This is a genomic window from Pseudomonas sp. 43NM1 (genome assembly GCF_002836905.1).
In the GTDB taxonomy this organism is placed as follows: Bacteria; Pseudomonadota; Gammaproteobacteria; order Pseudomonadales; family Pseudomonadaceae; genus Aquipseudomonas; species Aquipseudomonas prosekii.
The window spans coordinates 1-84,208 of record NZ_MKGS01000069.1 but is presented as its reverse complement, the minus strand read 5'-3'; the positions used below and the strand labels follow the sequence as shown (position 1 = coordinate 84,208).

Below are 84,208 nucleotides of genomic sequence, written 5' to 3'. Positions count from 1 at the left end.
AGGGCGGGGCTTGGGTAAGCGGATTCGATTATAGGAAGGTGGCTAATGATCGAACAAGTGACAAAGGGCTTGCGATGACAACATGTAGCTGGCAATGCAGTTGTGGCGAGGGGATTTATCCCCGTTCGGCTGCGAAGCAGTCGCCAAGCCGGTATGCGCGGTGTATCAGGGAGCGCGCGGCGGCAGGTTTTGGCGCTGCTTCGCAACGCAACGGGGATAAATCCCCTCGCCACAGATAAATCACTTCAACAGGGGGAATGAGTCCGGCTTTAGATTAAAGCTGGGACTGAGCTGGTATGCCAGATCAACACGCGCGTCACGCGGTTGTCTTCGGTCTCGAGAATCTCCAGCCGATAACGACCGATCTTCAGGCACACCGCGCTTTCCGGAATCGTTTCCAGCGCCTCGGTGACCAAGCCGTTAAGGGTTTTCGGCCCGTCGCTGGGCAGGTGCCAACCGAGGCTTTTATTCAGATCACGAATCGACGCCGCGCCATCAATCATCAAGCGGCCGTCGGCCTGTGGATGGATGTGCGGGTTGTCGAGGCTGTGCTCGCTTTCGAATTCACCGACGATTTCTTCGAGAATGTCTTCCAGCGTGACAATGCCAAGCACTTCGCCGTATTCGTCGACCACCATGCCCAGGCGTCGCTGCTGCTTGTGAAAGTTCAGCAACTGCAATTGCAGCGGCGTGCTTTCCGGGACGAAATACGGTTCGTGACAGGCTGCCTGCAAGGCTTCCAGGGTCAGGCTCGCATCCGCCAGCAAATGGCGGATCTGCCGAGTGTTGAGCACCGCTTCGACCTGGTTGATGTCGCTGTGGAACACCGGCAAACGCGTGCGCCGGTTGCTGCGCAGTTGCTCGATGATGTCTTCGAGCGAGTCGTCGAGGTTGATCCCGTCGACGTCACTGCGCGGCACCAGAATGTCGTTGACCGTGATGTTGTCCAGCGCATGAATGCCCGACAAGGCGTGCGGTCGAGTAGAAGCGTGTTCGTGTTCTTCGTGGCTATCCGTCGGCGCCTCGTCTTCGCTTTTTTGCACCACTTTCGCTTTGCGCGCGAACGGGCGAGTCAGCAATTGACTGAAGGCGTTGAGCAGCCACGCGGCGGGGTAGACCAGTTTCAGCGGAGTGCCGAGCAACGTATTGCCCAACGCGAGGATCGCGTCCGGGTAGCGCACGGCCAAGGTGCGCGGCAGGTATTCGGCGAACACCAGCAACAGCACGCCAACCCCGAGGCAAGCGGCCCACGGGCCGTTTTCGGCGAAGGTGAAAATCGCCAGCAAGGTGCTGATGATGATGGCCAGCACGCGGCACAAGGTGTTGCAAAAGATCAGGCTGTTGAGCGCGAAGCTCAGCTTCGCCACCGGTTTGTCTCTGGAGCGCGACGCCACGCGCTGCGCCAGCAAATGCTGTTGCGCGACTTCGATGGCGGTAAACAACCCCGACCACAAAATCAGCAGGGCGATCACCGCCAGCATCGGCCCTATGGGCAAGTCGTCCATTATTGCCGCCCGTCAGATGTGCAGAATGTATTCACGAACCAGCTTGCTGCCGAAATAGGCCAGCATCAGCAGGCAAAAACCGGCGAGGGTCCAGCGGATCGCCTTGTGCCCGCGCCAGCCGAGGCGGTTACGCCCCCACAGCAACACGCTGAACACAATCCACGCCAGACAGGCCAGCAGGGTTTTGTGCACCAGATGTTGGGCGAACAGGTTCTCGACGAACAGCCAACCGGAAATCAGCGACAGCGACAGCAGGGTCCAACCGGCCCAGAGGAAGCCGAACAGCAGGCTTTCCATGGTTTGCAGCGGTGGGAAATTCTTGATCAGTCCGGACGGGTGCTTGTGCTTGAGCTGGTGATCCTGCACCAGCAGCAGCAACGCCTGGAACACCGCGATGGTGAACATGCCGTAGGCAAGGATCGACAACAGAATGTGCGCGAGGATGCCGGGCTCTTCGTCGATCACCTGCACGGTGCCGGCGGGGGCGAATTGCGCCAGCAGCACGGTGGCCATCCCCAGCGGAAACAGCAGAACCAAAAGGTTTTCCACGGGAATTCGCGAGCAGGCCAGCAACGTCAGGGCAATCACCGCTGCGGCGATCAGGCTGGCGGCACTGAAAAAGTCCAGGCCCAGGCCGATCGGCGTCAGCAAGTGGGTCAGCAGGCTGGCGCTATGCGCCAGCACCGCGAGCACGCCGAGCGTGACCAGCAGGCGCTTGTTCGCCTTGGCGCCGGTGGCCAGACGAGTGCCTTGATAGAGAGTCGCAGCGGCATATAAGCAGGCGGCGGCGAGAGTAGTGAGCAAACTCGGTGACAAGGGGAGCATAAATCCTGTTAGGCAAGCCCGAAAGGCGCTGAGTTTGGCATAGAACCCACTTCACACGAAAGACCATACAAGCTGACAGCGAGGTGTCCGCCAGACGCAGTCTTCGCTATAATCCGCGACCTGCCCACGCCGCAGGCTCGCCGAGCACATGTTTACTCCGGTCTGGGCCGCCATTATCCCGGTCTGTACAGGGCCTGAAAGGATCGCGCAATGTTTGAAAACTTAACCGACCGTCTCTCGCAGACGCTGCGCCATGTCACCGGCAAGGCCAAGCTGACTGAAGACAACATCAAAGACACCCTGCGTGAAGTGCGCATGGCGTTGCTCGAAGCCGACGTCGCCCTGCCGGTGGTCAAGGACTTCGTCAATTCGGTCAAGGAACGCGCCGTCGGCACCGAAGTGTCGCGCAGCCTGACGCCGGGCCAGGCCTTCGTGAAAATCGTCCAGGCCGAACTCGAAAGCCTGATGGGCGCGGCCAACGAAGACCTGAACCTGAGCGCCGTTCCACCTGCCGTCGTGTTGATGGCCGGCTTGCAGGGCGCGGGTAAAACCACCACCGCCGGCAAACTCGCGCGCTTCCTTAAAGAGCGCAAGAAGAAGACCGTCATGGTCGTGTCCGCTGACGTTTACCGTCCGGCGGCGATCAAGCAGCTGGAAATGCTTGCCGGGGAAGTCGGCGTTACCTTCTTCCCGTCCGACCTGAGCCAGAAGCCGGTCGAGATCGCGCAAGCCGCTATTAAAGAAGCAAAGCTGAAATTCATCGACGTGGTCATCGTCGATACCGCCGGTCGTCTGCACATCGACGAAGAGATGATGGGCGAGATCAAGGCATTGCACGCCGCGATCAACCCCGTCGAAACGCTGTTCGTGGTCGATGCCATGACCGGCCAGGACGCCGCCAACACGGCCAAGGCCTTTGGCGACGCATTGCCGCTGACCGGCGTGATCCTGACCAAGGTCGACGGTGATGCCCGTGGCGGTGCCGCGCTGTCAGTCCGCGCCATCACCGGCAAGCCGATCAAGTTCATCGGTATGGGCGAGAAGAGCGAAGCGCTCGAACCGTTCCACCCCGAGCGTATTGCTTCGCGCATCCTCGGCATGGGCGACGTGCTCAGCCTGATCGAGCAGGCCGAACAGACCCTCGACAAGGACAAGGCCGACAAACTGGCCAAGAAGCTGAAGAAGGGCAAGGGCTTCGACCTCGAAGACTTCCGCGATCAGCTGCAACAAATGAAGAACATGGGCGGCCTCGGCGGGCTCATGGACAAACTGCCGAACATCGGCGGCGTCAACCTGTCGCAAATGGGCAATGCCCAGGGCGCGGCGGAGAAGCAATTCAAGCAGATGGAAGCCATCATCAATTCCATGACCCCGGCCGAGCGCCGCGACCCTGAGCTGATCAGCGGTTCGCGCAAACGCCGGATCGCCATGGGCTCCGGCACTCAGGTGCAGGACATCGGTCGCTTGATCAAGCAACACAAGCAGATGCAGAAGATGATGAAGAAATTCTCCGCAAAAGGCGGAATGGCCAAAATGATGCGCGGCATGGGCGGTATGCTGCCCGGCGGCGGCATGCCGAAAATGTAAAGAATTCGAGCCTGGGCTTGCCTTGGCTCCGACCCACAGGGATGTGGGATCTCCAGTAAACCCGCCATTGGCGGGAGCTGACTCGCCGTTTTCAACGACGGCTCTATAGCAAATCTTGATGGCGACTGAAAGGCCGCCGGAAAAAGTCATTTGCAAAAGTCCGGATATTCCTTAGAATATGCGGCCTTTCGGGCACCTATGCCCGCTGTGCCTTTAGATTTGCAGCACCGACTACAGGAACGATGTTCACATGCTAACAATCCGTCTTGCCCTTGGCGGCTCCAAAAAGCGCCCGTTTTACCACTTGACCGTAACCGACAGCCGCAACCCGCGCGACGGTTCGCACAAGGAACAGGTTGGTTTCTTCAACCCTGTTGCTCGTGGTCAAGAAGTCCGTCTGTCCGTGAACCAAGAGCGCGTAGCCTACTGGCTGAGCGTTGGTGCACAACCTTCTGAGCGTGTTGCTCAGTTGTTGAAGGACTCGGCTAAGGCTGCGGCCTGAGCAATATGAACGCGACGCCTGCTGTTGCTGATGATTTGATCGTTATCGGCAAAATCTACTCTGTTCATGGCGTTCGCGGCGAAGTGAAGGTGTATTCCTTTACTGATCCGACTGAAAACCTGTTGCAGTACAAAACCTGGACGCTCAAGCGCGAAGGCAATGTGAAACAGGTTGAGCTGGTCAGTGGACGCGGGAACGACAAGTTCCTGGTCGCAAAGCTCAAGGGTCTCGATGATCGTGAAGAAGCTCGTCTTCTGGCCGGTTATGAGATCTGCGTGCCGCGCAACCTGTTCCCTGAATTGACCGACGGCGAGTACTACTGGTACCAGCTCGAAGGTCTGAAGGTCATTGACCAACTCGGGCAATTGCTCGGGAAGATCGATCATCTTCTGGAAACCGGCGCCAATGATGTAATGGTGGTCAAGCCTTGCGCAGGCAGCCTGGATGATCGCGAACGCCTGTTGCCCTATACCGAGCAATGCGTGTTGGCCGTCGACCTTGCCGCAGGCGAGATGAAGGTGGAATGGGATGCGGACTTCTAAGCGTGGCTAATTTGCGCGTGGAAGTGATCAGTTTGTTTCCCGAGATGTTCTCCGCCATCAGCGAGTACGGCATCACCAGTCGTGCGGTGAAACAGGGGCTGTTGCAGCTCACCTGTTGGAATCCGCGAGACTACACGACGGATCGACATCACACTGTGGACGATCGCCCATTTGGCGGTGGCCCGGGCATGGTGATGAAGATCAAACCCCTGGAAGATGCTCTGGTTCAGGCCAAGGCAGCAGCCGGGGAGGCGGCGAAGGTGATTTACCTGTCCCCCCAAGGCCGTCAACTGAATCAGTCGGCGGTACGCGAGTTGGCGAATCTGGATGCATTGATCCTGATTGCCGGCCGTTATGAAGGCATTGACGAGCGTTTTATTGATGCTCATGTCGATGAAGAGTGGTCGATTGGCGACTATGTACTGTCTGGCGGCGAGCTGCCGGCGATGGTCCTGATCGATGCGGTTACACGACTGCTGCCTGGAGCTTTAGGGCATGCGGACTCCGCCGAGGAAGATTCCTTTACGGATGGTTTGCTGGATTGCCCGCACTACACCCGACCGGAGGTGTATGCGGATCAGCGTGTTCCCGACGTATTGCTAAGTGGCAATCACGCGCATATCCGGCGTTGGCGTTTACAGCAGTCCCTTGGTAGGACCTTTGAACGACGCGCCGATCTTCTGGAAAGCCGCTCGCTTTCTGGAGAAGAGAAGAAGCTGCTCGAGGAATACATCCGCGAGCGGGACGATAGTTAACAACGTATCGATGGTAAATCCGACGATTTACCTTAGGAGCACAGCATGACTAACAAAATCATCCTTGCACTCGAAGCAGAGCAGATGACCAAAGAGATCCCTACCTTTGCCCCGGGCGACACTGTTGTCGTTCAGGTGAAAGTGAAGGAAGGCGACCGTTCGCGTCTGCAAGCGTTCGAAGGTGTTGTTATCGCCAAGCGTAACCGCGGCGTAAACAGTGCTTTTACCGTTCGTAAAATCTCCAACGGTGTTGGCGTAGAGCGTACTTTCCAGACCTACAGCCCGCAAATCGACAGCATGGCCGTTAAACGTCGCGGTGACGTACGTAAAGCCAAGCTGTACTACCTGCGTGACCTGTCCGGTAAAGCAGCTCGCATCAAGGAAAAACTGGCTTAAGTCCAGCTTCCCGGTGCAGAAAAAAGCAGCCTACGGGCTGCTTTTTTGTTGCCTGCGATTTATCTTCCCTGACCATACTGTCAGTCTTGCCTGAGCCCTTATGCCCGCCATCGATCATCCTTTGATAGACCAGTTTCTAGACGCGCTCTGGCTGGAAAAAGGCCTGTCCGATAACACCCGGGACGCCTATCGCAGCGACCTGGCGCTGTTCAACGGCTGGCTGCAGGAAAAAAACCTCGAACTGATCAATGCCGGCCGCGAGTTGATCCTCGATCACTTGGCCTGGCGCCTTGAGCAAAACTACAAACCCCGTTCCACGGCGAGATTTCTCTCCGGCGTGCGTGGCTTTTATCGTTATCTGCTGCGGGAAAAGCTGATTGCGGTCGATCCGACCTTGCGCGTCGATATGCCGCAACTCGGCAGGCCGTTGCCCAAATCCCTGTCGGAAGCCGACGTCGAGGCGCTGCTGAACGCGCCGGACTTGAGTGAACCAATCGGCCAGCGTGACCGCGCCATGCTCGAAGTGCTCTACGCTTGCGGCCTGCGCGTGACCGAGCTGATCAGCTTGACGCTGGAGCAGGTCAACCTGCGTCAGGGCGTGTTGCGCGTCATGGGCAAGGGCAGCAAGGAACGGCTGGTGCCGATGGGCGAGGAGGCGATTGTCTGGGTCGAGCGTTATCTGCGCGACGGTCGGGGCGAGCTGCTCGGCGGTCGCCCGAGCGATGTGATGTTTCCCAGCCAGCGCGGCGAGCAGATGACCCGCCAGACCTTCTGGCACCGCATCAAGCATCAGGCCAAAGTCGCCGGGATCGGCAAATCGCTGTCGCCGCACACATTACGTCACGCTTTCGCCACGCACCTGCTCAACCATGGCGCCGACCTGCGCGTGGTGCAAATGCTCCTCGGCCACAGCGACCTCTCGACCACCCAGATCTACACCCACGTCGCCCGCGCCCGCCTGCAAGACCTGCACGCCAAACACCATCCGCGCGGCTAACCAAAACCTGTCGCGCAGCCACCCACGACCCTTGCCACGCGGGTGCCCACGACCTATGTAGCAGCTGGCGAAGCCTGCGTTCGGCTGCGCAGCAGTCGTGAAATCATACGCCGCGGTGATTCATTTAAACCGCGAGCTCAGGATTGACGACTGCTGCGCAGCCGAACGCAGCCTTCGGCAGCTGCTACATGAAAGCGTCGTGCGCCGTGAGCGGGAGGTGTTGCATCACCCGCATTCGGCCATGCAGCCCTTATGTGGTAGGCTTTGCCGGTTTGCACGATGGGCGATTATGACCCGGTGTTTCGGCACGGGCGTTCTGATCGTCCCATTTGTCCGCCCTCAGGAGTTCTCATGCGTCTGACCCAGATTTTCGCCGCCGCAGCTATTGCGTTGGTCAGCACCTTTGCCGTCGCCGATGACGCGGCCGACAAAGCCATTCGTCATAGCCTGGAAAGCCTCCAGCTCGAAACACCAATCGAAGCCATCAGCGCCAGCCCGCTGGCCGGCCTCTACGAAGTCAAACTCAAAGGCAGCCGCGTGCTCTACGCCAGCGCCGATGGCCAGTACGTGATGCAGGGCTACATGTTCCAGCTCAAGGACGGCAAACCGGTCAACCTGACCGAAAAAACCGAGCGCCTCGGCGTGTCCAAACTGGTCAATGAAATCCCGGTAGCCGAAACCGTGGTCTATCCGGCGATCGGCGAAACCAAATCGCACATCACCGTGTTCACCGACACCACGTGCCCGTATTGCCACAAGCTGCACGCCGAAGTGCCTGAGCTGAACAAGCGCGGCATCGAAGTGCGTTACGTCGCATTCCCGCGTCAGGGCCTCGGCTCGCCGGGTGACGAACAGCTGCAAGCGGTCTGGTGCTCGAAAGACAAAAAAGCTGCCATGGACAAAATGGTCGATGGCAAGGAAATCAAGGCCGCCAAGTGCGACAACCCGGTTTCCAAGCAATTTGCGTTGGGTCAGTCGATCGGCGTGAACGGCACGCCGGCCATCGTTTTGGCGGACGGTCAGGTCATTCCGGGCTACCAGCCTGCGCCACAAGTCGCCAAACTGGCGCTGGGCGCGAAATAATTCGCATCGTCACGGTCAGCCTTTGACGATCATGGTTCGGCGGCAGCGTTTGCCGAGCCATTAATAGAGAACCGCGAGTATGCGGTTGTTTTCACGGCCGACCTTGCGTCGGCCGTTTTATGGGGAGTTCACAGTGAAACCGGTCAAAGTAGGCATCTGTGGGTTAGGGACCGTCGGTGGCGGTACCTTCAACGTACTTCAGCGCAACGCCGAGGAAATTGCTCGTCGTGCCGGGCGTGGAATCGAAGTGGCACAAATTGCCATGCGCACGCCAAAGCCTCAGTTCCAAACGACCGGTATTGCGATTACCAACGATGTCTTCGAAGTGGCCACGAACCCTGAGATCGACATCGTCATAGAGCTGATGGGCGGCTACACCGTTGCCCGCGAGCTGGTACTCAAGGCCATCGAGAATGGCAAGCATGTGGTCACCGCGAACAAGGCACTGATCGCCGTTCACGGTAATGAGATTTTCGCCAAGGCGCGCGAGAAAGGCGTGATCGTCGCGTTCGAAGCGGCTGTCGCCGGTGGCATCCCGGTGATCAAGGCCATCCGCGAAGGCCTGTCCGCCAACCGCATCAACTGGGTCGCGGGCATCATCAACGGCACCGGCAACTTCATCCTCACCGAAATGCGTGAGAAGGGCCGCACCTTCGAAGACGTCCTCGCCGAAGCGCAAGCGCTGGGTTATGCCGAAGCCGATCCAACGTTTGACGTTGAAGGCATCGACGCTGCGCACAAACTGACGATCCTGGCGTCCATCGCGTTCGGCATTCCGCTGCAGTTCGACAAGGCGTACACCGAAGGCATCACCAAACTGACCACCGCCGACGTCAATTACGCCGAAGCGCTGGGCTACCGCATCAAGCACCTGGGCGTGGCGCGCAGCACTGCGGCCGGCATCGAGTTGCGTGTACACCCGACGCTGATCCCGGCTGACCGTCTGATCGCCAACGTCAACGGCGTGATGAACGCCGTGATGGTCAACGGTGACGCGGCGGGTTCGACGCTGTTCTACGGCGCCGGCGCCGGCATGGAGCCGACCGCTTCGTCGGTGATCGCCGATTTGGTGGACGTGGTTCGCGCCATGACTTCGGACCCGGAAAACCGTGTGCCGCACCTGGCGTTCCAGCCGGACTCGCTGTCGGCGCACCCGATCCTGCCGATCGAAGCGTGCGAAAGCGCCTACTACCTGCGCATTCAGGCCAAGGATCATCCGGGCGTGTTGGCCCAGGTGGCGAGCATCCTCTCGGAGCGCGGCATCAACATCGAATCGATCATGCAGAAGGAAGTCGAAGAACACGACGGCCTGGTGCCGATGATCCTGCTGACCCACCGCGTGCTGGAACAGCACATGAACGATGCCATCGCCGCGCTTGAAGCGTTGGCCGGCGTGGTTGGCCCGGTGGTGCGGATCCGCGTCGAGCACCTCAACTAAGCCGATATCGTTCACCGGGCCCGTCCACGGGCCCGGCTTCGCGAACACTGTCTATTGGAGCCAGTCATGCGTTATATCAGTACCCGCGGCCAGGCACCGGCCCTGAATTTCGAAGACGTTCTGCTCGCCGGCCTCGCCACTGACGGCGGCCTGTACGTGCCTGAATGCCTGCCACGTTTCACCCAGGAAGAAATCGCTTCGTGGGCCGGCCTGCCGTATCACGAACTGGCCTTCCGGGTGATGCGCCCATTCGTCACCGGCAGCATCCCCGACGCCGATTTCAAAAAGATTCTGGAAGAGACGTACTCTTCTTCCGAGCAAGGCGTGTTCTCGCACAGCGCCATCGCCCCGTTGCGTCAGTTGAACGGCAACGAATGGGTTTTGGAGCTGTTCCACGGCCCGACCCTGGCGTTCAAGGATTTCGCTCTGCAATTGCTCGGTCGCCTGCTCGATTACGTGTTGGAAAAACGCGGCGAGCGCGTGGTCATCATCGGTGCGACCTCCGGTGATACCGGCTCGGCCGCCATCGAAGGCTGCAAGCACTGCGAAAACGTCGACATCTTCATCCTGCACCCGCACCAGCGCGTGTCCGAAGTCCAGCGTCGGCAGATGACCGCCATTTACGGCGAGAACATCCACAACCTCGCCATCGAAGGCAACTTCGATGACTGCCAGGAAATGGTCAAGAACAGCTTCGCCGACCAGAGCTTCCTCAAAGGCACGCGTCTGGTAGCCGTGAACTCGATCAACTGGGCGCGGATCATGGCCCAGATCGTTTACTACTTCCACGCGTCGCTGCAATTGGGCGGCCCGGCGCGTTCGGTGTCGTTCTCGGTGCCGACCGGCAACTTCGGCGACATCTTCGCCGGTTACCTGGCGCGCAACATGGGCCTGCCGATCAACCAGTTGATCGTCGCCACCAACCGCAACGACATCCTGCACCGCTTCATGAGCGGCAATCAGTACGTCAAGGAAACCCTGCACGCTACGCTGTCGCCGTCGATGGACATCATGGTTTCGTCGAACTTCGAACGCCTGCTGTTCGACCTGCACGGTCGCAACGGTGCCGCGATCGCCGGGCTGATGGACAACTTCAAGCAGGGTGGCGGCTTCAGCGTCGAACAGGAACGCTGGACCGAAGCGCGCAAACTGTTCGACTCCCTGGCCGTGGACGATGCGCAGACCTGCGAAACCATCGCCGAGGTCTACGCCCAGACCGGCGAAGTGCTCGACCCGCACACCGCCATCGGCGTCAAGGCTGCACGCGAGTGCCGCCGGAGCCTGGACATCCCGATGGTGATCCTCGGCACCGCTCATCCGGTCAAATTCCCGGACGCGGTGGAGAAAGCCGGTGTAGGAAAAGCGCTCGAACTACCTACACATCTTTCTGATTTGTTTGAGAGAGAAGAGCGCTGCACCGTGTTGCCAAACGACCTGAAAGCCGTGCAGGCCTTTGTCAGCCAGCATGGCAACCGCGGCAAGCCGTTGTAAACTCAAAAAACTGTCACATTTTGAAGCCCGTCTCCTGACGGGCTTTTTCATTTCTGCGTGCACACTTGCCGTGTTTTCGCCCCTGAGGGAAGGGCGAGTTGATCACGAAGGAAGCGGCAATGTTGTTTTTCAGAAGTTTGATTCCAGCCATCTGCTGGATTTTTTTGCTGAGTACGCTGGCATTCGCGCAACGTGGTTTCGCCGCGCAGTTGGTGACTTATGAGGGCGCCAAGCCAGTGGCCGTCAACGCCATCAAGCTCAGTGCCGAGGAGCGCCAGTGGATTCGGGCGAACCCGAAGGTCATCGTCGCTTCGGCGCAGTTTCCGTTGTATCTGTTCAAGGATGAGCATGGTCACTGGAGCGGTTTGAACAACGACATGCTCAACCGTATCAGTGCGATGACCGACCTGAATTTTGTCCATGAAGAATCGTTTTCCACCGGTCAGTTGCTCGGGCGGCTGGAGCAGGGTGGGGCGGACATGAGCACCACGCTGGCGATGAATGACGAACGCCGGGGTTTTCTCGATTTCAGCCATGCCTTCGGGGGTTCTGCGTGGATCATGGTTGGGCGCGCCGGGGCGCCGGAGTTGCAGTCGCTGGAACAGTTGTCGGAAAAAGTCCTGGTGTTACCCGCCCGGCACGCCATGGAAGAAACCATTCGCCGCGACCATCCGCGCATCACGCTGCTCACGGTCAAGACCTACGCCGAGGCGCGGGCACTGGTCGAAAGCGGCGAGGCAGATGCCACCATCGAGAACGAAACCGGCTCGCAGCTTTATCCGATCGGGCAATTGAAAGTAGGACATACGGTAGAAGGTTCGTGGGAAGCCGACCGTTTGGCGGTGCGCAAAGGCCAGCCGCAATTATTGAGCATCCTCAACAAGGCGCTTGAAGCGTTTCCTCCGGCAGAATTGCGGGCGATGCGCCTGAAGTGGCTCGACGGCATTGCCCCGAGGCCCGCGCTTTCGTTCTGGCAGCAGATTTCGCGATGGGGCTGCTGGGGCATGTTTTTCGTCAGCCTGTTCGCCCTGCTGTCGTTGCTCTGGAACCGTCGGCTCGCGGTGTTGATCAAGCGACACCGGGACGTCGAGAAAGACCTCTGCGATCAGCTCGCCTTCCAGCAAGCACTGTTTGATGCCATGCCCGATCCGATGTTCGTGCGTGATCTGCAGGGGCGTTTGATCAAGTGCAACAAAAGCTATGAAGAGGCTTTATCGAAGCGTTTCGATCAGGTTCAGGGGCTACGGTTGATTGAAGGGAACATCTTGCCGAGGGAAACCGCAGAAATGCTGCATGCCGAATTCATCGTGCAGATCGAAACCCGCAAGCCGCGCTTCACCCGGCGTCTGCTGCTATTCAACAACGGTGTCAGGGACATCGATCAATGGACGGTGCCGTTCTACGGAACGGACGGGCATGTTCGCGGGTTGCTGGGCGGCTGGACGGATATTGAGCTGCGCAAGAGTGAAGGGCGGTGCCAATGCGCGCGCTGAGTTTCGGAATTGTCCTATACGACGTGGCTACTTTTCCGATGGGCCGCTGAAGAAGGCTGGCCTAGAGTGATCGACAACTGCGGGCAGAGCCCGCGAGTGTCGTTCCAGAGGTCGCTATGCGCACGCTCAAAATCCTGATTCTTGAACACAATCCTTTCCAGATGATGGCGTTGCACCAAATGCTCAACGCCATCGGCGTCTATGACGTGCTGGCGGCGCCGTCGCTGCGGGTGGCGCAGCGGTCGCTGGCGCGCCGGGGCGCGGTCGATATTGCCTTGTGCAACCCGCAATTGCGCGGCGGCGAGGGGCTGGCGCTAATCCGTCATCTGGTCGAACAACGCGAGGCGCAGTCGCTGGTGCTGCTCGGCAATGTCGCCTCCAGCGTCATGCCGGCCGTGACCACGCTGCTGGCCGAAAGCGAGGTGCAACTGCTCGGGCACCTGCACACGCCGGTGTCCGCGGTGCTGATGCGCCGGCTGCTGGACATTTATCTGATGGAATCGATGTTGAAAGCGCAGGCCTGAACAGGCGTGTTTTTTACTTGTCATCTTTGCCGTGCATGCTCAATCGACCGGGCACCGCGATTGCGCGCGTTCGGTATTCAGAACTTTCTACTCGGGCCAGGGGTCATTTATGTAGACACGCCCTCCCAGGCACTTTGTTTCGGACTATTGAGTGGTGATTGCCAGATGGAAAGTATCAGTCTATTGCTCGGCGAGGCTTTGAGCCCGTATCAAGTGACATTGACCCCTTCGGGCGTCCACGGCGAATGCCTGGTGACGCTGAAGAATGCCGTTGGGGCAATTGTGGTGGAACGCTCATTCAATCAGGCGCAGTTGACCGACAAGTGGCAACTGACTGATGTCGTCGACGGCTTGCACCGCGATGTGCTGATTGCCGAAGGTCGCCTGGAACCCTGCGTGATCGCGGCGTTGCGCAACGCCGCTCAGGACAAGATCCTGGCTAATCGAAATTGAATTGTTTTTTGTGGGAACCTTCCTGCGCCGAGGTCAGTCAGAGCATGTAACAGCAGGATCAAGCATTGTGCTCCGGTGCTTGTAGCTTGCTGCTACGGGTCTTTATGTAGGCCACGTTTAACCCCGAGTTGTCTCCCCACTCCTCGGGGTTTCTTTTTGCCTGAATTTCGTCATTGGCCTGCGCGCTGTTGGAAAAACGCCCGGGTTTCCTCCAGGTATTCCACGCGTCGCGCCGGGTCCAGCCATTTGGCATAGGCTTGGACCAGATGATCATGGGGAAGGGTGCGCAGCACCTGGTTGATCTCGCTGATCGCCCGTCGGCCCTGAGCCGTATTCGAACAGGCGATATACGTCGTAATGTATTTATCCGTGCCTTTGGCCGGGTAAAACGTCAGTTCGTCAGCGGCAATCTGTTCCTGTTGCGCCAGATATCGAATCTCCGGCCAGTAACCCATTACCCCGATCAACCGCCCCAGCCGCTGCATCTGCAGCAGACTGCCGAGTGCGTCATTGCCGTAATGCTGAATCACCGAATCGGCCGGCGCCTCGGTCAATTGCGCATCGAGTAACTGGCCATAACTGCGTCCGGCCACCGCGCCGACTTTTTGCGTGCCACTGGCGAGCAACGCCGCCACGTCGACTTCGCCGTTCACCAGATAAGGTTCGAGTTGGCGTTTGGCATCCTGGCGCACGGTGATGCCATTACTGACGGCGCGGAACACCGGAATCGAAAACGCCATCCATTCTTCGCGCTCCTTGCTCCAGACCAGCGAAGGATCGCAGGTGAAGGATTCATCGCGCAGCATCTGCAGGCTCCGCGCACGATTGACCCGCATCTGCGTGTGATTGTATTGCGGCATGCCCGCGACCAACGACGGGATCAACTGATCGACAACACCCTTGCCCTTTTCCGGGCCTTCGAAAATGGTCAGCGGCGGCAAGTCGCGCAACAGCCAGATCAGCGTTTCTTTCGGTTGCGCGCCGGCGGACGACGAGCCGATCAGCAGCACCAACAGCGCCAGCACGTAGCGGCCGCTGGCGCGTTGGCCGAACACTGAACGCAGGCGCTTCAGCTTAAATGGCCCCGTCTTCACGCAACCGTGCGATCTGTCCCTCGTCGTAGCCAAGTTCGTGCAATACCTGCGCATTGTGCTCACCCAACTGCGGTCCGACCCATTCAGACGTGCCAGGTGTCTCAGAGAGTTTCGGCACGATTCCCGGCATCTTGAAGTCCTTGCCGTCGGGCAACTTGGCGTGCAGGAACATTTCCCGGGCCAGATATTGCGGATCGCTGAACATGTCTTCGGCGCTGAAGATCCGGCTGGCCGGCACCTCGGCCTGATTCAACTGCGCGATCACGCTGTCGAGCGGCAGCGAATTGACCCAGCGATCGATCACCCCATAAATCTCGTCGCGACGGCTGTCGCGGCCATCGTTGCTGGCCAGCAAAGGATCGTTGGCCAGATCTTCGCGGCCGATCAGGTTCATGAAACGCTTGAAAATCGCGTCGCCATTCGCGCCGATCTGCACGTGTTTGCCGTCGGCGCTGGTGTGAATCGAGGAGGGCGTGATGCCAGGCATGATGTTGCCGGTGCGTTCGCGGATAAAACCGAACACGTCGAACTCCGGCACCATGCTTTCCATCATGGCGAAGATCGCCTCGTACAGCGCCACATCGACCACTTGCCCGACGCCGCCATTCACTTCGCGATGACGCAACGCCATCAACGCGCCGATCACGCCCCAGAGCGCGGCGATCGAATCGCCGATGGAAATCCCGGTGCGCACTGGCGGCCGATCCTCGAAACCGGTGATGTAGCGCAGACCGCCCATCGATTCGCCGACAGCACCAAAACCCGGTTGATCTTTCATCGGCCCGGTCTGGCCGAAACCGGAAAGCCGCACCATCACCAGTTTCGGGTTGAGCGCGTGTAAAACTTCCCACCCCAAACCGAGCTTTTCCAACACGCCGGGGCGAAAATTCTCAATCAGGATGTCTGCTTCGCTGAGCAGTTTTTTCAGGATCGCCAAGCCGTCCGGGTGTTTGAGGTTGAGCGTCAGCGACTTCTTGTTGCGTGCCTGGACAAACCACCACAGCGAGGTGCCTTCGTACAACTTGCGCCATTTGCGCAACGGATCACCGCCGTCCGGCGATTCGATCTTGATCACTTCGGCGCCGAACTCGCCGCAAATACGCGAGGCAAAAGGCCCGGCGATCAGCGTGCCCAATTCGATGACTTTCAGACCTGAGAGCGGTTTTCCGGTGAGCGGCATGAGGGATCCTGTAGGACAAAGTGCGAACGATAGAGCGTTTTAACATAGCCGCGTGTCAGTCGCGCGAAGTTGATGGCGGTCAATTCGTTGATTGCCTACTGCATCGGTTAGACTTGCCGCCTTTCCCCGTATCAAGAAGCCCGTTCATGGCCCAGCCGTCCACGACCTACAAGTTTGAACTGAACCTCACCGACCTCGACCGCAGCGTCTACGAGAGCGTGAAGCAGACCATCGCCCGTCACCCTTCGGAAACCGAAGAACGCATGACCGTGCGGCTGCTGGCCTACGCCTTCTGGTACAACGAGCAGCTGTCGTTTGGTCGCGGTCTGTCAGACGTGGATGAACCCGCCCTGTGGGAAAAGAGCCTGGATGACCGCGTCCTGCACTGGATCGAAGTCGGCCAGCCAGACGCCGATCGTCTGACGTGGTGCTCGCGTCGCACCGAGCGCACCAGCCTGCTGGCCTACGGCAGCCTGCGCGTCTGGGAAACCAAAGTGATCCCGGCGATCAAAAACCTGAAAAATGTACACATCGCTGCGGTGCCGCAAGAAATCCTCGAAACCCTGGCCAAAGACATGCCCCGCGTTATCAAGTGGGACGTGATGATCAGCGAAGGGACGATTTTCGTCACCGATGACCGTGGTCAGCACGAAGTCCAGTTGCAGTGGTTGAGCGGCGAACGCGGCTGATCATTCAGCGTTCGCACGCGTCATCCGGTTTTATCCTACGTATCCAAGAGAAGCACCTGTCACCCCATGCGCATCGAACCTCGCCTGTTGCCCGACACCCTGCCATTCCTCGGTGACCTGCCGCCGCTGTTGACCCGCTTGTACGCGGCGCGCGGCGTGCTCAACGAGGCTGAACTGGACAAGAGCCTCGCGCGGCTGATTCCGTATCAGCAGCTCAAAGGCATCGATGCCGCAGTGGATTTGCTGGTGACCGCGCTTGAGCAGCGCCAGCGGATTTTGATCGTCGGCGACTTCGACGCCGATGGCGCCACTGCCAGCACCGTTGGCGTGCTGGGCCTGCGACTCCTAGGCGCGGCGCACGTCGATTATCTGGTGCCGAACCGCTTCGAATACGGCTACGGGCTGACCCCGGAAATCGTCGATGTCGCACTGACCCGCACCCCGCAATTGCTGATCACCGTGGACAACGGCATCTCCAGCGTCGAAGGCGTGGCAGCGGCGAAGAAGGCCGGGCTCAAAGTATTGGTCACCGACCACCACTTGCCCGGCGACGAACTGCCGCTGGCCGACGCCATCGTTAATCCGAACCAGCCAGGTTGCGAGTTTCCGAGCAAGGCGTTGGCCGGGGTCGGGGTGATTTTCTATGTGTTGATGGCGTTGCGCGCGCGCCTGCGCAGCCTCGGCTGGTACGCAAGCAAACCGCAGCCGAACATCGGCGAACTGCTGGATCTGGTGGCGCTGGGCAGCGTCGCCGACGTGGTGCCGCTCGATGCCAACAATCGCATCCTCGTGCATCAAGGCCTGGAGCGGATTCGCGCCGGCCGCGCGCGTCCGGGGGTCAAGGCAATCCTTGAAGTGGCCAAACGTGACCACGCGCGCATCACCTCTACCGACCTCGGTTTTATCGTCGGCCCACGCCTGAACGCGGCGGGGCGCCTGGACGACATGAGTCTGGGCATCGAATGCCTGCTCACCGACAACGCGCAAAGTGCCCGGGAAATGGCGGTGCAACTCGACAGCATGAACCAGGACCGCAAATCCATCGAGCAAGGCATGCAGCGTGAAGCGCTGGCGCAGCTCAAGGATTTGCCGGTGGAATCGATGCCGTTCGGCTTGTGCCTGTTCGATCCCGAGTGGCATCAGGGTGTTATCGGCATCCTCGCGTCGCGAATGAAAGAACGCTATTTCCGCCCGACGTTTGCCTTTGCCGATGCCGGCGACGGTTTGCTCAAGGGTTCGGGACGTTCGGTGCAGGGCTTTCATATTCGCGACGCCTTGAGCGTGGTCGCGGCGCAGCATCCGACGTTGATCAGCAAGTACGGCGGCCACGCGATGGCGGCGGGTCTGACCTTGCCGGAAGCGAATTTTCCGCTGTTTGCCGAGGCATTCGACGCTGAAGTGCGTAGGCAATTGCGCGAAGAAGACCTGACTGGGCGTTTGTTGTCGGACGGCACATTGGCGGTCGAGGAATTTCATCTGGAACTGGCCCGCGCCCTGCGGCATGCCGGGCCTTGGGGCCAGCACTTTCCGGAGCCGCTGTTTCACGGGGTGTTCCAGTTGGTCGAGCAGCGCGTGGTCGGCGAGCGGCACCTGAAAGTGGTGCTGAAAAGTGAATGCGGTTCGGTGAAACTCGACGGGATTGCCTTCGGGATCGATCGCGAGATTTGGCCGAACCCGACGATCAAATGGGTGGAATTGGCCTACAAACTCGACCTCAACGAGTTTCGCGGCAATGAGACCGTGCAGTTGATGATTGCCCACATCGAACCGCGCTAGAGACACCATGCTTGTGTGGCGAGGGGGCTTGCCCCCGTTGGGCTGCGCAGCAGTCCTGAAACCAGTCACTGCGGTTTATCTGGCGAACGCCGGTTAATGGCTATGGGGGCGGCTTCGCCACCCAGCGGGGGCAAGCCCCCTCGCCACAGGTTCGTGCGAACCCGAATTTGCCTCGTTTCAATTCTTGAACCCTCCCTCATCCCCCGTTGTCGACTAGGCTCTAAGCACTGCTTGATTGGCCTTGTGACGTTTCGTCGAGTTTTTTACCCGCGGGGGCGGGTGTTGCGCCTTTTTCCTGTCACTCGTCGACTTTTCAAACAGAACCCTGGAGCCTGACCACTGATCCGAGAGGTGCCCCATGAGTCTGCTGCTTGAACCCTATACCCTTCGCCAATTGACCCTTAATAACCGCATCGCGGTGTCGCCGATGTGCCAATACTCGAGCGTCGATGGCCTGGCCAACGACTGGCACCTGGTCCACCTCGGCAGCCGTGCGGTTGGCGGCGCCGGGCTGATATTCACCGAAGCCACGGCGGTCACTGCCGATGGCCGCATTACCGCCGAAGACCTCGGTTTGTGGAACGACGAACAGATCGAACCGCTGCAGCGCATCACCCGATTCATCGCCGCCCAAGGCGCGATTGCCGGCATTCAACTGGCGCACGCCGGGCGCAAGGCCAGTACCCATCGGCCGTGGATCGGCAAGCACGGCAGCGTCAAACCGGAGGACGGTGGCTGGACCCCGGTCGGGCCTTCGCCGATTGCTTTCGACCCGCAACACACGCACCCGACCCAACTCGATGAAGGGCAGATCGCCGAGGTCATTCAGGCCTTTGTCGCTGCGGCCAAACGTTCCCTGACCGCCGGTTTCAAAGTGGTCGAGATCCACGCCGCTCACGGTTACCTGCTGCATCAATTCCTTTCGCCCCTGAGCAATCAGCGGCGCGACCAGTACGGCGGCTCGTTCGAAAATCGCATTCGGCTGGTCCTGCAAGTCACCGAAGCGGTGCGTGCGGTCTGGCCTGAAGAGCTGCCATTGTTCGTCCGCGTGTCGGCCACCGATTGGGTGGAAGATGGCTGGAATCCGGATGAAACCGTGGAACTGGCGCGACGCTTGAAAGACCTCGGCGTGGACTTGATTGACGTTTCTTCCGGCGGCACCGCAGCGAATGCGGAAATTCCGACAGGCCCGGGTTATCAGACGCGCTTCGCTGAGCGCGTGCGCAAGGAATCAGGCATCGCCACGGGCACCGTAGGAATGATTACCGAGCCGGCGCAGGCTGAGCACATTCTGCGCACCTGCCAGGCCGACGTCATCTTCCTCGCCCGCGAGTTGCTGCGCGATCCGTACTGGGCGCTGCATGCCGATGATGATCTGGGTGGGCGCAAAGCGGTGTGGCCGGCGCAATATCAGCGCGCTACGCATCGCGATCAGCCGATTCATGAGTCTGATTTGCGTGACTGATTGATGCGCTGAAAATAAAAAGCCCCGGCCAATTCTGGTCGGGGCTTTTGCGTTTCTGAGTCGGGATTTTTGTTGCTTGTACCGTCCTCTTCGCGGGCAAGCCTCGCTCCTACAGGGTTTGCGGCATGTGCCAATGATGCGGACGATACACATCCCGTAGGAGCGAGGCTTGCCCGCGAAGAGGCCCGCGCAAGCGACCCTTTAACCTCAGATGTACTTACGCTTCTCCGGCGCCGGCGGGAAGTACTGGTACAACCAGGTCTCGCTCAACGTCCGGTCATTGGTGCGGATAAACAACCGCAGCTCCACCGGCGCGACGCTGTCATTGGTCGGGTACCAGTCAAAGGTGATGCGGTAACCCTTGATGTCATCCAGCACCAGCACGTTGAAATCCTTCACTTCGCCGTTCGAGCAGGTCACTACCGGCTCAATGCCCGCACCGGCCGGCAAGCGATCGAGCCCGCCGCCGGTGAAGTCCACGGCAAAACGCCGCGCCCAGACTTCCGGGTAATGCTCGCCCGGCGCCCAGCCTTCAACAAAGCCGCCCATGCCCGAACGGGTCGCATTGACCCGCGCCAACGGCGTGCTGACCGGCGGCAACGCGCTCCAATAGAGCTTGTAGCCGTAATTCAGCGAGTCGCCGGCAGCCACCGGTTTCTTCGGCGTCCAGAACGCGACGATGTTATCCAGGGTCTCGCCGGTTGTAGGAATTTCCAACAAATCGATAGAGCCTTCGCCCCACGCGGTTGTAGGTTCTACCCACAGGCTCGGACGTTTGCTGTACCAATCGACGGTGTCCTGGTAACTGGCAAACTCGTGATCGGTCTGCACCAGGCCGAAACCTTTCGGATCAGTGTCGGCGAACGCGTTGAATTGCAGGGTCGCCGGGTTGTTCAGCGGACGGCAGATCCACTCGCCGTTGCCGCGCCACATCGCCAGGCGATCAGAGTCGTGGATTTGCGGGTGAATGGTGTCGCACATGCGCCGCTCGTGGGTGCCGCAGCTGAACATGCTGGTCATCGGTGCGATGCCCAGTTGTTCGATGGCGGTACGCGCATTGATGTGCGCGTCGATGGCCATGACCACCTGACTGGCCTGGCAGTCGATATCAAAACGGTAGGCGCCGGTAGCGCTCGGCGAATCGAGCAGGGCGTAGACCACAAACCGTGTGCTGTTCTTGTCCGGCGTTTCGAACCAGAACTTGGTGAAGTCGGGGAACTCCTCGCGTTTCTTCGCGTAAGTGTCGATCGCCAAGCCGCGCGCCGAGAGGCCATATTGGCCAGAGGCATCGACCGCGCGGAAGTAGCTGGCGCCGAGGAAAGACAACACGTCGTGCTTGTCCAGCTCAGGTGCCTTGAACAGTTTGAACCCGGAAAAACCCAGGTCGGCGCCCAGTTGCTTGGTGTCGACCGTGGTTTTTTCATAGTTGAACAGCGACGGGCGAAAATGCACTTCACGGGCCTGACGCGTCTTCGGATCGACGCTGTACATGCGCACCGGTTGCTTGAAACCCATGCCGACATGGAAGAACTGCACGTCCAGTTGACCGTTGACGTCGTTCCACAGCGAGTGCTTGCCGTCGTACTGAATGGCGTTGAAATTTTGCGGCGTCATGGTCGCCAGCGTTGGCGGCAGCACCTGCTTGGTGTCCTGATAACGACTGGTGGCAAGCTGCTTGGCTTGGATCTTCAGCGCTTCGAAGTCGAACGCCTGAGCGTCGCCATCAGCGGCGCCACCATTCGCGCTATTGCCGGCCCACGCGCGTGCGGCGAGCAGGCCAGTGGCCGAAAGACCGGTGTAGGCAGCGATAGCCATGGACGCTTTGAGCAAATTCCTGCGGTGCATAAGTACAACCTGTCGTGAACAATCCCGCGCCGTTCCTGGCACTGCTGGATCAAAAAAAGGGGTTCGGACATGCCTTCGGCCAAACGCAACGGACTTTAAACAGATGCCAAATAGCTTAAACCGTTCGGTCACCCAGAAAAAATGATTGGTTACACCAAGCCAGTGTGGCAATGAAACAAGACATGTCAGTGAACATTTCCCACAGCACTTTCTGATTTACAGGGCATATCTGCTTTTTTCGACTAATTACTCTAAAAACCCCTTTTCAGCGCCGATTTAATTCCTATTCTATGGACATGACCGGTTGCGGCCCTGAAGGCCGGTGGGTTCAGCGCGCACCCAGTGACTGCTGAAAGTGGTAGGGCGATGCGGTTTTCTGAAGTTTTCTTTGACGTATTAAAAGGACATCGTCCATGTCGAAAGTACAAGGCATCACCGAACTGTTAGGAATCTTCCCTTGCCTGACCACCGGTCGGCGCAGGCGTCGACTCAATTCGGAGGAAATGAAACTGGTGGAGCGTTATCGGGAGTTGTCGGAGAGCGATCGGATCGCGATGAGGTATCTGGTGGATGCGATGAGGAGTGTTTCGCGGTTTTGAGGAGCCGGCATTGGCGGTGACATGATGTCGCGGCAAAACGCGATCTGTAGCAGCTGGCACAGCCTGCGTTCGGCTGCGAAGCAGTCGTGAAATCAGACTGCGCGGTGCTTCAGGAAGACCGTGCGTTCAGGGTTTACGACTGCTGCGCAGCCGAACGCAGGCTTCGCCAGCTGCTACAAGGAGGGTGTTTCGACTAACCAAAAGGGGCGGACCGTAAGGTCGGCCCCTTTTCATTTTTACCCTGCCTTCAACTGCAAGTACCCATGATCTTGAACGGTCGCTGCACCTGCATCAGGTCGGGCATATCGCGCCAGTTGATCCATGCTTGATGCTGCCAGTGCAGCAGCGGCACCGAGATGCCGGCCCATTGCAGCGAGCTCATGCGTGGTCTGTTATCCATGGGTGACGCGCTGGAGTTGCGCAACATGGGGACGACTTCATTGCTCAGCCAGTGGCGCAGGTCGAATAGCTGGGCGGGCGCCGGGAGGTGCTGAAACAGCCAAGCAACATCTGGAAGCACTCTCGCCGCTGGGCGTTGGGCACTTTCGCTCTAGGCTGGTTGCCTTATTGTTCCGGTTACCCCGAATTCGTGGAGGCAGCAAATGAACACCCGTGGATTGCTCGATCAGCTACTCAAATCCGGTCAGGACTTGTTGCAGAAAAAGGCTGGCGGTCACTCGCAGAAGTCTTCTGGCGGCTCGGTTGGCGGTTCTGTCGGCGGCGCGCTGGGCGGTTTGCTCGGCGGCAGTAGTGGCTCGGGCGGCCTCGGCGGTTTGCTCTCGGGCGCGGGCGGCGGCGCTTTGGCAGCGGGCGCGATGGGGCTGTTGATGGGCAACAAAAAGGTCCGTAATGCCGGCGGCAAAGTCGCGCTCTACGGCGGCCTCGCGGCGTTGGGCGTGATTGCCTACAAGGCGTACGGCAACTGGCAGGCGCAGCAGGGCACTGCAGCGAAGGTCGAACCGCAAACCGTCGACCGGGTGCCGCCCGCGCAGGTCGAGCAACACAGCCAGGCGATTCTCAAAGCGCTGGTCGCGGCGGCCAAGGCTGATGGCCATGTCGATGAGCGCGAACGTGCGTTGATCGAGGGCGAATTCACCAAGCTCGATAACGATCAGGAACTGCAGCACTGGCTGCACGCCGAGCTGAACAAACCGCTGGACCCGACCGACGTCGCCCGCGCCGCCAGCACCCCGGAAATCGCCGCCGAAATGTACATCGCCAGCGTGATGCTGGTGGACGAAGAGAACTTCATGGAGAAATCCTACCTCGACGAACTCGCGCGGCAATTGAAGCTTGAGCCGGGGTTGAAGGTGGAGTTGGAGAAGCAGGTGCGGCAGGCTGCGATGTAATCAATGCTCCCTGACACCGCTGAACTGATCGTTCCCATGCTCCGCGTGGGAATGCCTCATTGGACGCTCCGCGTCCACTTGGGACGCAGAGCGTCCCCGGCTGCATTCCCACGCAGAGCGTAGGAACGATCAATAATCTCCGCGGGCAAGTCCTGTAGCATTCCCCACTGGCTTCTTCACGGTCCCTTCCTGCCAGGTCATCACCGGCAACGTACAAAACTCCACCAGCATCAAATTGATGGGGTTTCGTTATCTGCAGAAAGTTAATCGTTTGTCATGTTGAAAGAGCCGATGACGGTGCCGCCATCATTTTCCAATGTGACTCTATAGGTGCCCAGCGCTTGTTTGTAGTTATTGAGTGTGACGCTCAATTCGCCGTCTTCGACGAAGTGGTGCTGTCCACCCACTTGAACGGCCCAGCGCAGATAGCTCGGCAAGGTGACGACATCCTTTTTGTAATTCACGATGTACGGCCCGCCATTCTGAAGTTTGGCAGGGAAGGATAGCGCCACATGTTGATTGTCTTTATCTCCGATGAGAAATGCGGCGTCCGACATTCGAAAATAATGCACAGTGTTTGTCTGAAAAATCATTGTTCCATCTTTGAAGGCTGAGAGCTCTCCAGTAGTTGTCTGCGCTGTCTTTTCGTCGTGTGAAAGGTCTTCGTAATCAAGAACGGCCATGGTTCGGTCCCACCTTGGATTGGTTGAGCACCAAAGACTACAAATCGCTCAGCGTGGCCTCAACTGTCATTTCTGACAGTTCATTAGAGTGTTTTTGCTGTTTTTCCGGATTTTTATGTAACTTTCGTAATTAGGTGAGCCACTCGAGGTTCGTCAGGGCGCTGGCGAGCCTTGGCAAGCGTTCACAGCGGCCGACGCTATCCACCAAGATGCTTCATGACGTATCCATCATCCCTTTATGCAGATCTGCCGCTGGCCTTGATGCTGCGTTCGCTTGAAAGTCCCATCCCGGAGCTCGCGCGACCGTATCACTTGGCTCGGAAGGCAATGACTATCCGTCTTATAAATGAGACACCCTCAGCTATACTCCGCAGCATTTGAAAATGGCCCCGAGGACTTACTGTGAAGAACTGGACGTTGCGCCAACGGATCTTGGCGAGCTTTGCGGTGATTATCGCCATCATGTTGCTGATGGTCGTCGTCTCCTATTCGCGGCTGTTGAAAATCGAAGAAAGCGAAGCCAGCGTCCGTGAAGACGCGCTGCCCGGCGTCTATTACAGCTCGATGATCCGGGGCGCCTGGTCCGACAGTTACCTGCGGGTTCAGGAAATGCTCGGCCTCAGGGAAGGGCAGGGCTTCAGCACCGAGGATGCCGCCGAATTCAAGACGTTCGAACTGCGCTTGCAGGCGCAGATCGACAACTACCGCACCACCGTCACCACCGAAGAAGACAAAGTCGAATTCGCCACTTTCGAAAAGATTCACGAAGAATACAAAACGCTGCTGGCCGCCGTGCTCGACTTGCATCAGCGCAACCTGGAAGTCGAATCGATCAAGTTGTTCAACGAAAAACTCACGCCGACCTGGACCGCCGGCCGCGTGAAGCTCAACGACATCCTCCGTGAAAACAAAGCCGTCGCCGATCAGGACATCATCGCCATCGACAACGCCGTGATCGCGGCCAAAGTCAGCATGGGCGTCTCGCTGCTGGTCGCGGTGCTGGCCGCCGGTTTCTGCGGTTTGCTGTTGATGCGCGCGATCATGGCGCCGATGAACCGCATCGTGCAGATCCTCGAAATCATGCGCACCGGCGACCTCAGCGGTCGCCTCAATCTGGAGCGCAAAGACGAGTTCGGCGCCGTCGAAACCGGCTTCAACGACATGATGGCCGAGCTCACCTCGCTGGTGTCGCAGGCTCAGCGCTCGTCGGTGCAAGTCACCACGTCGGTGACCGAAATCGCCGCGACGTCCAAGCAACAACAAGCCACCGCCACCGAAACCGCCGCCACCACCACCGAAATCGGCGCGACCTCGCGGGAAATTGCCGCGACCTCGCGTGACCTGGTGCGGACCATGACCGAAGTCTCCACCGCCGCTGATCAGGCCTCGGTGGCCGCCGGCTCCGGGCAGCAAGGGCTGGCGCGCATGGAAGAAACCATGCACTCGGTGATGGGCGCAGCGGATCTGGTCAACGCCAAACTGGCGATCCTCAACGAGAAGGCCGGCAACATCAACCAAGTCGTGGTGACCATCGTCAAGGTTGCCGACCAGACCAATCTGTTGTCGCTGAACGCCGCCATCGAGGCCGAAAAGGCTGGCGAATATGGCCGCGGATTTGCCGTGGTCGCCACCGAAGTCCGGCGTTTGGCGGACCAGACCGCCGTGGCCACTTACGATATCGAACAGATGGTCCGTGAGATTCAGTCGGCGGTGTCGGCCGGGGTCATGGGCATGGACAAATTCTCCGAAGAAGTGCGGCGCGGCATGTCCGAAGTGCAGCAAGTCGGCGAGCAGCTGTCGCAGATCATCCATCAGGTGCAGGCGTTGGCGCCGCGGGTGTTGATGGTCAACGAAGGCATGCAGGCGCAGGCCACCGGCGCCGAGCAAATCAACCACGCGCTGGTGCAATTGGGCGATGCCAGCAGCCAGACCGTCGAGTCGTTGCGTCAGGCCAGTTTTGCCATCGACGAACTGAGCCAGGTGGCCGTCGGGCTGCGCAGTGGCGTCTCGCGATTCAAAGTCTGATGAACGAACTCACGGCCAAACGCCACGCCGTGACGGCGGCGCGGCAAGCGCTGTTTCTGGTGTTTCGCATCGGTGACGAGCGTTACGCACTGCAAGCCATTGAAGTCGCGGAAGTGTTGCCGCGCCTGCCGCTGAAACCGATTGCGCGGGCGCCGCAGTGGGTCGCGGGTGTGTTCGCCTATCGCGGCGCCGTGGTGCCGGTGATCGACTTGAGTGCACTGACGTTTGGCCAACCGGCGCAGGCGCGCACCAGTACGCGGCTGGTGCTGGTGCACTATCGCCCCGACGCCGCCACGCCCGCGCAATTGCTCGGGTTGATCCTCGAGCAAGCCAACGACACCTTGCGCTGCGACGCGGCGGAATTTCAGCCCTATGGCCTCGACAATCGCCAGGCGCCGTACCTCGGCCCGGTGCGCAAAGACGCGCTCGGATTGCTGCAATGGGTGCGGGTCGCCGACCTGCTCGACGACGATGTGCGCGCGCTATTGTTTCCGCCATCGCCGCTGGACCTGACGTTGCTTGAGGATCAGCCATGAGCAGCGATCAGCGCTTTTTCGATTTCCTCAAGGATCGCATCGGCCTCGACGTTGCGTCGGTCGGCGCGGCGATCATCGAACGCGCGGTCCGCCAGCGCACCACAGCCTCAAAAGCGCTGAGTGCCGATGAGTATTGGCAGACTTTGCAGGGCTCGCGGGATGAGCAGCAGGCGTTGATCGAAGCGGTGATCGTCCCGGAAACCTGGTTTTTCCGTTACCCGGAATCCTTTGCCACGCTGGCGAAACTGGCGAGCAAACGCCTGACCGAGATCAACCACATGCGCGCCTTGCGCATTCTCAGCCTGCCGTGTTCGACCGGCGAAGAGCCTTATTCGATTGCCATGGCGTTGCTCGACGCCGGGCTCAAACCGCACCAGTTCAAGGTCGAAGGCATGGACGTCAGCCCGCTTTCGGTGGAAAAAGCCAAGCGCGCGGTGTACGGCAAAAACTCCTTTCGTGGGCAGGACATCGCGTTTCGCGAGCGGCATTTCAGCGCCGAAGACGACGGCTACAAGCTCAGCGAACGGGTGCTGGAACAAGTGCGTTTGCAAGTGGCGAATCTGCTCGACCCGACCTTGCTGGCGAACGAGCCGCCCTATGACTTCGTGTTCTGTCGCAACCTGCTGATCTATTTCGATCAGCCGACCCAGCAGCAAGTATTCGAAGTGCTCAAGCGCCTGACCCATGTCGATGGCGTGCTGTTTATCGGCCCGGCTGAAGGCAGTTTGCTCGGGCGATTGGGCATGCGTTCGATCGGTATTGCGCAGTCATTTGCGTTCAGTCGGCAAAGTCTGGCCGAGCCCGAACCGCTGCCGAGCGCTTTTGCGCCAACGTCAACGCCGCTGCCAACGCCCTTGCCAACGCCGCAGCCGGTGCGCCGCGTGACGCCACCGCCGCCAGTACGCAGTCGTCCGTTCGCGGCGGTTGCGCCGTTGGCGAACACCTCGACAACGGCTAACTCCGACGCTGCGGCATTGCTGGCGAGCATTGCCGCGCTGGCCAACGAAGGCAAAAGCACCGAGGCGCGGGCGGCGTGTGAACTGTATCTGCGCAGCCACGAACCGGTCGCGCAGGTGTTTTATTGGCTGGGATTGCTCAGCGACGTGGCCGGGCGTGCGCTCGAAGCACAGGGCTTTTATCGCAAGGCGTTGTACCTCGAACCGCAACATCCTGACGCGTTGATGCACCTCGCGGCGTTGCTGCAATCCCAGGGCGATACGGCGGGCGCGCGACGATTGCAGGAACGCGCCGCGCGCAGCGAACGCGCGGCTGACAGTGAGCGTAAACGATGAACGGCGCGGACACCTTGAACCTCACCCACGAAGATGCCCAGGCCATCGACGACTGCTGGAACCGCATCGGCATCCACGGCGACAAGTCCTGCCCGCTGCTGGTCGAGCACATTCACTGCCGCAATTGCTCGGTGTATTCGGCGGCGGCCACGCGGTTGCTCGACCGTTACGCGTTGCAGCAGGAACACCACGAGCAAGTGGCGACGGCGCTCGAAACCGAGATCAAAACCCGGTCGCTGCTGATGTTCCGTCTCGGCGAAGAATGGCTGGGGCTGGCGACGCGCAGCCTGGTGGAAGTCGCGCCGCTGCAAACCATTCATTCGCTGCCGCACCAGCGCTCGCGGGCGTTGCTCGGCGTGGCGAATGTACGCGGCGCGTTGGTCGCGTGCCTGTCGCTGGTGGAATTGCTTGGCCTCGACACCAGCAACAATGTCGCGTCCGGCGCGCGGGTGATGCCGCGCATGTTGATCATCGCCGCGCGCGGTGGCCCGGTGGTGGTGCCGGTGGACGAAGTCGACGGGATTCACGCGATCGACGAACGCATCCTCGACGCCGCCTCGCAATCGGGCGCGCAGGCCAGCGCCAAGTACACCCGTGGCGTGTTGCAATTCAAAGGTCGCAGCTTGCGCTGGCTGGATGAAGAACAGTTGTTGTCCGCCGTGACCCGGAGCCTCACATGACCCCCGAGCAAATGCGCGACGCCTCTTTGCTGGAGTTGTTCAGCCTCGAAGCCGAGGCTCAGACCCAAGTGCTCAGCGCCGGACTGCTGGCGCTGGAGCGCGACCCGACCCAGGCCGATCACCTCGAATCGTGCATGCGCGCGGCGCATTCGCTCAAGGGCGCGGCGCGGATTGTCGGGGTGGACGCCGGGGTCAGCGTCGCGCATGTGATGGAGGATTGCCTGGTCAGCGCGCAGGAATCGCGGCTGTATCTGCGTCCCGAACACATCGACGCGTTGTTGCAAGGCACTGACCTGTTGATGCGCATCGCCACGCCAACCCACGCGCCGTCGGCGCTGGACATCGAGGCTTATGTGGCGCTCATGGGGCGCTTGCTCGATCCGCTGGCACTGGCGCCGCCGATCAGCACGCCGATTGCGCCGTTCATGGACGAGCTGCAATTGCAGGCGCCAGCGGTCGAAGTGCCGGTGCCGGTGCTCGAGCAACCGCTGGTGGCGCCGGCCGTAGCGAGCGAGCCGCCCCGGGTCAACCGCCGCACCACGGAAAACGGTGAGCGGGTGTTGCGCGTCACCGCCGAGCGGCTGAACAGCTTGCTGGATCTGTCGAGCAAATCGCTGGTGGAAACCCTGCGGCTGAAACCGCATCTGGCGACCATGCAGCGGCTCAAACGCACGCAGAGCAATGGCCTGCGCGCGCTGGAAAACCTCAACGTTCACCTCAAGGATTTGCACCTGAGCCTAGAAGCTCAGGAAGCGCTGGATGACGCGCGGCGGTTGTTGGCGGAATCCCAGCAGTTGCTGGTGGAAAAAAACGCCGAACTGGATGAATTCGCCTGGCACGCCAGCCAACGCGCGCAGGTGTTGTACGACACCGCACTGGCCTGCCGCATGCGCCCGTTCGCCGATGTGCTGAGCGGGCAAGTGCGCATGGTCCGCGACCTCGGGCGCGACTTGGGCAAACAGGTGCGGCTGGAGATCGAAGGCGAGAAAACCCAGGTTGATCGCGACGTCCTGGAAAAACTCGAAGCGCCGCTGACTCATCTGCTGCGCAACGCCGTCGACCACGGCATCGAAACCCCGGAACAACGCCTGCTCGCGGGTAAACCGGCGGAAGGTCTGATCCGCTTGCGCGCCTCACATCAGGCCGGTTTGCTGGTGCTTGAACTCAGCGATGACGGCAACGGCGTCGACCTCGAAAAGGTCCGCCGCAGCATCATCGAGCGGCAGTTGTCGCCGGCGGAAACTGCTGCGCAGTTGAGCGAAGAAGAGTTGCTGACGTTCCTGTTTCTGCCGGGTTTCAGCCTGCGCGACAAGGTCACCGAAGTCTCCGGACGTGGGGTTGGCCTCGACGCGGTTCAGCACATGGTCCGCCAGTTGCGCGGCGCCGTGGTGCTGGAGCAGACGGCGGGCGAGGGCAGTCGTTTTCATTTGGAAGTGCCGCTGACCCTGTCGGTGGTGCGCAGCCTGGTGGTCGAAGTCGGCGACGAGGCTTACGCCTTTCCGCTGGCGCACATCGAGCGCATGTGCGACCTCGAAGCGGACGACATCGTCCAGCTCGAAGGGCGCCAGCACTTCTGGTACGAAGGCCGCCACGTGGGTTTGGTCGCGGCCAGTCAATTGCTGCAGCGCCCGGCGAGCCAGACCAGCCAGCAAACGCTCAAAGTCGTGGTGATTCGCGAGCGCGATGCAATTTATGGCGTGGCGGTCGAACGTTTTGTCGGCGAGCGGACTTTGGTGGTGTTGCCGCTGGATGAGCGGCTGGGCAAGATTCAGGACATTTCCGCCGGGGCCTTGCTCGACGACGGTTCGGTGGTGTTGATTGTTGACGTCGAAGACATGCTGCGCTCGGTCGACAAACTGCTGAATACCGGGCGCCTGGAGCGGATTGCCCGGCACAGTAATCAGGCCGCCGAAGCAGCGCGCAAACGCATTCTGGTGGTTGACGATTCGCTGACGGTACGTGAATTGCAGCGCAAGTTGCTGCTCAATCGGGGTTACGACGTGGCCGTCGCGGTCGACGGCATGGACGGCTGGAACGCGTTGCGTTCGGAGGATTTCGATCTGCTGATTACTGACATCGATATGCCGCGCATGGATGGCATCGAACTGGTGTCTCTGTTGCGCCGCGACAATCGCCTGCAATCGCTGCCGGTGATGGTGGTTTCCTACAAGGACCGCGAAGAAGACCGCCGCCGTGGACTGGACGCCGGAGCCGACTATTATCTAGCCAAGGCGAGTTTTCATGACGACGCCCTGCTCGATGCTGTGGTTGAGCTCATTGGAGGAGCGCGGGCATGAAAATCGCTATCGTCAATGACATGCCCATGGCGGTCGAAGCGCTGCGCCGCGCCCTCGCATTCGAGCCCGCGCACCAGGTGATCTGGGTTGCAAGCAATGGCGCTGAAGCGGTGCAACGCTGCGCCGAACAGACGCCGGACTTGATCCTGATGGACTTGATCATGCCGGTGATGGACGGCGTCGAGGCGACACGGCGGATCATGGCCGACACGCCGTGCGCTATCGTGATTGTCACGGTGGACCGCCAGCAGAACGTGCACCGGGTGTTCGAAGCCATGGGTTATGGCGCGCTGGACGTGGTCGATACGCCGGCGATCGGTGCCGGCAATCCTGCGGAGGCGGCGGCGCCGTTGCTGCGCAAGATCCTCAATATCAGTTGGCTGATTGGCGACAAGGGCAACCGTGTGCGCGCGGCGCCAAGCCCGCTGCGCAGCTCCGGCTCGCGGCAAAAACTGGTGGCGATCGGCTCATCGGCGGGCGGGCCGGCGGCACTCGAAGTGCTACTCAAGGGTTTGCCGAAGAATTTTTCCGCCGCGATTGTGCTGGTGCAGCACGTCGACCAAGTGTTCGCCGCCGGCATGGCCGAATGGCTGAGCAGCGCCAGCGGCCTCAATGTGCGGCTGGCTCAGGAGGGCGAACCACCGCAGCCCGGCACGGTGTTGCTGGCGGGGACCAATCACCATATTCGTCTGTTGAAGAACGGCACGCTGGCCTACACCGCCGAACCGGTCAACGAGATTTACCGGCCTTCGATCGATGTGTTTTTCGAAAGCGTGGCCAGTTACTGGAATGGCGACGCAGTCGGCGTTTTGCTCACCGGCATGGGGCGCGACGGCGCACAGGGGCTTAAACTCATGCGCCAACAGGGTTACCTGACCATCGCTCAGGACCAGAACAGCAGTGCGGTGTACGGGATGCCGAAAGCGGCGGCGGCGATCGATGCCGCGAAAGAGATCCGTTCACTGGACACGATAGCGCCACGATTGCTGGAGATATTCTAGAAATGACGACTTTTCGCCGCAATCCTGGCCCCGGCAGTATTCAGGTGACCGCACATGAATGACCTACAACTCGACGACTTCAAGACCGACGAAAACGCCGCCATGGTGTTGTTGGTCGACGACCAAGCGATGATCGGCGAGGCGGTTCGGCGCGGTTTGGCCAATCAGGAAAATATCGATTTCCACTTTTGCGCCGATCCGCATCAGGCCATTTCCCAGGCGATTCGCATCAAACCAACGGTGATCCTTCAGGATCTGGTGATGCCCGGCCTCGACGGCCTGTCGTTGGTGCGTGAATACCGCAATCATCCGGCGACCAAGGACATCCCGATCATCGTCCTCTCGACCAAGGAAGACCCGCTGATCAAAAGCGCGGCATTCGCGGCCGGAGCCAACGATTACCTGGTAAAACTGCCGGACAACATCGAACTGGTCGCGCGCATTCGTTACCACTCGCGCTCCTATATGACGTTGTTGCAGCGCGATGCGGCGTACCGCGCGTTGCGTGTCAGTCAGCAGCAATTGCTCGACACCAACCTGGTACTGCAGCGCTTGATGAACTCCGATGGCCTGACCGGGCTGTCGAACCGGCGGCATTTCGATGAATACCTCGAACTCGAATGGCGCCGCTCGTTGCGCGACCAGACGCAACTGTCGTTGCTGATGATCGACGTCGATTACTTCAAATCCTACAACGACAGCTTCGGCCATCTCGAGGGCGACGAAGCCCTGCGCAAAGTCGCCACGGCGATCCGCGACGCCAGCGCCCGACCTTCGGACTTGCCGGCACGCTACGGCGGCGAAGAGTTTGCACTGGTGCTGCCAAACACCTCGCCGGGCGGTGCGCGATTGGTCGCGGAGAAACTTCGGCAGACTGTGGCGGGGTTGAAAATCCCCCACGTGTTCCCGGCAGAAGGGGCGAATCTGACCATCAGCATCGGCCTGTCAACGATCACCCCGCAGGCGGGTAGCGATTGCCGGCAACTGATCTCGGCGGCGGATAAAGGGCTGTATCTGGCGAAGAACAATGGACGTAATCAGGTGGGAATTGAGTAGCGGATCGGCCTGAGCCCATTTTTCCAGACTGAGACGCCCTGAGGCACGGGGCTTTTGTGGCGAGGGGGCTTGCCCCCGTTGGGTCCGCGAAGCGGCCCCGGCGTTTTACCTGCCATACGCTGCGATTAACTCTTACCACTACTTCGCAGCCGAAAGGGAGCAAACTCCCTCGCCACAGGTTATTCGTGCTCGGCACCTGCGCTTCTTTCACCCTTGGTTCGCTAACTAACCCCCGACAGCCACACCCCATAAAGTGTTTCGCCGCAGTGCGCGGCATATCTTCTGTAGCTCAATCGACATACGTCACATAAGCCGCCATCAAATTGGGCCGTTGAAACGTATCGATGTTGGCGACGCGCTGATGCATCTCCCTGACCACTTGGTTGAACGTTGCATCGTCCATGTCGATCCAGAAACGCGGGTTGCGACCGGTGCGGCGGTCGTATTCGGCGGTGGTGGGGTCGAGGTGGCGGTACTCCTCGTATTGCGGCAGGTCCGGCAGCGGGCGGCTGACGTCCATGTAGTTCTGGATGAAATCCCACAGGGCGCACGCGGGTTGCACCTCGGGACCGGGACAGAGCAATGCGCCGAAGTTGATCATGATGTTGCGGTAGCGATGGGCGAGGTAGAGCACATTCATCGGCATGCCCTGACTATCGGGGGACGTGGCGATGTAGGCGTCGAACTCGTAGAAAGGGGCGGTGAGTTCACCGATGGTGCCGTTCTTTTTATATTCACCGTTGTTTTTGTAGTCGAAGACTGTGACCAGGCCGGTGCGGCGGTTGAGTTCCCAGATCGGGCCTCGGGAGGGTTTTAGCCAGAGGGTTGGGAAGTGTTTTATGACGGTTGAGCCGATTGTCCAGCATAGGAGAGGTAGGCCGAGGAGCCAGGAGAATACTTGGATAAAGATAGTTTTGGTTGACTCCCATATAGGGTCATTTCCGGTTGTAATGCCTAAAAAATAGGCAGGTATGCCGGCAATGAAAAATAGGTAAAACATAAATTTTCCTCCTCCTGACATATACATCCAGAAGTGGGAGCTTGCGGGAAGGAGGGCATATCTAAAGCTTTCGTGGTCATCCTTGATGTGAAAATCAATGTGTTCGAACGGACTCGGGGCATAGGTGTTTGTGGCTATTTGCTCTTCGCGTTCTTTCTTGAATCCTTCATGGAGACGGAGTTTTTTGGGAGAGAATTTTTCGAGAAAATTTACAGATGTTATGTCCTCTGCATTGCCCCAAGGCAGTCTGACCTTGGCGAAACGCATAATCCACGGACGTTCAGTCGAGCGTTCTTGTTGAGGTACCTCATTCCATCCGTAGGCGGTCTGGGCGTACCACGATTGATCGGTCATTAGTCACTACTCCGCGATTTATCTGTAAGTACATCAGCCCAATGAAGTCTCACCTCACTGCTGAAATTGAGCTTGTTGCCGTAGAACGATGCGGCAAATCCCGGCAACTTTTCATTTGGCTCAATCGACATACGTCACGTAAGCCGCCATCAAATTAGGCCGTTGAAACGTATCGATGTTGGCGACGCGCTGATGCATCTCCCTGACCACTTGCTTGAACGTTGCATCGTCCATGTCGATCCAGAAACGCGGGTTGCGGCCGATGCGGCGGTCGTATTCGGCGGTGGTAGGGTCGAGGTGGCGGTACTCCTCGTATTGCGGCAGGTCGGGTAAGGGGCGGCTGACGTCCATGTAGTTCTGGATGAAATCCCACAGCGCGCACGCGGGTTGCACCTCGGGGCCGGGGCAGAGCAGTGCGCCGAAGTTGATCATGATGTTGCGGTAGCGATGGGCGAGGTAGAGCACATTCATCGGCATGCCCTGACTGTCCGGGGACGTGGCGATGTAGGCATCAAACTCGTAGAACGGCGCGGTGAGTTCACCGATGGTGCCGTTCTTTTTATATTCACCGTTGTTTTTGTAGTCGAAGACGGTGACCAGACCGGTGCGGCGGTTGAGTTCCCAGATGGGGCCTCGGGAGGGTTTTATCCAGAGACTGGGGAAGTGTTTTACGACTATTGAGCCGAGTGCCCAGCATAGGAGTGGTATGCCGAGAAGCCAGGAGTAGTATTCAATAAATAAATTTTTAGTAAGCTCCCACCAAGATTCATTTACCAACGATATTAATGAGATGTGTCCAGGGATGCTGAATATAAAAGAGATGTAAAAAATCCATTTTCCAAAAGCTCTCATATACAGCCAAAAGTGAGAGCTCGCGGGAAGACTTGCGTATCTGAATTGTTCGTGGTCATCCCTTATGTGGAAATCAATAAGTTCGTATGGGCTAGGATCATAAGTATTCGTGGCTATTTTCTCTTCGCGCTCTTTTTTAATTTCTTCATAGTGGCGAAGCTTTTTTGGCGAGAATTTTTCGAGAAGGTTTGCGGCCGTGACTTTATCCGTGTTGCCCCACGGCAGTCTGACCTTGGCGAAGCGCATAATCCACTGGCGTTTAGCCGGAGGTTCCTGTCGGGGGACTTCCTTCGACCCATAGGCAGTCTGGGCGTACCACGATTCGTCAGCCATCAGTTACTGTTCCGCGATTTGTTTGTAAATTCGTCAGCCCAATAAAGTTCGCCTACGCTGTCGAAGTTCGGTTTTTTGTGGGGGGCATCAAATGCCGTTCCATCCTTCGGTGGTGGCGCAGGAAAGTGCCAGCGTTGATTTTTTTGTTCCAGTACACACTGCGCTCTCACTTGCCATTGTTGCTTAATGCCAGGTGAGCGTGTCGCTAAATCAAAGGCGTAGCTCGGTGGGGTTGCGAAGAACAGTTCCACTCCCTGCGGTAGCAGTCTTTGCGCTGTGGGTGAGACGAGTTGGCTGTTAATCAGCTTTTCAAACATCACTGTTTCACTTTTGATGCGTCCTCCTTTGACTTCGAATGTGTTGAGTCGGCAGTGAGCATTGATGTTGAATGTGCCCAGTTTGGAAATTAGGCCCGGTAAGTTACTTTCAATACGAATGCAGGTGTTGGACGAAATAACTTGAATAGGTGTCTTTGCGTGAATGTCATGTTTAGCATTTGGGACAAATTCGGGGTTGCGCCCCACATTGATGCGAATGTCGGCAAACAAACTAATCAGGTAGTAAAAGCCACTCTGTGGGTCGAGCAGATGTAAATTGTTTGAGTGAACTTGCGTGCCGAAAGGGCCATTGACCAGCCATTCTTCGATGGGTTTGTCAGTTAGCCACCAAACGAGGCCAGCGCCGATTAAGATCAATATCAGCGCTACCCAGCCTGCGGGACCAAGACCGAGGAAGGTACCCGTGCCGATAATCAGGCTGCTGAGAGCGCTGAATGCTCCACCCACGGCCATCATCAGATATCCCCAACTGGCGTCATCGCCCCATTTCCATGCATACCAAGCGTCTGAAAGGCAAATAACTGTAAGAACCAAACCACTGGTTATTTGCGCAAACAGCCGAACGGTAAATTCTTTTACTAAATACTCGAGTGCTAGAGTGCTCAGGGTTCTCGCGGCCTCATCTGAAATAGTAAAAATAACTTTTCGACCCGCCGCTAAAACCGATTCGGTACCAGCAATTTTTACTGTCAACATTTCCAAAGCAATAGCTAGATCCAAAACTGCTCCGAATGCGCCAATGCTGACGCGGAGTAATCCCTTCTCTCGTAAAACTTGTGATTGCCCCGCCCATTCCGTCCTAACATTCCAAACCTCCAACATCAAAACCCCAGCCGCAAACGGCAACGAGCCCAACACGCGATGCACCCGGCTGTTAGCCAAATCCGCATGCCCATCCACACCGCGCTGCAACGCACCTTTAACCTTCGCGTTATCCGCCCCGCGAGCTTCAAAATCCGCTTTATGCACCGCATTAATCCGCCGATTCAGCTCACTAAGGCTGCGCACCGTCGGATGAGCCACTGGCATCGCCAGCAATTTGTAATTGCCCACACGTGAAGCGCTCGGCGTCTCGAAAGCATCAGCGGTATTCCCCACCGTTAACGGCCGCCCCTGCGCATCCAGATATTCCCCCATTAACCGCCGTGGCCGCTGCTCCCCGGTCGGCACGTCGGACAATCCGAACAGGTGATAGCGTTGCGGATCTGCATCCCGGCGATTGATGAAGTGCATTTCACCAAAGGTATTGGGCATCAAACTGCGCAACAACCCGACACTAAGTCCATGCAGGTAGGCGCTGGCCGGGGCAGGTGCAACTTGGGCCATCACTGCACTGCTGGCGGTTTCCAAAGAGCCGGCGAGATTTTCGTAAATGCTGATCAACGTACTTGCCGCCGCTTTCGATTGCCCGGTCAGCGTGCTGTTCAGGCTGCCGTTGGCCAACAACCCTTCCAGCAAATGCCCGTCGAGGTGTTCGACCTGCGGGTAATAAGGTCCCGGATCGGTTTCGAATTCGGCGAGGTGTTCAGCGCGTAACCGACCATCACCTTCATTGACGGTTTTCTCGGTGGGCCGCACGTAGGGCGCATCCAGCGCGACGTCATCGACAGCCGGCCAAAGCATCCCGTGCAGCGGGTGCGCCGAGTCGTGGGCGATGTCGTTGAGCAACGTCTGGCCGACACTGGCCTGTGGGCTGTAAAGGCTTAAGCCGGTCAGCGCATGGGTGACATCACCATTGCGGGCCAGCGGATCAAGCTGCGCCGGCACGGTGGCGAGGCTGGCGAAAACCTGGCTGACGGCAAACAACGCCGCCAGGTAATCAAAACCCTCAAGGCTCAAATGATCGGCCAGGGTTTGCTGGGTGACCGGTTGTTGCAGACACTCGGCAAGCAGCGCCTGCGCCATGTTCAGTTGTTGCCAGAGCAAGGCGCGTTCAGCGGTGGCGGTGAAGCGGTTGATGTCACGGCGGCCGGCCTCTTGCACTTTGTCGAAACAGCCGTGCAGCGGGTTTTTCTGCCCGCCGATCGTCGCTGGCACGATCAGTTGCTGAACCATCACCGCACTGGCGTGGTGCGGGTACAGGCTGGCACGCTCGGCATACCGCGCGAGCAATTGCTGTTGCTGCTGAATCTGCGAAACCAGATGCCGCACGCGGTGGCGTGGGTCTTCAAGCAGTACGCCGCAGACGCCTCGCTCGCGGGCCGCTGCAAGCACGTCGACGACGGTGGGTTGGGCTTGCCAGAGATCCGCTTCATCGGCGGATGGGGCTTTTTCACGCAATTGATCCAGCAACGCGGCGAGGCAATCAGCCCAGGCGCTGCTTTCAAACGTTGCAGGTAACGCAGGTGTGGTGCCTTGCTCCCACTGATCAAGACAGGCCTTGGCTTCAGTTTTGCGCTGCGCCGCGAACTCGCCCGAGAGGTCGCACACGTAACGGCCCGGATGTTCCAGCACGTATTCGAAACCACTTTGGCGTGCCCGTTGCGCGGCGATCAGGCTGAGGGGAAAGGCCCGTGCGGCGAGGTTGCGCCACGTGATGCTGGCCTTCGTCGCGGTATCGGACGCTTGCGCATCCCACGCATTGAACGCACTGAAAGCTTCCAGCATTGTCTGCCCATCGGGCTGCTGCTCGAAAAGCCGCTCGAAGGTCTGACTCTCGCACTGCAACGCCGGGCTTTGACACCGCTGAGCGCGCAACTCCGGATCGTCCTCCAGACGTTTCAGGCGCGCAGCGCTCAGCTGGATTTCGCTGAAACACAGTTGCACGGCTTCGACAGGTTGATGATTCCAGGTCGCGGGCAGCCAGATGTCGCTGAGATCGACGCCGCTGGCCTGTCGGTAGTCGTTGCTGAGTTGCTGATCCTGTCGATAGGCCTGCAGATCGATATCGCGATAGGTCGTGAGTTCGTCGTCCTGCCGCACCTCGAGCTCACGCCACAAGCGATCACGGTAAAACACATAGACATAACCGCTGCGGCACAGCACCGGCGTGCCGAGGTCGTACTTGCTGCGAGTCCCGGGCAGCGCGGCGAAGGGCAGGATCGGCACGATCTGATTCCACTGCGCTTCCAGTTGGCGCGGGGTGACACGCACGTCCTCCAGCAACGGCAGGCGAATGGGCGGGCCGTGGGTGGTAGCAATTTCCAGCCACAACTGGTGCTTGAGCTGTGCCGACCAATCCCACACAAACAGCTCGCTGTGCACGCTGGTCAAACGCTCGGTTTCGCACGCGGCCTCATCGGTCAGGGCCAAGAGCGGTTCGACGCCCGATTGATCGACCATCAGCAGTCGCTGGTTTTTCGAGTGCCCGGTGCCGATGACCTGGACAATCAGCTTGTCGCGTTCGCAGCCGGGGCCTGCGGTCAACTTGCCGAGGCGCGTCATGACTGGACCTGCGTGCAGTGGGCGTTCAGGAAAGCGCTGATGTCTTCACTGTCGTCGATGCCCTGAGCCAGCGCTTGCTCCAGCCAATGGCTGGCCTGCCTAAAGGAGTGCCGGGGATGTTGCTGCCACCAGTAATAAAGAAACTGTTCGTTGCGCTGGCGCGTCAAAGCGTCTTCCTGAGCGACGCTCAGCACCATCGCCCGGTGGGTCCATTCAATGCGCCAGTCGTTCGCGTGGGGATTGTCCAACCACTGCCAGCCAGCTTCGCCTGTCGCTTGAGTGGCCCACGTCGCGCCGAACCAGCGCAGACGGCCGATCGGCCCGAGCCACAGGCTGAGGTCTTGCACGGTGCACGCGGCAAAAAAATAGCTGGCGACGGTCGGGTTGCTGTAACGCAGCACACCTTTGCGTTGCTGGTCGAAGTTGACGAACAGCATCTGGCGCAAGTGCGCGAGTAGCGACGGCGTGTCGCAGGCGCTTTCGATCAGCAGGCCGGGCCATTGCGCCGGGGTTTGCTCGATTGCCTGAGTGAGCGTCGGTTGGTTGTCCAGCCGGACCAGCAGCGGGCTCTGCTCGGCAAAACCGGCGAGTGAAGTACCGGCGAACAGCTTCTGAGTGTCGGGATGTGTCGCCAGCCGATAGAGCATTTCGAGTTGCGCGGCGGGGCGCTCCAGCAAAATCCATGTGTTCATGAGCGAGCTCCATAGCCTAGGGCTTTGCGGCATTGGCAGTCGCTCAGCGGGCAGTCCATCGGCGTGCCGCCGCTGGGCATCTGGCAGAGTTCAATCAAGGCCTCGTCGCCGAGCAGTTGTTTGAATAGGGCGGTTGAAACCGTTTCGGTGAGTACCGGCGTGCTTGCGTCGAGCGCCACGGGCGTGGCGGCCATCGGCGGCATCGGCGCACCGCCTGGCTCAACTGGCACGCTGCTGAAAATCCCTGCCGAATTAATCGTGAGCCACGCGCCAGCGGCCTGGAGCGTGACGCTGACGCCGCCATCGATGACGACGTGTTGGCCGACGCTGACGTGGATCTGCTGTCGAGCGCTCAACCGGTGGCTGGTGGCGCGAATGTGGCGGTCGCCATGCACGGTCAGGTGGTCGTCCTGGCGGACTTCGGTCAAGCGGTTGCCGTGGGTGATGCGCTGTTCTTCTGCGTGAAGTTCATGACGGGCGTTGCCACCGACCACAATGCTGCGCTGGTTGTCGATTTGAACCCGTTCGTCGTTCAACACGTGCTGCACGTAGTCGCGCTGGGCGCGGACGGATATTTCCTCCGCCCCTTTGCGATCCTCGATGCGCAGTTCATTGAAACCCGCTCCGCCAGGGCTGCTTTGGGTTTTGAAAGTGCTGCGAGTTTTCTCGGCAGGCAGGTCGAGCGGGGGACGATTGGCGCCATTCGGCAGGCAAGCGACGATCAAGGGTTTATCCAGGTCGCCCTCATAGAACCCGACGATCACTTCCATGCCGACGCGGGGAATCAGCACGCTGCCATATCGGTCGTGAGCCCAGCCGCTGGCGACTCGCACCCAGCAACTGGAGTGTTCGTTGTGATCGCCGTCACGGTCCCAGGGAAACTGAACACGCACGCGGCCCCATTCGTCGCAGTGGATTTCTTCGCCGGGAGGGCCGCAGACCACGGCGTGTTGATAGCCGTCGATGGTGGTTTTGGGATGAGCGAGCGCGGGCCTGAAAGGGGTGTCCCACGGCGTCGCAAGAAAGGTGTTGCGGTAGCCTTGGGAAAATTCGTCGGTCGGGGCGCTGGTGATCGATTCTTCAAGCACGCTCGGCTGTTTCCCGATGTGGATGACTTCTGTCAGCAACCACAGGTCGTTCCATTCCTGGCGCGGATGGTTGGTCAAGGGCAGGAAGTGGCCGCTGAGCAACATTGACTGATCGCTGCGTCCGGTCGCTTGCCGATAATCGCTGCGGTGCCGCTCCAGTGCTCGCCGGGTGCAGTGCTTGCCCTGTTCGCGATCAGTGAAATGGCCGGGGAAGCCGTAGTCTTCGAGCCGCAGCGGCGAAGGATCTTTCGCGCCACTCTCCAATTGCAGTAAAGGTTTCTCGAAGTCGTAGTCGCGGCGGGTCACACCCGTGGAGCGGGTTTGCAGGGCGAGAGTGAAGGCATTGATCACCGGATCATCCGCGACCATCGCGCTGTCCTGCAGGTAGGCGGTGGGTTGGTGGAGTCTGGGGAATACCGTTTGATCATCGCCGAAGACCAGCAGGTGCCCCTCGCGGCTGTGCTCAAAGTGGTAATGCAAGCCTTCTTCTTCGCACAGCCGCTGCAGAAAATTCAGGCAGCTCTCGCCGTACTGGACGCAATAGTCCCTCGGCCGGTAATCGGTGCCGAGGGCAAAGCGGTAGCGATCGCCGAGGATGCCGTGGCTTTCCAGGACCTGAGCGATGATCTGCGGCACGCTCAGTTTCTGGAATATTTTCTGGTCGAAACGGTGGCCCAGCCAGGCAAGGCTGGGCATCAGGCTGAGTTGGTATTGGGTCAGGCGCTTGCCTGCATCGCCCTGGCCGACGCTGTAAACCTGGCCATGAATGCCGGCGCCGTGGCCGTCAAAACTGAGATAGGCGGTTCGATGCAGAAGGCTTTCCAGGTCCAGATCGGGACGTTCGCTGACCAGTTTCAGATCAAAGCGGAAAGGTTGGCTGATGGCTTCCTTGCCGGTGAACTCGAGGACTCGCAGATCGTGGGCTGACCCCTCGATGTCCAGGAGGAAAGAGGCTTGGTTGGCAGGCCCGAACATCACACATCCCTAGTGCTGATTTAGATGGGCGGGACTGTGGATGAGTGAGTGCGGGGTTTATGCAGGGCATTTCTGTTTCTGGTGTAGGAAGAGTCGTTTTAGTAGTTAGGGATTTTCCTGGGGAAGTTTCCCGCATTTGAGGTGGCCAAAACGGTATCGAAGCGCATTCAGTCCGCCAGGCGGGCTGCCGTCACAGCTCGATTACGTTATACTCGCCGGCTTTCAAAAGTTCGCCAACGAGTGCTGCCCGCCATGGAAATCAACCCGATCCTTAACAGTATCAAGGACCTGTCCGAGCGCTCCGAAACTATTCGGGGGTATCTTTGACTACGATCAAAAGCATGAGCGTCTGACTGAAGTCAATCGCGAGCTTGAAGATCCGGCAGTCTGGAACAACCCGTCGTACGCACAGGAACTGGGCCGCGAGCGCTCGCTGCTGGCTCAGATCGTCGACACCCTCGACGAAATGCACACCGGCCTCGCCGATGCCAAAGAACTGCTGCTGATGTCCGCCGAAGAAGAAGACCAGGGCGCCGTCGATGACGTGGCGACCGAGGTCGAGCGTCTGCGCGAATCCCTGGAAAAACTCGAATTCCGGCGCATGTTCAGCGGTGAGATGGACGCCAACAACGCCTACCTGGACATCCAGGCCGGCTCCGGCGGCACCGAGGCTCAGGACTGGGCCAACATCCTGCTGCGCATGTACTTGCGCTGGGCTGACAAACGCGGTTTCGACGCGACCATCATGGAGCTGTCGGCCGGTGAAGTTGCCGGGATCAAGGGCGCCACGGTCCACATCAAGGGCGAATATGCCTTTGGCTGGCTGCGCACCGAGATCGGCGTGCACCGTCTGGTGCGCAAGAGCCCGTACGACTCGGGCAACCGTCGCCACACCTCGTTCTCGGCCGTGTTCGTGTCGCCGGAAATCGATGACAACATCGAAATCGACATCAACCCGTCGGACCTGCGCATCGACACCTATCGCTCCTCGGGTGCCGGTGGTCAGCACGTAAACACCACTGACTCGGCCGTACGTATTACTCACGTACCGTCCAACACCGTGGTCAGCTGCCAGAACGAACGCTCCCAGCACGCCAACAAAGACACCGCGATGAAAATGTTGCGGGCGCGCTTGTACGAGCAGGAAGTGCAGAAACGCAACGCCGCTTCGCAGGCCCTGGAAGACACCAAGTCCGACATCGGCTGGGGTCACCAGATTCGCTCTTACGTGCTCGATGCGTCGCGGATCAAGGATCTGCGCACTAACATCGAACGCAGTGACTGCGACAAGGTGCTCGACGGCGATATCGACGAATACCTGGTAGCAAGCCTGAAACAAGGGCTTTAAGGCCCGCGCTACAGGGCCGATACGGCCCTGTAGGAGCGAGGCTTGCCCGCGAACCCCGGCTCACGGCCGGGGGCAACGAACCTGATGGAATATCTAAAGACATGAGCGACCAAGAACTCGACCCGCAAGCCCTGCAACAGGAAGAAAACTCCCTGATCGCCCTGCGCAAGGAAAAGCTGGCTGCCGAGCGCGCCAAGGGCAATGCCTTCCCGAACGACTTCCGCCGCGAAAACTACTGCCAGGATTTGCAGAAGAAATACGCGGACAAGACCAAGGAAGAGCTCGCCGAGGCTGCAATCCCGGTCAAGGTTGCCGGTCGCATCATGCTTAACCGTGGCTCGTTCATGGTGATTCAGGACATGACCGGGCGCATCCAGGTCTACGTCAACCGCAAAACCCTGTCCGAAGAAACCCTGGCCGCGGTGAAAACCTGGGACATGGGCGACATCATTGCAGCCGTCGGCACCCTGGCCCGTTCCGGCAAAGGCGACCTGTACGTTGAAATGACCGAAGTGCGCCTGCTGACCAAGTCGTTGCGCCCGCTGCCGGACAAGCATCACGGCCTCACCGACACCGAACAGCGCTACCGCCAGCGTTACGTTGACCTGATCGTCAACGAAGACGTGCGTCAGACCTTCCGCGTACGTTCGCAAGTGATTGCGCACATCCGCAGCTTCCTGATGCAGCGCGACTTCCTCGAAGTCGAAACGCCGATGCTGCAAACCATCCCCGGTGGTGCGGCGGCCAAGCCGTTCGAAACGCACCACAACGCGCTGGACCTGGAAATGTTCCTGCGCATCGCGCCGGAGCTGTACCTCAAGCGTCTGGTGGTTGGCGGTTTCGAGAAAGTTTTCGAGATCAACCGCAACTTCCGTAACGAAGGTGTTTCGACTCGGCACAACCCTGAATTCACCATGTTGGAGTTCTACCAGGCGTACGCCGATTACGAAGACAACATGGACCTGACCGAAGAACTGTTCCGCGAACTGGCGCAACTGGTTCTGGGCAGCACCGACGTGCCTTACGGCGACAAAGTGTTCCACTTCGGCGAACCGTTCGTGCGTTTGTCGGTGTTCGACTCGATCCTCAAGTACAACCCTGAGCTGACCGCTGACGACCTGACCGATATCGACAAGGCTCGCGCGATCGCCAAGAAGGCCGGCGCCAAAGTGCTTGGCTTCGAAGGTCTGGGCAAGTTGCAGGTGATGATTTTCGAAGAGCTGGTCGAGCACAAACTGGAACAGCCGCACTTCATCACGCAATATCCGTTCGAAGTGTCGCCGCTGGCCCGTCGCAACGATGACAACCCGAACGTCACCGACCGTTTCGAACTGTTCATCGGTGGCCGCGAAATCGCCAACGCCTACTCCGAGTTGAACGACGCGGAAGACCAGGCCGAGCGCTTCATGGCGCAGGTCGCCGACAAGGACGCCGGTGACGACGAAGCCATGCACTACGACGCCGACTTCGTGCGCGCGCTCGAGTACGGCATGCCGCCGACGGCGGGCGAGGGCATCGGCATCGACCGTCTGGTGATGTTGTTGACCAACTCACCGTCGATTCGAGACGTGATCCTGTTCCCGCACATGCGGCCGCAAGCGTAAACGTTTCAGTTAAAAAGCCGCCTAAAACAGGCGGCTTTTTATTGCCTGTCTGGTACAAACGTATCAATTGGTTACTTTTGACGTAAGAGGATTACCTGTCGTGAATCGTGCAATCGCTCAAGAAGGTGCAGCGGGTATCGCCACTGCGGTCGCTGAAAGTGTTCAGTACCAGGGCCGCAAGGCCAGCCGACAGGGCAGCGAGCAGCGGCGACAGGATATTCTCGATGCGGCCATGCGCATTGTCGTGCGCGACGGCGTGCGGGCCGTGCGTCACCGTGCAGTGGCGGCGGAGGCCGGCGTGCCGCTGTCGGCCACCACTTACTATTTCAAGGATATCGATGACTTGCTCACCGATACCTTCGCCCAATACGTGGAACGCAGCGCGGCTTACATGGGCAAATTGTGGGTCAGCAACGAAGGGCTGCTGCGCGAGATGGTGGTCAGCGGCGACGGTACGCCGGAGTCGCGCTCGCAGTTGGCCGACGACATTGCGCGGCTGATGGCCGATTACGTGCATCGCCAGTTGATCAATCGTCGCGAGCATTTGATGGCCGAGCAAGCGTTCCGCCAAGAGGCGTTGCTCAACCCGCGCCTGGCGGTGTTGGTGCGTTCTCATCAGCAGATTCTGTTGCAGGGCACTTGCCAGTTATTCGAGGTGCTGGGTTCGCGCGAGCCACAACAGGATGCCAAAGTGTTGACGGCGATTATCGGCCGGATGGAATATCAGGGCCTGCTCAACGACGCCGAGCCTGCGGCCGAGGCCGAAATGCTCGGCATCCTGACGCGGTACATGCACCTGGTATTGGCGTCGGTATAACCCCGTATCCCCTGTAGGAGCGAGGCTTGCCCGCGAAGGCCGATTAACAGTCAGCACATAGGTTGTCTGACACAACGCCTTCGCGGGCAAGCCTCGCTCCTACAGGGGGGGCGGTGGCCGCATGAGGTCTGCGTTTGTTCATAGGGAGTTGTCGAATGAAAGCCTGGCGCGTCGTTGTGATCGCCTTGTCGTTCCTGCTGCTCAGTGGCTGTCTGGTGACCTTCAAGGAGCCGCTGCCCGCGAGCGAACCTGTGCCCAAAGGCCTGCTCGGCAAATGGACCAGCACCAATGCCTGGGGCGAGCCGATGAACCTCGAACTGACCCGCCTCGGCGATAACCGCTACCAGGCCGTCAGTTATTTCAAAGCCAAACCGCGCGAGCGCGAGGCTTTTCCCTTTACCGTGGCGCGCCACGGCAGTCGCTGGTACCTGTCAGCGCCGGTGCCGGCGCAGTTCGGCGGGCATTTCACCATTGCCGGGTTCGAGCTCAACGAAAAGCACGAACTGGTGGTCTACAACCTCGACCTCGAACAGATCAAGCAGGCCATGGCGCAAAAGGCCCTCAGTGGCGAAGGCTTGCAGACCGACGACGGCGAAGGCGTGCTGATCGACAGCGACCTGCGCAAGGTCTTCGCGTACCTCGACGACCCGGCCAACTCCGATGTGTTTATCGAAGCGGTGCGCTATCAGCGCCTGGCCAAAAACAGCAAATAACCCCAGCACGTAACGGTTTTACTACAGGAGTTTCGGGTGGACGATTACCAGCAGACGATACGCATTTTGTCCGATCGAATAGTGCTGGCGCAGACGCCGATTCGCGTCCTCGATGCCGTCAAGTGGGACGACAGCATCCGCAAGGGTTTCCTCAAGGCCAAAGGCAAGGAAATGCCCGCCGTTGACCGCGACTATTACCTCAATCGCCCACTGGCCTTCGACTCCAGCAAGGTCAAACTGGAATTCCAGAACATCGAGCGCGACATCACTCGCCAGCTCGGCCAGTTCAACCCGGTCGGCCAGATCATGCGGCGCATGTGCAAGGAATACCGCATGGTCGTGCGCATGCTCGAAGCGCGCGGCACCGAGGATTTCGGCCTGATTTCGCAGGAACTGTACGGCGCCGCGTCCGATGCGTTTCACGCCGGCGACCCGACTTTGGCCGATCTGGGCCTGATGCTTTCGGATTACCTGAACAACATCGATGGCCGTGGCGACCTCAAGGACGAGCCGAAAACCCTCACCGCCAAGGACGCCGTCAGCCTGTTGCAACACCGGCTGAACAAGGTGTTTGGCGAGGCCGAGGAAACCATTCGCGTGTTCGAATCCGACGGCATCGTCGCTGACGCAGCGGCGGGCGCCGACTACATCAAGATCCGCGCCGACGCGATGTTCAACGACCGCGACGTGCGCGCGCTCGAAGTCCATGAAGGTCTGGTGCACGTCGGCACCACGCTCAACGGCCTGAATCAGCCGATCTGCACCTTCCTGTCGAAAGGTCCGCCATCGTCCACCGTGACGCAGGAAGGCCTGGCGATTTTGATGGAGATCATCACGTTTGCCTCGTACCCGAGCCGTTTGCGCAAACTGACCAACCGCACCCGCGCGATTCACATGGTCGAGGAGGGCGCCGACTTCCTGCAGGTTTTCGAATTCTTCCGCGAGCAAGGTTTCGAAATGGGCGAAAGCTACGGCAACGCCAGTCGGGTGTTCCGCGGTTCGGTGCCCAATGGCCTGCCGTTTACCAAAGACTTGTCCTACCTCAAGGGCTTTATCATGGTTTACAACTACATTCAGTTGGCCGTGCGTAAAGGCAAACTGGAGCAAGTGCCGCTGCTGTTCTGCGGCAAGACCACGCTGGAAGACATGCGCACTTTGCGTCAGTTGGTCGACGAAGGCCTGGTGGTGGCGCCGAAGTATTTGCCGGAACAGTTCCGCGACATGAACGCGCTGTCGGCGTGGATGTGCTTCTCCAACTTCCTCAACCACCTGAGCCTGGACCGGATCGAAGCGGATTATTCCAATATTTTGTAATGACGCTTCCTCCTGTAGGAGCAAGGCTTGCCCGCGATGAACGATAACGCGGTCTTCAAGTAGACCGAGGCGCATTCATCGCGGGCAAGCCTTGCTCCTACAGATTGGCGGCGTATTTCGAATCCTATTTCTGCGAGGTTTCAAAGGATGAGAATCCTCGGCATTGCCTGCCTTCTCCTGACGCTGACCCTGACCGGCTGCAGCTCACTGCTGTTCTACCCGGAACCGGGCCAGCCGTTTACTCCTGACCGGGCCAAGATCGAATTTCGCGACGTCACCCTGACCACCGCCGACGGCCTCAAGCTGCACGGCTGGTGGCTGCCGGCGGCAAAAGGTGTCGAGGTCAAAGGCACGGTGCTGCACTTGCACGGCAATGGCGGCAACCTCTCGTATCACCTCGGCGGCAGTTGGTGGTTGCCGAAAGAGGGTTACCAAGTGTTGCTGGTGGACTACCGCGGATATGGGCTGTCGGAAGGTAAACCGAGCCTGCCGGCGATCTATCAGGACATCGACGCCGCGTTCAATTGGCTCGACCAGGCACCCGAAGTCAAAGGCAAACCGCTGATCGTTCTCGGCCAGAGTCTCGGCGGTGCGATGGCCGTGCATTACCTGGTCCAGCACCCGCAGCGCCAGCCCCAACTCAAGGCGTTGATCCTCGACGGCGCGCCCGCGAGCTATCGCGATGTCGGCCGATTTGCCCTGACCACCTCGTGGCCGACCTGGCCATTGCAGGTGCCGCTGTCGTGGCTGGTGCCGGACGGCGACAGCGCAATCAACTCGATGGCGCAGCTCAACGGCGTGCCGAAACTGATCTTCCACAGCATCGACGACGCGCTCGTGCCCCTTTCCAACGGCATTCGTCTGTATCAAGCTGCGCCGCCACCGCGCGTGCTGCAACTGACCCGTGGCGGTCATGTGCAGACCTTCGCCGACCCGACCTGGCGCCAGGTGATGCTGCGTTACCTCGAAGACCCGCAGCATTTCAACGGGCTGCGCCGGCTGGGCGAAATCCCCAATTACCCGGTGCCCCTGAATTCCAAAGATGAACCACCAGAGAGTCCGCAATGAGTGAAGAACGCAATCTGATCCCGATAATCCTCACCGGTATCGGCACCATCATCGGCACCGTCGGCGTGCTGTGGTACTACGGCTACCTGCACTTCGCCAAACCCGAAGATGCCTTGCTGCTCAGCGAATTCACCATGCTCAAAACCGTGCCGGGCGAAGACTACAAAATCTCCCTGCAACCGGCGCCGCAAGTCGCGCAATGCGTCGATGGCGTGCTGGTGCTGTTCGACACCGAACAGAAAGGCCTGACCGGCGTCTTGATCAACGCCCAGAAAAAAGCCGTGCGTTGCATGGGCCAGGACACCCCGCAAAAACTCGAGCAATAATTGCAGCCACCGCTGATATCTGTAGGAGCGAGGCTTGCCCGCGAAGAGGCCATCAGCTTCAACATCAATGTTGACTGACTCGGCGCGTTCGCGGGCACGCCTTGCTCCTACAGGTTGGCGCGCGCCTTCGCAGTCACCCAAAAGCTACGCGTCGGATGAGCCGTTGACTGCCGATCCCCGTTGGTCTGGATGAACATCACCGTGTAGTGGCCTTTCGAAGCATGCGTCTGGCTTTGCACCGACCAGTTGCCTTTTTCATCCACCAACGCCGTGGCAATAACGTCCGATGGCTGGCCGGCGACCACTTCCCTTATCAAGACCACCGCCCCGGCCAAACCGGTGCCGGAGAACGTCGGGTAAGGCGCGATTTGTGAGTTGTTGGCGGGCACGTGGACGATGGCCGCTGGCGGTGCACCAATCACCGTGAACACCTGCGAATAGCCGCTCGCGCCATTTGTGCTGCCCGGATTGGTCGTGTACACCGCCAATCGTTGCGGACCCGCGGCCAGCGCCTGATCAACCTGCGTCGACCACTGGCCGTCCGCCCTGACAATCGCCGAACCGACAACGCCGACCATATGCCCATCGTCGATTTTCTCAACGATCACCGTGGTGCCGGGCAAGCCGGTTCCGGAAACGAATGGCTTGTGGCTGGTGCGTTCAGCCAACGTCGGATGTGCAATAAAGGCAAACGGCAGCAACGGCGCGCACGTCGGCAACGCTTGATCATCCAGAGCGACGGCAATCGTCGCGCCGCGCGGGTCGTTCGAACAGAGCTGAATTTTCAATTTCGCCGCCACATCATTGAAGACTCGCCCGACCAATAGTGCGGGATCGTCAGTCGAAACGGTCTCGGGTGTGCCATCCAGTTGCACGTTATCGACGCGCGTGGTCAGCGTGGTGTAACGCAGCCATACGCCATTCACCCGATTGTCATTGGCGGGAAAGTTATCGTACGGCGGGCCCGGTTGGCGGTACTCAACGGCGATCTGCAACGGTTGCGTGGCGTTGCTGCCGGGGCGATCGAGCAGATACAACTGCGGTCCGGCGCTGCCGAGAGCGCCCAGTCGATACAGGCCGGTCTGTTTGATCACGGCCATTTGCGTATCGTCGAGCCAACCGGCGTACCAACGGTTGTGCGCCGGGTACAGCGCTTGTACCGATTTCGAGCCCTGCACCGGATCGCCGGAATCGCCATAGCGCTTGGTCGCGCAGCCCGTTGGGGCATCAATGTCCAAGCCTCGGCCGGGACAGTTGATGTAAGTGTCGAAAATCCCGCCAAATTTATTCTCATGGCTGAAGCCCAGGTTATGCCCGAACTCATGCGCCCATAAGTAGTGGCCGGCATACGGCTGATCGCGCATGACGATATTGTTTCCCGGCATCGAACCTTGCGCGCCGCCGACGCCGTCGTTGTGCGCGGCGAAAAAGTAGTCGTAGTCATCCGGCTCATAACCCTGGGCGCGTGCCGCCGCTTTGCCTGTGCTGATTTCACCCCAAAACCCCTCGGGCGGAACCGGCTCGGTAAATCTCGCGGAGATTGTCGTGCCTTTGAGGACCAGTTTGCCGCCGGACGCTTTCAGCAAGTAATGAGTGAGCGAGCGGGGCTTGCCGGAGAAACTGGTTTCATACAGGTCTGCCATGTCCAGTTCACGGTCCCCGGGCCAATGCGCCGCGAGCAGTAGCGCGGTTTTCACTCCAGTGATCGGCCGCTGATTGATCCCCGCACGCGGCAAGGGAGTGTCGGTCGCAACCGCGTCGCTGGAAACAGGCGCCGCTGCCGGCGTAAGGGAAGGCGAGGGGATACACGCTGCCAGACTGGCGGCGATGACAAGTAACCAAAATCCTTTCAGGTATTTCATCGGTCAAGCTCCGTCACGCCGTTGGGTCAGGCGCTGCGCGATTAACTGCGCAAGTGGGCTCGTTTGCCTACTGTCACACTTGACAGGTGCCGATCATCGCTACAAAACCAGCACCCACGAAAAAGCCCCGCCTGATCACTCAGACGGGGCTTTTGCGTTACAGCGTAAGGCTTGGTTCGACGGATTTACTTCGAAGGTCTTACTTCGAAGTGACTGCCGAACGTGGCACTACCGGCTGGTTGTCGTTGGAAATGGTCACTTCCACACGACGGTTCATCGCACGACCCGAGGCGCTGGTGTTTTCAGCAACCGGGTATTCCTTGCCATAACCCTGAACAACGATGCGCGCTGGATCAACGCCCATTTTCACCAGAGCAGTGCGCACGGAACCGGCACGGCGCTCGGACAGCGACTGGTTGTGGCTCGCAGTACCGGTGCTGTCGGTGTAACCCTCGACGATCACTTTGCGATCAGGGTTTTCCTGAAGGAATTGCGCCAGTTTGTTGATGTTAACCAGGCCGCTGGATTTCAGGTCAGCACGGTCGGTGGCGAACAGCACGTCACCGAAAGTCACCAGCGTACCGCGATCGGTCTGCTTGGCGTTCAGGCTGTCCTGCAGCTGCTTGATCTGCTGATCGCGAGCGTCCAGACGGGCCTGGGCACGTTGGGCCGCGGCGTTCTTCAGGTTGTTTTCAGCGGTGCGCAGAGCGATGGTCTGCTTGGCCACTTCAACGCGCTGGTTGGTCAGGTAAGCCAGTTGGTCAACTTTGGCCTGGTCCTGTTTGTCCTGGTAAGCCTTGTCGGCCTTGTCCAGGTAATCGCTGGCGTCTTTGGTTTCCAGCGCCGCAACTTTGCTTGCTTGCGGGTTGGCTTGCAGGCCGGAATAGTTGACGCGAGCCTGTTCCAGGTTAGCGTTCGGTGGCGTCGAGCAGGCTGCCAGTGCAACGCTTGCGGCCAGGAGAGCGGGGATCATCAATTGTTTACGCATAATAATTCGTCCTTTCTATCGATAAGAGCTTCAGGCGTGTGGTCCGGATGCGCGCTTACTGAACAGTGCGCTGACTTTCCTGACGCAGTTCCTGAACACCTTTCTGGGAATCCTTGACTGCTTGCTCGGCTTTCATCGCCTGAGCTTTGCGCTCGGCTACACGAGCGTCCCACTCGGCTTGTTCGGCCAGAGTGCGGGCTTCTTCATACTTCTTGTCGTGCATGGCGATTTCAGCTTGTTTCAGCTTGTCCTGAGCGGACTTCATTTCCACAGCTGCGAATTCAGTACCACCGGCGCTGACAGCGCTGTTCACGGCAGATTGGGTCACGGCGTATTGCTCGGTCGGCGGGTTCCCGGCGCAACCGGCGAGTACGAAGGTGCTGCCGATAGCCAGTGCAGCCAGTTTCAGACCGCGCAGGTTGGTAAACGAGGATTTGGCAGTGCTGGTCTTCATGGTCTTCAACTCCATTGGATAACTCCTGAAAAACTTCTAATCCATCCTGGTTTTTGGAGCCGTAACCGAACTTTCAAAAGCTTATTTGAAACGGCCGTACCAGGCGTGGTTACAGGGTACGACCCGAGCGCTTTTTCAAAAGTTCAGAGAAGATGGCCCATTGCCTAAAAAAAATTTGAGTGAACGGACAAGGCTCTAGATCGGGAACTTTCGAGGTGCGCAGTGGTATGGTCAGGCTTTTCGAGCCCCGGCAACCCACGTTTTTGAGGGGATACAAAAACCAATGTAGGAGTGAGCCTGCTCGCGATAGCGCTGTGTCAGTCGACAATATTTCGACCGATCCACCGCTATCGCGAGCAAGCTCGCTCCCACAGTTTTACCTACGCTGAATCAGTGTTTCTGCTCGTCCTCAACCGACGCCAGATCATGCAAATGCCGACGCGACAACGCCAGAAAGCGTGGGGTCGGACCGACGTCCTCATACAACGGATCGCCTTCCTCATCGGTGGCCACCACGGTCTGCCCTTTCACGTACGGAAAGCTCGCTTCCAGCTCTTCCAGCGCTGCGCCGATCAACTCGCCCAGCAGCTCTTCGGGATGCCGTTTCGGGTACATTTCGGTGATTGCCGCCAGGCGGGCGGCAGCTTCCACGTCCAGATGAATCGTGTAGCCAGTGTCGGTCAGGCGACCCTTGGCGTTTTCTTCCCAATGCTGGGCTAGCTCACGGATTTTCATAATGACCTCATGACATGCCTGCAGTCGGCAGGCAGGGTGAATGCCGCAATCGTGCGCGGCGGCAGCCGTTGTGCGGCTTACTCTTGAGACTAGCTTTTACCCACAAGGTTTAAAGTCACTTGGTCGTTTGCTTGTAAGAAGCGTTCTACAACGGCACTCTCTAAGTCCAATGCACTAACGCCAATGCATGGCGCTAAGGTCACCCGGATTTTTTGCTGGAGAACTGCTGATGACCGATATTGATGCACGCTTGCGCGAGGACGTTCACCTGCTGGGTGAGCTGTTGGGCAACACCATTCGTGAACAGTACGGCGAGGGCTTTCTCGACAAAATCGAGCAGATCCGCAAGGGCGCCAAGGCCGACCGTCGTGGTTCGATGGACGCCGAACTCAGCGCCAGCCTCAACCAGTTGAGCGAAGACGAATTGCTGCCAGTGGCGCGTGCGTTCAACCAGTTCCTCAACCTGGCCAATATCGCCGAGCAATATCAGCTGATTCATCGCCGCGAAGAATCGCAACCGGCGCCGTTCGAAGCACGGGTTCTGCCGGAACTGCTGGCGCGCTTGCGCGGCGAAGGTCACAGCGCCGAATCCCTGGCCCGACAGCTTGGGCGACTGGAAATCGAACTGGTCCTGACCGCGCACCCGACCGAAGTCGCGCGGCGCACGCTGATCCAGAAATACGACGCGATCGCCGCGCAACTGGCCGCGCAGGATCACCGCGACCTGACCAGCGCCGAGCGCGAGCAGATCCAGGCAAAATTGCAGCGCCTGATTGCCGAAGCGTGGCACACCGAAGAAATCCGCCGCACCCGTCCGACACCGGTTGACGAAGCCAAATGGGGTTTCGCGGTGATCGAGCATTCGCTGTGGCAAGCCATTCCGAATTATTTACGCAAGGCAGACCAGGCGCTGCACGCCGCGACCGGCCTGCGCCTGCCGCTGGAAGCCGCGCCGATCCGCTTCGCTTCGTGGATGGGCGGCGACCGCGACGGCAATCCGAATGTCACCGCCGCCGTCACACGTGAAGTGCTGCTGCTGGCACGCTGGATGGCCGCTGATTTGTACTTGCGCGATGTCGATCATCTGGCCGCCGAATTGTCCATGCAGCAGGCCAGCGACGCCCTTAAAGCCAAGGCTGGCGACAGCGCCGAACCGTACCGCGCGGTGCTCAAGCAATTGCGTGAACGCCTGCGCGCCACGCGCAATTGGGCGCATGCGGCGCTGAGCCAAACCACCCCGGCCCCCGCCGATGTGCTGCAAAACAACCGCGATCTGCTTGAGCCGCTGGAGCTGTGTTTCAACTCGTTGCACGAGTGCGGCATGGGCGTGATCGCCGACGGGCCGTTGCTCGATTGTCTGCGCCGGGCGGTGACGTTCGGCTTGTTCCTGGTGCGCCTCGACGTGCGTCAGGACTCGTCGCGGCACACCGCAGCCATGACTGAAATCACCGATTACCTCGGCCTCGGTCGCTACGAAGACTGGAGCGAAGAGGAGCGCATTGCGTTCCTGATGCGCGAACAGAGCAACCGTCGGCCACTGCTGCCGGCGCACTTCAAACCGTCCGCCGACACTGCCGAAGTGTTGGCCACTTGCCGCGAAATCGCCGCCGCACCGGGCGCGTCCCTCGGCTCCTACGTGATCTCGATGGCTGGCGCCGCGTCCGACGTGCTCGCCGTGCAACTGTTGCTCAAAGAGGCCGGCGTGTTGCGGCCGATGCGCGTGGTGCCGCTGTTTGAAACCCTCGCTGACCTCGACAACGCCGGGCCGGTGATCGAAAAACTTCTGCTGCTGCCGGGTTATCGCGCGCGCCTGCACGGGCCGCAGGAAGTGATGATCGGTTATTCCGACTCAGCCAAGGACGCCGGGACCACGGCGGCCGCGTGGGCGCAGTATCGGGCGCAGGAGCGTTTGGTTGATATCTGCCGCGAGCAACAAGTGGAACTGTTGTTGTTCCACGGTCGCGGCGGCACGGTGGGTCGTGGCGGCGGTCCGGCGCACGCGGCGATTCTGTCGCAGCCACCGGGTTCGGTGGCCGGGCGTTTCCGCACCACCGAGCAGGGGGAAATGATTCGTTTCAAATTTGGCCTGCCGGACATCGCCGAGCAAAACCTCAATCTGTACTTGGCCGCCGTGCTCGAAGCGACCTTGCTGCCGCCACCACCGCCGGAACCCGCGTGGCGGCATCTGATGGACGAATTGGCCGCCGATGGCGTCGCTGCTTACCGCGCCGTGGTGCGCGAGAATCCGCAATTCGTCGAGTATTTCCGGCAGTCGACGCCGGAGCAGGAACTGGGTCGGTTGCCGTTGGGCAGCCGTCCGGCCAAACGTCGCGCTGGTGGGATCGAAAGCCTGCGGGCGATTCCGTGGATTTTCGGCTGGACCCAGACGCGGCTGATGCTGCCGGCCTGGCTTGGCTGGGAAGCGGCGCTGAGCAAGGCGCTGGAACGCGGCGAAGGCGAGTTGCTGGGGCAAATGCGCGAGCAGTGGCCGTTCTTCCGCACGCGCATCGACATGCTGGAAATGGTCCTGGCCAAGGCTGACGCGGACATTGCGCAATCTTACGATGCGCGTCTGGTAGAGCCCGATCTGCTTCCTTTAGGTGCGCATTTACGCGACCTATTGTCGCAGGCGTGCGCCGTGGTGCTTGGCTTGACTGGCCAGTCGCAACTGCTGGCACATAGCCCCGACACCTTGGAATTCATCCGTTTGCGCAACACCTACCTCGACCCGCTTCATCTATTGCAGGCCGAGTTGCTGGCGCGTTCGCGGCAACAGGAAGTGGCGCAGGGCAGCCCGGTAGAACAGGCGCTGCTGGTGTCTGTGGCGGGGATTGCCGCCGGTTTGCGCAATACCGGCTAAGGTTTTTGCTGCGGGCTCAGGCACCTGGCACGGGGAGCGGGTGCCTGCCGGCGAAGCGCGCCAGATGTCTGGCAGGCGACAGTTAATGACGGGGTTGCGACTAGGGTCACCTCGGCGCAAGGTCGCGATGGCCGTGGGTTTCTCCGACTTTCGGCGGCTTGTGTGGGCAAGGCCTGCTGTGTATCTTGATCAGCCTTTGGCCGTTTGGGCGGCCACACGACCCTATTTTTGAGATTGGCCCCAAGAGGCGAATCTGACGTTATCCATATAAAAATTTGAGGAGCACATCGATGCGCGTCATTCTGCTGGGAGCTCCGGGGGCCGGTAAAGGTACTCAGGCAAAGTTCATCACCGAGAAATTCGGCATTCCGCAAATCTCCACTGGCGACATGCTGCGTGCAGCGGTCAAGGCCGGCACCGAGCTGGGCCTGGTCGCCAAAAGCGTCATGGACAGCGGTGGTCTGGTCTCCGATGACCTGATCATCAATCTGGTCAAGGAACGCATCAGCCAAGCTGATTGCGCCAACGGTTTCCTGTTCGACGGTTTCCCGCGCACCATTCCTCAGGCTGAAGCCCTGGTGAAGGCTGGCGTAGAGTTGGACCACGTTCTGGAAATCGACGTCAAAGACGAAGACATCGTGCAACGTATCGCCGGTCGTCGTGTTCACGAAGCTTCCGGCCGCGTTTACCACGTTGTTTACAACCCGCCGAAAATTGCCGGTAAAGATGACATCACCGGCGACGAACTGGTGCAACGCAAAGACGATACCGAAGAAACCGTGCGTCATCGTCTCTCGGTCTACCACGCGCAGACCGAGCCACTGGTGAAGTTTTACCAGGAGCTGTCCACCGCTCAAGGCAAACCGAAGTACAGCCACGTCGAAGGTGTTGGCTCGGTTGAAGCGATCACTGGCAAGGTGCTTGAAGCGCTTAGCTGAAAAGTCTGAATCGCTTCATCTTCTACGGCCCGCTTGCGGGCCGTAGTTGTTTATACTGGCGCCCCTTTTCTGATCTCTCTTACGGAAACATCGATGAGCACCTTGCTGGCCCTGGACACCGCGACCGAAGCTTGCTCCGTTGCCTTGCTGCATGACGGCGAGGTTACGAGCCATTACGAGGTGATCCCGCGCCTGCACGCGCAGAAGCTGTTGCCGATGATTCAGCAACTGCTCGCCGACGCCGGCACCACGCTGCAAGCGGTCGACGCCATTGCGTTTGGCCGAGGGCCGGGCGCGTTTACCGGTGTGCGCATTGCCATCGGCGTGGTCCAGGGGCTGGCTTTTGCGCTGGAGCGCCCGGTGTTGCCGGTGTCGAACCTGGCCGTGCTGGCCCAGCGTGCTTACCGCGAACACGGCGTGAGTCAGGTCGCGGCGGCCATCGATGCGCGGATGGATGAAGTGTATTGGGGCTGCTACCGCGAGACGGCGGGGGAGATGCGGCTGGTCGGCAACGAAGCGGTATTGCCGCCGGAAGCTGCGGCATTGCCGGCCGATGCCAGCGGCGAATGGTTCGGCGCCGGCACTGGTTGGGGTTACGCCGAGCGTATTGGCGTCAGCCTGAGCGGGCACGACGCGACGATGTTGCCGCACGCCGAAGACCTGCTGACCCTGGCGCGATTTGCCTGGGAGCGCGGCGAGGCCATCGTCGCGGACGAGGCACAGCCGGTTTATCTGCGCGATAAGGTTGCGACCCCGAAAGCACGTTGACCGAGGGGCTTTTGTGGCGAGGGGGCAAGCCCCCGTTCGGCTGCGCAGCAGTCGTAAAACCTGCTTACGCGGTGTGTCTGAAGGAATTTGGGGCCGCTTCGCAGCCCAACGGGGGCAAGCCCCCTCGCCACAATTGGTATTTCAGCATTAGCCAATCGTCAGTTTTACCCCTTCGCTTTAAACCTTTTTGCTTTTATGTGTTCTAGTTATCACTCGGCTGTTTGCGAAGTGGTCCGCGCGCCACTAAACTGCCATCATCGATACCGAGCATGTACTTATGCGTATAGACGGCCTTTCCTCTCAGTCCTACCCCATCAAGCGCAAGCCTCGCAAAGGCAATGTCGTGGTGGAAGAATCTGTCGATGACATCGACGGCGAGCTGGAATTTCCGTCCGAAGAGCAAATGGCCGCCCGTGCCGCCAAAGCCTCCGCGCAACGCTTGAGCAATCTCCCCGCCCGTCAGCAAGACATGCTTTACCACCGCGCCATGAGCAAAAGCGTCGCGATGGCCCTCGCCAGCTACCTGAGCACCGCCGGTTTTGTTGATTGGGATGCCGATGTGTTGGGCCTCGACCTCTACATCTGATGCTGCTGCCTTACTACCTCGGTTGCCCGTCCTGGAGTGAAAACGCCTGGCGCGACTACCTCTACCCGCAAGACGCGAAACCCGGCGAATTCCTCAGCCTCTATTCTCAAGTGTTCAACGCCGTTGAAGGCAATACGACCTTCTACGCCAGCCCGGCTGCCAGCACCGTGCAGCGCTGGGCCGAAACCATGCCCGAACACTTTCGCTTCACCGCCAAATTCCCCGGCGACATCAGCCACAGCGGCGACCTGCGCGAGCAACTGACTGCGGTCGAGACTTTCCTGCAACTGCTCAGCCCGTTGGGCGAGCGGGTTTCGCCGATCTGGCTGCAACTCTCGAAAAGCTTCACACCGCAACGCCTCGCGGAACTGGCCGGGTTTATCGACGCCGTCGACCGACCGTTGGCGATTGAAGTGCGTCATCGTGAATTCTTCGCCAAGGGCGATGCCGAACGCATGCTCAACCGGATGTTGCTCGACCGCGGTGTCGAGCGCATTTGCCTCGATTCGCGCGCGCTGTTCAGTTGCACCTCGACCGCGCCCTCGGTGCTCGAAGCGCAGGCGAAAAAGCCCAACGTGCCGACCCGCCCGGCAGCGTTCACGCAGTTTCCGCAGGTGCGCTTTATCGGCCATCCGCAACTGGAGGCCAACGATCCGTTCCTGGTGCCGTGGGTCGAAAAAATCGCTGCGTGGATCGAAGAGGGGCGCACGCCGTACATCTTCCTGCACACCGCCGACAATCTGCTGGCGGCAAAACTGGCGCAACGCTTTCACGCAAAACTGATGACGCGTTTGCCTGGCTTGCCGCCGCTGCCTGAGCTATATAGAGAGCCCGCCGCCGAGCAACTTGGCCTGCTCTGAAGCGGATTTCCCTCTTCTCAGGAGCTGCCAATGGATGCGCAAACCCTTCGAGCCCAGGCGTTCAAAGCACTGCATGAACGCGCAGAGGCCTTCGTCATTCCCAACCCGTGGGACGCCGGCTCGGCGAAAATGCTCGCCAGCCTGGGCTTCGAGGCGCTGGCCACGACCAGCGCCGGTTATGCGTTCTCCAACGCACGCCCGGATGGCGCGTTGACTCTGGACGACACCTTGGCCAACGTCCGCGCGATTGTCGCGGCCAGCGATCTGCCGGTCGCGGTCGATCTGGAAAACGGCTTTGCAGATGATCCGGCGGAATGCGCGCAGAGCATTTTGCGCGCGGCGGAGGCGGGCGCGGTTGGCGGCTCGATCGAAGACGCCACCGGCCGAGCGGAAGCGCCGATCTATGGTTTCGACAATGCGGTGGCGCGGGTCAAAGCTGCGGTCGCCGCGGCGCGCAGTTTGCCGTTCCCGTTTACCCTGACGGCACGCGCCGAGAACTTTTTGCACGGCAACCCTGATCTCGACGACACCATCCGACGCTTGCAAGCCTTCGCCGAGGCCGGCGCCGACGTGCTGTATGCGCCGGGCCTGCGCAGCGCCGAAGAGGTGTTGGCGGTGGTCCGCGCGGTGGCGCCGAAACCGGTGAATGTGTTGATGTCCGGCGGGCTCCAATTGACCGTCGCGCAACTCAGCGAGATGGGCGTCAAGCGCATCAGCGTCGGTTCGGCGTTGGCCTTGGCGGCGTACGGCGAGTTCTTCCGCGCCGCCGAAGAGATCAAGACTTCTGGCACTTTCGATTTCACCGCGCGCTCGATGCCTTACGCGCAGGCGAATCAATTATTCAAAGGTTGACCATGCGTTTGAGTGGGTGGCGGTTGTTGTGGTTGCTGCTGTTGTTGCTCGTCGGCACGGCCGGCGTGAGCGTCTGGCGTGGCTGGGTGGCCGTGCCGGCGCAATGGAATCCGTGGGCGCCGCTGGACGTGAAAGCTGCGCCGAATTTTCTCACCCGCTACAAGCTGATGCGCCTGCGCAGCGATGCGCAATTGTGCGATCAGGCGCTGAGCAGTTCCGGATTGCGCACCAGCCGTCAGGCCGACAGCCCCGACGCGACCTGCCCGCTGACCAACACCCTGCGCGTGCAGGGCGGGGAGGTGGGCCTGAGCAGCAGCTTCCTCGCCAGTTGTCCGTTGGCGGTGGCGTTTGCCCTGTTCGAGCGCCACGCCCTGCAACCGGCGTCACAAGCGGTTTACGGCCAAGCCGTGACGCGGGTCGATCACCTCGGCAGTTTTGCCTGTCGCAACATGTACAACCGCGAGAACGGCGCGCGCAGCCAGCATGCCAGCGCCAATGCCCTGGACATCGCCGGTTTTCGCCTGGCGGACGGGCGCTCGGTCAACGTGCTCAAGGACTGGCCGAAGGACAATAAGGACGCGCAGTTTCTACGTCAGGTCCGCGATGGCGCCTGCGAGATGTTCAGTGTGGTGTTGAGCCCGGACTACAACGCCGCGCATCGTAATCACTTTCACGTGGATGTCGGGGGTTGGTCGGTCTGTCGCTAGCGGATTTGCTGCTGGAGCATCTGTTGCGAGGGGTTTAGGCGGCGATGCGCAGGTTTTGCAGGACGATCGGGCGTGCCCAACCGTTATCGAAATCAAGTTGTTTCTGCTGCTCGACCAGCTCTTGCGGCGAGAACGGCGGGAACGGTTTGTCCAGCAGGTGCAGTTCGAATTCGGCAATCGGCAAGTGCAGCGGGCGCGGTTGCGGTGCCGGGCCGGCGGCTGGCACAGGCTGGCCAGCGGTGAGCACGATGGGACGCACCCAGCCACTTTCGAAGTTCTGCTGTTGCTGCTGCGCGACGATTTCTTCCGGCGGGAACGGTGGGAACGGTTTGTCGGCCAGGTCCATTTCGAACTCGGCAATCGGCAGGAACAGCGGCTCTGGCGGTTTGACCTGGGTTTCTGTCACATCGCATTCGCGCTGGGAAACAATGTGCGCGTAGAGCTCGCTGCCGACGGTTGGCTCGACCGGGCTTTGCAGATCAACCGGGGGAAAAGTCCCGCAGGCAGGCACCACACCGCTCGACTGTTCGGCCAGCGCCTGGGCAAAGAAATCCTGCCATAGGTGACTGACGCCGCTCAGTGCCTGGGAATTTCGCAGTGCATAATCGCCATGACGCGATATGTAGCCTACGGATGTGGTTTGAATGTCTGACATTTTTCTCGGTCGACGCTCAGCTCTGGCAAAATGCTCGATAGTTTTGTTATCGGACGTTTTTTGCCGATCATTAATTTTTTGAGCACTTTTCCCCATGATTGAACAACCTGCGGCCTGCCGCATCCATGTCGAGGCCTCGGCCCCGGCGTTTCAGCCACAAGCCGAGCAATGGGCCGAACGCCTGGGTTTGCCGATGCAGGTGGCTGACGGCGAGTTTGCCTTGCAAGTGGGCGAGCAGGGTTTGCAGTTGCAACAACTGGGGCCGGACGCGCCGGGGCCGGTGCGGGTCGACTTCGTTGAAGGTGGCGCGGCGCATCGTCGGTTGTTCGGCGGCGGCACCGGGCAAATGATTGCCAAGGCTGTCGGCATCGCCCAAGGCGTGCGCCCACGCGTGTTGGACGCTACGGCGGGGCTGGGCAAGGACGCGTTTGTGCTGGCGAGTCTCGGTTGCGAGATGAGCCTGATCGAGCGTCAGCCGCTGATCGGTGCTTTGCTGGAGGACGGTCTGGCGCGTGCTGCAGAAGATTTCGACGTGGCGCCAATCGTTGCGCGGATGCGTTTGCTCAAGGGCAATTCGATTGAGGTGATGCGTAACTGGGAGGGCGAGCCGCCGCAGGTGATTTACCTCGACCCGATGTTCCCGCACCGTGAGAAAACCGCGCTGGTGAAGAAGGAAATGCGCCTGTTTCGCCCGCTGGTCGGTGATGACCCGGATGCCCCGGCATTGCTCGAAGCGGCGCTGGCGCTGGCCAGCCATCGGGTGGTGGTCAAGCGACCGCGCAAGGCGCCGTGCATCGCCGGGCCGAAACCCAGTCATGCGCTGGATGGCAAATCCAGTCGTTACGACATTTATCCGAAGAAAGCGCTCAAGCCCTGATACCGAGTCGCTCCATTCGCGGGCAAGCCTCGCTCCTACAGGATCTGCGCGAACCCTGTAGGAGCGAGGCTTGCCCGCGAAGGCTCCCGACTAGGCGCCAACAATCTCAGGCCGGTACGCCCGCATAAACAACCCCACCACCTCGCGCACGTGGCTCTCTGCCGCGTCGCCAACCACCGGCTCGCCGCAGCCGTACAACAAACGAAAATTCCCCGCACCCTTGAGCAGACAGAAGAAGTGCTCGGCCGCATTACGCGGTTTGTCGATGCTCAGCGCGCCGTTCTGATTGATCCTGCCCAGCAAGCGCTCCATGCCGGTCAACATGCGATTCGGGCCGGCCTCGAAGAAGATCAGCGACAGCTTCGGGTCCTGGCTGCCGAGGCTGATCATCAAACGATGCAGGTTCACCGACTCATCGCTGTTGATCAGTTGATGAAACCCGCGCGCGATGTTCAACAGCACCGTTTCTACCGAAACGCCGTCAGGCAATTCGAAAAACAGCGTAGGCAATTGCTCTTCGCATTTGGCGGCGACAGCGGCGGAAAACAGTGTTTCCTTGTCGTTGAAATGGCTGTAGACCGTGAGCTTGGACACCCCGGCCTCGGCCGCCACCGCGTCCATGCTGGTGTTGGCATAGCCGTTACTCACAAACAGAATTTTCGCCGCATCAAGGATGGCCTGGCGCTTGGCCAGATCCTTGGGGCGACCCGGACCATTTGAGGCTGAAAGATTGTTCGACATTCTTCGCTTTTAATACTGGACTGGTGAGTTTGCTATTAATAACATACCGGCCAGTATAATTATTCCAAGCACCATTAGCGAAAGGTCGTTTGCCATGTTGCGCTATGCCTTGCCCCTCGCGTTGCCAGTCAGCCTGGCTTTTTTATTGTCGGCGTGCGGCCACGAGGAGGTGCCGCAAGTCAGCGTGCGACCGGCCATGGTGGTGCAACCGCAGCCTTCCGCTCAGGCCATGGAAAGTTATCCCGGCGAGGTTCGCGCACGTTATGAACCGGAATTGGCCTTCCGTATTGGCGGCAAAGTCAGCCGACGACTGGTCGAGGAAGGCCAACGGGTCAAGGCTGATCAGCCCCTCGCGGAACTTGATCCGCAAGATGTGCGCCTGCAACTGGAAGCCACGCGCGCCCAAGTGGCCGCCGCCGAGGCCAATCTGAGCCTGGTGCGCGCCGAGCGTGATCGCTACAAAACGCTGATGGACCGTCAGATGGTCAGTAAATCTGCGTACGACAATTCCGAAAACCTTTACCGATCCGGTGAAGCGCGCCTCAAACAAATCAAAGCCGAATTCAGCGTCTCGACCAATCAGGCGAGTTACGCGGTGTTGCGCGCGCCGCAGGATGGCGTGGTCGCCAAGCGTTCGGTCGAAGTCGGGCAAGTCGTGGCGGCCGGGCAAACCGTGTTCACCCTCGCCACCGATGGCGAGCGCGAAGTGTTGATCAGCTTGCCGGAGCAGAACTTCGGCCGCTTCAAGGTCGATCAACCGGTGTCCGTGGAATTGTGGACGCAACCCGATCAGCGTTTCACCGGGCGCATCCGTGAACTGTCGCCAGCGGCCGATCCAAAATCGCGCACTTTCGCCGCGCGCATTGCCTTCACCGCCGGCAAAGTCCCGGCCGAACTGGGCCAGAGCGCCCGCGTGTTTATCCAATCCGCCGCCGTGGTCTCGCTGTCGGTGCCGTTGTCGGCGGTCACTGCGGAAAACGGCGCGACCTATGTGTGGGTGGTCGGCGCCAACAACACCCTGAAAAAAGTCCCAGTGCGCGTCGGCGCGTTTGGCGAGAAAAGCGTGCCGGTGCTCGAAGGCTTGAGTGCCAGCGATTGGGTGGTGGCCGCCGGGGTGCATGTGCTTCACGACGGGCAGCAAGTGCGCCCGGTGGATCGCTCCAACCGGGTCGTCGATCTGGCGGAAAAGGAGTAATCCCCGATGGGTTTCAATCTTTCCGAATGGGCGTTGCGTAACCGCCAGATCGTACTGTTCCTGATGCTTTTGCTGGCCATCGTCGGCGCGCTTTCCTACACCAAACTCGGACAAAGCGAAGATCCGCCGTTCACCTTCAAAGCCATGGTCATTCGCACCAACTGGCCGGGCGCGACGGCGCAGGAAGTCTCGCGCCAAGTCACCGAGCGCATTGAAAAGAAGCTGATGGAAACCGGCGAGTACGAGCGCATCGTTTCGTTCTCGCGCCCGGGTGAATCCCAAGTGACCTTCGTCGCCCGCGATTCGATGCATTCAGCGCAGATTCCGGAGCTCTGGTATCAGGTGCGCAAGAAGATCAGCGACATCCGCCAAACCTTGCCGCCGGGCATTCAAGGGCCGTTTTTCAACGATGAATTCGGCACCACGTTCGGCAATATCTACGCCCTGACCGGCGACGGTTTTGATTACGCGGTGCTCAAGGATTACGCCGACCGCATCCAGATTCAGCTGCAACGGGTCAAGGATGTCGGCAAAGTCGACTTGCTGGGTTTGCAGGACGAGAAGATCTGGATCGAACTGTCCAACGTCAAACTCGCCACCCTCGGCTTGCCGTTGGCCGCCGTGCAGCAAGCGCTGGAACAACAGAACACGGTGTCGACTGCCGGATTTTTCGAAACCAGCAGCGAGCGATTGCAGCTACGCGTCACGGGGAATTTTCAGACAGTCGAGCAGATAGAAAACTTCCCGATTCGGGTTGGGGATCGTACGTTCCGCATCTCCGATGTCGCCAACGTGCGCCGCGGTTTCAACGATCCGCCGGCGCCACGCATGCGTTTCATGGCCGAAGACGCGATCGGTCTGGCCGTGGCAATGAAGGACGGTGGCGACATTCTGGTGCTCGGCAAAGCGCTGGAAATCGAGTTCGACCGCATCCAGAAAAACCTCCCGGCCGGCATGCAATTGCGCAAAGTGTCCGACCAGCCGGCGGCGGTGAAAACCGGTGTCGGCGAGTTCGTTCAGGTGCTGGTCGAAGCACTGGCCATTGTGTTGCTGGTGAGCTTTTTCTCGCTCGGCGTGCGCACCGGCATGGTCGTCGCACTGGCAATTCCGCTGGTGTTGGCGATGACGTTCGCCTGCATGTATTACCTCGGCATCGGCCTGCACAAGATTTCCCTCGGCGCGCTGGTATTGGCGCTGGGGTTGCTGGTGGACGACGCGATCATCGCCGTGGAAATGATGGCGATCAAAATGGAGCAGGGTTTCGACCGGATCAAAGCCGCCAGTTATGCCTGGACCAGCACTGCGTTCCCGATGCTCACTGGCACGCTGATCACCGCTGCCGGGTTCCTGCCGATCGCCACCGCGCAATCGGGCACCGGTGAATACACCCGATCAATCTTTCAGGTGGTGACCATCGCGCTGTTGGCGTCATGGATTGCCGCCGTGGTGTTCGTGCCGTATCTGGGGGAAAAACTCCTACCGGATCTGGCGAAGATTCATGCCGCCAAACATGGCGCCGGGCAACCGGATCCGTACGCCACGCCGTTTTATCAGCGCGTCCGACGCCTGGTGGAATGGTGCGTGCGCTGGCGCAAAACGGTGATCACGCTGACGGTGGTGCTGTTTATCGCGTCCATCGTGTTGTTTCGTTTTGTCCCGCAACAATTCTTCCCGGCCTCGGGTCGTCTGGAGTTGATGGTCGATTTGAAACTGGCCGAAGGCGCATCGCTGAGCAACACCGCTGAAGAGGTTAAACGCCTCGAAGCTTTGTTGAAGGATCACGCCGGCATCGACAATTACGTGGCGTACGTCGGCACCGGTTCTCCGCGATTTTACTTACCGCTGGATCAGCAATTGCCTGCAGCGAGCTTCGCCCAGTTTGTAGTCCTGGCGAAAACCATCGAGGAGCGTGAAACCCTGCGCACCTGGCTGATCGAAACTCTCAACGAACAATTTCCGGCCCTGCGTTCGCGCGTCACTCGCTTGGAAAACGGCCCTCCGGTGGGTTACCCGGTGCAGTTCCGCATCACTGGCGAACACATTGAGGAGGTTCGGGCGCTGGCGCGGAAAGTGGCGACCAAGGTTCGCGAAAATTCCCACGTGGTCAACGTCCATCTGGACTGGGAAGAGCCGAGCAAAGTGGTGTACCTGAACGTCGATCAGGACCGCGCCCGCGCGTTGGGCGTCAGCACCGCCAACCTGTCGAAGTTTTTGCAAAGTTCGCTGACCGGGTCCAGCGTCAGCCAGTACCGCGAGGACAACGAATTGATCGAAATCCTCCTGCGCGGCACCGTGCATGAGCGCACCGAACTGTCGTTGCTGCCTAGCCTGGCGGTGCCGACCGATAACGGTAAAAGCGTCGCGCTGTCGCAGATCGCTACGCTGGAATATGGTTTTGAGGAGGGCATTATCTGGCACCGTAATCGCCTGCCCAACGTGACCATTCGCGCCGACATCTATGGCAAGGAACAACCGGCGACGCTGGTGCAGCAGATTCTGCCGACCCTCGAGCCGATCCGCGCCGAACTGCCGGATGGTTACTTGCTGGAGGTCGGCGGCACCGTTGAAGACTCGTCGCGCGGGCAGAATTCGGTGAAGGCCGGCGTGCCGCTGTTCATTGTGGTGGTGCTGACGTTGCTGATGCTGCAGCTGCGAAGTTTCTCACGCACGGTGATGGTGTTTCTCACAGCGCCACTGGGACTGATCGGCGTGACACTGTTCCTGATGGTGTTCCGCCAGCCGTTCGGTTTCGTCGCCATGCTCGGAACCATCGCGCTGTCGGGGATGATCATGCGCAACTCGGTAATCCTCGTCGACCAGATCGAGCAAGACATCGCCGCCGGACTGAAACCCTGGCAAGCGATTATCGAAGCGACGGTGCGACGCTTCCGGCCAATCGTCCTGACCGCACTCGCGGCGGTACTGGCGATGATCCCGCTGTCGCGCAGCGTATTCTTCGGGCCGATGGCGGTGGCGATCATGGGCGGGTTGATCGTCGCGACGGCGCTGACCTTGCTGTTCCTGCCGGCGCTATACGCGGCGTGGTTCCGCATCAAGAAAGATCCTGCATAAGCACGCGACGAATCCCACAGGGGTTACGCAATCCCCTGTAGGCGCGAGCCTGCTCGCGATGGCGTTGTGTCAGGCGAATGCAATATCGACTGACACGGCCCCTTCGCGGGCAAGCCTCGCTCCTACAGTAGGTCTGCGGTGGCTGCGATATTCGGGCAAGCCACCAATCCCCTGTAGGAGTGAGCCTGCTCGCGATGGCGTTGTGTCAGGCGACTGCAATATCGACTGACACGGCCCCTTCGCGGGCAAGCCTCGCTCCTACAGTAGAGCTGTGGTGGCTGCGATATTCGGGCAAGCCACCAATCCCCCTGTAGGAGTGAGCCTGCTCGCGATGGCGTTGTGTCAGTCGGTACGTTTCTGACTGGCTAACCGCTATCGCGAGCAAGCTCGCTTCCACAGGTTTTTGTTCCTACAGCTTTTTCAGAATGCTCCGATATTGAGTCGGCCCCGGCTCAATGGTGTACTCGAGGCTCGTTTTTTGCCGCCGCCGAGACAGTCGTGATGAAAAAGCCACCCGCCCTCAAGGGCCGGACTGACCCGGTGTTTGGCCTGCTGGCGCAAGCGCCACACAAGGCGCGCCTGGCGGATTACCTGGCGCTGCTCAAGCCTCTGGATGATCGCGGGCGCTACCTGCCGTTTGCGGAGTTGCGCTATCGCTGGGCGCCCGGATTGGACGCTCACCTCTGTTGGGCGTTGGTGAAGAAAGCGCGCGCTGCGCAGTTCGTCCGCCTGCTGGCATTGGGTGAGCCAGCGCAGTTGGCTAACTTTGTGATGACGCCGACGGCGCAAAAGGCGATTACGGCGGTTGACCGGCACGCCACTACGGCGGCACTTGATTACATGGCGAAGCAGATCGGCAAGCACGCGCATTTGAGTTATCTGCTCGCTGATCTGATCGAGGATGAGGCGATCAGCAGTAGCCAACTGGAAGGTGCAGCGACCACCACGCCGGTGGCCAAGGACATGCTCAGACGCCAACGCCTGCCGCGCACGCCCGACGAGCGCATGGTGATCGGCAATAACAAAATGATGAGTTTTGCCTGGGAGAAGCGCCACGAACCGCTAAGCGTTGAACTGATCGCGGCGATGCATCGCGTCGGTGTTGAAGGAATTCATGACCAGCAGTATTCGCCGGGTATTTTCAGGTTCAACGATGAAGTGGTAGTGCAGGATGGCGAGGGCAACACCGTCCATACACCGCCGCCTGCAGAGGGGTTGTCATTGCGCTTGCAGGCGCTGGCAAAGTGGATCAATCAATTGCAGCACGACCCTGATCAGGCTGGTTATCTGCATCCGCTGATCCAAGCCATCGTCCTGCATTTTGCCGTAGGTTATGAACACCCTTTTCGCGACGGCAACGGTCGGGTCGCGCGAGCGTTGTTTTATTGGGTGATGTTCAAGCATGACTATTCGGGTTTCCGTTACATCACCATCAGCACGCTGCTGCGTAATGCGCCGGTGAAATATGGTCGCTCTTATCTGAACAGCGAGGCGGATGGCCTGGACCTGACGTACTTCATCGACTTCCAAAGCTCGATCATCGCCAGGGCGGTCAGCGGGTTTACCGGAGCGTTTATGGAAGCGAGTCTGTTGGCGAGGGCGGGGTGACAGACAGCGCATTGTTGACGAGTCAAATGCTATCGCGAGCAGGCTCACTCCCACAGTAAATCGCCGGTGGCTGCGATATCCGAGTAGCCCACCAATCCCCCTGTAGGAGTGAGCCTGCTCGCGATGGCGGCGTGTCAGTCGGTACATTTCTGACTGGTTAACCGCTATCGCGAGCAAGCTCGCTCCCACAATAGGTCTGGGGTGGCTGCGGTATCTGGGCATAACGCATATCCCTTGTGGGAGCGAGCCTGCTCGCGATGGCGGCGTGTCAGGCGACTGCAATATCGACTGAAACGGCCCCTTCGCGGGCAAGCCTCGCTCCTACGGGGTTTGGCATTGCAGTTACAGCGTGCCGAAGACTTTTTTGGCGAGGCTGGTGGCGGCGGCGGCCGGGTTCTGGCGGATGGTTTCTTCCTGTTTGCCGATCATCTCGAACAAGCCGTTGAGCGCCTGTTCGGTCACGTAGCTTTCGATGTTGGCGCTCTTCGCGTCGAGCACACCCAGCGTCGCGGCTTGGCCGGCGAAGGAATTGTATTGTTTGGCCAGGCCGACCTGGTCGGTGGCTTGTTTGACGATCGGCATGAACTTCGCGCGGATCTGTTCGCGGCTCGACTTGTCGAGGTATTGCGTCGCCGAATCCTTGCCGCCGCTGAGAATGCCCTTGGCGTCGGCCACGCTCATTTTCTTCACCGCATCCACGAGGATCGGCTGAGCCTGGGTCACGGCAGTTTCCGCCGCTTTGTTCATGCTGGTTTCGAGTTGCTCGACCTGCGCGCCCATGCCGAAAGCCTTCATTTTGCTCGCGACTTTACCGAGTTTGCCCGGCAGCTCGATCTTCACCTCGGGGTTGTTGCTGAAGCCGCCCGGCGTGCCGAGTTGCTTGACGGCGAGTTGCGCGCCTTGGGTCAAAGCGTCTTTCAGGCCGCCGGTAGCGTCCTGTTGCGACAGATCACTGAGCGACAACGCCAGCGCGCTGGCGGAAATCATCAAGCCTGCACAGAGGCCGGCGAAGCGAAGGGTAGGGCGGAGCATGGCGGCTTCCTTTTTGCGAATTGGACAAAGGGTGGGAATGAGCCTGCTCGCGATAGCGCTGGGTCAGCCAAACTGTTTCCGACTGATACAGCGCGTTCGCGAGCAGCTCGCCCCTACAGGTTTTATGGCCTCAGGCCTCAGGTTGCACGGCGACCTGATCCGCCGCATCTTCACTGCGATGCAGCGCCACCTGGCGGATCGACAAGCGAATCTCCGCTGGCAACACACGTTTCGCCGCGCCTTCGGCCAGTTCGCCGAGCAATTCGTGATAGCTCAACTTGCCGGCCTCGTCGCGACGCAGCACGTCGAGGTCGAGCATGGTCTGGATGAAGTGGCGGAACAGGCTCTTGTCGAAGAATTCCGGGGCGTTCAAGCCATGCAGGATCGACAGGCGCTGGGCCATGACCGTGCACAAGTCTTCCAGCTCTTCGGCGCTGATGCTGTGCTGGCCGCTGTTGAGCAGCAGCGAAACAGTCATGTAGAAACGTTGCAGCGTCTGCGCAATGCTTTTCGACAGCAGCGTCAGCAACACGAAATGGCGCGAACTCGGCGCCGGGCGCAGGTACACATTGTTCTCGAAGCGCAGCAGGCCTTGCTCGACGAAGGCTTCGAGCCATTGATCAACCACCGCGTCCAGTTCCTCCATCGACCAGCGAATGAACAGCTCCGATTGCAGGTACGGATACAGCGCGCGCGTGTAACGCAGGATCTGCTCGCGGCTCATGCGCGAGGCACTCTGGAAGAAACTCGCCAGCAGCGCCGGCAGCGCGAAGATGTGCAACACGTTGTTGCGGTAATAGGTCATCAGGACCGCATTCTGCTCATCCAGATACAGAATCTTGCCCAACGCATCGCTCTGTTCGGAGAGCAAATCCATGTCTTTCACGTGCTCGATCAACGCGCGGCCATCGCCTTCCGGCAGCGTGGTGTGCGGCGAGTACGGAACCTTGCGCAGCAGCGCCAGATAAAGATCCAGCACCCGCGCCATCGCCCGATCGTCCAGCGCCAGACGGCTGGTGGACAGCAGCGCCAGCGCCACCAGATTGACCGGGTTGATCGCTGCCGCTTCGTTCAGATGCTGCGCGACTTTCTCGCCGAGACGGTTGGTGGTTTCGTTGAGCCACGCCGGTTTGAACTGCGGACCAAGTTCCTGCGAGCGCCAGTCCGGCTGTTCGCCGTCGAGGAATTCCGCGAGTTTGATCGGCTCGCCGAAGTTCACCGCCACCTGGCCGAAGCGCTGCTTCAGCGCGCCGATGACTTTGAAGATGTCGAAGATCGATTCTTTCTTCTTGCTCGCGCCACGCAATTCGCCGAGGTAGGTCCGGCCTTCGAGCACGCGCTCATAACCGATGTACACCGGCACAAACACGATCGGCATGCGCGACGAACGCAGGAAGCTGCGCAGGGTGATGGCGAGCATCCCGGTTTTCGGTTGCAGCATGCGCCCAGTGCGCGAACGGCCGCCCTCGACGAAATACTCGACCGGGAAACCTTTGGTGAACAAGGTGTGCAGGTATTCGTTGAACACCGAGGTGTACAGCGGATTGCCCTTGAACGTGCGGCGCATGAAAAACGCGCCGCCGCGCCGCAGCAGGCTGCCAATCACCGGCATGTTCAAGTTGATCCCGGCGGCGATGTGCGGCGGGGTCAGGCCGTTACGGAACAGCAGGTACGAAAGCAGCAGGTAATCGATGTGGCTGCGGTGGCACGGCACGTAGATCACTTCGTGACCCTGAGCGACTTTCTGCACGCCTTCGATGTGATTGACCTTGATCCCGTCGTAGATCTTGTTCCAGAACCAGCTCAGCACCACTTCGAGGAAACGGATCGCGGTGTAGGTGTAGTCCGAAGCAATCTCGTTGCCGTAACGCAGCGCTTGGGCCTTGGCTTTTTCCGGGGAGATTTTCTCGCGCTCGGCCTCGTCCAGAATGGCTTGCTTGACCAGCGGCTGGTTGAGCAAACCCTTGACCAGATTGCGTCGGTGGGAAATGTCCGGGCCGATGACCGCCGCTTTGAGGTTGCGAAAGTGCACCCGCAGAATGCGCTGGGCCATGCGCACGGTGCGTTCGTGGCCCTTGTTGTGCTCGATCAGTTCGCGCAGGTGAATCGGCGCCGAGAACTGCACGCGGGTCTTGCGCCCCAGAATCATGATGCTGAGCAAACGGCGCAAACGCCCGGTGACCGCCCAACTGTCGGCAAACAACAGCTTCCACGGGCTCGACTCGCTGTCCGGCGACTGCCCCCAGAACACGCTGACCGGAATGATCTGCGCGTCTTCGGCAGCATTCTGGCTCAGGGCGCTGACCAGTCGGGTCAGGGCCGGCGGCGCGCCGCGTTTGTCCTGGCGGCCGAGCCAGTCAGGCTCCGGCGTCAGGTAAAAGAACGCCGCCGGTTCCAGCAGATTGCCCACCGACACCGGCAGCACCGGGCGCGGCAGGCCGGCCTTGGTGCACTCGGTGTCGACCACGGCAAGGTCGGTCAGCGAAGGGTTTTGCAGGACGTAAAACACCGGACGGCTGCGGTCGAGGTTGAGGGTAAGGGACGACTGGTTGATCGTCTCCGAGCGAACCCAGAGGTACAACAGTCGGCGCAGGGTGCCAAATACCAGACGGCGGAACGGGGAACGGGTCATACGGCTTCTGCGTGAGTGAGTGAAACCGAGCGTTTGCTCGGGGGCGGACAGTGTGCCGTATTCGCCGAAAATCGGCAAAAAAGCACACAACCATTCTATAGTTGAGCATTTTCGCGGCTGTCATATACTCGACCGCTCAAAATAAAAACAAAGAGGTAAAGACACATGGCAACGCGCGAAACCGGCAGTGTGAAGTGGTTCAACGACGCCAAGGGTTACGGCTTTATTCAGCGCGAGGACGGGGTGGACGTGTTCGTGCATTACCGCGCGATTCGCGGCGAAGGGCACCGTTCGCTGGCCGAAGGTCAGCAGGTTGAATACGCCGTGGTGACCGGCGAGAAGGGTTTGCAGGCTGAGGATGTTATAGGTCTGTAACCCGATCCCCGGATCACGCATGACCCGTAGGAGCGAGGCTTGCCCGCGAAGGCGTCATCACTGGCGCTAAAAGCTTCGCGGGCAAGCCTTGCTCCTACAGGTTTTTGGTGTTGCTTGTTTTACGCGGTCTTCCAGGTGATCTCTTCTTCGCCATCGGCGCTGATGCGCATCCAGCGATCGGCGGTCTCTTCACCTTCTTCCTCGACCCACGTGCCTGGCGCGCAACGCACTTCGACGTTCAGTGCGGCGAAAGCGGCGCGGGCGCACGCGATGTCGTCTTCCCACGGCGTCTGGTCGCTTTCCAGGTACAGGCTGTTCCACTTGCCCACGGCTTTCGGCAGCCAGGTCACGGGCACGTTGCCGGCGCTGCACTTGTAAGTCTGGCCTTTCTTGACCCACTCACTGCACGGGCCGAGCGCGGCGCTGAGCCAATCAGCGACGGCTTTGTAGTCGACGTCGGCGTCTTTCAGGTAAATCTCGATATCGGGTTGGCGCATGGATGTCCTCACTGCGGTCTTGAAAAATCCATTCGCGGATTTAGCCGGCCTCAAGCTGTTGCTCAAGACCAAAAATTATTGAAGTACGAAGTAATCGTAACGCATCGAAACGGTGACTTCGAACGGCTCGACCTGCTCGATCACGGCCGCGCGGCGTTCGGCACTGGCGCGCCAGCCGTGGGGCGTCATTGCCAGCAGATTGGCGCGATCCTGACCCTTTTCCAGCGTCAGTTTGAATGTCAGGGTTTCGCTGTGCGCCAGCGCCATGCCTTCCGGCACCAGAGCCAAATGCTTGTCGTCGGTGTATTCACGCACCTCGTCGTACAGGCGTTCGCGCAATTCCATCAGATGGCCGCTGGTCGGCCCGACTTTCATCAAGCCGCCGCCGGTACTGAGCAGGCGCTTGGCCTCTTCCCAGTCCAGCGGACTGAACACGCTCGCCAGAAACTGGCAACTGCCGGACGCCAACGGCACGCGCGCCATGCTGGCGATCAACCAGGTCAGCTGCGGGTTGCGTTTGCAGGCGCGTTTGACCGCTTCGCGAGAAATGTCCAGCGCGTAGCCGTCAGCATTGGGCAAGGCGTCGGCGATTTGCGCGGTGTAATAACCTTCGCCACAACCGATGTCGAGCCAGCGCTGCGGCGCGTATTGCCCGGCCAGCTCGGCCAGCCGCTTGGCCACCGGCGCGTAATGGCCGGCGTTCAAGAAGTCGCGACGGGCCTCGACCATTGCCAGGTTATCCCCAGGGTCACGGCTGTTCTTGTGCTGCACCGGCAACAGGTTCAGGTAACCCTGGCGCGCGCGGTCGAAACGATGCCCGGCGGGGCAGGCCACGCCGTTGTCCACCGCGTTCAGCGGTTCGCTGCAGATTGGGCAGGCGAGCATCAGGCGAGCAACTTGATCAGGGTTTGATAATAGATTTCGGTCAATACATCGAGGTCTGCGGCGAGGACGCGTTCGTTGACCTGGTGAATGGTCGCGTTGACCGGCCCCAGCTCAACCACTTGCGTGCCCATGGTCGCAATGAAGCGTCCGTCGGAGGTGCCACCACTGGTAGAGGCCTTGGTCTCGCGCCCGGTGATGTCCTTGATGCTCGATGCCACTGCGTCGAGCAGGGCGCCCGGTTCGGTGAGGAACGGCAGGCCCGACAGCGCCCAATCGACGTGCCAGTCGAGGCCATGTTTGTCGAGAATGTCGGCGACGCGTTTTTGCAGGCCTTCGACGGTGGATTCGGTGGAGAAACGGAAGTTGAACACCGCCACCAGATCACCCGGAATCACGTTGGTCGCGCCGGTGCCGGAATTGACGTTGGAAATCTGGAAACTGGTCGGCGGGAAGAAGTCGTTGCCGTGGTCCCAATGCTCGGCGGCCAGTTCGGCCAGCGCCGGGGCGGCGAGGTGGATCGGGTTTTTCGCCAGGTGCGGATAGGCCACGTGGCCCTGGATCCCGCGCACGGTGAGCTTGGCGCCGAGCGAGCCGCGACGGCCATTCTTGACCACGTCGCCGACCAGCGTAGTGCTCGACGGTTCGCCGACGATGCACCAGTCCAGACGTTCCTTGCGCGCGGCGAGGCGTTCGATCACGGCTTTGGTGCCGTGGTGCGCCGGGCCTTCTTCATCGCTGGTGATCAGGAAAGCCACTTTGCCCTTGTGGTCCGGGTAGTCGGCGACGAAGCGCTCGGCGGCCACGGTCATCGACGCCAAGCTGCCTTTCATGTCCGCTGCGCCACGCCCGCAGAGCATGCCATGTTCGTCGATCAGCGCGTTGAACGGGTCGATCTGCCACGCCGTCACCGGGCCGGTCGGGACCACGTCGGTGTGACCGGCGAAGCACAGCACCGGGCCGTCGTGTTTGCCGTGGGTGGCCCAGAAGTTATCCACATCTTCGATGCGCATTGGCTCGAGTTGAAAACCGGCATCGCCCAGGCGCTGCATCATCTGCTTCTGGCAATCGGCGTCGACCGGCGTCACGGACGGACGGCGGATCAGGTCGATGGCGAGTTGAAGGGTCGGCGAAAGGTCGGCGTGGGCCGTCATGGAAAACTCCGGAGCTTTATTTATCTGTAGGAGCGAGGCTTGCCCGCGAAGAACGATGATGAGGTGTATCTGTTACACCGCGTCGCTTCGTTCGCGGGCAAGCCTCGCTCCTACAGGGATTGGGGCGTGGCGCGCAAAATGGCGGTTATCTTAAAGCAAAACGGCGGCCATTGGCCGCCGTTTAGTGCATCCGGACTGATTTAGACGGCCGGCACCGGCGCAGGCTCCGTCGCTGGTTTTGGCAGCGAAGACAGGAACGCCATGATCAGCGCCGCCAGGTACGGCAGCGATTGCACCAGCAGCATGATCACCCAGAAGCGCATGTCGTTGCTCGGCAGGCCGTTGACCAGGAAGATCCCCAGCGCCGCGCCCCACAACAGCATCATGATGAACACCTCTTCACGCGCTTCCGAAATTGCCACCCAGAAGCCGTGATTGTCGGCGTTTTTCGGGGTGCGGAAGAACGGAATGCTGGTGGTGAAGAACCCGTACAGCACCGCTTTGGCGATGGTGTGCGACAACGCGAGCCCGGCCAGGGCCGCGCAGAATGCATCCTTCAGGTTGACCCCGACCGCACGGCGGTAGAGGAAGATGATCTTGCCCACCTTGAACACAAACAGCGCCAGTGGCGGGATCGCGAAAATCAACAACGGCGGATCGACCCGTTGCGGCACGATGATCATCGCCGCCGACCACAACAGCGCGCCGACGGTGAAGAAGATATTCATGCCGTCCGCGACCCACGGCAACCAGCCCGCGAGGAAGTGGTAACGCTGGCCACGGGTCAACTCGGTGCCCTTGCCGCGCAGCAGGCTGGCGGTGTGCCGCTTGATGATCTGAATCGCGCCATAGGCCCAGCGGAAACGCTGTTTCTTGAAGTCGATAAACGTATCCGGCATCAGGCCTTTGCCGTAGCTGGTGTGGTAGTACGCCGCCGACAAACCTTTCTCGAAGACGCGCAAGCCCAACTCGGCGTCTTCACAGATGCACCAGTCGGCCCAGCCGAGCTCCTCGAGCACCGAGCGCCGGGTCATGGTCATGGTGCCGTGCTGGATGATCGCGTCACGGTCGTTGCGAGTGACCATGCCGATGTGGAAGAAACCTTTGTATTCGGCGTAGCAGAGCTTCTTGAAGGTGCTTTCGTTCGGGTCGCGATAATCCTGCGGCGACTGCACCACGGCGATTTTCGGATCGGCGAAGTGCGGCACCATGTGCTTCAGCCAGTTCGGCTCGACGCAGTAATCGGAGTCGATCACCGCAATCACTTCGGCGTCTTTGGCGGTGTGCGGAATCAGGTAGTTCAGCGCGCCACCCTTGAAGCCGGCCAGCGGCGCGACGTGGAAAAACTTGAAGCGCGGGCCGAGGGTTGCGCAGTAATCGCGCACCGGTTCCCAGACCGCCGGGTCCTTGGTGTTGTTGTCGATGATCAGGACTTCGAAGTCCGGATAGTCGAGGTTGGCCAAGGCATTGAGGGTCTGTTTGACCATCTCCGGCGGTTCGTTGTAGCACGGTACGTGAATCGAGACTTTCGGTCGGTAGTCCGAATCCCCTACGACCGGCAGGAATTCTCGCCGGCGCTTGTGGGTCCAGACCGCCTCGGCCAATTCATGCGCCTCGGTCAGCAACACGATAAACACCCCGAGCGCACCGAGGGCGAGGAGGAACCCCACCGTCAGGCTGAACCAGGTGCTGTATTGCTGGCTGTAGTCGTAGCCGATCCACACCAGAACCGAACCGCACAAAAACGCAATAAACGTCAGGAACGTGCGGCCACGTTGGCGCAGGGCCGAGCCGTCAATCATCAGCAAGGTCAGCGACAGCAGCGCCAACACCGCGGAGCCGATGGCCAGCACGCGCCATTGCGGAATCGCCACCACCGGGCCTTCGAAGTTGAATTTCTGCTGGCGCGCGGCGTTGAACACGCCCCAATACGCGCCCACCGAACCTTCGTCGCTGGCCTTCCACGGCTGGTCAAACGCTTCGATCACGAAGTAGTTGAAGCCTTGGCGGTTGAGCTTGTTGACCAATGTGCGCAGGTAAATCGCCTGGTCGGCGGGGCTGGCATCGGTGCCGCCGCGCATACGGCCGTTGCTCGGCCAGCCAACCTCCGACAGCAGCAGCGGTTTTTTCGGGAACATCTTTTTCAGGTCGCGGGCGCGGTCGAGAACGAATTGGCCGGCCTTGTCCACCGGGACAAATTCCCAGTACGGCAGAACGTGCGCGGCGATCAGGTCGACGTGCTTGGCCAGTTCCGGGTGTTCTTCCCAGACGTGCCATTGCTCGGACGTGGTCACCGGCACTTTCACCGCCGCGCGCACGCGGTCGAGGATTACGCTGAGCTCGGCGGCAGTAATTTCCTTACGGAAGATTGCCTCGTTGCCGACCACCACGCGAACCACGCTGCGCGAGGTGTTGGCCAGTTCGATGGCGCGGAGGATTTCGCGTTCGTTGCGCTCCTGATCCGGGCTGATCCAGATCCCCAGGGTCACGCGCAAGCCGAACTCTTCGGCGAGTTTCGGGATGTCTTGCAGGCTGCCGTCGACCGAGTAAGTACGGATGTTGTCCGTCAGCTTGCTCATGATCTCCAGGTCGCGACGCATTTCGTCGTCGGACGGGTACTGGTCTCTCTGCGGGTACTGGCCTTGTTGAAACGGCGAGTAAGAAAAACCGGAGATTTGTTCAGGCCAGTTGGGGGCGGTGACCGGGCGATTGATCAGCGCCCAGAAGCCGGTAAACAAAGCGGCGATGGCGAGCACCACAACCAGGTTGAGTCCAAATTTACGCGATGACATAGCTTTTTCAGGTTCCAGAGGCTGTGGAACGAAGGAACGGTCGGCGGTTGCCAAGGGGCGCGCATCCTACACCGTGCTTCCGCTTACCGTACAGGCGATAGCGAAAAGCCTTACATTTGGCAATCCGGTTTCACATAAGTTCTTACACTTGTCGCTTGTCGCTTAGAACTTGTGGCCGCGTAGCCCTATAATGCGCGCCGGTTTTTGGGGTAATGGTCATGAGTACAGAAGATCCGCGGTTTGCCGGCATCGCTCGGTTGTATGGCATTGAAGGCCTGGAGCGTTTGCGCGCGGCCCATGTGGCGATTGTCGGCGTCGGTGGCGTCGGTTCCTGGGCGGCGGAAGCCGTGGCGCGTTGTGGCGTCGGCGAGATATCGCTGTTCGACCTCGATGACGTTTGCGTGAGCAACGCCAACCGCCAGTTGCACGCGCTGGACAGCACCGTCGGCAAACCCAAGGTCGAGGTGATGGCCGAGCGTCTGCGCGGGATCAACCCGGATTGCACGGTGCACGCGGTGGCGGATTTTGTGACGCGCGAGACCATGGCCGAGTACATCACGCCGGATATCGATTGCGTGATCGACTGCATCGACAGCGTGAATGCCAAGGCTGCGCTGATTGCCTGGTGCAAGCGCCGCAAGATCCAGATCATTACCACCGGCGGCGCGGGCGGGCAGATTGACCCGACGCTGATTCAGGTCTGCGACTTGAACCGCACGTTCAATGACCCGCTGGCCTCGAAAGTGCGCTCGACCCTGCGCCGCGACTACAACTTCTCGCGCACCGTGACCCGCCATTACAGCGTGCCGTGCGTGTTTTCCACCGAGCAACTGCGCTATCCGAAACCGGACGGGAGCATTTGCTTGCAGAAGAGTTTTGTCGGCGACGGCGTCAAGCTCGACTGCGCCGGCGGGTTTGGCGCGGTGATGATGGTGACGGCGACGTTCGGCATGGTCGCGGCGACCAAGGCTGTGGATAAGATTGTCGCGGGCGTGCGGCGACCGGCGGATCGGGTTAAACCTGGGGTTTGAGCGGTGTGGCTGATGGCCTCATCGCGAGCAAGCTCGCTCCCACAGGGGAACGCATTCCAAGGTGGGAGCGAGCTTGCTCGCGATGGCGATTAACCAGCCAACTCATTCATTCGCTGTAACACGGCATTGAGGCCATTACTGCGCGACGGGGATAGCTGTCTGCTCAGTCCAAGCAGGTTAAACCACTGCGGCAAATCCACCTGGCGCAGCTCATCCGCCGACAACCCGTTGACCCGCGCCAGCAGCAACGCGACCAACCCGCGAATCAATCGCGCATCGCTGCTCGCGGCGAACTGCCAATGGCCATCGCGCAACGCACCGACCAGCCACACTTGGCTTTCACAGCCATGCACGCGGTTGGCGTCGACTTTATCCTCATCACTCAACGCCGGCAGGCGCTCGCCCCACTGCATCAGCAAACGTGCGCGTCGCTCCCAACTCGCGGCGTTGTGAAAGGTTTCGAGGGCGACGGCGGCGGCGTCAGGCAAACTCATCGCAGCAACTCCAGCGCCTGATCCAGCGCTTCAAAGAAGCGTTCCAGATCTTCCGAATCGTTGTACAGCGCCAGCGAAACCCGGATTGCCCCGGCCAGTTCGAAGCTTTTGAGCAACGGCATGGCGCAGTGATGGCCGGCGCGCACGGCGATGCCCTGTTCAGTCAGCAAATGCGCCAGATCCGAGTTATGCACACCCTCGACGACAAAACTGGCCAGCGCCAATTGCGGTTTGCCCAGCAGCCGAATGCCATTGCGCGCCTCGAGACCTTTGAGCAGATAGGCATGCAGCGCGGCTTCGTGGGCCGACACCGCGTGCTGATCCAGCCCGGCGAGGTAATCCAGAGTCGCCCCCAGACCAATCACGCTGGCAATCGGCGGCGTGCCCGCTTCAAAGCCCAGCGGCGCTGGGCGGAATCGCGCGTCGTGGTAATTGGCGTCGAGCACCATTTCGCCGCCGAATTGCCACGGCCGCAGTTGCTCCAGCGCCGCGTGACGGCCGAACAACACGCCGAGGCCATCGGGCCCGTAGAGTTTGTGACTGGAAAACACGTAGAAGTCGCAACCCAGCGCCTGCACGTCATGCCGGCCGTGGACCACGCCTTGCGCGCCATCGACCACGGTCAGCGCGTTGTGCGCTTTGGCCATGGCCAGCAACTCGGGCAGCGGTTGCCAGACGCCGAGCACATTCGACAGCTGACTGACCGCCAGTAATCGGCTGCGCGGGCCGATCAATTGCGCGGCGGCGGCGAGGTCGATCACGCCGTCGGCGTCCAGTGGCAAAACCACCAGTTTCAGCTCGCGACGCAGCGCCAGTTGCTGCCACGGCAGCAGGTTGGCGTGATGCTCCAGAGCGCTGATGACAATTTCATCGCCCGGATTGAATAAGTGTTCCAGGCCATAGGCCAGGAGGTTCAGCGCGCTGGTGGCGCCGTGGGTGAAGATGATCTGCCCGCAATCGCCCGTATTGAGCCATTGCGCGACTTTGCTGCGGCTGTCCTCGAACGCCTGGGTGGCGTGGGCGCCGGGCAGGTGTTGCGCCCGATGCACGTTGGCCGCGCCATTGGCGTAGTAATGCGCCAGGGCATCCAGCAGGGCGTGAGGTTTTTGCGTGGTGGCGGCGTTGTCCAGATAGGTCTGGTCTTGCCGTTGCAGCGCGGCGATGGCCGGGAAATCGGCGCGCCAGGGAGACGGAATCATCATGCAATCGGGCCCTGTTGAACATGGGCTGGGGGAACGCCTGACCTTGCCCGAGACCTTGATCGTGTAGGAGCGAGGCTTGCCCGCGAAGCTTTTGGCGGCTTCAAGGGCCTCTTCGCGGGCAAGCCTCGCTCCTGCATTGATCCTGTGGGAGCAAAGCTTGCTCGCGAAGCTTTTGGCGTCAGTGATAACGCCATCGCGGGCAAGCCTTGCTCCTGCAAGGGCAGGGCACAGGTGATCTATTTGACGTTTTGCTTAGTTGTGAGCGTGCAGCGCTTCGTTCAGTTCGATGGCCGATTTGTGGGTTTTGCATTCCACCGCGCCGGTCTCCGAATTGCGACGGAACAACAGGTCCGGTTGACCGGCTAGTTCGCGTGCCTTGACCACTTTGACCAGTTTGTTGTGCTCGTCCAGCAGCGCCACTTTGGTCCCGGCGGTCACGTACAGGCCCGATTCGACGGTGTTGCGGTCGCCCAACGGAATGCCGATACCGGCGTTCGCGCCGATCAGGCAGCCTTCGCCCACCTTGATCACAATGTTGCCGCCGCCCGACAGGGTGCCCATGGTCGAGCAACCGCCGCCCAGGTCCGAACCCTTGCCGACGAATACGCCAGCCGAGACGCGACCTTCGATCATGCCCGGGCCTTCGGTGCCCGCGTTGAAGTTGACGAAACCTTCGTGCATCACCGTGGTGCCTTCGCCGACGTAAGCGCCCAGACGAATACGGGCCGCGTCAGCGATACGCACGCCGGCCGGCACCACGTAGTCGGTCATTTTCGGGAATTTGTCCACCGAGAACACTTCCAGCAGCTCGCCACGCAGACGCGCTTCGAGTTGATGCTCGGCCAGTTCGGCGAGGTCGATTGCGCCCTGGCTGGTCCACGCCACGTTCGGCAGCAGCGGGAACACGCCGGCCAGATTCAGGCCATGCGGCTTGACCAGACGGTGCGACAGCAGGTGCAGCTTGAGGTAGGCCTCAGGCGTCGAAGTCAATTGTGCGTCTTCAGCCAGAATGGTCGCGACCAGCGGTTTGTGGCTTTCGGCCAGACGGGTCAGCAATGCAGCCTGGGCAGCGTCGACGCTTTTCAGCGCTTCGGCCAATTGCGCAGCCTGGGCGGTGGTGAACGTGATGGCCTGGTTGCCTTCGCTGTAACCGAGTACCGGCGCAATCGCGGCAACCAGTTCGGCCGAAGGATTGAGCAGCGGCTGGGCGTAGAACACTTCCAGCCAGGTGCCTTGACGATTTTGCGTGCCGACACCGAAGGCCAGGCTGAACAGGGTATTGGACATGTTGGGACCTCTAACAAAAAAGAACGGGCTGCTTACTTGAGGGCGGCCGCGTAGATATCTGGCTTGAAGCCAATCAGGGTTCGGTCACCGAGATCAAGCACCGGGCGCTTGATCATCGAGGGTTGTGCGAGCATCAGTTCGATGGCTTTGGCTTGGTCGAGATCGGCTTTGCGTTCGTCGTCGAGTTTGCGAAAGGTCGTGCCTGCACGGTTCAACACCACTTGCCAACCGTGCTCGTCGCACCATTGGGTCAGATGTTCACGGTCGATTCCGGCCGTTTTGTAATCATGGAAGTCATAGCTGACAGCGTGTTCATCGAGCCAGGTGCGCGCCTTTTTCATGGTGTCGCAGGCTTTGATGCCGAAAAGGTGCAACGTTTTACTTGAAACGGTCAAGGAATTGCCCCCTTTACAGGTGCTGGAAAAAAATGGTGACGGATTATGCCATGACCGGGCGGTTTCCACGCAAAACCCGAAAAAGCTGCCATTTGGGCAATTCGCATGAAACGCAAAACCTGTGGGAGCCGAGCTTGCTCGCGATGGCGGTGGATCAATCAATCTCGAGCGTGACTGTCACACCGCCATCGCCAGCCAGCTCAGCTCCCACAACCGCAAGTCTAAGCGGCTAATATGGCACTTCAATGCTGTCGAATACCTGGGAAAACGCTTTATGCAAACTGCCTACACCGTCCTGATCCTGTTAATGCTGGTCGGCGTTTCGCGCCTGATCGGACGGGTGATTCCTCTGCCGCTGCCGCTGGTGCAAATTGCTGCCGGCGCCTTGTTGGCCTGGCCGACGCTGGGGTTGCACGTAGCGCTGGACCCCGAGCTGTTCCTGTTTCTGTTCCTGCCACCGCTGCTGTTTTCCGACGGCTGGCGCATGCCCAAACGGGAACTGTGGCGCCTGCGCGGGCCGATCCTGACCCTCGCCGTAGGGTTGGTCCTGTTCACCGTGGTCGGCGCCGGGTATTTCATTCATTGGCTGATTCCGACGATTCCTCTGCCGGTGGCTTTTGCCTTGGCGGCCGTACTGTCGCCGACCGACGCCGTGGCAGTCTCGGCGATTTCCCAGAACCGCCTGCCGACGCCGCTGATGCACATGTTGCAAGGCGAGGCGCTGATGAACGACGCCTCGGGCCTGGTGACCTTCAAATTTGCTTTGGCCGCCGCCGTCACGGGCGTGTTCTCGCTGGCCAATGCGAGCCTGACATTTGTCCTGGTCGCGGTCGGTGGCCTGGCCATCGGCGTGGCGCTGAGCTGGCTGGTCGGGCGTTTGCGTTCGTGGATGGTCGCCCGAGGCTGGGACGATCCGGCGACCCATGTGGTGTTCATGTTGCTGCTGCCGTTCGCCGCCTATGTGCTGGCCGAACGCCTTGGTGCTTCGGGGATTCTGTCGGCGGTCGCCGCCGGGATGATGCAAAGCTGGCTCGATCTGCTGCCGCGCCAGACCAGCACCCGGTTGCTCAATCGCAGTGTCTGGTCGTTGCTGGAATTCGCCTTCAACGGCCTGATCTTCCTGCTGCTGGGCTTGCAACTGCCGGACATCATCAAAGCCGTGGCCAGCCACGAAACCTCGTTGTGGCCGACCTTGTTCTACCGCTGCCTCGACGTGGTGGCGATTTTCATGGTGTTGCTGGTGTTGCGGTTCATCTGGGTGCAAAGCATCTGGCGTCTGTCCGGGCTGCTGCGGCGCTGGCGTGGTGAAGGCG

72 protein-coding genes and 1 pseudogene are annotated in these 84,208 nt (G+C 60.0%); 45 read left to right on the top strand and 28 right to left on the bottom strand.

Going from position 1 to position 84,208, the window contains the following annotated elements:
* Positions 1-269 precede the first annotated feature (269 nt).
* Together BI292_RS08225 and BI292_RS08220 are read right to left on the bottom strand one after the other, a co-directional pair.
* Complete coding sequence (locus tag BI292_RS08225) at positions 270-1,505, bottom strand: HlyC/CorC family transporter (protein WP_101207569.1); 1,236 nt, start codon at positions 1,503-1,505, stop codon at positions 270-272.
* A gap of 12 nt (positions 1,506-1,517) precedes the next feature.
* Positions 1,518-2,330: an inner membrane protein YpjD gene (locus BI292_RS08220; RefSeq protein ID WP_101207568.1), complete on the bottom strand. Its 813-nt coding sequence runs from the start codon at positions 2,328-2,330 to the stop codon at positions 1,518-1,520.
* Between the two features lie 210 nt (positions 2,331-2,540).
* On the opposite strand from BI292_RS08220, the gene ffh reads away from it, so the two are divergent.
* The 12 genes from ffh (at position 2,541) to BI292_RS08160 (ending at position 13,591) form a co-directional block, all read left to right on the top strand.
* Positions 2,541-3,917, top strand: coding sequence for a signal recognition particle protein (gene ffh, locus BI292_RS08215; RefSeq protein WP_101207567.1), 1,377 nt, complete (start codon positions 2,541-2,543; stop codon positions 3,915-3,917).
* Between the two features lie 250 nt (positions 3,918-4,167).
* Complete coding sequence (gene rpsP / locus BI292_RS08210) at positions 4,168-4,419, top strand: 30S ribosomal protein S16 (RefSeq protein ID WP_045059142.1); 252 nt, start codon at positions 4,168-4,170, stop codon at positions 4,417-4,419.
* Positions 4,420-4,424: 5 nt separating this feature from the next.
* Positions 4,425-4,961, top strand: coding sequence for a ribosome maturation factor RimM (rimM, locus tag BI292_RS08205; RefSeq protein ID WP_008014731.1), 537 nt, complete (start codon positions 4,425-4,427; stop codon positions 4,959-4,961).
* Positions 4,943-5,716 (top strand): tRNA (guanosine(37)-N1)-methyltransferase TrmD, encoded by a 774-nt coding sequence (gene trmD, locus BI292_RS08200; protein ID WP_178076548.1) that lies wholly within the window; start codon positions 4,943-4,945, stop codon positions 5,714-5,716. The genes rimM and trmD overlap by 19 nt, the downstream gene beginning before the upstream one ends.
* Before the next feature lie 45 nt (positions 5,717-5,761).
* Positions 5,762-6,112, top strand: a complete 351-nt coding sequence (gene rplS / locus BI292_RS08195) for a 50S ribosomal protein L19 (RefSeq protein WP_063322826.1) — start codon at positions 5,762-5,764, stop codon at positions 6,110-6,112.
* A gap of 100 nt (positions 6,113-6,212) precedes the next feature.
* Positions 6,213-7,109 (top strand): site-specific tyrosine recombinase XerD, encoded by an 897-nt coding sequence (gene xerD / locus BI292_RS08190; protein WP_092272793.1) that lies wholly within the window; start codon positions 6,213-6,215, stop codon positions 7,107-7,109.
* A 351-nt stretch (positions 7,110-7,460) separates the two neighbouring features.
* Positions 7,461-8,192, top strand: a complete 732-nt coding sequence (gene dsbC / locus BI292_RS08185) for a bifunctional protein-disulfide isomerase/oxidoreductase DsbC (RefSeq protein WP_092272790.1) — start codon at positions 7,461-7,463, stop codon at positions 8,190-8,192.
* 133 nt (positions 8,193-8,325) lie between these two features.
* Positions 8,326-9,630, top strand: coding sequence for a homoserine dehydrogenase (locus tag BI292_RS08180; RefSeq protein ID WP_092281511.1), 1,305 nt, complete (start codon positions 8,326-8,328; stop codon positions 9,628-9,630).
* A 66-nt stretch (positions 9,631-9,696) separates the two neighbouring features.
* Positions 9,697-11,121, top strand: coding sequence for a threonine synthase (gene thrC, locus BI292_RS08175; RefSeq protein WP_101207566.1), 1,425 nt, complete (start codon positions 9,697-9,699; stop codon positions 11,119-11,121).
* 119 nt (positions 11,122-11,240) lie between these two features.
* Positions 11,241-12,614, top strand: coding sequence for a transporter substrate-binding domain-containing protein (locus BI292_RS08170; RefSeq protein WP_101207565.1), 1,374 nt, complete (start codon positions 11,241-11,243; stop codon positions 12,612-12,614).
* A 116-nt stretch (positions 12,615-12,730) separates the two neighbouring features.
* Positions 12,731-13,138: a response regulator gene (locus BI292_RS08165; protein ID WP_101207564.1), complete on the top strand. Its 408-nt coding sequence runs from the start codon at positions 12,731-12,733 to the stop codon at positions 13,136-13,138.
* A gap of 165 nt (positions 13,139-13,303) precedes the next feature.
* Complete coding sequence (locus BI292_RS08160) at positions 13,304-13,591, top strand: DUF3509 domain-containing protein (RefSeq protein WP_092272778.1); 288 nt, start codon at positions 13,304-13,306, stop codon at positions 13,589-13,591.
* A gap of 170 nt (positions 13,592-13,761) precedes the next feature.
* Here the strand turns inward: BI292_RS08160 and BI292_RS08155 are convergent, their stop codons facing one another.
* Complete coding sequence (locus BI292_RS08155; RefSeq protein WP_256592637.1) at positions 13,762-14,685, bottom strand: TIGR02285 family protein; 924 nt, start codon at positions 14,683-14,685, stop codon at positions 13,762-13,764.
* Positions 14,666-15,865, bottom strand: coding sequence for a CaiB/BaiF CoA-transferase family protein (locus BI292_RS08150; RefSeq protein WP_101207562.1), 1,200 nt, complete (start codon positions 15,863-15,865; stop codon positions 14,666-14,668). The genes BI292_RS08155 and BI292_RS08150 overlap by 20 nt, the downstream gene beginning before the upstream one ends.
* 146 nt (positions 15,866-16,011) lie before the next feature.
* On the opposite strand from BI292_RS08150, the gene BI292_RS08145 reads away from it, so the two are divergent.
* The 3 genes from BI292_RS08145 (at position 16,012) to BI292_RS08135 (ending at position 19,795) form a co-directional block, all read left to right on the top strand.
* Complete coding sequence (locus tag BI292_RS08145) at positions 16,012-16,554, top strand: YaeQ family protein (RefSeq protein WP_028623872.1); 543 nt, start codon at positions 16,012-16,014, stop codon at positions 16,552-16,554.
* A 66-nt stretch (positions 16,555-16,620) separates the two neighbouring features.
* Complete coding sequence (gene recJ, locus BI292_RS08140; protein ID WP_092272769.1) at positions 16,621-18,330, top strand: single-stranded-DNA-specific exonuclease RecJ; 1,710 nt, start codon at positions 16,621-16,623, stop codon at positions 18,328-18,330.
* Between the two features lie 358 nt (positions 18,331-18,688).
* Positions 18,689-19,795 (top strand): NADH:flavin oxidoreductase/NADH oxidase, encoded by a 1,107-nt coding sequence (locus tag BI292_RS08135; RefSeq protein WP_092272766.1) that lies wholly within the window; start codon positions 18,689-18,691, stop codon positions 19,793-19,795.
* A 207-nt stretch (positions 19,796-20,002) separates the two neighbouring features.
* Here the strand turns inward: BI292_RS08135 and BI292_RS08130 are convergent, their stop codons facing one another.
* Positions 20,003-21,640 (bottom strand): glucan biosynthesis protein D, encoded by a 1,638-nt coding sequence (locus BI292_RS08130; RefSeq protein ID WP_101207561.1) that lies wholly within the window; start codon positions 21,638-21,640, stop codon positions 20,003-20,005.
* Positions 21,641-22,053: 413 nt separating this feature from the next.
* On the opposite strand from BI292_RS08130, the gene BI292_RS08125 reads away from it, so the two are divergent.
* Complete coding sequence (locus BI292_RS08125; protein ID WP_092272760.1) at positions 22,054-22,239, top strand: hypothetical protein; 186 nt, start codon at positions 22,054-22,056, stop codon at positions 22,237-22,239.
* A 247-nt stretch (positions 22,240-22,486) separates the two neighbouring features.
* Here BI292_RS08125 and BI292_RS08120 read toward each other — a convergent pair.
* A pseudogene (locus tag BI292_RS08120) lies at positions 22,487-22,702 on the bottom strand (phage antirepressor protein); the annotation flags it as partial.
* A gap of 139 nt (positions 22,703-22,841) precedes the next feature.
* Here BI292_RS08120 and BI292_RS08115 point away from each other — a divergent pair.
* Entirely contained in the window at positions 22,842-23,588 is a 747-nt protein-coding gene (locus BI292_RS08115) for a tellurite resistance TerB family protein (RefSeq protein WP_101207560.1), read from the top strand.
* Positions 23,589-23,851: 263 nt separating this feature from the next.
* Here the strand turns inward: BI292_RS08115 and BI292_RS08110 are convergent, their stop codons facing one another.
* On the bottom strand, positions 23,852-24,271 hold the full coding sequence (locus BI292_RS08110) for a hypothetical protein (RefSeq protein WP_101207559.1): 420 nt from the start codon (positions 24,269-24,271) through the stop codon (positions 23,852-23,854).
* Between the two features lie 402 nt (positions 24,272-24,673).
* Between BI292_RS08110 and BI292_RS08105 the strand changes: the two genes are divergently transcribed.
* The 7 genes from BI292_RS08105 to BI292_RS08075 are packed head-to-tail and all read left to right on the top strand — an operon-like array spanning position 24,674 to position 33,158.
* Positions 24,674-26,296 (top strand): methyl-accepting chemotaxis protein, encoded by a 1,623-nt coding sequence (locus tag BI292_RS08105; RefSeq protein ID WP_101207558.1) that lies wholly within the window; start codon positions 24,674-24,676, stop codon positions 26,294-26,296.
* Positions 26,296-26,832 carry a chemotaxis protein CheW gene (locus BI292_RS08100; protein WP_101207557.1) on the top strand — a complete coding sequence of 179 codons (537 nt, stop codon included), beginning with the start codon at positions 26,296-26,298 and terminating at the stop codon, positions 26,830-26,832. The genes BI292_RS08105 and BI292_RS08100 overlap by 1 nt, the downstream gene beginning before the upstream one ends.
* Entirely contained in the window at positions 26,829-28,124 is a 1,296-nt protein-coding gene (locus tag BI292_RS08095) for a protein-glutamate O-methyltransferase CheR (protein ID WP_101207556.1), read from the top strand. Before BI292_RS08100 ends, BI292_RS08095 begins: the two co-directional genes overlap by 4 nt.
* Positions 28,121-28,804 carry a chemotaxis protein CheW gene (locus BI292_RS08090; protein WP_092272744.1) on the top strand — a complete coding sequence of 228 codons (684 nt, stop codon included), beginning with the start codon at positions 28,121-28,123 and terminating at the stop codon, positions 28,802-28,804. The genes BI292_RS08095 and BI292_RS08090 overlap by 4 nt, the downstream gene beginning before the upstream one ends.
* Complete coding sequence (locus BI292_RS08085) at positions 28,801-31,101, top strand: hybrid sensor histidine kinase/response regulator (protein WP_101207555.1); 2,301 nt, start codon at positions 28,801-28,803, stop codon at positions 31,099-31,101. The genes BI292_RS08090 and BI292_RS08085 overlap by 4 nt, the downstream gene beginning before the upstream one ends.
* Complete coding sequence (locus BI292_RS08080; protein ID WP_101207554.1) at positions 31,098-32,102, top strand: chemotaxis response regulator protein-glutamate methylesterase; 1,005 nt, start codon at positions 31,098-31,100, stop codon at positions 32,100-32,102. The genes BI292_RS08085 and BI292_RS08080 overlap by 4 nt, the downstream gene beginning before the upstream one ends.
* 54 nt (positions 32,103-32,156) lie before the next feature.
* Positions 32,157-33,158, top strand: coding sequence for a PleD family two-component system response regulator (locus BI292_RS08075; protein ID WP_092272735.1), 1,002 nt, complete (start codon positions 32,157-32,159; stop codon positions 33,156-33,158).
* Positions 33,159-33,447: 289 nt separating this feature from the next.
* Here the strand turns inward: BI292_RS08075 and BI292_RS08070 are convergent, their stop codons facing one another.
* The 5 genes from BI292_RS08070 to tssI form a co-directional block, all read right to left on the bottom strand.
* Positions 33,448-34,512 carry a hypothetical protein gene (locus BI292_RS08070; RefSeq protein WP_256592636.1) on the bottom strand — a complete coding sequence of 355 codons (1,065 nt, stop codon included), beginning with the start codon at positions 34,510-34,512 and terminating at the stop codon, positions 33,448-33,450.
* A 120-nt stretch (positions 34,513-34,632) separates the two neighbouring features.
* Entirely contained in the window at positions 34,633-35,697 is a 1,065-nt protein-coding gene (locus tag BI292_RS08065) for a hypothetical protein (RefSeq protein WP_256592635.1), read from the bottom strand.
* Complete coding sequence (locus BI292_RS08060; protein WP_101207553.1) at positions 35,697-39,419, bottom strand: toxin VasX; 3,723 nt, start codon at positions 39,417-39,419, stop codon at positions 35,697-35,699. Before BI292_RS08060 ends, BI292_RS08065 begins: the two co-directional genes overlap by 1 nt.
* Positions 39,416-40,111 (bottom strand): DUF4123 domain-containing protein, encoded by a 696-nt coding sequence (locus BI292_RS08055; RefSeq protein WP_157831228.1) that lies wholly within the window; start codon positions 40,109-40,111, stop codon positions 39,416-39,418. Before BI292_RS08055 ends, BI292_RS08060 begins: the two co-directional genes overlap by 4 nt.
* Positions 40,108-42,174: a type VI secretion system tip protein TssI/VgrG gene (gene tssI / locus BI292_RS08050; protein ID WP_101207551.1), complete on the bottom strand. Its 2,067-nt coding sequence runs from the start codon at positions 42,172-42,174 to the stop codon at positions 40,108-40,110. Before tssI ends, BI292_RS08055 begins: the two co-directional genes overlap by 4 nt.
* A 252-nt stretch (positions 42,175-42,426) precedes the next feature.
* On the opposite strand from tssI, the gene prfB reads away from it, so the two are divergent.
* The 7 genes from prfB to BI292_RS08015 all read left to right on the top strand — a co-directional run bounded on the left by prfB (position 42,427) and on the right by BI292_RS08015 (position 49,364).
* Positions 42,427-43,522, top strand: a protein-coding gene (gene prfB / locus BI292_RS08045) for a peptide chain release factor 2 (protein WP_101207550.1) whose coding sequence is annotated in 2 segments (ribosomal slippage) — positions 42,427-42,498 and positions 42,500-43,522 — 1,095 coding nt in all. Because the reading frame shifts where the segments join, the coding sequence is not laid out codon by codon here.
* A gap of 101 nt (positions 43,523-43,623) precedes the next feature.
* Complete coding sequence (lysS, locus tag BI292_RS08040) at positions 43,624-45,126, top strand: lysine--tRNA ligase (protein WP_092272723.1); 1,503 nt, start codon at positions 43,624-43,626, stop codon at positions 45,124-45,126.
* Between the two features lie 100 nt (positions 45,127-45,226).
* Positions 45,227-45,943 carry a TetR/AcrR family transcriptional regulator gene (locus BI292_RS08035; RefSeq protein WP_092272720.1) on the top strand — a complete coding sequence of 239 codons (717 nt, stop codon included), beginning with the start codon at positions 45,227-45,229 and terminating at the stop codon, positions 45,941-45,943.
* Between the two features lie 155 nt (positions 45,944-46,098).
* On the top strand, positions 46,099-46,656 hold the full coding sequence (locus BI292_RS08030; protein ID WP_092272717.1) for a hypothetical protein: 558 nt from the start codon (positions 46,099-46,101) through the stop codon (positions 46,654-46,656).
* Positions 46,657-46,692: 36 nt separating this feature from the next.
* On the top strand, positions 46,693-47,970 hold the full coding sequence (locus BI292_RS08025; RefSeq protein WP_092272714.1) for a flavohemoglobin expression-modulating QEGLA motif protein: 1,278 nt from the start codon (positions 46,693-46,695) through the stop codon (positions 47,968-47,970).
* Between the two features lie 147 nt (positions 47,971-48,117).
* Positions 48,118-49,038 carry an alpha/beta hydrolase gene (locus BI292_RS08020; RefSeq protein ID WP_101207549.1) on the top strand — a complete coding sequence of 307 codons (921 nt, stop codon included), beginning with the start codon at positions 48,118-48,120 and terminating at the stop codon, positions 49,036-49,038.
* Complete coding sequence (locus BI292_RS08015; RefSeq protein WP_092272708.1) at positions 49,035-49,364, top strand: hypothetical protein; 330 nt, start codon at positions 49,035-49,037, stop codon at positions 49,362-49,364. Before BI292_RS08020 ends, BI292_RS08015 begins: the two co-directional genes overlap by 4 nt.
* A 107-nt stretch (positions 49,365-49,471) precedes the next feature.
* On the opposite strand, the gene BI292_RS08010 is transcribed toward BI292_RS08015, so the two are convergent.
* The 4 genes from BI292_RS08010 to BI292_RS07995 all read right to left on the bottom strand — a co-directional run bounded on the left by BI292_RS08010 (position 49,472) and on the right by BI292_RS07995 (position 53,403).
* The gene (locus BI292_RS08010) at positions 49,472-51,226 is read right to left on the bottom strand and encodes a transposase (RefSeq protein WP_101207548.1); all 1,755 of its coding nucleotides are present in this window, start codon (positions 51,224-51,226) and stop codon (positions 49,472-49,474) included.
* A 199-nt stretch (positions 51,227-51,425) separates the two neighbouring features.
* A complete protein-coding gene (locus BI292_RS08005; protein ID WP_092272702.1) occupies positions 51,426-52,214 on the bottom strand; it encodes an OmpA family protein in 789 nt (262 codons plus the stop codon).
* Between the two features lie 55 nt (positions 52,215-52,269).
* Positions 52,270-52,683 (bottom strand): DUF4398 domain-containing protein, encoded by a 414-nt coding sequence (locus BI292_RS08000; RefSeq protein WP_092272699.1) that lies wholly within the window; start codon positions 52,681-52,683, stop codon positions 52,270-52,272.
* A 375-nt stretch (positions 52,684-53,058) separates the two neighbouring features.
* Positions 53,059-53,403, bottom strand: coding sequence for a pilin assembly protein (locus BI292_RS07995; protein ID WP_092272696.1), 345 nt, complete (start codon positions 53,401-53,403; stop codon positions 53,059-53,061).
* A gap of 229 nt (positions 53,404-53,632) precedes the next feature.
* On the opposite strand from BI292_RS07995, the gene ppc reads away from it, so the two are divergent.
* The 7 genes from ppc (at position 53,633) to BI292_RS07960 (ending at position 60,974) form a co-directional block, all read left to right on the top strand.
* Positions 53,633-56,263 carry a phosphoenolpyruvate carboxylase gene (gene ppc, locus BI292_RS07990; protein WP_092272692.1) on the top strand — a complete coding sequence of 877 codons (2,631 nt, stop codon included), beginning with the start codon at positions 53,633-53,635 and terminating at the stop codon, positions 56,261-56,263.
* 290 nt (positions 56,264-56,553) lie between these two features.
* Positions 56,554-57,201, top strand: a complete 648-nt coding sequence (adk, locus tag BI292_RS07985; RefSeq protein ID WP_092272687.1) for an adenylate kinase — start codon at positions 56,554-56,556, stop codon at positions 57,199-57,201.
* A gap of 93 nt (positions 57,202-57,294) precedes the next feature.
* Entirely contained in the window at positions 57,295-57,969 is a 675-nt protein-coding gene (tsaB, locus tag BI292_RS07980; RefSeq protein ID WP_101207547.1) for a tRNA (adenosine(37)-N6)-threonylcarbamoyltransferase complex dimerization subunit type 1 TsaB, read from the top strand.
* A 277-nt stretch (positions 57,970-58,246) separates the two neighbouring features.
* A complete protein-coding gene (locus tag BI292_RS07975; RefSeq protein WP_092272681.1) occupies positions 58,247-58,555 on the top strand; it encodes a hypothetical protein in 309 nt (102 codons plus the stop codon).
* A complete protein-coding gene (locus tag BI292_RS07970) occupies positions 58,555-59,415 on the top strand; it encodes a DUF72 domain-containing protein (RefSeq protein ID WP_101207546.1) in 861 nt (286 codons plus the stop codon). The genes BI292_RS07975 and BI292_RS07970 overlap by 1 nt, the downstream gene beginning before the upstream one ends.
* Before the next feature lie 30 nt (positions 59,416-59,445).
* On the top strand, positions 59,446-60,267 hold the full coding sequence (locus tag BI292_RS07965; protein ID WP_101207545.1) for an oxaloacetate decarboxylase: 822 nt from the start codon (positions 59,446-59,448) through the stop codon (positions 60,265-60,267).
* Positions 60,268-60,269: 2 nt separating this feature from the next.
* Positions 60,270-60,974 (top strand): extensin family protein, encoded by a 705-nt coding sequence (locus tag BI292_RS07960; protein WP_101207544.1) that lies wholly within the window; start codon positions 60,270-60,272, stop codon positions 60,972-60,974.
* 34 nt (positions 60,975-61,008) lie between these two features.
* On the opposite strand, the gene BI292_RS07955 is transcribed toward BI292_RS07960, so the two are convergent.
* A complete protein-coding gene (locus BI292_RS07955; RefSeq protein WP_092272670.1) occupies positions 61,009-61,629 on the bottom strand; it encodes an energy transducer TonB in 621 nt (206 codons plus the stop codon).
* 94 nt (positions 61,630-61,723) lie between these two features.
* On the opposite strand from BI292_RS07955, the gene BI292_RS07950 reads away from it, so the two are divergent.
* A complete protein-coding gene (locus BI292_RS07950) occupies positions 61,724-62,506 on the top strand; it encodes a class I SAM-dependent methyltransferase (RefSeq protein ID WP_101207543.1) in 783 nt (260 codons plus the stop codon).
* A gap of 90 nt (positions 62,507-62,596) precedes the next feature.
* Here BI292_RS07950 and BI292_RS07945 read toward each other — a convergent pair whose 3' ends face one another.
* Complete coding sequence (locus tag BI292_RS07945) at positions 62,597-63,247, bottom strand: TetR/AcrR family transcriptional regulator (RefSeq protein WP_101207542.1); 651 nt, start codon at positions 63,245-63,247, stop codon at positions 62,597-62,599.
* 94 nt (positions 63,248-63,341) lie between these two features.
* Here BI292_RS07945 and BI292_RS07940 point away from each other — a divergent pair, with 94 nt between their 5' ends.
* The 3 genes from BI292_RS07940 (at position 63,342) to BI292_RS07930 (ending at position 69,122) form a co-directional block, all read left to right on the top strand.
* Positions 63,342-64,442: an efflux RND transporter periplasmic adaptor subunit gene (locus BI292_RS07940; RefSeq protein ID WP_101207541.1), complete on the top strand. Its 1,101-nt coding sequence runs from the start codon at positions 63,342-63,344 to the stop codon at positions 64,440-64,442.
* 6 nt (positions 64,443-64,448) lie between these two features.
* Positions 64,449-67,514, top strand: coding sequence for an efflux RND transporter permease subunit (locus tag BI292_RS07935; RefSeq protein WP_101207540.1), 3,066 nt, complete (start codon positions 64,449-64,451; stop codon positions 67,512-67,514).
* Positions 67,515-68,015: 501 nt separating this feature from the next.
* Positions 68,016-69,122, top strand: coding sequence for a Fic family protein (locus BI292_RS07930; protein WP_101207539.1), 1,107 nt, complete (start codon positions 68,016-68,018; stop codon positions 69,120-69,122).
* Positions 69,123-69,464: 342 nt separating this feature from the next.
* Here the strand turns inward: BI292_RS07930 and BI292_RS07925 are convergent, their stop codons facing one another.
* Both BI292_RS07925 and plsB read right to left on the bottom strand, forming a co-directional pair.
* Positions 69,465-70,154: a DUF4197 domain-containing protein gene (locus BI292_RS07925; protein WP_092272652.1), complete on the bottom strand. Its 690-nt coding sequence runs from the start codon at positions 70,152-70,154 to the stop codon at positions 69,465-69,467.
* A gap of 130 nt (positions 70,155-70,284) precedes the next feature.
* Positions 70,285-72,786 (bottom strand): glycerol-3-phosphate 1-O-acyltransferase PlsB, encoded by a 2,502-nt coding sequence (plsB, locus tag BI292_RS07920; protein ID WP_101207538.1) that lies wholly within the window; start codon positions 72,784-72,786, stop codon positions 70,285-70,287.
* Positions 72,787-72,951: 165 nt separating this feature from the next.
* On the opposite strand from plsB, the gene BI292_RS07915 reads away from it, so the two are divergent.
* Complete coding sequence (locus BI292_RS07915) at positions 72,952-73,161, top strand: cold-shock protein (RefSeq protein WP_092272646.1); 210 nt, start codon at positions 72,952-72,954, stop codon at positions 73,159-73,161.
* Between the two features lie 119 nt (positions 73,162-73,280).
* Here BI292_RS07915 and BI292_RS07910 read toward each other — a convergent pair whose 3' ends face one another.
* From BI292_RS07910 to BI292_RS07895, 4 genes are all read right to left on the bottom strand, one after another.
* Positions 73,281-73,658 carry a hypothetical protein gene (locus BI292_RS07910; protein WP_101207537.1) on the bottom strand — a complete coding sequence of 126 codons (378 nt, stop codon included), beginning with the start codon at positions 73,656-73,658 and terminating at the stop codon, positions 73,281-73,283.
* 75 nt (positions 73,659-73,733) lie between these two features.
* Positions 73,734-74,543, bottom strand: coding sequence for a putative RNA methyltransferase (locus BI292_RS07905; RefSeq protein ID WP_101207536.1), 810 nt, complete (start codon positions 74,541-74,543; stop codon positions 73,734-73,736).
* Complete coding sequence (gene dapE, locus BI292_RS07900; RefSeq protein WP_092272637.1) at positions 74,543-75,694, bottom strand: succinyl-diaminopimelate desuccinylase; 1,152 nt, start codon at positions 75,692-75,694, stop codon at positions 74,543-74,545. The genes BI292_RS07905 and dapE overlap by 1 nt, the downstream gene beginning before the upstream one ends.
* 200 nt (positions 75,695-75,894) lie before the next feature.
* Positions 75,895-78,486: a glycosyltransferase gene (locus tag BI292_RS07895; protein ID WP_101207535.1), complete on the bottom strand. Its 2,592-nt coding sequence runs from the start codon at positions 78,484-78,486 to the stop codon at positions 75,895-75,897.
* Positions 78,487-78,704: 218 nt separating this feature from the next.
* On the opposite strand from BI292_RS07895, the gene tcdA reads away from it, so the two are divergent.
* Positions 78,705-79,517: a tRNA cyclic N6-threonylcarbamoyladenosine(37) synthase TcdA gene (gene tcdA / locus BI292_RS07890; protein ID WP_178076547.1), complete on the top strand. Its 813-nt coding sequence runs from the start codon at positions 78,705-78,707 to the stop codon at positions 79,515-79,517.
* Between the two features lie 89 nt (positions 79,518-79,606).
* On the opposite strand, the gene BI292_RS07885 is transcribed toward tcdA, so the two are convergent.
* The 4 genes from BI292_RS07885 to BI292_RS07870 form a co-directional block, all read right to left on the bottom strand.
* Entirely contained in the window at positions 79,607-80,011 is a 405-nt protein-coding gene (locus tag BI292_RS07885; protein ID WP_101207533.1) for a SufE family protein, read from the bottom strand.
* The gene (locus BI292_RS07880) at positions 80,008-81,213 is read right to left on the bottom strand and encodes an aminotransferase class V-fold PLP-dependent enzyme (protein WP_101207532.1); all 1,206 of its coding nucleotides are present in this window, start codon (positions 81,211-81,213) and stop codon (positions 80,008-80,010) included. Before BI292_RS07880 ends, BI292_RS07885 begins: the two co-directional genes overlap by 4 nt.
* A 252-nt stretch (positions 81,214-81,465) precedes the next feature.
* Positions 81,466-82,500 (bottom strand): 2,3,4,5-tetrahydropyridine-2,6-dicarboxylate N-succinyltransferase, encoded by a 1,035-nt coding sequence (dapD, locus tag BI292_RS07875; protein WP_092272623.1) that lies wholly within the window; start codon positions 82,498-82,500, stop codon positions 81,466-81,468.
* Between the two features lie 32 nt (positions 82,501-82,532).
* Positions 82,533-82,895, bottom strand: a complete 363-nt coding sequence (locus BI292_RS07870; RefSeq protein WP_010462846.1) for an ArsC family reductase — start codon at positions 82,893-82,895, stop codon at positions 82,533-82,535.
* A 274-nt stretch (positions 82,896-83,169) separates the two neighbouring features.
* On the opposite strand from BI292_RS07870, the gene BI292_RS07865 reads away from it, so the two are divergent.
* The coding region (locus BI292_RS07865; RefSeq protein WP_101207570.1) for a Na+/H+ antiporter at positions 83,170-84,208 on the top strand (1,039 nt) is incomplete at its 3' end.

Coding starts and splice junctions, on each gene's coding strand:
- rimM (WP_008014731.1), top strand. CDS start 4,425: ATGAACGCGACGCCTGCTGTTGCTGATGATTTGATCGTTATCGGCAAA.
- BI292_RS08125 (WP_092272760.1), top strand. CDS start 22,054: ATGTCGAAAGTACAAGGCATCACCGAACTGTTAGGAATCTTCCCTTGC.
- rpsP (WP_045059142.1), top strand. CDS start 4,168: ATGCTAACAATCCGTCTTGCCCTTGGCGGCTCCAAAAAGCGCCCGTTT.
- BI292_RS08005 (WP_092272702.1), bottom strand. CDS start 52,214: ATGCGTAAACAATTGATGATCCCCGCTCTCCTGGCCGCAAGCGTTGCA.
- BI292_RS07905 (WP_101207536.1), bottom strand. CDS start 74,543: ATGCTCGCCTGCCCAATCTGCAGCGAACCGCTGAACGCGGTGGACAAC.
- xerD (WP_092272793.1), top strand. CDS start 6,213: ATGCCCGCCATCGATCATCCTTTGATAGACCAGTTTCTAGACGCGCTC.
- BI292_RS07955 (WP_092272670.1), bottom strand. CDS start 61,629: ATGTCAGACATTCAAACCACATCCGTAGGCTACATATCGCGTCATGGC.
- dapD (WP_092272623.1), bottom strand. CDS start 82,500: ATGTCCAATACCCTGTTCAGCCTGGCCTTCGGTGTCGGCACGCAAAAT.
- BI292_RS07940 (WP_101207541.1), top strand. CDS start 63,342: ATGTTGCGCTATGCCTTGCCCCTCGCGTTGCCAGTCAGCCTGGCTTTT.
- BI292_RS07935 (WP_101207540.1), top strand. CDS start 64,449: ATGGGTTTCAATCTTTCCGAATGGGCGTTGCGTAACCGCCAGATCGTA.
- BI292_RS08060 (WP_101207553.1), bottom strand. CDS start 39,419: ATGACGCGCCTCGGCAAGTTGACCGCAGGCCCCGGCTGCGAACGCGAC.
- BI292_RS08020 (WP_101207549.1), top strand. CDS start 48,118: ATGAGAATCCTCGGCATTGCCTGCCTTCTCCTGACGCTGACCCTGACC.
- BI292_RS08070 (WP_256592636.1), bottom strand. CDS start 34,512: ATGACCGATCAATCGTGGTACGCCCAGACCGCCTACGGATGGAATGAG.
- BI292_RS07960 (WP_101207544.1), top strand. CDS start 60,270: ATGCGTTTGAGTGGGTGGCGGTTGTTGTGGTTGCTGCTGTTGTTGCTC.
- BI292_RS07885 (WP_101207533.1), bottom strand. CDS start 80,011: ATGAGTTTGCCTGACGCCGCCGCCGTCGCCCTCGAAACCTTTCACAAC.
- BI292_RS08080 (WP_101207554.1), top strand. CDS start 31,098: ATGAAAATCGCTATCGTCAATGACATGCCCATGGCGGTCGAAGCGCTG.
- rplS (WP_063322826.1), top strand. CDS start 5,762: ATGACTAACAAAATCATCCTTGCACTCGAAGCAGAGCAGATGACCAAA.
- BI292_RS08095 (WP_101207556.1), top strand. CDS start 26,829: ATGAGCAGCGATCAGCGCTTTTTCGATTTCCTCAAGGATCGCATCGGC.
- BI292_RS08100 (WP_101207557.1), top strand. CDS start 26,296: ATGAACGAACTCACGGCCAAACGCCACGCCGTGACGGCGGCGCGGCAA.
- BI292_RS08130 (WP_101207561.1), bottom strand. CDS start 21,640: ATGCACCGCAGGAATTTGCTCAAAGCGTCCATGGCTATCGCTGCCTAC.
- BI292_RS08145 (WP_028623872.1), top strand. CDS start 16,012: ATGGCCCAGCCGTCCACGACCTACAAGTTTGAACTGAACCTCACCGAC.
- BI292_RS08085 (WP_101207555.1), top strand. CDS start 28,801: ATGACCCCCGAGCAAATGCGCGACGCCTCTTTGCTGGAGTTGTTCAGC.
- BI292_RS07910 (WP_101207537.1), bottom strand. CDS start 73,658: ATGCGCCAACCCGATATCGAGATTTACCTGAAAGACGCCGACGTCGAC.
- BI292_RS08150 (WP_101207562.1), bottom strand. CDS start 15,865: ATGCCGCTCACCGGAAAACCGCTCTCAGGTCTGAAAGTCATCGAATTG.
- BI292_RS08115 (WP_101207560.1), top strand. CDS start 22,842: ATGAACACCCGTGGATTGCTCGATCAGCTACTCAAATCCGGTCAGGAC.
- adk (WP_092272687.1), top strand. CDS start 56,554: ATGCGCGTCATTCTGCTGGGAGCTCCGGGGGCCGGTAAAGGTACTCAG.
- tsaB (WP_101207547.1), top strand. CDS start 57,295: ATGAGCACCTTGCTGGCCCTGGACACCGCGACCGAAGCTTGCTCCGTT.
- BI292_RS07965 (WP_101207545.1), top strand. CDS start 59,446: ATGGATGCGCAAACCCTTCGAGCCCAGGCGTTCAAAGCACTGCATGAA.
- BI292_RS07970 (WP_101207546.1), top strand. CDS start 58,555: ATGCTGCTGCCTTACTACCTCGGTTGCCCGTCCTGGAGTGAAAACGCC.
- BI292_RS07945 (WP_101207542.1), bottom strand. CDS start 63,247: ATGTCGAACAATCTTTCAGCCTCAAATGGTCCGGGTCGCCCCAAGGAT.
- BI292_RS08015 (WP_092272708.1), top strand. CDS start 49,035: ATGAGTGAAGAACGCAATCTGATCCCGATAATCCTCACCGGTATCGGC.
- BI292_RS08225 (WP_101207569.1), bottom strand. CDS start 1,505: ATGGACGACTTGCCCATAGGGCCGATGCTGGCGGTGATCGCCCTGCTG.
- BI292_RS08090 (WP_092272744.1), top strand. CDS start 28,121: ATGAACGGCGCGGACACCTTGAACCTCACCCACGAAGATGCCCAGGCC.
- BI292_RS07925 (WP_092272652.1), bottom strand. CDS start 70,154: ATGCTCCGCCCTACCCTTCGCTTCGCCGGCCTCTGTGCAGGCTTGATG.
- BI292_RS08135 (WP_092272766.1), top strand. CDS start 18,689: ATGAGTCTGCTGCTTGAACCCTATACCCTTCGCCAATTGACCCTTAAT.
- dapE (WP_092272637.1), bottom strand. CDS start 75,694: ATGACGGCCCACGCCGACCTTTCGCCGACCCTTCAACTCGCCATCGAC.
- dsbC (WP_092272790.1), top strand. CDS start 7,461: ATGCGTCTGACCCAGATTTTCGCCGCCGCAGCTATTGCGTTGGTCAGC.
- BI292_RS08160 (WP_092272778.1), top strand. CDS start 13,304: ATGGAAAGTATCAGTCTATTGCTCGGCGAGGCTTTGAGCCCGTATCAA.
- tcdA (WP_178076547.1), top strand. CDS start 78,705: ATGAGTACAGAAGATCCGCGGTTTGCCGGCATCGCTCGGTTGTATGGC.
- BI292_RS08000 (WP_092272699.1), bottom strand. CDS start 52,683: ATGGAGTTGAAGACCATGAAGACCAGCACTGCCAAATCCTCGTTTACC.
- BI292_RS07995 (WP_092272696.1), bottom strand. CDS start 53,403: ATGAAAATCCGTGAGCTAGCCCAGCATTGGGAAGAAAACGCCAAGGGT.
- BI292_RS08010 (WP_101207548.1), bottom strand. CDS start 51,226: ATGAAATACCTGAAAGGATTTTGGTTACTTGTCATCGCCGCCAGTCTG.
- tssI (WP_101207551.1), bottom strand. CDS start 42,174: ATGTTCGGGCCTGCCAACCAAGCCTCTTTCCTCCTGGACATCGAGGGG.
- BI292_RS07975 (WP_092272681.1), top strand. CDS start 58,247: ATGCGTATAGACGGCCTTTCCTCTCAGTCCTACCCCATCAAGCGCAAG.
- BI292_RS08065 (WP_256592635.1), bottom strand. CDS start 35,697: ATGGCTGACGAATCGTGGTACGCCCAGACTGCCTATGGGTCGAAGGAA.
- BI292_RS07880 (WP_101207532.1), bottom strand. CDS start 81,213: ATGATGATTCCGTCTCCCTGGCGCGCCGATTTCCCGGCCATCGCCGCG.
- trmD (WP_178076548.1), top strand. CDS start 4,943: ATGGGATGCGGACTTCTAAGCGTGGCTAATTTGCGCGTGGAAGTGATC.
- BI292_RS07930 (WP_101207539.1), top strand. CDS start 68,016: ATGAAAAAGCCACCCGCCCTCAAGGGCCGGACTGACCCGGTGTTTGGC.
- BI292_RS08055 (WP_157831228.1), bottom strand. CDS start 40,111: ATGAACACATGGATTTTGCTGGAGCGCCCCGCCGCGCAACTCGAAATG.
- BI292_RS07950 (WP_101207543.1), top strand. CDS start 61,724: ATGATTGAACAACCTGCGGCCTGCCGCATCCATGTCGAGGCCTCGGCC.
- ffh (WP_101207567.1), top strand. CDS start 2,541: ATGTTTGAAAACTTAACCGACCGTCTCTCGCAGACGCTGCGCCATGTC.
- BI292_RS08110 (WP_101207559.1), bottom strand. CDS start 24,271: ATGGCCGTTCTTGATTACGAAGACCTTTCACACGACGAAAAGACAGCG.
- ppc (WP_092272692.1), top strand. CDS start 53,633: ATGACCGATATTGATGCACGCTTGCGCGAGGACGTTCACCTGCTGGGT.
- BI292_RS08165 (WP_101207564.1), top strand. CDS start 12,731: ATGCGCACGCTCAAAATCCTGATTCTTGAACACAATCCTTTCCAGATG.
- BI292_RS08030 (WP_092272717.1), top strand. CDS start 46,099: ATGAAAGCCTGGCGCGTCGTTGTGATCGCCTTGTCGTTCCTGCTGCTC.
- recJ (WP_092272769.1), top strand. CDS start 16,621: ATGCGCATCGAACCTCGCCTGTTGCCCGACACCCTGCCATTCCTCGGT.
- thrC (WP_101207566.1), top strand. CDS start 9,697: ATGCGTTATATCAGTACCCGCGGCCAGGCACCGGCCCTGAATTTCGAA.
- BI292_RS08170 (WP_101207565.1), top strand. CDS start 11,241: ATGTTGTTTTTCAGAAGTTTGATTCCAGCCATCTGCTGGATTTTTTTG.
- BI292_RS07895 (WP_101207535.1), bottom strand. CDS start 78,486: ATGTCATCGCGTAAATTTGGACTCAACCTGGTTGTGGTGCTCGCCATC.
- BI292_RS08075 (WP_092272735.1), top strand. CDS start 32,157: ATGAATGACCTACAACTCGACGACTTCAAGACCGACGAAAACGCCGCC.
- plsB (WP_101207538.1), bottom strand. CDS start 72,786: ATGACCCGTTCCCCGTTCCGCCGTCTGGTATTTGGCACCCTGCGCCGA.
- BI292_RS08220 (WP_101207568.1), bottom strand. CDS start 2,330: ATGCTCCCCTTGTCACCGAGTTTGCTCACTACTCTCGCCGCCGCCTGC.
- BI292_RS07915 (WP_092272646.1), top strand. CDS start 72,952: ATGGCAACGCGCGAAACCGGCAGTGTGAAGTGGTTCAACGACGCCAAG.
- lysS (WP_092272723.1), top strand. CDS start 43,624: ATGAGCGACCAAGAACTCGACCCGCAAGCCCTGCAACAGGAAGAAAAC.